Source organism: Streptomyces sp. NPDC002513, from assembly GCF_053595355.1.
Window position 1 is genome coordinate 27689 of record NZ_JBSFXK010000002.1, and the last position, 113705, is coordinate 141393.

General features: G+C 70.9%; 99 protein-coding genes and 7 pseudogenes. 60 read left to right on the forward strand and 46 right to left on the reverse strand.

What is annotated here, in order from left to right:
• From ACWD5Q_RS01585 to rfbD, 3 genes and pseudogenes are all read left to right on the forward strand, one after another.
• Positions 1-870 (forward strand): annotated as a pseudogene (locus tag ACWD5Q_RS01585) (collagen-like protein); the annotation flags it as partial.
• Between the two features lie 157 nt (positions 871-1027).
• The gene (gene rfbB, locus ACWD5Q_RS01590) at positions 1028-2002 is read left to right on the forward strand and encodes a dTDP-glucose 4,6-dehydratase (protein WP_451424966.1); all 975 of its coding nucleotides are present in this window, start codon (positions 1028-1030) and stop codon (positions 2000-2002) included.
• Entirely contained in the window at positions 1999-2916 is a 918-nt protein-coding gene (gene rfbD, locus ACWD5Q_RS01595) for a dTDP-4-dehydrorhamnose reductase (RefSeq protein WP_451424967.1), read from the forward strand. The genes rfbB and rfbD overlap by 4 nt, the downstream gene beginning before the upstream one ends.
• A 150-nt stretch (positions 2917-3066) precedes the next feature.
• Here rfbD and ACWD5Q_RS01600 read toward each other — a convergent pair whose 3' ends face one another.
• From ACWD5Q_RS01600 to ACWD5Q_RS01615, 4 genes are all read right to left on the reverse strand, one after another.
• Positions 3067-4341, reverse strand: a complete 1275-nt coding sequence (locus ACWD5Q_RS01600) for a glycosyltransferase (protein WP_451424968.1) — start codon at positions 4339-4341, stop codon at positions 3067-3069.
• A complete protein-coding gene (locus ACWD5Q_RS01605) occupies positions 4338-4886 on the reverse strand; it encodes a tetratricopeptide repeat protein (protein WP_451424969.1) in 549 nt (182 codons plus the stop codon). The genes ACWD5Q_RS01600 and ACWD5Q_RS01605 overlap by 4 nt, the downstream gene beginning before the upstream one ends.
• Before the next feature lie 506 nt (positions 4887-5392).
• Positions 5393-5818, reverse strand: a complete 426-nt coding sequence (locus ACWD5Q_RS01610; protein ID WP_451424970.1) for an SCO4983 family protein — start codon at positions 5816-5818, stop codon at positions 5393-5395.
• A 112-nt stretch (positions 5819-5930) separates the two neighbouring features.
• On the reverse strand, positions 5931-7142 hold the full coding sequence (locus ACWD5Q_RS01615; protein ID WP_451424971.1) for a pyridoxal phosphate-dependent aminotransferase: 1212 nt from the start codon (positions 7140-7142) through the stop codon (positions 5931-5933).
• A 127-nt stretch (positions 7143-7269) separates the two neighbouring features.
• Here ACWD5Q_RS01615 and ACWD5Q_RS01620 point away from each other — a divergent pair, with 127 nt between their 5' ends.
• Together ACWD5Q_RS01620 and ACWD5Q_RS01625 are read left to right on the forward strand one after the other, a co-directional pair.
• Positions 7270-8055 carry a hypothetical protein gene (locus ACWD5Q_RS01620; RefSeq protein ID WP_451424972.1) on the forward strand — a complete coding sequence of 262 codons (786 nt, stop codon included), beginning with the start codon at positions 7270-7272 and terminating at the stop codon, positions 8053-8055.
• A gap of 181 nt (positions 8056-8236) precedes the next feature.
• Complete coding sequence (locus tag ACWD5Q_RS01625; RefSeq protein WP_451424973.1) at positions 8237-9118, forward strand: trypsin-like serine peptidase; 882 nt, start codon at positions 8237-8239, stop codon at positions 9116-9118.
• 28 nt (positions 9119-9146) lie between these two features.
• On the opposite strand, the gene ACWD5Q_RS01630 is transcribed toward ACWD5Q_RS01625, so the two are convergent.
• Complete coding sequence (locus ACWD5Q_RS01630; protein ID WP_451424974.1) at positions 9147-10757, reverse strand: N-acyl-D-amino-acid deacylase family protein; 1611 nt, start codon at positions 10755-10757, stop codon at positions 9147-9149.
• An 11-nt stretch (positions 10758-10768) separates the two neighbouring features.
• A complete protein-coding gene (locus ACWD5Q_RS01635; RefSeq protein WP_451424975.1) occupies positions 10769-12046 on the reverse strand; it encodes an amino acid deaminase in 1278 nt (425 codons plus the stop codon).
• Positions 12047-12184: 138 nt separating this feature from the next.
• Here ACWD5Q_RS01635 and ACWD5Q_RS01640 point away from each other — a divergent pair, with 138 nt between their 5' ends.
• From ACWD5Q_RS01640 to ACWD5Q_RS01660, 5 genes are all read left to right on the forward strand, one after another.
• Positions 12185-13276 (forward strand): sugar kinase, encoded by a 1092-nt coding sequence (locus tag ACWD5Q_RS01640; RefSeq protein ID WP_451424976.1) that lies wholly within the window; start codon positions 12185-12187, stop codon positions 13274-13276.
• Positions 13273-14034, forward strand: coding sequence for an IclR family transcriptional regulator (locus ACWD5Q_RS01645; protein WP_451424977.1), 762 nt, complete (start codon positions 13273-13275; stop codon positions 14032-14034). Before ACWD5Q_RS01640 ends, ACWD5Q_RS01645 begins: the two co-directional genes overlap by 4 nt.
• Entirely contained in the window at positions 14031-14441 is a 411-nt protein-coding gene (locus tag ACWD5Q_RS01650) for a RidA family protein (protein ID WP_451424978.1), read from the forward strand. The genes ACWD5Q_RS01645 and ACWD5Q_RS01650 overlap by 4 nt, the downstream gene beginning before the upstream one ends.
• A gap of 127 nt (positions 14442-14568) precedes the next feature.
• Positions 14569-16050, forward strand: a complete 1482-nt coding sequence (locus ACWD5Q_RS01655) for a GntP family permease (RefSeq protein ID WP_451424979.1) — start codon at positions 14569-14571, stop codon at positions 16048-16050.
• Between the two features lie 68 nt (positions 16051-16118).
• Positions 16119-16724 (forward strand): hypothetical protein, encoded by a 606-nt coding sequence (locus tag ACWD5Q_RS01660; protein ID WP_451424980.1) that lies wholly within the window; start codon positions 16119-16121, stop codon positions 16722-16724.
• Between the two features lie 68 nt (positions 16725-16792).
• Here the strand turns inward: ACWD5Q_RS01660 and ACWD5Q_RS01665 are convergent, their stop codons facing one another.
• The 4 genes and pseudogenes from ACWD5Q_RS01665 to ACWD5Q_RS01680 all read right to left on the reverse strand — a co-directional run.
• Positions 16793-18046 carry a hypothetical protein gene (locus tag ACWD5Q_RS01665; protein ID WP_451424981.1) on the reverse strand — a complete coding sequence of 418 codons (1254 nt, stop codon included), beginning with the start codon at positions 18044-18046 and terminating at the stop codon, positions 16793-16795.
• An 85-nt stretch (positions 18047-18131) separates the two neighbouring features.
• Positions 18132-18644, reverse strand: a complete 513-nt coding sequence (locus tag ACWD5Q_RS01670) for a SigE family RNA polymerase sigma factor (protein WP_451424982.1) — start codon at positions 18642-18644, stop codon at positions 18132-18134.
• A gap of 173 nt (positions 18645-18817) precedes the next feature.
• Positions 18818-19231 (reverse strand): annotated as a pseudogene (locus tag ACWD5Q_RS01675) (chitinase); the annotation flags it as partial.
• Between the two features lie 7 nt (positions 19232-19238).
• Positions 19239-19754 (reverse strand): annotated as a pseudogene (locus ACWD5Q_RS01680) (RNA-guided endonuclease TnpB family protein); the annotation flags it as partial.
• On the opposite strand from ACWD5Q_RS01680, the gene tnpA reads away from it, so the two are divergent.
• From tnpA to ACWD5Q_RS01750, 14 genes are all read left to right on the forward strand, one after another.
• On the forward strand, positions 19700-20122 hold the full coding sequence (gene tnpA, locus ACWD5Q_RS01685; protein WP_451424983.1) for an IS200/IS605 family transposase: 423 nt from the start codon (positions 19700-19702) through the stop codon (positions 20120-20122). The pseudogene ACWD5Q_RS01680 and the gene tnpA sit on opposite strands and share 55 nt — an antisense overlap.
• A 344-nt stretch (positions 20123-20466) precedes the next feature.
• The gene (locus ACWD5Q_RS01690; RefSeq protein WP_451424984.1) at positions 20467-21330 is read left to right on the forward strand and encodes a hypothetical protein; all 864 of its coding nucleotides are present in this window, start codon (positions 20467-20469) and stop codon (positions 21328-21330) included.
• Between the two features lie 169 nt (positions 21331-21499).
• Positions 21500-22213, forward strand: coding sequence for a Flp pilus assembly protein CpaB (gene cpaB, locus ACWD5Q_RS01695; protein ID WP_451424985.1), 714 nt, complete (start codon positions 21500-21502; stop codon positions 22211-22213).
• Positions 22214-22360: 147 nt separating this feature from the next.
• Positions 22361-23974: an AAA family ATPase gene (locus ACWD5Q_RS01700; protein WP_451424986.1), complete on the forward strand. Its 1614-nt coding sequence runs from the start codon at positions 22361-22363 to the stop codon at positions 23972-23974.
• Between the two features lie 293 nt (positions 23975-24267).
• A complete protein-coding gene (locus ACWD5Q_RS01705; RefSeq protein WP_451424987.1) occupies positions 24268-24603 on the forward strand; it encodes a TadE/TadG family type IV pilus assembly protein in 336 nt (111 codons plus the stop codon).
• 8 nt (positions 24604-24611) lie between these two features.
• Positions 24612-25952, forward strand: coding sequence for a CpaF family protein (locus ACWD5Q_RS01710; RefSeq protein ID WP_451424988.1), 1341 nt, complete (start codon positions 24612-24614; stop codon positions 25950-25952).
• A 25-nt stretch (positions 25953-25977) separates the two neighbouring features.
• Positions 25978-26925 (forward strand): type II secretion system F family protein, encoded by a 948-nt coding sequence (locus ACWD5Q_RS01715; protein ID WP_451424989.1) that lies wholly within the window; start codon positions 25978-25980, stop codon positions 26923-26925.
• A gap of 13 nt (positions 26926-26938) precedes the next feature.
• Positions 26939-27838 (forward strand): DUF5936 domain-containing protein, encoded by a 900-nt coding sequence (locus tag ACWD5Q_RS01720; RefSeq protein WP_451424990.1) that lies wholly within the window; start codon positions 26939-26941, stop codon positions 27836-27838.
• A complete protein-coding gene (locus tag ACWD5Q_RS01725) occupies positions 27835-29139 on the forward strand; it encodes a sensor histidine kinase (RefSeq protein WP_451424991.1) in 1305 nt (434 codons plus the stop codon). The genes ACWD5Q_RS01720 and ACWD5Q_RS01725 overlap by 4 nt, the downstream gene beginning before the upstream one ends.
• The gene (locus ACWD5Q_RS01730) at positions 29132-29863 is read left to right on the forward strand and encodes a response regulator (RefSeq protein WP_451424992.1); all 732 of its coding nucleotides are present in this window, start codon (positions 29132-29134) and stop codon (positions 29861-29863) included. The genes ACWD5Q_RS01725 and ACWD5Q_RS01730 overlap by 8 nt, the downstream gene beginning before the upstream one ends.
• A gap of 365 nt (positions 29864-30228) precedes the next feature.
• On the forward strand, positions 30229-30795 hold the full coding sequence (locus ACWD5Q_RS01735) for a pilus assembly protein TadG-related protein (RefSeq protein WP_451425183.1): 567 nt from the start codon (positions 30229-30231) through the stop codon (positions 30793-30795).
• A 15-nt stretch (positions 30796-30810) separates the two neighbouring features.
• Positions 30811-31398, forward strand: coding sequence for a hypothetical protein (locus tag ACWD5Q_RS01740; protein WP_451424993.1), 588 nt, complete (start codon positions 30811-30813; stop codon positions 31396-31398).
• Positions 31399-31404: 6 nt separating this feature from the next.
• The gene (locus ACWD5Q_RS01745; RefSeq protein ID WP_451424994.1) at positions 31405-32046 is read left to right on the forward strand and encodes an OmpA family protein; all 642 of its coding nucleotides are present in this window, start codon (positions 31405-31407) and stop codon (positions 32044-32046) included.
• A gap of 101 nt (positions 32047-32147) precedes the next feature.
• Complete coding sequence (locus ACWD5Q_RS01750) at positions 32148-32735, forward strand: dihydrofolate reductase family protein (protein WP_451424995.1); 588 nt, start codon at positions 32148-32150, stop codon at positions 32733-32735.
• Positions 32736-32794: 59 nt separating this feature from the next.
• Here ACWD5Q_RS01750 and ACWD5Q_RS01755 read toward each other — a convergent pair whose 3' ends face one another.
• Positions 32795-34003 carry an RNA-guided endonuclease InsQ/TnpB family protein gene (locus tag ACWD5Q_RS01755; protein ID WP_451424996.1) on the reverse strand — a complete coding sequence of 403 codons (1209 nt, stop codon included), beginning with the start codon at positions 34001-34003 and terminating at the stop codon, positions 32795-32797.
• A gap of 139 nt (positions 34004-34142) precedes the next feature.
• Here ACWD5Q_RS01755 and ACWD5Q_RS01760 point away from each other — a divergent pair, with 139 nt between their 5' ends.
• Both ACWD5Q_RS01760 and ACWD5Q_RS01765 read left to right on the forward strand, forming a co-directional pair.
• Positions 34143-35015 carry an LLM class flavin-dependent oxidoreductase gene (locus ACWD5Q_RS01760; RefSeq protein WP_451424997.1) on the forward strand — a complete coding sequence of 291 codons (873 nt, stop codon included), beginning with the start codon at positions 34143-34145 and terminating at the stop codon, positions 35013-35015.
• Positions 35016-35234: 219 nt separating this feature from the next.
• Positions 35235-36017: a class I SAM-dependent methyltransferase gene (locus tag ACWD5Q_RS01765; RefSeq protein ID WP_451424998.1), complete on the forward strand. Its 783-nt coding sequence runs from the start codon at positions 35235-35237 to the stop codon at positions 36015-36017.
• Between the two features lie 156 nt (positions 36018-36173).
• On the opposite strand, the gene ACWD5Q_RS01770 is transcribed toward ACWD5Q_RS01765, so the two are convergent.
• Entirely contained in the window at positions 36174-36509 is a 336-nt protein-coding gene (locus ACWD5Q_RS01770) for a DUF192 domain-containing protein (RefSeq protein ID WP_451424999.1), read from the reverse strand.
• 702 nt (positions 36510-37211) lie between these two features.
• On the opposite strand from ACWD5Q_RS01770, the gene ACWD5Q_RS01775 reads away from it, so the two are divergent.
• The 4 genes from ACWD5Q_RS01775 (at position 37212) to ACWD5Q_RS01790 (ending at position 42338) form a co-directional block, all read left to right on the forward strand.
• A complete protein-coding gene (locus tag ACWD5Q_RS01775; protein ID WP_451425000.1) occupies positions 37212-37985 on the forward strand; it encodes an isoprenyl transferase in 774 nt (257 codons plus the stop codon).
• A gap of 365 nt (positions 37986-38350) precedes the next feature.
• A complete protein-coding gene (locus ACWD5Q_RS01780) occupies positions 38351-39676 on the forward strand; it encodes a PhoH family protein (protein WP_451425001.1) in 1326 nt (441 codons plus the stop codon).
• Between the two features lie 429 nt (positions 39677-40105).
• Positions 40106-40831, forward strand: coding sequence for an aggregation-promoting factor C-terminal-like domain-containing protein (locus tag ACWD5Q_RS01785; RefSeq protein ID WP_451425002.1), 726 nt, complete (start codon positions 40106-40108; stop codon positions 40829-40831).
• Between the two features lie 193 nt (positions 40832-41024).
• Positions 41025-42338 carry an AI-2E family transporter gene (locus ACWD5Q_RS01790; RefSeq protein ID WP_451425003.1) on the forward strand — a complete coding sequence of 438 codons (1314 nt, stop codon included), beginning with the start codon at positions 41025-41027 and terminating at the stop codon, positions 42336-42338.
• 112 nt (positions 42339-42450) lie between these two features.
• Here the strand turns inward: ACWD5Q_RS01790 and ACWD5Q_RS01795 are convergent, their stop codons facing one another.
• Positions 42451-42984, reverse strand: a complete 534-nt coding sequence (locus ACWD5Q_RS01795) for an alkyl hydroperoxide reductase (protein WP_451425004.1) — start codon at positions 42982-42984, stop codon at positions 42451-42453.
• A gap of 3 nt (positions 42985-42987) precedes the next feature.
• Positions 42988-43542, reverse strand: a complete 555-nt coding sequence (locus ACWD5Q_RS01800; RefSeq protein ID WP_451425005.1) for a peroxiredoxin — start codon at positions 43540-43542, stop codon at positions 42988-42990.
• 140 nt (positions 43543-43682) lie between these two features.
• On the opposite strand from ACWD5Q_RS01800, the gene ACWD5Q_RS01805 reads away from it, so the two are divergent.
• A complete protein-coding gene (locus ACWD5Q_RS01805) occupies positions 43683-44657 on the forward strand; it encodes a LysR substrate-binding domain-containing protein (protein WP_451425006.1) in 975 nt (324 codons plus the stop codon).
• 160 nt (positions 44658-44817) lie between these two features.
• Here the strand turns inward: ACWD5Q_RS01805 and ACWD5Q_RS01810 are convergent, their stop codons facing one another.
• The 5 genes from ACWD5Q_RS01810 to ACWD5Q_RS01830 form a co-directional block, all read right to left on the reverse strand.
• Positions 44818-47145 (reverse strand): ABC transporter permease, encoded by a 2328-nt coding sequence (locus ACWD5Q_RS01810; protein WP_451425007.1) that lies wholly within the window; start codon positions 47143-47145, stop codon positions 44818-44820.
• Entirely contained in the window at positions 47142-47831 is a 690-nt protein-coding gene (locus ACWD5Q_RS01815; protein ID WP_451425008.1) for an ABC transporter ATP-binding protein, read from the reverse strand. Before ACWD5Q_RS01815 ends, ACWD5Q_RS01810 begins: the two co-directional genes overlap by 4 nt.
• A complete protein-coding gene (locus ACWD5Q_RS01820; RefSeq protein ID WP_451425009.1) occupies positions 47828-48352 on the reverse strand; it encodes a PadR family transcriptional regulator in 525 nt (174 codons plus the stop codon). Before ACWD5Q_RS01820 ends, ACWD5Q_RS01815 begins: the two co-directional genes overlap by 4 nt.
• 159 nt (positions 48353-48511) lie before the next feature.
• Positions 48512-48760 carry a hypothetical protein gene (locus tag ACWD5Q_RS01825; RefSeq protein WP_451425010.1) on the reverse strand — a complete coding sequence of 83 codons (249 nt, stop codon included), beginning with the start codon at positions 48758-48760 and terminating at the stop codon, positions 48512-48514.
• Positions 48757-49689 (reverse strand): SPFH domain-containing protein, encoded by a 933-nt coding sequence (locus ACWD5Q_RS01830; protein ID WP_451425011.1) that lies wholly within the window; start codon positions 49687-49689, stop codon positions 48757-48759. Before ACWD5Q_RS01830 ends, ACWD5Q_RS01825 begins: the two co-directional genes overlap by 4 nt.
• A 250-nt stretch (positions 49690-49939) precedes the next feature.
• Between ACWD5Q_RS01830 and ACWD5Q_RS01835 the strand changes: the two genes are divergently transcribed.
• Entirely contained in the window at positions 49940-52324 is a 2385-nt protein-coding gene (locus tag ACWD5Q_RS01835) for a transglycosylase domain-containing protein (protein ID WP_451425012.1), read from the forward strand.
• 55 nt (positions 52325-52379) lie between these two features.
• Here ACWD5Q_RS01835 and ACWD5Q_RS01840 read toward each other — a convergent pair whose 3' ends face one another.
• The 5 genes from ACWD5Q_RS01840 to ACWD5Q_RS01860 form a co-directional block, all read right to left on the reverse strand.
• Entirely contained in the window at positions 52380-53843 is a 1464-nt protein-coding gene (locus tag ACWD5Q_RS01840; protein ID WP_451425013.1) for a catalase, read from the reverse strand.
• Positions 53844-53989: 146 nt separating this feature from the next.
• Positions 53990-56122 (reverse strand): SpoIIE family protein phosphatase, encoded by a 2133-nt coding sequence (locus ACWD5Q_RS01845; protein WP_451425014.1) that lies wholly within the window; start codon positions 56120-56122, stop codon positions 53990-53992.
• Positions 56123-56396: 274 nt separating this feature from the next.
• On the reverse strand, positions 56397-57089 hold the full coding sequence (fomD, locus tag ACWD5Q_RS01850; protein ID WP_451425015.1) for a cytidylyl-2-hydroxypropylphosphonate hydrolase: 693 nt from the start codon (positions 57087-57089) through the stop codon (positions 56397-56399).
• A gap of 84 nt (positions 57090-57173) precedes the next feature.
• Positions 57174-58559: a class II fumarate hydratase gene (locus ACWD5Q_RS01855; RefSeq protein ID WP_451425016.1), complete on the reverse strand. Its 1386-nt coding sequence runs from the start codon at positions 58557-58559 to the stop codon at positions 57174-57176.
• A gap of 117 nt (positions 58560-58676) precedes the next feature.
• On the reverse strand, positions 58677-60344 hold the full coding sequence (locus ACWD5Q_RS01860) for a fumarate hydratase (RefSeq protein WP_451425017.1): 1668 nt from the start codon (positions 60342-60344) through the stop codon (positions 58677-58679).
• 187 nt (positions 60345-60531) lie between these two features.
• Between ACWD5Q_RS01860 and ACWD5Q_RS01865 the strand changes: the two genes are divergently transcribed.
• Together ACWD5Q_RS01865 and ACWD5Q_RS01870 are read left to right on the forward strand one after the other, a co-directional pair.
• Positions 60532-61218 carry a DUF1707 SHOCT-like domain-containing protein gene (locus ACWD5Q_RS01865; protein WP_451425018.1) on the forward strand — a complete coding sequence of 229 codons (687 nt, stop codon included), beginning with the start codon at positions 60532-60534 and terminating at the stop codon, positions 61216-61218.
• Between the two features lie 165 nt (positions 61219-61383).
• On the forward strand, positions 61384-61755 hold the full coding sequence (locus ACWD5Q_RS01870; protein ID WP_451425019.1) for a WhiB family transcriptional regulator: 372 nt from the start codon (positions 61384-61386) through the stop codon (positions 61753-61755).
• 193 nt (positions 61756-61948) lie between these two features.
• Here the strand turns inward: ACWD5Q_RS01870 and glpX are convergent, their stop codons facing one another.
• Positions 61949-62983 (reverse strand): class II fructose-bisphosphatase, encoded by a 1035-nt coding sequence (gene glpX / locus ACWD5Q_RS01875; RefSeq protein ID WP_451425020.1) that lies wholly within the window; start codon positions 62981-62983, stop codon positions 61949-61951.
• 128 nt (positions 62984-63111) lie between these two features.
• Here glpX and ACWD5Q_RS01880 point away from each other — a divergent pair, with 128 nt between their 5' ends.
• Positions 63112-63636, forward strand: a complete 525-nt coding sequence (locus ACWD5Q_RS01880; RefSeq protein ID WP_451425021.1) for a DUF4245 domain-containing protein — start codon at positions 63112-63114, stop codon at positions 63634-63636.
• 110 nt (positions 63637-63746) lie between these two features.
• Here ACWD5Q_RS01880 and ACWD5Q_RS01885 read toward each other — a convergent pair whose 3' ends face one another.
• From ACWD5Q_RS01885 to xseA, 3 genes are all read right to left on the reverse strand, one after another.
• Positions 63747-64337, reverse strand: a complete 591-nt coding sequence (locus ACWD5Q_RS01885) for a malonic semialdehyde reductase (RefSeq protein ID WP_451425022.1) — start codon at positions 64335-64337, stop codon at positions 63747-63749.
• Between the two features lie 210 nt (positions 64338-64547).
• Positions 64548-64793, reverse strand: a complete 246-nt coding sequence (locus tag ACWD5Q_RS01890) for an exodeoxyribonuclease VII small subunit (protein ID WP_451425023.1) — start codon at positions 64791-64793, stop codon at positions 64548-64550.
• The gene (gene xseA / locus ACWD5Q_RS01895) at positions 64790-66040 is read right to left on the reverse strand and encodes an exodeoxyribonuclease VII large subunit (protein WP_451425024.1); all 1251 of its coding nucleotides are present in this window, start codon (positions 66038-66040) and stop codon (positions 64790-64792) included. Before xseA ends, ACWD5Q_RS01890 begins: the two co-directional genes overlap by 4 nt.
• A gap of 89 nt (positions 66041-66129) precedes the next feature.
• On the opposite strand from xseA, the gene ACWD5Q_RS01900 reads away from it, so the two are divergent.
• Together ACWD5Q_RS01900 and ppgK are read left to right on the forward strand one after the other, a co-directional pair.
• Positions 66130-67134, forward strand: coding sequence for a 4-hydroxy-3-methylbut-2-enyl diphosphate reductase (locus ACWD5Q_RS01900; protein ID WP_451425025.1), 1005 nt, complete (start codon positions 66130-66132; stop codon positions 67132-67134).
• Between the two features lie 99 nt (positions 67135-67233).
• Positions 67234-67980 (forward strand): polyphosphate--glucose phosphotransferase, encoded by a 747-nt coding sequence (gene ppgK, locus ACWD5Q_RS01905; RefSeq protein WP_451425026.1) that lies wholly within the window; start codon positions 67234-67236, stop codon positions 67978-67980.
• Positions 67981-68191: 211 nt separating this feature from the next.
• On the opposite strand, the gene ACWD5Q_RS01910 is transcribed toward ppgK, so the two are convergent.
• On the reverse strand, positions 68192-68530 hold the full coding sequence (locus ACWD5Q_RS01910; protein WP_451425027.1) for a DUF6542 domain-containing protein: 339 nt from the start codon (positions 68528-68530) through the stop codon (positions 68192-68194).
• A 528-nt stretch (positions 68531-69058) separates the two neighbouring features.
• On the opposite strand from ACWD5Q_RS01910, the gene ychF reads away from it, so the two are divergent.
• Complete coding sequence (ychF, locus tag ACWD5Q_RS01915; RefSeq protein WP_451425028.1) at positions 69059-70147, forward strand: redox-regulated ATPase YchF; 1089 nt, start codon at positions 69059-69061, stop codon at positions 70145-70147.
• 411 nt (positions 70148-70558) lie between these two features.
• On the opposite strand, the gene ACWD5Q_RS01920 is transcribed toward ychF, so the two are convergent.
• Positions 70559-71212 carry a chitosanase gene (locus ACWD5Q_RS01920; RefSeq protein ID WP_451425184.1) on the reverse strand — a complete coding sequence of 218 codons (654 nt, stop codon included), beginning with the start codon at positions 71210-71212 and terminating at the stop codon, positions 70559-70561.
• Between the two features lie 376 nt (positions 71213-71588).
• Between ACWD5Q_RS01920 and ACWD5Q_RS01925 the strand changes: the two genes are divergently transcribed.
• Positions 71589-73448 carry a phosphatidylglycerol lysyltransferase domain-containing protein gene (locus tag ACWD5Q_RS01925; RefSeq protein ID WP_451425029.1) on the forward strand — a complete coding sequence of 620 codons (1860 nt, stop codon included), beginning with the start codon at positions 71589-71591 and terminating at the stop codon, positions 73446-73448.
• 140 nt (positions 73449-73588) lie between these two features.
• Here the strand turns inward: ACWD5Q_RS01925 and ACWD5Q_RS01930 are convergent, their stop codons facing one another.
• On the reverse strand, positions 73589-73825 hold the full coding sequence (locus ACWD5Q_RS01930) for a Smr/MutS family protein (RefSeq protein ID WP_451425030.1): 237 nt from the start codon (positions 73823-73825) through the stop codon (positions 73589-73591).
• Positions 73826-74211: 386 nt separating this feature from the next.
• Between ACWD5Q_RS01930 and ACWD5Q_RS01935 the strand changes: the two are divergent.
• A pseudogene (locus ACWD5Q_RS01935) lies at positions 74212-74460 on the forward strand (ATP-dependent helicase); the annotation flags it as partial.
• Positions 74461-74643: 183 nt separating this feature from the next.
• On the forward strand, positions 74644-75843 hold the full coding sequence (gene rodA / locus ACWD5Q_RS01940; protein WP_451425031.1) for a rod shape-determining protein RodA: 1200 nt from the start codon (positions 74644-74646) through the stop codon (positions 75841-75843).
• Here rodA and ACWD5Q_RS01945 read toward each other — a convergent pair.
• Entirely contained in the window at positions 75840-76745 is a 906-nt protein-coding gene (locus tag ACWD5Q_RS01945) for a heavy metal transporter (RefSeq protein WP_451425032.1), read from the reverse strand. The genes rodA and ACWD5Q_RS01945 overlap by 4 nt on opposite strands.
• A 126-nt stretch (positions 76746-76871) precedes the next feature.
• Between ACWD5Q_RS01945 and ACWD5Q_RS01950 the strand changes: the two genes are divergently transcribed.
• Together ACWD5Q_RS01950 and ACWD5Q_RS01955 are read left to right on the forward strand one after the other, a co-directional pair.
• Positions 76872-78296: an FtsW/RodA/SpoVE family cell cycle protein gene (locus ACWD5Q_RS01950; protein WP_451425185.1), complete on the forward strand. Its 1425-nt coding sequence runs from the start codon at positions 76872-76874 to the stop codon at positions 78294-78296.
• Between the two features lie 37 nt (positions 78297-78333).
• Positions 78334-78555: a zinc ribbon domain-containing protein gene (locus ACWD5Q_RS01955; protein WP_451425033.1), complete on the forward strand. Its 222-nt coding sequence runs from the start codon at positions 78334-78336 to the stop codon at positions 78553-78555.
• Between the two features lie 139 nt (positions 78556-78694).
• Here the strand turns inward: ACWD5Q_RS01955 and ACWD5Q_RS01960 are convergent, their stop codons facing one another.
• Both ACWD5Q_RS01960 and ACWD5Q_RS01965 read right to left on the reverse strand, forming a co-directional pair.
• Entirely contained in the window at positions 78695-79615 is a 921-nt protein-coding gene (locus ACWD5Q_RS01960; RefSeq protein ID WP_451425034.1) for an undecaprenyl-diphosphate phosphatase, read from the reverse strand.
• Between the two features lie 173 nt (positions 79616-79788).
• Positions 79789-80382 carry a hypothetical protein gene (locus ACWD5Q_RS01965; protein ID WP_451425035.1) on the reverse strand — a complete coding sequence of 198 codons (594 nt, stop codon included), beginning with the start codon at positions 80380-80382 and terminating at the stop codon, positions 79789-79791.
• Between the two features lie 115 nt (positions 80383-80497).
• Between ACWD5Q_RS01965 and ACWD5Q_RS01970 the strand changes: the two genes are divergently transcribed.
• The 5 genes and pseudogenes from ACWD5Q_RS01970 to ACWD5Q_RS01990 all read left to right on the forward strand — a co-directional run bounded on the left by ACWD5Q_RS01970 (position 80498) and on the right by ACWD5Q_RS01990 (position 85740).
• Positions 80498-81559, forward strand: coding sequence for an alpha/beta hydrolase (locus tag ACWD5Q_RS01970; RefSeq protein ID WP_451425036.1), 1062 nt, complete (start codon positions 80498-80500; stop codon positions 81557-81559).
• Positions 81560-81735: 176 nt separating this feature from the next.
• The gene (locus tag ACWD5Q_RS01975; protein ID WP_451425037.1) at positions 81736-82716 is read left to right on the forward strand and encodes a hypothetical protein; all 981 of its coding nucleotides are present in this window, start codon (positions 81736-81738) and stop codon (positions 82714-82716) included.
• Positions 82717-82739: 23 nt separating this feature from the next.
• Complete coding sequence (locus tag ACWD5Q_RS01980; RefSeq protein WP_451425038.1) at positions 82740-83900, forward strand: hypothetical protein; 1161 nt, start codon at positions 82740-82742, stop codon at positions 83898-83900.
• Positions 83901-83918: 18 nt separating this feature from the next.
• A pseudogene (locus ACWD5Q_RS01985) lies at positions 83919-84086 on the forward strand (DUF6624 domain-containing protein); the annotation flags it as partial.
• A gap of 598 nt (positions 84087-84684) precedes the next feature.
• A complete protein-coding gene (locus ACWD5Q_RS01990) occupies positions 84685-85740 on the forward strand; it encodes a hypothetical protein (protein ID WP_451425039.1) in 1056 nt (351 codons plus the stop codon).
• A 109-nt stretch (positions 85741-85849) separates the two neighbouring features.
• On the opposite strand, the gene ACWD5Q_RS01995 is transcribed toward ACWD5Q_RS01990, so the two are convergent.
• Positions 85850-88480, reverse strand: a complete 2631-nt coding sequence (locus ACWD5Q_RS01995; protein ID WP_451425040.1) for an amino acid permease — start codon at positions 88478-88480, stop codon at positions 85850-85852.
• 700 nt (positions 88481-89180) lie between these two features.
• Positions 89181-90341: a pyridoxal-phosphate dependent enzyme gene (locus tag ACWD5Q_RS02000; protein WP_451425041.1), complete on the reverse strand. Its 1161-nt coding sequence runs from the start codon at positions 90339-90341 to the stop codon at positions 89181-89183.
• Positions 90342-90503: 162 nt separating this feature from the next.
• Here ACWD5Q_RS02000 and ACWD5Q_RS02005 point away from each other — a divergent pair, with 162 nt between their 5' ends.
• The 5 genes and pseudogenes from ACWD5Q_RS02005 to ACWD5Q_RS02025 all read left to right on the forward strand — a co-directional run.
• Positions 90504-92069, forward strand: a complete 1566-nt coding sequence (locus ACWD5Q_RS02005; protein ID WP_451425042.1) for a S8 family peptidase — start codon at positions 90504-90506, stop codon at positions 92067-92069.
• A 222-nt stretch (positions 92070-92291) separates the two neighbouring features.
• A complete protein-coding gene (locus tag ACWD5Q_RS02010) occupies positions 92292-93470 on the forward strand; it encodes a DUF4190 domain-containing protein (protein ID WP_451425043.1) in 1179 nt (392 codons plus the stop codon).
• Positions 93471-93618: 148 nt separating this feature from the next.
• Complete coding sequence (locus ACWD5Q_RS02015; RefSeq protein WP_451425044.1) at positions 93619-94371, forward strand: GntR family transcriptional regulator; 753 nt, start codon at positions 93619-93621, stop codon at positions 94369-94371.
• A gap of 500 nt (positions 94372-94871) precedes the next feature.
• On the forward strand, positions 94872-95075 hold the full coding sequence (locus ACWD5Q_RS02020; RefSeq protein ID WP_451425045.1) for an SPOR domain-containing protein: 204 nt from the start codon (positions 94872-94874) through the stop codon (positions 95073-95075).
• Between the two features lie 30 nt (positions 95076-95105).
• Positions 95106-95216 (forward strand): annotated as a pseudogene (locus ACWD5Q_RS02025) (DNA mismatch repair protein MutT); the annotation flags it as partial.
• A 5-nt stretch (positions 95217-95221) separates the two neighbouring features.
• Here the strand turns inward: ACWD5Q_RS02025 and ACWD5Q_RS02030 are convergent.
• Positions 95222-96610 carry an MATE family efflux transporter gene (locus tag ACWD5Q_RS02030; RefSeq protein ID WP_451425046.1) on the reverse strand — a complete coding sequence of 463 codons (1389 nt, stop codon included), beginning with the start codon at positions 96608-96610 and terminating at the stop codon, positions 95222-95224.
• Between the two features lie 112 nt (positions 96611-96722).
• Here ACWD5Q_RS02030 and ACWD5Q_RS02035 point away from each other — a divergent pair, with 112 nt between their 5' ends.
• Together ACWD5Q_RS02035 and ACWD5Q_RS02040 are read left to right on the forward strand one after the other, a co-directional pair.
• The gene (locus tag ACWD5Q_RS02035) at positions 96723-97247 is read left to right on the forward strand and encodes a PadR family transcriptional regulator (RefSeq protein ID WP_451425047.1); all 525 of its coding nucleotides are present in this window, start codon (positions 96723-96725) and stop codon (positions 97245-97247) included.
• A gap of 75 nt (positions 97248-97322) precedes the next feature.
• Positions 97323-97724: an NUDIX hydrolase gene (locus ACWD5Q_RS02040; protein ID WP_451425048.1), complete on the forward strand. Its 402-nt coding sequence runs from the start codon at positions 97323-97325 to the stop codon at positions 97722-97724.
• Between the two features lie 70 nt (positions 97725-97794).
• On the opposite strand, the gene ACWD5Q_RS02045 is transcribed toward ACWD5Q_RS02040, so the two are convergent.
• The gene (locus ACWD5Q_RS02045; protein ID WP_451425049.1) at positions 97795-97971 is read right to left on the reverse strand and encodes a hypothetical protein; all 177 of its coding nucleotides are present in this window, start codon (positions 97969-97971) and stop codon (positions 97795-97797) included.
• 253 nt (positions 97972-98224) lie between these two features.
• The gene (locus ACWD5Q_RS02050) at positions 98225-98803 is read right to left on the reverse strand and encodes a hypothetical protein (RefSeq protein WP_451425050.1); all 579 of its coding nucleotides are present in this window, start codon (positions 98801-98803) and stop codon (positions 98225-98227) included.
• 426 nt (positions 98804-99229) lie between these two features.
• On the opposite strand from ACWD5Q_RS02050, the gene ACWD5Q_RS02055 reads away from it, so the two are divergent.
• Together ACWD5Q_RS02055 and ACWD5Q_RS02060 are read left to right on the forward strand one after the other, a co-directional pair.
• Positions 99230-99964: a dienelactone hydrolase family protein gene (locus tag ACWD5Q_RS02055; protein WP_451425051.1), complete on the forward strand. Its 735-nt coding sequence runs from the start codon at positions 99230-99232 to the stop codon at positions 99962-99964.
• Between the two features lie 154 nt (positions 99965-100118).
• Positions 100119-100745 carry a nucleotidyltransferase family protein gene (locus tag ACWD5Q_RS02060; protein WP_451425052.1) on the forward strand — a complete coding sequence of 209 codons (627 nt, stop codon included), beginning with the start codon at positions 100119-100121 and terminating at the stop codon, positions 100743-100745.
• Here ACWD5Q_RS02060 and ACWD5Q_RS02065 read toward each other — a convergent pair.
• The 4 genes from ACWD5Q_RS02065 to ACWD5Q_RS02080 all read right to left on the reverse strand — a co-directional run bounded on the left by ACWD5Q_RS02065 (position 100720) and on the right by ACWD5Q_RS02080 (position 106204).
• Positions 100720-103029 (reverse strand): site-specific integrase, encoded by a 2310-nt coding sequence (locus ACWD5Q_RS02065; RefSeq protein ID WP_451425053.1) that lies wholly within the window; start codon positions 103027-103029, stop codon positions 100720-100722. The genes ACWD5Q_RS02060 and ACWD5Q_RS02065 overlap by 26 nt on opposite strands.
• Before the next feature lie 99 nt (positions 103030-103128).
• Complete coding sequence (locus ACWD5Q_RS02070; protein ID WP_451425054.1) at positions 103129-103476, reverse strand: helix-turn-helix domain-containing protein; 348 nt, start codon at positions 103474-103476, stop codon at positions 103129-103131.
• Positions 103477-103490: 14 nt separating this feature from the next.
• Entirely contained in the window at positions 103491-104549 is a 1059-nt protein-coding gene (locus ACWD5Q_RS02075) for a tyrosine-type recombinase/integrase (protein ID WP_451425055.1), read from the reverse strand.
• 107 nt (positions 104550-104656) lie between these two features.
• The gene (locus ACWD5Q_RS02080) at positions 104657-106204 is read right to left on the reverse strand and encodes a site-specific integrase (RefSeq protein ID WP_451425056.1); all 1548 of its coding nucleotides are present in this window, start codon (positions 106202-106204) and stop codon (positions 104657-104659) included.
• A gap of 59 nt (positions 106205-106263) precedes the next feature.
• Here ACWD5Q_RS02080 and ACWD5Q_RS02085 point away from each other — a divergent pair.
• The 3 genes and pseudogenes from ACWD5Q_RS02085 to ACWD5Q_RS02095 form a co-directional block, all read left to right on the forward strand.
• A pseudogene (locus ACWD5Q_RS02085) lies at positions 106264-106551 on the forward strand (NUDIX domain-containing protein); the annotation flags it as partial.
• A gap of 264 nt (positions 106552-106815) precedes the next feature.
• Positions 106816-107223, forward strand: a complete 408-nt coding sequence (locus ACWD5Q_RS02090) for an ATP-binding protein (protein WP_451425057.1) — start codon at positions 106816-106818, stop codon at positions 107221-107223.
• A 198-nt stretch (positions 107224-107421) separates the two neighbouring features.
• Positions 107422-110031: a SpoIIE family protein phosphatase gene (locus ACWD5Q_RS02095; protein WP_451425058.1), complete on the forward strand. Its 2610-nt coding sequence runs from the start codon at positions 107422-107424 to the stop codon at positions 110029-110031.
• A 236-nt stretch (positions 110032-110267) separates the two neighbouring features.
• On the opposite strand, the gene ACWD5Q_RS02100 is transcribed toward ACWD5Q_RS02095, so the two are convergent.
• The 3 genes from ACWD5Q_RS02100 to ACWD5Q_RS02110 all read right to left on the reverse strand — a co-directional run bounded on the left by ACWD5Q_RS02100 (position 110268) and on the right by ACWD5Q_RS02110 (position 113630).
• Positions 110268-110759: a GNAT family N-acetyltransferase gene (locus ACWD5Q_RS02100; protein ID WP_451425059.1), complete on the reverse strand. Its 492-nt coding sequence runs from the start codon at positions 110757-110759 to the stop codon at positions 110268-110270.
• A 185-nt stretch (positions 110760-110944) separates the two neighbouring features.
• Positions 110945-112078, reverse strand: a complete 1134-nt coding sequence (locus ACWD5Q_RS02105; protein WP_451425060.1) for a hypothetical protein — start codon at positions 112076-112078, stop codon at positions 110945-110947.
• Position 112079: 1 nt separating this feature from the next.
• On the reverse strand, positions 112080-113630 hold the full coding sequence (locus ACWD5Q_RS02110; protein ID WP_451425061.1) for a M48 family metalloprotease: 1551 nt from the start codon (positions 113628-113630) through the stop codon (positions 112080-112082).
• Positions 113631-113705: the final 75 nt, after the last annotated feature.

Genomic DNA, 113705 nt, shown 5'->3' on the forward strand with positions numbered 1-113705 from the left:
ACGGGTGTTCAGGGTGCTACGGGTGTTCAGGGCGCTACGGGTGCTCAGGGCACCACGGGTGCGCAGGGTGTCCCGGGTGTTCAGGGTGCTACGGGTGTTCAGGGCGCTACGGGTGCTCAGGGCACCACGGGTGCGCAGGGTGTCCCGGGTGTTCAGGGTGCTACGGGTACGCAGGGCGCTACGGGTGCTCAGGGCACCACGGGTGCGCAGGGTGTCCCGGGTGTTCAGGGTGCAACGGGTGCTCAGGGCGCGACGGGTCTTCCCGGCCCGCAGGGTATCCCGGGTACTCAGGGCGCGACCGGTACCCAGGGTGCTACGGGTGCTCAGGGCGCCACCGGTGCCCAGGGCGCCACGGGCTCACAGGGCGCCACCGGTACGCAGGGTGTCCCGGGTACTCAGGGTGCAACGGGTGCTCAGGGCGCGACGGGTCTTCCCGGCCCGCAGGGCATCCCGGGTGCGCAGGGCATCCCGGGTACTCAGGGCGCGACCGGTGCTCAGGGCGCGACCGGTACCCAGGGCGCTACCGGTGCCCAGGGCGCCACCGGTGCTCAGGGCGTCCCGGGCGACATCGGCCCGCAGGGCGCGACGGGTGCCCAGGGCGCGACGGGTGCCCAGGGCGCGACGGGTGCCCAGGGCGCCGGGCTCAACACCACCTATGTCAACGTCGGACCCCAGGGGCTCACGTCGACGGCCACCTGCAACGCGGGCGATGTCGCCCTCGGCGGTGGGTACCAGACCGACCTGGGCGTCGGGGTCGTCAACGGTGTCTCCAAGCCGGTCTTCGCCGCTCCCGGCAGCCCTGCCACCGGGTGGCAGGCAACCACCAACCTGGGCACCACCACGGCCTACGTGATCTGCGCCACCCCCTGACGACCGGCCGTATGACCCGAAAATGAGCGACGGTGCCCCGAGGCCTCGGCCTCGCGGGCACCGTCCGCGTTCCCCCGCCCGACCTGTCACCTTCACCCGACCCATCGACTTCGCTCGACCCGTAAACTCCGCATTCGACCCATAACCTCGGAGAGTCATGCGTATCCTCGTGACCGGCGGTGCCGGATTCATCGGATCGGAATACGTCCGTCGACGGCTGGGCGCGGACCCGGCCGCGCGGATCACCGTTCTCGACACACTCACCTATTCAGGGGTCGAGGCCAATCTGGCACCGGTGGCGGACCACCCCGGCCACCGCTTCGTCCGGGGCGACATCTGCGACCCGGATGCGGTCGACCAGGTGATGGCGGGCCAGGACGCGGTGGTCCACTTCGCCGCCGAGTCACATGTGGACCGGTCGATCGACGGCGCCGGTCCGTTCGTCCGCACCAATGTGATGGGCACGCAGGTGCTTCTGGACGCGGCCCGCAGGCATCGCGTCGGCCGCTTCGTGCACGTCTCGACCGACGAGGTGTACGGCTCGATCAGCGAAGGCTCGTGGACCGAGGAGTGCCCGCTCGCGCCCAACTCCCCGTACGCCGCCTCGAAGGCCGGCTCCGATCTGCTGGCGCTCGCCTACCACCGCACCCACGGCCTGGACGTCGTGGTCACCCGGTGCTCCAACAACTACGGGCCGCACCAGTTCCCCGAGAAGGTCATCCCGCTCTTCATCACCCACCTGCTCGACGGCCGGACCGTCCCCCTGTACGGGGACGGGCGCAACATCCGTGACTGGCTGCACGTCTCCGACCACTGCCGGGGCATCGACCTGGTTCTGGACGGCGGCAGGGCCGGAGAGGTCTACCACATCGGCGGCGGGACCGAGCTGAGCAACCACAAGCTGACCGGCCTGCTGCTGGACGCGGTCGGTGCGGGCTGGGACCGGGTCGAGTACGTGGCCGACCGCAAGGGCCACGACCTGCGCTACTCGCTGGACGACGGAAAGATCCGCGAGGAGCTGGGCTACGCCCCGCAGACCGACTTCGCGGACGGGCTGGCCGCCACGGTGGCCTGGTACCGCGCCCACCGCTCCTGGTGGGAGCCGCTGAAGGAGAGGGCGGAGCTGCGGTGACCGCCTCCTGGCTGGTGACCGGCGCGCACGGGCTGCTCGGCCGGGAGGTACGCGCCGAACTCGCCGCCGATCCGGACGCCGTGGTGACGGCACCGGGCCGCGACCGGCTCGACATCACCGACCCGGCCGCTGTGCGCGCGGCCGTCGACGGCCACCAGGTGGTCGTCAACTGCGCGGCATGGACGGACGTCGACGGCGCCGAGCGGTCCGAGGCGGCGGCAACGGCAGTGAACGGCACGGGCGTGCGCCATCTCGCGCGCGCCTGCGCCGGCAGCGGGGCGCTGCTGCTGCACCTCTCCACCGACTACGTGTTCCCGGGCGACGCCCGCCGGCCGTACCCCGAGGACGCCCCGACGGCGCCCGTCAACGCGTACGGGCGCAGCAAACGGGCGGGGGAGCGGGCGGTCGCCGAACTGCTGCCGGACACTGGCTACATCGTGCGTACGGCCTGGCTCTACGGCGCGTACGGCCGCAACTTCGTGGCCACCATGCTCGACCTCGCGACCCGGCGCGCGACTCTGGACGTGGTGGCCGACCAGCACGGCCAGCCGACCTGGTCCCGGGCGCTCGCCCGGCACCTGGCCGCCCTCGGCCGTGCCGCCCTGGCCGGGCAGGCACCGGCCGGCGTCTACCACGGCACGGCGGCCGGCCACACCACGTGGTACGGGCTGGCCCGGGAGACCTTCCGGCTCAGCGGCCTCGATCCGGCGCGGATCAGCCCGGTGAGCTCGGACGGGTTCCCGCGTCCGGCCCCCCGCCCGGCGTTCGGTGTGCTCGGCCACGACCACTGGGCCCGCGCGGGCCTCGCGCCCCTCCCGCAGTGGGACGACATGCTGACCGCGGCACTGGGCACGCCGCCCTTCGCCGCGCTGGCCGTCGCGGCGCGGACGGCCGGCGGGCTGCCGGCGGCCTGAGAGTTCCGAACACAATGGGCGCGCGAGCCGGACGCCCATTGTGTTCGGAGCTCTGAAGCGGGAGCGAGCCGTCCGCGTGTCGCGGGCGGCCCCGCAACGTGCGGATGCCCCGCGGGACCGGGGCCCGCGGGGCATCCGCCGAACTCGGGGTCAGACCAGCAGTGGTCCGCCGCACCGCTCGGCGCCCTCCTTCATCGCGATCAGGTTGGCGACCACGTAGGAGATGTCGTTCCGGGAGTGCCACTCGGTCGGGAAGTAGGTGACCAGCCGTGACGACTGGAACCTGGCCTCGATCTCGGGCACGAACGTCCGGTACTGGTTGTCCGTGTAGTACCAGAACGAGTTCTCGTTGTAGAAGGCGACGTGGGTCGGGTCCTGGTACGCGCCGCGCCCGTCGGAGCTGGGCGTCATGGTGAGGAGCATGCCGCCGGGGGCCAGCAGCCGGTACAGCTCGTTGATCAGCGGCACCTTTCCGGGGACGTGCTCCAGGAAGTCCACCGCCCGCATCAGGCCCACGGAGTTGTCGGGCAGGTCCAGTGGGTCGGGCAGGGTCGCGACGAAGTCGACGCCCTCTCCCGGGTGCTGGTCCACGCCCAGGTACCCGGGCGGCTTGCGGTGGGCCGCGCCGAGGTCCAGCGCGATCAGCCCGCGCCGCTCGGTCCAGGCGAGCGCGTTGGCCTCGATGTACTTGTCGTACAGGGCCACCGTCTCGCGCTGGATGTGCGCGTTGATCTCCGGGTCGCGCTGGGTGTTCGACGGGTGCATCCGCTGGAGGTACAGACAGCGGGGGATGTGGTGGAAGTCGCCGATGTGGAACAGCCGGCACATCAGGTCCTGGTCGTCGAGGACCGTACGGGTGGCGTCGTAGCCGCCGGCCTTCTCGTAGCTCTCCTTGCGGAACGCCCGCACATGGTTGGGGGCGTACCAGATGTAGGAGACATTGTGCGGGGTCGGGGCCATGGACTTGGCCTGGAGCAGGGTACGGCCGTCGACGCGCACCTCCTCGTAACTCCAGCCGTGCGCCTCGTTGAAGCGTGTGTCGTCCCGCTTCCCGTCCTCGGTGATCTGCGCGGTGTTGCTGTAGACGAACACGGCCTCGGGGTGCTCGTCGAACGCCTTGGCGAGTTCCGCGAGGCATGCCGTCGCCAGCAGGTCGTCGTGGTCGAGTTCCACGAGGATCTCGCCGCGCGCCAGCTCGCAGGCCCGGCGCTTGGCCGCCCCGACGCCTCGGACGTCGTCCGCGATCTCCACGCGCACCCGCTCGTCGGGCCGCTCGGGACGCCACCGGGCGCCGTTGTTGAGCAGGACGATCCACTCCCAGTCCGGGCAGGTCTGCGCCTGCAGGGTCGCCAGGCACTCATCGAGGAAACGGGGCCGGTGGCTGGGGGTGAAGACGGAGAACCTGGGTGTTGCAGTCGACGTCATCGGGAGTCACCTGCTTGGCTCGATGTCGGTGGGGGGCTTACGTCGTCCCGGAACGGTTCGGGCACCGCCGAGTACAGCGAGGGGTCGGCGGCCACGGCGCGGCGGAACTCGGCCGTCGCCTCGTGGGCACGGTCCTTCTTCGCCAGGATCTGGCCGAGTTGCAGATGGGCCGTGGAGGCCCCGGGAGTGGCGGCGATGGCGCGCCTCAGGAGCGTGACGGCCCGGTCGGGGTCGCTCGACTTCAGCAGCAACGCCTCGTTGTAGAGGGCGGAGGCGTACGTCGGATCGAGCTTCAGCGCCTTGTCGTAGGCCGCATGAGCGTCGGCGGTTCGGCCGTCCTGTTGCGCGAGGACCCCGAGGTTGTACCAGGCGACCTTGTTGTGGGGGTCCAGCTTCAGTACGCGCCGGTAGGTGCGGGTCGCCCCGGTCGAGTCGTGGTATTGCTCCTGCACCATGGCGGCTGCCAGAAGCGTGCCGATCTCCTGGGCCTTCCGGACCGCCGGCGCGGCCTTGGAGTCTGCGGGCTGGACCGGGTGGGACTGCACCGCCCAGACAGTGATCCCGGTGGCAGCCGCCGCCGTTCCGGCAAGCCCTGCCCACAATGTCCTACGTTTCACTTTGTCACATCTCGCGCAGTGGTGAGGGAACCCCCTTGATGTCCGCCGACGTTACGAGCCCGTCCCCGGTGACACCGGCCATCGGCAGGCGGTTGGGGGCACGGTCCACCCGAATGCATGCATGGTCGGCCGCGATACGCCGGAGCCGGCACCCAATACCGTCTTGTCATCGGTTAATTGGGCGGGCTGATCGGTAATTCGTCCGCAGATAAGGCTGTCACCGCACAAATGGGCCGAAAGGGCCTGCGGGGCGGGCGAGTTCGTGGAGGGCGCAAGGGCGCCGGAGCCAAGGAGCGCGCCGGGGTCGAGGCGGCCGGAGTCCCGGCCGGCGAGAGTGCGAGGGGACGCGCAGGGTGGCACCCGGTCCGCGCGTCGCTGCGGGTGCGCGCGGACCGGGGCCGTGCGGGGGAGCCGGCCGGAGCGGCTCGGGAGGGTCAGCCGGCGGCGATCGGCTCGCGCGGCTCGGCCGACGCGGCGGCATGGGCGTCGATGCGTTCCGCCGACAGGATCGCGGCCGCCGTGTCCGCGCGGGACGCGGCCACCACCAGGGCCCGGCCCGCCAGCGCGTGGGCGCGCCGGTGGAGGGCCCTGATCTGCGGTTCGCCGGCGGGCGCGGCGGGCGTCGCGCGGACCGGCGGTTCACCCCCGCGCAGCCGCGCCACCTGCTCGGCGAGCCGTTCGGCTGCCATGTCCAGGTCTTCGGAGGGGGCCAGGGCCCGCAGCTCGTCCGTCACCGCGAGCAGTGCGGCCAGATGACCGGCGAGCTGGATGTCCAGCTCCTCCTCGCGGGTACGGTGCGGGAAGTCGGGGGTCGGGCCGGCCGTCGTGTGGACCGAAGGGGTGCGGATCGGTTCGTACATGGGACGGCCTCCTGTACTTGACAGGAAACCATCCTAGCTTGGATTTCGTCTAAAGTTGAGCCGGATCGCGGAACGTGTCCGCCGGTCGCGCACCATGAGGGCCGGGTGCGGGTCAGGGCTGGCTGTATCCGTCCAGGAAGTTCCCTATCCGCGTGATCGCCGCCGTCAGATCGGCCACGTTCGGCAGGGTGACGACCCGGAAGTGGTCGGGCTCCGGCCAGTTGAAGCCCGTTCCCTGGACGACCATGATCTTCTCGCTGCGCAGCAGGTCGAGGACCATCTGCCGGTCGTCCTTGATCTTGAAGACGTTCGGGTCGAGGCGCGGGAACAGATACAGCGCGCCCTTCGGCTTCACGCAGGTCACGCCCGGGATCCGGGTCAGCAGCTCGTACGCCGCGTCCCGTTGTTCCTTCAGCCGCCCGCCCGGCAGCACCAGCTCGTTGATCGTCTGGCGGCCGCTGAGCGCCGCCACCACACCGTGCTGACCCGGCATGTTCGCGCACAGCCGCATGTTCGCGAGGATCGTCAGGCCCTCGATGTACGACGCGGCGTGCGCCCGGGGGCCGGAGACCGACATCCAGCCCACCCGGTATCCCGCCACCCGGTACGCCTTCGACATGCCGTTGAACGTGAGGGTCAGCAGGTCCGGGGCCACCGCCGACGTCGGCGTGTGGGTGGCGCCGTCGTAGAGGATCTTGTCGTAGATCTCGTCGGAGCAGACGAGGAGGTTGTGCCGGCGCGCGATGTCCGTCAGACCGCGGAGCATCGCCTCGTCGTACACCGCGCCCGTCGGGTTGTTCGGGTTGATGACGACGAGGGCCTTGGTGCGGTCGGTGATCTTGCGCTCGATGTCCGCCAGGTCCGGCATCCAGTCGGCCTGCTCGTCGCAGCGGTAGTGCACGGCCGTGCCGCCCGACAGGGACACCGCCGCCGTCCACAGGGGGTAGTCCGGTGCCGGTACGAGCACCTCGTCGCCGTCGTCCAGCAGGGCCTGCATCGCCATGACGATCAGCTCGGAGACGCCGTTGCCGATGAAGACGTGCTCCACGTCCGTCTCGATGCCGAGGGTCTGGTTGTGCATCACGACCGCCCGGCGGGCGGCGAGCAGGCCCTTGGCGTCGCCGTAGCCGTGGGCCGTCGAGACGTTGCGCAGGATGTCCTCGAGGATCTCGGGCGGGCACTCGAAGCCGAAGGCGGCCGGGTTGCCGGTGTTGAGCTTGAGGATGCGGTGACCCGCTGCCTCCAGCCGCATCGCCTCCTCGAGAACCGGGCCCCGGATCTCGTAGCAGACGTTGGAGAGCTTCGTGGACTGGATCACCTGCATGTCCGTGAGCTTACGGCCGTGCCCCCGCTCCTGCCGCGTGTTTTCCACCACGTGGGCGGTGCCGGTTCGCCCGGTCGTCCCCGGGTGGCCGCATCATGTGTCGCCTGCGCCCCTAAAATCCACACACATGTCTTGGGAACAACGGCCCGGCGACGGGACGCACGACGCGAAGGCCGTCCATGGCGCGACGGGCGCCCGCACCGCTGGGGGGACGCACCCGGAAAACGGCGAACCCCAGGGTCCCCCGAACGTGTATCACCCGTCCGCCGAGGCGGCCCCCGAGTACGACGGGTACGCCGACCCGGCGACCGCCCACGGCTGGCAGAACGCCTACGACGAGACGCGTGAGCTGCCCGCCGTGACACCGGACGGGTACGGCCCTGGGGCGCCCGCTCCCGACGGCCAGGCGGGGCCCGGTTTCGACGGCCAGGCGGGGCCCGCCTCCGAAGGTGCCCCGGCGCGCGCTTCCGGGGGGCGCTCCCGGCGCCGGGCACGGCCCGCGCCGCGCTCCCGGCGGGTGCTCATGGCCGCCGGGGCGCTCGGTGCCGTGGGCGTGGCCGCGGCTCTGGCCGGGAGCTTCGGCTCCGGTTCCGCCGGCGGCGCGCCGGGAAGCGGCGGGGAGTCCGCGCGGCCGAAGACGGCCCGGTCCGCGTCGCCCGCCGAGGAATCCCCGTCCTCCGCCCCGCCTCCCTCCTCCGTCGCGCCGTCCCGTTCCACCGCGCCGGCCGCCGTGAGCGCGCCCCCGACGACCCGGGACGCGCCCGCCACGCGGGGCGGGGCCCCGACGGCCTCCGCGACGGCGCCCGCCGGCGGGGTTCCGTCCGCCCCGCGTTCCGACAGCGCGAGCCCCACCGCGTCGGACACCTGGCGCGGCCGGCCGGGCCACGGGCGCGGGGGCCCCAAGCACCCCTGACGGCCGGGTCCGGCGGCGCGGCCGGGCGCGGGCGCTTCGGCGCCGCTCCGGCGCTGCGGCCGAAAACCGCTCCTTGCCCCCGTACGCCCCTCCGTTGAGAATGCGCATGACAAAAACTCGGGGGCCGGACGGCCTCCGGCCCGTCACGTCAGCGCAACCTCATCAAGAGGGGACCCCCCACATGAGAAAGCCTCTCGTTGCCGCGCTCGTCGCTCTGGTGATCGCCGGAGCCGGTGCGGCACCGGCGGTCGCGGCTCCCCAGGCCCCCCGGACCGCGCCCACGGCTTCCCGCACCGCCGCGCCCACGGCGTCCCGGACGGCCACGGTCCAGGCCGTCGACTTCGCCGGCACCGTCTCGCTCAGCAACTGCTCCGGCTCCGTCATCCGCTTCCCGAACTCCGCGGACACCGACCCGGCGCTCGTGCTCACCAACGGCCACTGCCTGGAGACCGGCTTCCCCGGCCCCGGCGAGGTCATCGTCGGACAGTCCTCCAGCCGTACGTTCGGCCTGCTCAACTCCTCGGGCACCAGGGTCGCGACGCTGCGCGCGAGCAAGGTCGCCTACTCCACGATGACCGACACGGACGTCACGATCTACCAGCTCACCAGCACCTACGCGCAGATCAGAAGCTCCTACGGGATCAGCGCGCTCACCGTCGCCGACACCCACCCGGTCGCTGGCGCGGCCATCAACGTCGTCTCCGGATACTGGAAGCGCATCTACAGCTGCGCCGTCGACGGGTTCGTCTACCGCCTGAAAGAGGGCGACTGGACCTGGAAGGACTCGGTCCGCTACACCTCCGCCTGCGACACCATCGGCGGCACCTCGGGATCGCCCGTCATCGACAGCAGCACCGGCAAGGTCGTCGCCGTCAACAACACCGGCAACGAGGACGGCGAGAGCTGCACCGAGAACAACCCCTGCGAGGTCGACGCGAACGGCACGGTGACCGTGCGCAAGGGCATCAACTACGCCGAGGAGACCTATCTGATCCCCGCGTGCTTCGCCGCCGGGAACAAGCTGAACCTCAGCGCGAGCGGCTGCCTCCTGCCCAAGCCGTAACCGCCCTCAAGGGCTCGACGGCGGGCGGTCACACCGGAGTCCTGCGGACCGCCCGCCCCGCCAGGACGTCCGTCCGGCGTCCGTCCTCGATCACGAAACGGCCGTCGATCAGAACGTACGGGATACCGGTCGGCAGCGTGCGCGGCCGTTCGAAGCCGGCGCCCGCCGCGACCGTGGCCGGGTCGAAGAGCACCAGGTCGGCGCGGTATCCCTCGCGGACCAGACCGCGGTCCGGCAGCCGCAGCCGGGCCGCCGGGCGCGCGGTGAGATGCGCGACGCACTCCTCCAGCGTCAGCACCCCCAACTCGCGTACGTACCGGCCGAGATAGTGCGGGAAGGTGCCGTACGCCCGCGGATGCGGTTTCGCGCCGTGCAGGATGCCGTCGGAGCCGCCGGTGTGGACCCGGTGCCGCATGATCGCCCGGACGTTCTCCTCGTGGCCCACGTGCTGAAGCACCGTCGGCCCCAGCCGGTCCTCCAGCAGCAGCCGGCGGGCCGTCGCCCAGGGCTCCTCGCCGCGCCGGTCCGCCGACTCCCGCACCGTCTTCCCGACGTACCCGGCGAGGTGCGGACCGCTCACCCCGGAGATCTCGACGCTGTCCCAGTCGACGGGCACACCGTGGCAGCCGTCGGAGCCGGTCACCTCCAGGCCGTGCCGGATCCGCTCGGCCGTCGCGGGGTCGGCGAGCCGCCGCAGGGTCTCCTCGGGGCCGCCCTCGCCCGCCCAGCTCGGCAGCAGCGCCGCCAGCGTCGTGGAGCCCGGGGTGTAGGGGTAGGTGTCCAGGGTGATGTCCGCGCCCGCCGCCAGCGCCTCGTCGAGCAGGGACAGCAGCTCGGGGGCGCGGCCCTTGTTCACGGCGAAGTTCATGGTGGCGTGCGCGAGGTGCAGCGGACAGCCGGCCTCCCGGGCCAGGGCCACCATCTCCGCGTACGCCTCCAGGGCGCCCGCCCCGTAACTGCGGTGGTGCGGGCAGTAGTAGCCGCCGTATCCGGCCACCACCCGGCACAGCTCGGCGAGTTCGGTGTCCTCGGCGTACATGCCGGGGGTGTAGGTGAGGCCGGACGACATGCCGACCGCGCCCTGCTCCAGGCCCTCCGCGACCAGGCGCCGCATCCGCCCCAGCTCCTCGGGCGTCGCCTCCCGGTCCTCCCAGCCGACGGCCAGCATCCGGACCGTGCCCTGCGGGATCAGATAGGCGGCGTTGACCGCGATGCCCCGGTCCAGGCGGTCCAGGTACTCGCCCACCGTCCGCCAGGTGAAGTCGATGTCGTCGCCGTACCCGTTCCAGCCGGTGATCGCGCGCCGCACCTCGGCGAGGGTCCGGTCGTCGACCGGCGCGTACGACAGGCCGTCCTGCCCGATGACCTCCAGCGTCACGCCCTGCGCCGCCTTGGCGCTGTGGTCGGGGTCGCGCAGCAGGGCGAGGTCGCTGTGGGCGTGCATGTCGATGAAGCCGGGGGCGAGGACCAGGCCCTCGGCGTCCAGTTCCCGTGCGGCCCGGGGGCGCAGGCAGCCCGCCGCCGCGGCCTCCTTGACGATCGCGGTGATCCTTCCGCCGTCGATCACGACGTCGGCGCGGTACGAGGGTTCCCCGCTGCCGTCCACGACGTCCGCGTCCCGGATGACGAGCTGCTCCACGACCGGCCCTCCTAGAAGAACGTACGGATGTAGTCGACGACCGTGCCGTCCGCCTCGACGACCGGGATCACCTGCCACTTGTCGAAGGACGTGCACGGGTGGGACAGGCCGAGACCGACCCAGTCGCCCACCTCGACGTCCGCCTCGGGGCCGGTGCGCAGCCAGAGGTGCTGGTCGGACAGGGCCGTCACCTCGATCCCGGCCGCCGGGCGCTCGGTGCCCTCCCGGCGCACCGTGCGCGCCACGGGGAGGTCGAGGTCGTAGGCGGCGTCCCGCTTGCCCGCGTTGGCGAACGCCTGCTCCGCCGAGGGGCGGGAGATCACCTGGGTCCACAGCCGGAACGCCGGCTCCAGGGCGCCCTCCTCGGGCACCCGGTTGAACGGGGTCAGCCTCCGGTAGTGGACGTCGTCGTGCGAGACGTACGCGCCCGAGCGGAGCAACTTCAGTACGGGCAGCGACAGTTCGGGGAGCTCGGCGAAGACGTCGGCGACCGCGTCGAACCACTCGCTGCCGCCCGCGCTCACCACGATCTCGTCGGCCCCCGCGAACCGCCCCGCCTTGTCGAACTCCACGGCGAGCCCGGTCAGCCGGCGCAGCCAGGCGTGCACCCGCTCCGGCGAGGCCTCGGGGACCTGGGCCTCGTAGCCCGCCACACCCACCAGGCGCAGCGTGTCCGTGCCGGCCACCGCGTCCGCGACCGCCGTGGCGTCCGCCTCCGTGCGTACGCCGGTGCGGGCGCCCTCTCCCGCGCCCAGCTCGACGACGACCTCCACCGGGCGGGCGGCGCCCCGCAGGGCCGCGTCCATCAGCTCCACCCCGCGCACGGAGTCCACGTAGCAGACGAAGCGGAACTCCGGGTCGGCGGCCAGCTCGGCGGCGATCCAGCGCAGGGCCGCGGCGTCCACCAGCTCGTTGGCCAGGAACACCCGGGGGGTTCCGAACGCCCGTGCCACGCGCACCTGGTGGGGGAGCGCGAGCGTGATGCCCCACGCCCCGTGCTCCAGCTGGCGCTGGAAGAGCTGCGGGGCCATCGACGTCTTGCCGTGCGGGGCGAAGGCGAGGCCGTGGCGGGCCGTGTACGTCTCCATCAGTTCGAGGTTGTGCCGCAGGCGCTCGGCGGACAGGGCGAGGACGGGGGTGGTGAAGCCGCCGGTGAACAGATTGCGGCCCTGCTGGGCCAGTGCGGTGAGGGTGAGTCCCTCGGCGTCCGGCGGGAGGCCCTTGAAGCGGTGGTCGACGCGGTCCGCCCCGAGGGCGGCGAGGCGTTCTGCGGCGGTGGCGGCGTCCATGGGGGCCTCCCTGAAGTCGAGCGTTGCGTCCTGTGCAACGACCGTTGCGTATCTCGCTTGCTGCTGTCTAACATCCCGGCCAACGCGAGGTCAACGAAGCCGCCGTGACCCGCGAGACGCGAAGGAGCCACCACCATCGTGACCGCCAACGGTCTGCCGCCCGCCCCGGACCCTCCGGACGCCGTGGATGTCGTGGATGTCGTCACGCTCGGCGAGTCCATGGTCACGTTCGTGCCGTCCGGGCCGGGCAGGCTGGCCGATGTGCCGTCCTTCGAGCGGGGCATCGGCGGCGCCGAGTCGAACGTCGCGTGCGCGCTGGCGGCCGCCGGGCATTCCGCGAGGTGGGTCAGCCGGGTCGGGGCGGACGGCTTCGGCGACCACCTGGTCGAGGCCATCGGGGCGTACGGCGTCGACGTCGCGTCGGTACCGCGCGATCCGGCGCGCCCGACCGGGATCTACTTCCGCACGGCGGGGGACCGGGCGGGCGACGACCACGAGGTGGTCTACTACCGGGCGGGATCGGCGGCCTCGGCGATGGCCGTGGAGAACACCGACCTGGCGGCGGCGCGGGCCGGCCGGGTGCTGCACCTGTCCGGGATCACGGCCGCGCTGTCGGACGACTGCCGGGAGCTGCTGCGGGAGCTGACCGCGCCGCGGGCCGGGCGCCCGCTCGTCTCCTTCGACGTCAACCACCGTCCCGGGCTGTGGCGCGACGCCGACGGGCCCCGGGTGCTGAGGGAACTGGCGCGCCGAGCCGACATCGTGTTCGTGGGGGACGACGAGGCACGCCAGGTGTGGGGGCTGCGCGGCGCCCGTGCCGTCAGACAGGCGCTGCCGGAGCCGGAGATCGTGGTCGTCAAGCAGGGCGGGGACGGGGCGACCGCGCTGCGCAGGGGATCCGACGGCCTGCGCGAGGACGCCGCGGCAACCGCCGCCTTCGTACCCGCCCTGCACGTCGACGTCGTCGCCGCCGTCGGCGCCGGTGACGCCTTCGCCGCCGGGTTCCTCTCCGCCACCCTGCGCGGACTGCCGCTGCGGGACCGGCTGCGGCACGGACACCTGATGGCCGCCGCGGCGCTGACCGTCCCCGGCGACCTCGCCGCCGCTGCCTCCCTCGACCACGCCGACCGGCTCGCCGCACTCGACGACGCCGCGTGGGAGACACTGCGACTCGGCCCCGGCTGGACCGAAGCCGACGCGCGGGCCGCGGAGGAGGTACGGACACCATGAGCCAGACCGTCGACCGGGCGCTGAGCATCCTGCCGCTGCTGGCCGAGGGACCCGCCGATCTCGGACAGGTCGCCGACCGGCTCGGCGTGCACAAGTCCACCGCCCTGCGGCTGCTGCGCACGCTGCACGAGCACGGCCTGGTCTACCGCCAGTCCGACCAGCACTACCGCCTCGGCGCCCGCCTCTTCGCCCTCGCCCAGCAGGCCGTCGAGAACCTCGACGTCCGGGAGATCGCCCACCCCCACCTCGTCCGCCTCAACGAGGAGTGCGGACACACCGTCCACCTCGCCGTGTACGAGGAGAACGAGGTCCTCTACATCGACAAGGTGGACAGCCGCTACCCGGTGCGGATGTACTCCCGGATCGGGAAGCCGGTCGCCATCACCGTCGCGGCCGTCGCCAAGCTCCTGCTCGCCGACCTCCCCGAACCGGAGCGCCGCGGCGTCGTGGAGAAGCTCGACTACCCCCTCTACACGGCCCGTTCGACGCCGAACGCCGCCGCCTTCCTCAAGGAACTGGCGATCGTGCGCCACCAGGGCTGGGCCACCGACCTCGGTGGCCACGAGGAGTCCATCAACTGCGTCGCCGCCCCCGTCCGGGGCGCCGACGGACGGGTCGTCGCGGCCATGTCGGTCTCCGCGCCCAATGTCGTCGTCACCGCCGACGAACTCCTCATCCTGCTCCCGCTGGTGCGCCGTACCGCGGACGCCATCACCCGGGAGTACTCCGGCAACGCCCCAGCAAAGGACTCCGTATGACGGACAAGACCGCCCTGACCCCGAAGACCCACACGACCCCGCCCGCCCGGTTCTCCCACGGCGTGCGGAAGGGCAACATCCTCCAGGTCGCCGGCCAGGTGGGCTTCCTGCCCGCTGAGGAGGGCAAGCCGCCCACGCCCGCGGGCCCCACCCTGCGCGAGCAGACCCTGCAGACCCTCGCCAACGTCAAGGCGATCCTCGAGGAGGGCGGGGCCGGCTGGGACGACGTGATGATGATCCGTGTGTATCTGACCGACGTGGACCACTTCGCCGAGATGAACGAGATCTACAACGCCTACTTCGACGAGCAGGGCCTCACCCAGCCGCCCGCCGCCCGGACCACCGTCTACGTGGGCCTCCCGGTCGGCCTCCTCATCGAGATCGACGCACTGGCCGTACTCGGCTGACCCGGCCCCGGCCGCCGCTCCCGCACCCCGTACGCCGGCACGGCGCCCCCACCCCCGGGGCGCCGTGCCGCGATCCCCCCTGCCCGAAAGCTCCATGGCCTTACGAGAAGCCAGAGGTCCCCCCGCCATGCCCATGCCGTTCCTGGCAGCCTCCACCGCCCCACCACCCCCACCCCACACCGGCGGCCTGCTCGCCGTCGTCCACGGCACCGCCGGCCTGCTCACCGTCGCGGCGCTCGGTATCGCGCTCCTGCTGTTCCTGATCATCAAGGCGCGGCTCCAGCCCTTCGTCGCGCTGCTCGCGGTCTCCATAGCCGTCGGCCTCGGCGCCGGACTGTCCGTCACCGAACTCTTCGGCACGGTCCAGCGCTCCGACGCCGTCTCCCTCATCGAGTCCGGCATGGGCGGCACCCTCGGCCACATCGCCGTCATCATCGGCCTCGGCACCATGCTCGGCGCGGTCCTCGAGGTCAGCGGGGGCGCCGAGGTGCTGGCCTCCCGGCTGCTGAACCTCTTCGGCGAGCGGCGCGCCCCGCTCGCCATGGGACTCACGGGTCTGATCTTCGGCATCCCCGTCTTCTTCGACGTCGGCATCTTCGTCCTCGCGCCGATCGTGTACGCGGCGGCCAAGCGGGGTGGCAAGTCGATCCTGCTCTACTGCCTGCCGCTGCTCGCGGGCCTGTCCATGACCCACGCCTTCCTGCCGCCGCACCCGGGCCCGGTCGCCGCCGCCGGACTGCTGAAGGTCGACCTCGGCATGGTCATCCTCATGGGCATCGTCTGCGGCATCCCGGCGGTGCTGGCCGCATGGGCGTGGGCGGCCTGGATCGGCAAGCGGATCTTCGTGCCCGTACCGCAGGACATGGTGGAGGCGGCCGAGGAGGCGAAGAAGGCGCTGGTCGGGGAGCAGCGGTCGGCCGGCGTGGCACCCGCGGAGAAGCCGGTGCCGCTGACCACGGTCTTCGTGATCATCGGCACGCCGCTGGTACTGATCCTCCTGGCGACCTTCTCGTCGATCGCCTTCGCCCCCTCGGCAGGACGGTCGGTGATCGAGTTCTTCGGCCACCCTTTCGTGGCGCTGACGATCGCGCTGCTGCTGGCGTACTACCTGCTCGGCATCCGCCGCGGCTGGTCCCGCTCATCGCTTCAGACGGTGTCCACCGCCTCCCTCAAGCCGGTCGGCAACATCCTGCTCGTGGTCGGCGCGGGCGGGATCTTCGGTGCGGTCCTCAAGGGCAGCGGGGTCGCGCAGGCCCTCTCCGACACCTTCCACGGCGTCGGCCTGCCGGTGATCGTCCTCGCGTATCTGATCTCGCTCGTCCTGCGCGTGGCCCAGGGCTCGGCGACGGTCGCGATCGTCACGACGGCGGGTATCGTCGCCCCGCTGCTGACGGACGGTCACTACTCCCAGGCCTTCGTCGCCCTGGTCATCATGGCCATCTCGGCCGGGTCCATCTTCGCCTCCCACGTCAACGACGGGGGCTTTTGGATGGTGGCCAAGTACTTCGGCATCAGTGAGCGGGACACGCTGCGGACGTGGACGGTGCTGGAGTCGGTGCTGTCGGTGGCCGGGTTCGCGGTGGCCGCCGTGGTGAGTTCCTTCGTATAGCGAGAATTCGTATAACGATGCAGGGGCCGGCTGTGTCCGTCGCAGGATCTTCGACCATACTGCCCGCTGTGGAGCAGCGCATAGGTCCGAGCAGCCAGCCCCTGGACGGAGCCGGGATCGACCCGGCCTTCATTCCCGGGCTCACCTCACCCGTGTCCGCCGAACGGCGGGATTCCGTCGAACCGCAGGACGCGGTACCGGGGGATGTCGTACTGGAGGACGCGGTACCGGGCGGCGGGGAAGCCGCCGCGGAGCCGGCGGATCCCGCGGAGCCGGCTGCGGTGCGCGGGGAGTCCGAGAGCGAGGACGCCGCGGACGAGCCCGTGGCCGACGAGGCCGGAGCCGAGGAGAAGGCCCCCGAGGGCCCCGTCTTCGAGGCCGCCGACCGGCGCGCGCGGATCGTCGCGGACAACAACGGCGTACGGCTGCGCCTGGACGACCAGGAGTGCGAGTTCCGCTGGGACGAGATCGGCGCCGTCGAGACGCAGACCGCGCGCTTCGGCAAGCGGTTCACCGTCACGGTGCACACGCCTGACCGCCGCTGGTACCCGATCGAGATCGAGGCGACGGCCAGGGCGCGTTTCACGGAGTGGGAGGCCCGGCTGGACGAGGTTCTGGACACCTACTTCGAGGACGTCGAGAGGGAACCCGCCGACGCGCGGGACGCCGGCTGAACCACGGCGTCAGCCACAGTAGTGGGCCACCTTGCCGATGGACCGGGCCCGGCCGGGCGCACGCGCTGTCAGCCGCGCGTGAACCACCGTGCGCTGGTGGCGATGACCTCCATCTGCTGCAGGGTGAGCGCGGGGGCCGTACGGGTCGCCGGGGTGTTCTGGGTACCGGAGTTGAAGGCGCTGATCACCACGCGGCGGCCGCCGGGGCGCAGGGTGTCGACGGTCCACATGACGACTCCCCTGCCGCGCTTCTCGCCGGGCCCCTGACGCGTGGCGATCTTGGTGCCGTCGGGCAGGGTCCGGGAGTCGGGGCCGAAGAGCTGGTCCTTGTCCTCCTTCGACAGGCCCGCCTGGACGTTGACCTGGACCAGGCTCGCACCCTTGCCGTCGTCGACGACGACATATCCGAACTCGGGGTCCGCGCTGCCCTTCGAGGCGACCTTGACCCCCTTGGGCAGGAGGGTGGCGAGCGTGGACGACACCGAGCCGCCGGGGACGCCCTGCGGCCGGCTCGGCTCGGTCCTCGGCACCCGGGGATCGGCGGGGATCGCGTCGGCGGCGGCACGCCACTCCGGCGCGCTGACGAGCGCCTTGAGCCGGTCCGGGGACAGGGGAGGCAGGCTGCGGCTGACCGGCGCGTCCTTCTCGGCGGCGGCGTTCCACTCCTGGACGCCGACGTACTGCCCCTTCGGCGTGACGAGTTGGGCGGACCACAGCTTGGTGTCGACGCGGCGGTCCGGGTACTCGTAGCCCTGGAGGATCATGAGCGTCGAACCGTCGGCGAGCCTGCTGGTGGTGCAGGCGTCGTACGGGACGAACACCTTGTCGGGGCACGCGGTGGTCTCCAGGGCCTGGCTGCTGCCGGGACGGAAACGGTCCACCGAGACGGAGACGGCGGCCTTCCCCTTGCCGTCGTCGTACACGACCTGGGCGTACGGCCTCAGCCTGTCGCTCGTGCCCCGCCCCTCCTCATGGGAGAACGTGCCCTTGGGGAGCAGCTTCTCCAGGGTGCGGACGAGATCGTCCCGGGACAGGGCGGCCGGCGGAGTGGGCGCGGCGGCCGGGGTCGTCGGGCTGCCGGCCACGGAGTGCTGCTGCCGGCCGTCGGCCTGGACGCCGGGCAGCACGAGCGCCCCGCCGAGCCCGACGAGCGCGACCCCGGCCGCGCCGCCCGCGATGGCGGCCCGGCGCCGGCGGCGCCTGCGGCCGTAGGTCTCACCGCGTGCGGCCAGGTCGAGCTGGTCGTCCTCGAAGGTGTTGCCGGTGTGGCGCAGGGCCGTGGCGAACTGGCTCTCGAAGGGGTCGTGCTCTTCAACGGGCATGGCGAAACCGCCGTTTCTGCGGACGAGGTGGTGGTCGCCGGCCGGTCGGCCGGAGGGAGATCAGGGCCCGGGGCCCCGGGGCGGATCAGGCTCTCGCGTACTCCCCGAGGGTGTCGCCGAGCAGGATGCGCAGCCGGGCGAGGGCGCGGACGCAGCGGGTGCGGACGGCGGCCGAACTGGTGTTCATGACCGCCGCGGTCTCCTCGATGCTGCGGTCCTCCCAGTAGCGCAGGACGAGCACGGCACGGTCCTTGGCGGACAGGCGTCCGAGCGCCTCCAGGAGGGTGAGCCGCAGCGGTGTGTCCCCCGCGCCCGGATCGGGCAGCTCGGGCAGCACGTCGGTGGCGCGCTCCCTGCGGCTGCTGTGGCGGCGCCGGTGGGCGAGGAAGGTGCGGGTGAGGACGGTCTGGGCGTACCCGGCGGGATTGCCGGCCCGGGAGATCCGGCTCCAGCGCAGGTACACCCGGCCGAGGGTCTCCTGGACGAGGTCCTCGGCGAGATGGGTGTCGCCCCCGGTGAGCAGACAGGCGGACCGGTACAGATGCCCGGCCCGTGCCGCCGCGAACTCCGGGTACCCCTCGCCCCGGCCCTGTCTCATGCGTTCCCCCGTCGTCCTGTCCCCTGCCGGGCCGTCCTGTAGGGCCCTCACCTCTATTGATGCGGTGGGACCACGGAAATGTTTCACCGAACCGGCGCCCTGTTCACGAAACCCCTGATGCCCGGCCAGGGGAGGCCGGGCATCAGGGGCGCACCGCAGGGGGGAGGCGCGGGTCAGGGCAGGGCGTGCACGTGCGGCCCCACCGCGGCGGACCAGGCGTTGCCCGACGCCGCGTCCCAGTTCGTCGACCAGGTCATCGCGCCCCGCAGGTCCGGGTAGGTCGTCGACGGCTTGAAGGAGCCGCAGTTCGTGGCCTTCGTCAGGCAGTCCAGGGCGTTGTCCACCACCGTCGGGGAGACGTAACCGCTGCCCGCCGCGCGCGTCGAGGCGGGGACGCCCAGGCCCACCTGCGACGGGGACAGACCGCCCTGGAGCTGGATGCAGGCCAGGGCCGTCAGGAAGTCCACCGAGCCCTGGCTGTAGACCTTGCCGTCGCAGCCGAGCATGGAACCGCTGTTGTAGTACTGGGTGTTGACGACCGTCAGGATGTCCTTCACGTTCAGCGCGGTCTGGAATTGACTTCCGCTCCCCGGTCTAAAGGCCGGGGATTCCCACCACGGTCGTCTGACCGTCTCGGTGGGTTCCTGCTTCGGCGCGCTGTGCCGGTACGAGTACCGGTCTTACCTGCGCTCGACAGGCTGGCACCGCCAGTCCGGCGGCCTTGGCGACGTTGACCGCCGCGTTGATGTCCCGGTCGAGGACGGCCCCGCAGGCACCGCACTCCCATACGCGGATGTGCAGGGGCTTGGGGCCGTCCTTGACGCCGCACTGCGAGCGGACCTGGGAGGTCGGCTCGAACCGTCCCATGCGGTGGAAGCTGCGGCCGGACTTCGCGGCCTTGTACTCCAGCATCGTCACGAACGCGGACCATCCGGCGTCGTGCACGGACTTGGCCAGGCGTGTACGGGCGAGCCCCTTCACTGCCAGGTCTTCCACTGCGACCGCTTGGTTGTCGCGGATCAGCCGGGTGGAAAGCTGGTGGTGAAACTCGCGCCGTGCGTCGGCGACCTGCGCGTGAGCGCGGGCGACCTTGGCCCTGGCCTTGTCCCGGTCACGCGCACTTGGTTTTCGTGACCAAGTGCCGGCACAAGGTCTTCAAGGACGCGCACCTGACGCGCATGGAGGAGATCATGCGTGCCGTCTGCGCCGACTTCGAATGCGAGCCGGTCGAGTTCAACGGCGAGAACAACCACGTCCACCTGCTCGTGAACTTCCCACCGAAGGTTGCCCTGTCCAAGTTGGCCCAACAGCCTCAAGGGTGTCAGTCCCGCAGGCTGCGCCAGGAGTATCCAGAACTGGTCCGGCACTACTGGCGGGCACAGCGGCTGTGGTCCGGCTCGTGCTTCGCCGGGTCCGTCGGTGGGGCTCCGCTGTCGATCGTGAAGCAGTACATCGAGCAGCAGAACCGGCCCGTCTGAGCTGAGGTCGACAGTGCGGACCCGTGCACACAGCGCGGGTCAGAGCACTTCTCAGAATCGCTTCACCACCGGGCTGAAGCCCGGTGCACTGTGGTCCAGACCAATCTGGTTGTCAAGACCTCCGGTGCGCTCGACGCCCTGGCCGGCGGGTCGAGTTGTGGCATATGCCCCTACTCTGTGTCGATCATGCTCACACCTTCGGTGAGATGATCTTCCGGATTCAGTGTTGAGCGGGGCATGCCGTGGATATGGTGCTGGTGCAGGACGATGCAAGAGGACGCAACAGGGGCCAACTGAGGCGGTGGTCGACCACCCCGCCGCAGTGAACGGGGTGGTGTGCAGCCGTGCCGACCGCGATAGCCGTCACCAGTCCCGACCTGGTGCTCCCGCCGCTCGACCGGCAGACCCCGCCCGCCGCGGTCCAGCCCCAGCCCACGCTGGAGCAGTCCCTGAACGGCATGCAGGCGCTCATCGAGCAGCACGGATACGTCATCGTGCTGCACTCCGCCTCCGGTGACGACCCGGCCGTCCAGCGGCTGCACACCGTGCGCTCCGTCCTGGAGAGCGACCGCGTCGCGCTGCTCGGCCTCGATCTGCCCCCGCTCGGGCTGGCCCTGCTCGCCCAGCAGTTACGGCAGTTGTCGGTCTGCGACCTCAGCCCGGGCGTCCTGGCGTCGTCCGCGCGGCTGCTCGCCCACTACGTCTACGCCGGTGCCCTCCTCGGCTCGGTCACCAGGCTCGACCGCGTCCCGGTCCCGCTCGCCTCCCACGCCAAGTCATGGGTGCCGAGTGCCCAGTTCGCCGTTCTCGCCCATCCCCGGCCGCGGCTCGTCCGCGTCGGTCAGGAGGAGTTACCGGGCCCCGAGTTCGGCACCCGGATGGTCGTCGCCGCCGGGCAGCCGCCCTCGGACTGGGTCACCGCCTCCCTCGCGCCCGCCTGGCGTGTGCAGGGCGTCGCGACCGTGCCCCTCCCGCGGGAGTCGGGCCACTGGTGGGGGACCCAGCGGCTCGTGGAGTTCGCCGCGGGCCTGCCCGACGTGTCCGTGCTCTATCAGCTCGTCACCTCCGTACGACGCGAGGTGTGCCACTGGTGCGGCCTCGAACTCATCGGCGACCGCTGCGGTTTCTGCGCCGCGTCGCTGCCGGAACCCGAGGACCGGCAACAACCGGTCGCCGCCGCACGCGCACTGTCACGAGGCGGCACGTGAGCACCGTACGCACCACTTCACCGCCGTACGCCCGACTCCGTGCCCCGGCCGCACCCGTTCACGGCCCGCCGCACCACCGCCCGGCCCGACCGCACCACTGCTCGACCGCCCCCCGGCCGGACGGCGGGTCCGCCCGACCGCACGGCACGTCCCCCCGAGGTGAGATGTAGTGAACGCACGACAGCGCCGCGGCGTCATCCTGCTGGTGCTCTCGGCCCTCGCCGCCGTCGGCGCCTTCGCCGGCGTCCTGTCGGTGATCCGCGACGTGAACGCGAAGGTCGGACCGGAGGTCACGGCGTACCGGCTCAAGGACGACATCCCGCCGTACCGGGCGCTCACGGCCGACCAGTTCGAGCGGGTCGCCATGCCCCGGCGCTGGCTGTCCGCGACGGCGGTCACCAGCCTCTCGCAGATCCGCGGCAAGATCGCGGTGACCCGGCTGGGGAAGGGGTCGCTGCTGCAGACCGACATGATCGTCGACCGGCCCGCGCTCCAGCCGGGACAGCAGGAGATCGCGATCATGATCGACGCGTCCACCGGCGTCGCGGGCAAGATCGACCCCGGCTCGCGGGTCAACATCTACGCCACCTTCAAGGCCCAGAACGACAAGGCCAAGGACGAGTCCAAGATCATCGTGACCAACGCCCGTGTCATCGACGTCGGCAAGCTCACCGCCCTCGACCCGGGGCAGTCCACCGACGAGCGCCGCCGCACCGCCACCGAGGCCGTCCCCATCACCTTCGCCCTCGACACGGCGGACGCCCAACGGGTCGCGTACGCGGAGTCGTTCGCGGAACACGTCCGGCTCGCCCTGGTCGCGGGCGGCTCCGAGACGGCGGTCACCCCCGGCGACCGCACGTACACCCTCGACCAGGACAAGTAGGAGGCCACGCATGAGGTCCGTCCCGTCCGTCCCGGTCCCCGGCGGTTCCGTCCGCAGCCGTTCCGTTCCCGGCCGATCCGTCCCCAGCCGTTCCGCCGTCCGCAGCCGTTCCGTCCCCGGCGGTTCTGACCTCGGGGGGTTTCGCCGATGACCATCCGTGTCCTGTCCGCCGTCGGCGACGTCGACGTGGTCCGCGCGCTCTCCAGCCTGCTCGGCCAGCTCCCCGACACCGAGCCCGCCCCGCCGGTGCCGGACTCCACCGCCCTGCTCGACGCCCTGGCGCGGCTGGCCGGCGAGTCCCTCGAGGAACTGCCCGAGGTCGTGCTCGTCCACGAGCGGATCGGGCCGGTCCCCGCGCTCGACCTGATCCGCGACCTGGCCATGCGGTTCCCGGCGGTCGGCGTCGTCCTCATCACCGCCGACACGAGCACCGGCGTGCTCACCGCCGCGATGGACTCCGGCGCCCGCGGCATCGTCACCCTCCCCCTCGGCTACGACGCCCTCGCCGAACGGGTCCAGGCCGCCGCCGCCTGGTCCGCCGGGATGCGGCGCCACCTCGGCAGCGGGGCCCCCGAGCTGTACGCCGGCCCCGGCGGGACCCTGGTCACCGTGACCGGCGCGAAGGGCGGCGTCGGCGCGACCGTCACGGCCGTCCAACTGGCACTGGCGGCACGGGCGTCGGGCCGTACCGTCGCCCTCGTCGATCTCGACCTGCAGTCCGGGGACATCGCCTCGTATCTGGACGTGCAGTTCCGGCGCTCGATCGCCGACCTCGCCGCGATCACGGACATCACCCCCCGCGTCCTCCAGGACGCCCTCTACACCCACGACAGCGGCATCGGGCTCCTGCTCGCCCCCGCCGAGGGCGAACGCGGCGAGGAGGTCACCGACCGGGTGGCGCGCCAGGTCATCGGCGCGCTGCGCTCCCGCCACGACGTGGTGATCGTCGACTGCGGCGCCCAGATGAACTCCGCGACCGCCGCGGTCGTCGAGAGCGCCGACCAGGCGCTGCTGCTCGTCACCCCGGACGTGGTCGCGGTCCGCGCCGCCAAGCGGATGGTGCGCATGTGGGACCGGCTCCAGATCCGCAAGGCCGAGGAGACGCTCACGGTCGTCAACCGCCACGCGCGCGGTACGGAGATCCAGCCGTCCCTCGTCGAACGCATCACCGGCACCAAGGTGGCCCGCGCCACCGTCCCGGCGTCCTTCAAGGAACTCCAGTCGGTGGTGGACGCCGGGCGCCTGCAGGATCTCGACGCCCGTTCCACGGTGAAGCAGGCGCTGTGGGCGCTGGCGGGCGAGCTGGGCCTGGTGGCGGTGCAGGAGGGCGGGGGCGGACGCCGGCGCAGGGCCTCCTCGGACCGGGGGGCGCTGACCCTGTGGCGCAAGGGCGGGGACCGGGGCGCGGTCACCCTGGAGTTCGCCGGGATGTTCCCGCTGCTGCTGGTCGTGATGGCGCTGCTGTGGGAGTGCGTCCTGTACGGCTACACGTACTCCCTGGCGGGCAACGCGGCCGACGAGGCGGCGCGGGCGGCCACGGCGGCCCAGGCCGTGCAGGGCGACGCGGCGGGGGCGTGCCGGTCGGCGGGGGCGGCGCATCTGCCGGACGCCTGGCGCGGCGCGGACATCCGCTGCGGGCAGGAGGGGCCGGTGATGAAGGCGACGGTACGGGCGCAGGTCCCGCTGTTCTTCCCGGGCGTCAACCCGGGGTGGCTGGTGGAGGGGTCCGCCGGGGCGGCCCTGGAGGGGGACGGCCGATGAGGACGCTGCTCCGCCGCCGGGGGGCCGGGCCGTCGGGTGGGCGGTTGCGCTTACGGGGAGGCGATCCGGTGGCTGGGCGGGCGCGCCACCCTGGAGCCGCCGCCCCGTCGGACGGGCGGGTGCGCCGCCGTAGAGCCGTAGCGGTCGGTGGGCGGGCACGCCGCCGGGGCGCCGAGCCGCCGGGTGGGCGGGCGCGCTTTCGGGGAGTCGTCCCGGAGGACGAGCCGCTGTACCGCCGTGGAGCCGCCCCGGCGGGCAAGCGGCTGCGCCTGCGCGACGACCGAGGTGTCTCCATGCTCGAATTCGCCGGCTTCCTGCCCATCCTCCTCGTCATCGGCATGGCCGCCGTCCAACTGGGCCTCATCGGCTACGGCATCAACCAGGCCGGCACCGCCGCCCGCGCCGCCGCCCGCGTGGCCTCGCAGAACGGCGACGGGGGCGCGGCGGGCGCGGCGGCCGTCAGCGGCTGGCTCGACCCGCGCGTCGACGCCCCCCGGGGCGCCGGCACCACCACCGCCACCGTCACGGTCACCGTGCCCTCCGTCATCCCCCTCCTCGGCGACTGGCCCGTGACCCGCCACGCCACCATGCCCAACGACCCCGCCCCCCTCGCCCCGGGAAGGAGCTGACGACCGGTATGAGTCTCCGCTCCCGTATCGCCGCCCCCGACGACGGCGCAGCCGCCCGCGAGGACGGACACCTCGTCGCGGTCTACCGTGCCAAGCTCCTCGAAGAGATCGACCTCGCGGAGATGTCCGGCCTCGCGACCGCCGACCGCCGGGTCCGCCTGGAGCGCGTCCTCGGCCACATCATCAGCCGGGAGGGCCCGGTCCTCTCCTCGGCCGAACGCTCCCAGCTCATCCGCCGGGTCGTCGACGAGGCCCTCGGCCTCGGCGTCCTCGAACCGCTCCTCGCCGACACGTCGATCACCGAGATCATGGTGAACGGCCCGGACTCGATCTTCGTGGAGCGGGCGGGCCGCGTCGAACAGCTCCCGCTGCGCTTCGCCTCCACCGAGCAGCTGATGCAGACGATCGAACGGATCGTCTCGACGGTCAACCGGCGCGTCGACGAGTCCAACCCGATGGTCGACGCCCGGCTGCCCACCGGCGAACGCGTCAACGTCATCATCCCGCCGCTCGCCCTGACCGGTCCCACCCTCACGATCCGCCGCTTCCCGCGTGCCTACACCCTCCCCGAACTCATCGGCCTCGGCTCCCTCGACGAGCAGATGCTGATGCTGCTGGCCGCGTTCGTCCGCGCCCGCTTCAACCTCATCGTCAGCGGCGGCACGGGTACCGGGAAGACGACCCTGCTCAACGCCCTGTCCGGGCTGGTCCCCGCGCACGAGCGCATCATCACCATCGAGGACTCCGCCGAGCTCCAGCTCCAGCAGGAACACGTCATCCGCCTGGAGTCCCGCCCCCCGAACGTCGAGGGCAAGGGCCAGATCACCATCCGCGACCTGGTCCGCAACAGCCTGAGGATGCGCCCCGACCGCATCATCGTCGGTGAGGTCCGCGGCGGCGAGACCCTCGACATGCTCCAGGCGATGTCCACGGGCCACGACGGCTCGCTCGCCACCGTCCACGCCAACTCCGCCGAGGACGCCCTCATGCGGCTGCAGACCCTGGGCTCGATGTCCGAGGTGCTCATCCCGTTCGAGGCGCTGAAGGACCAGATCAACTCGGCGGTGGACGTGGTCGTCCAGCTCGCCCGGTACGCCGACGGCTCCCGCAAGGTCGTGGAGATCGCCCTCGTGGTCTCCCACGGCCGCGAGCAGTTCCGCGTCGCCACCGTGTCCCGCTTCGTGCCCGACCCCCTCGGAGCCGACCGGATCATCCGCGGCCGCTTCGAGCACCTTCCGCTGCCCCGGGCGGTCGCGGAGAAGCTGTACGTCGCCGACGAACCGCTTCCGCCGGCGTTCGGTGTCGCGGAGGCCATCGACGTACTCCCCACCCGGCAGGCCCTCGGATGACCCCCGCTCACGTCAGGAGCGCGCCATGAACGACCCCGCCCTCCTCGCCCTCGGCGCCACCGTCCTCACCGGCACGCTCGCCGTGGCGGGCGGCCACCTGTACGCCTCCGGCCGGGCCCAGCGGCAGGCACTCGTCGACCGGCTCTCCGGCGACCCGGCGGGCCCCCCGCGCACGGCGTCCGGCCGCGTCCGGCGCTTCACCGCGGTCGACCGATGGCTGCGCCGCACCCGCCTGGGCCGCACCCTCCGGCTGCGCCTGTCGGCGACGGGACTCGATCTGACGCCGGGGGAGTTCTTCATCTACGTCGTCGCCGTCGTCGTCGCGCTGTGGCTCATCGCGGCGTCGACGCTGGCCCCCTTCTTCGGCCCGATCGCCGCACTGGTGTGCGTCTGGAGCGCGGCCGTCTTCCTCAACTGGCAGCGGCAGAAACGCATCGAGGCCTTCATCAGCCAGCTCCCGGACGTGGCCCGCCTGCTGGCCAACGCCACGGCCGCCGGTCTCGCCCTGCGCACCGCCCTCGCCATGGCCGCGGAGGAGCTTCAGGCTCCGGCCGGCGAGGAACTGGCCCGGGTGGCCGACCAGTTGATGCTCGGCCGCTCGGTCGAGGACACCCTCGGCGAACTCGCCGAACGCCTGCCCTCCCGCGAACTGGTCGTCCTGGTCACCACGCTGGTCCTGGCCAACAAGGCCGGCGGCTCGGTCGTCAACTCGCTGCGCAACCTCACCCAGACCCTGGAGGACCGCAAGGAGACCCGGCGCGAGGTCCGCACCATGCTCTCCGAGGTCAACGCGACCGCCTTCACGGTCCCGCTGCTGGGCCTCGGCTCCCTCGTCCTGGTCAACTCCTCCAACGAGGGCGCCCTCGCCCGGGTCACCGGCTCCCCGCTGGGCCAGGGCCTGGTGCTGCTCGCGCTCGGCCTCTACACGGTCGGCTTCTTCGTCATCCGCCGTCTCGGCAAGATCGAAGTATGAGAAGGGGACCGCGATGAGCGCGCTGCTGCCACTGCTGCTCGCCCTGCTGACGGCCGTCTCCGTCACGGGGATCCTTCTCGGGATCCGTCTGATCCGCGCGGACGCCAAACTGCCGAGCGACCTGGCGCTCGCGCTGGAGGTGGGCGCCAGCCGTGTCTCCACGGCGGGCTCGGCGGTCGACCGCCTCGGCATGCGCTTCGCCCCGCTCGTGCTGCGCCTCATGGGGCCGCGCCGGGTCGACGTCAAACGCCGCCGGATCGACATGGCGGGCAACCCCGGGGGTCTCACCCTGCAACGGTACGCCGCGCGCCGGGCGGTGTACGGGATCTTCGGCCTGGTCGTGGGCCTGATGTTCCTCACGAACGGACAACTGCTCTTCGCGGCCCTCACGTTCGCGTTCGGCCTGCTCGCCGCCGACGCCCTGATCTGGCAGGCCGTCCGCGAACGCAAGGACGTCATCGACCGTACGCTGCCGGACTTCCTGGACGTCCTCGCGGTCGTCGTCTCGGCCGGCCTCGGCTTCCGCCAGGCACTGGACCGGGTCGCGGAGAAGTACGAGGGGCCCTGGGCGGACGAACTGCGCATCACCCTGCGCCAGATGGACATGGGCGTCAGCCGCCGCCAGGCCTTCGACGAACTGCGCCGGCGCAACTCCTCCGAGCAGGTCGCCCAGTTCGTCTCCGCGCTGCAACAGGGGGAGGAACTGGGCTCCCCGATCGCGGAGACACTGATCCAGCTCGCCACCGACATGCGGCGCACGGACGCCCAGAACGCCCGCCGCCGCGCGGCCAAGACGATCCCCAAGGCCACGCTGGTCACCCTGGTCTTCATGCTCCCGGCGACGATGATCCTCATCGCCACAGGCATGTTCCTGGGCTCGGGGACGAACTTCGGATCGATCCTGGGCCGATGATGAGCAACCGGACCGGCCGCCCCACCCCCGGCTACCTGGAGGACGACGCCCCGCCGCCCGCCAGCGTCCGTCTCCAGCTGAGCGCGTTGCAGGCCCTGTGCCGCCAGACCGTGGCCGTACGCCTCGCCATGGTCGTGATCGGCGCCCCGTTCGCCCTGGCCAACTCCCCCTCCGGCGCCCTGCGCTACGCCGTCCTCGCCGCCGCCGTGCTCGGCGTCATGACGTCGTACGCCCTGCTGCGCGACTGGGACCGCGTCGGCCCGCGCCTGCTCGCCCACCCGACGCTCATGGCACTGGACCTGCTCTTCGTCGCCACGCTCCTGCTGACCGCGTCCCCCGCCTCCCCCCTCGCCTACGCCACGGTCTGCACCCCCCTGCTGTCCGGCCTGCTCTACGGCTGGCGCGGCGCCGGCGTCCTCACGGGCCTGCAACTCGGCGTCGTACTGGGGGTGTTCAGAGCCTGGGAGCACCGCCCCGGGGCCGGGGTCAGCACCCTTCTCATCGCCGGGTTCTGCGTCGCCGCGGGGATCATCGGAGTCACCCTGCGCAATCTGATGTTCCGTTTCGGCGCCGCCGGCGAGGCGCTGTCCGAGGCGAACGCCCGGCTCGCGGCGGCCGAGGCCGTCGCGTCCGAACGCGCCCGGCTCGCCCGGGAGATGCACGACTCGGTGGCGAAGACCCTGCACGGCCTGGCACTGGCCGCGGAGGCGCTCGCCGCCTCGGCCGGGCACCGCGACCCCGCCACGCTCCAGCGTCAGGCGGCCCAGGTGGCGGACGCCGCCCGGCGGGCCGCGACGGAGTCCCGGGACCTGCTGTCGGACCTGCGGCGCCGTACCGACTTCACGGCGGGACGGCTGGACCTGGCTGCCGAAGTCGGCGCACGCGCCCGGGCGTTCACCGCCCGCGGCGACGCGGAGACCGAACTGAGGCTGCCGGACACACCGCTCCTCCTGCCGTACGCGGCCGCCCACGACGTCCTGTCCATCGTCTCCGAGGCGCTGGAGAACACCCACCGCCACGCCCACGCCACCCGCGTACGCATCGAACTCGACGTCACCGGGTTCGAGGCGTTCGACCTACGGGTCGGGGACGACGGTGCCGGCCTGCCCCCGACCGCCGTGCCCGAGGACCTGGCGAGAACCGGCCACTTCGGTCTGCTGGGCATGGCGGAACGCGCCGCGTCCCTGCGCGGCCGGCTCCACCTCGGCCGCTCACCGCTGGGCGGCGCCGAGATCCGGCTGCACGTCCCCGTCCCCGCCCCCGCTCCCCACCGCCCCCAAGAGGAGGCCGCACATGCCTGACCAGGCACTTCCCGGTCCGCCGCTGCGCGTCCTCGTGGCCGACGACAACCCGGTCGTACGGGCGGGCCTGACCGCCCTGCTGTCCGTCCACGGCGACATCGAGGTCGTGGCGGAGGCGGCGGACGGCGGGCAGGCGCTCGTCTGTGCGGCCCGGCACCGTCCGGACGTCGTCCTCCTGGACGTCCGCATGCCCGGCACGGACGGCTTGACCGCACTGCCCCGGCTGGCCCGCACGGCCCCCGTGATGATGCTGACGTACAGCAGGGAACCCGAGGTCGTGGCGGAGGCGCTGCGCCGCGGGGCCTCCGGCTATCTGGTGCACGGCGAGTTCACGGCCGCCGAACTGGTCGCCGCGGTACGGAAGCTGAGGGAGGGGAGGCAGGTTGTCCCGTCTTTATTCGGAGCTTCCTACGAACGAGGGGAAAGTCCTTCGCATGTGCAACCGGTTGTGTCACATTCGTCGAAGGCTCTCGGCGCTCCTGCGGGGGGTCTGCGGCGCCGTGCCGCAGGATGGCTGGACTTCGGCCTGAGCTCCAGGGAGGTGGAGGTCATGGATCTCATCGCGGCCGGCATGAACAACCGGCAGATCGCCGCCGCCTGCTTCATCAGCGAGAAGACAGTCAAGAATCACATCAATCGTATCTTCGCGAAACTGCACAGTTCCTCACGCAGCGAAGCGATCGCCCGCTGGCTGGGGACGGCCGGCGGGGGGTGGAGCCGATGACCGCCCGCGAGCACGGAAGTTGGGCCCCTGGGCCCACTCGGAGTAAGGGTGCTTTCACATACGGTGCGTGGGTTGGTCGTAGCCGCATCGGGCGGGAGGTCAGGGGCCGTGGTGACGAGGACGAGGCACAGGATCGGCGCGTGGCGAAGGACCGTGGTGTCCCGGATGCGGGGAGCCGGGCGGGACGCGGGGGCGGGGTTCGTGGAGTATGCCGGGCTGATGATCATCATCGCGGGGATCTTCACATTGATCGACGGTCTGGGGCTGGACGGGCTCATCTCGCGAGCGATCTACAACGCCGTCAACAATGTTGTCAGCGGAGGCGGCTGACCTCTCCCCAGCCGCGAGGCGACCGGGGACAAACCCTGCCGATCTACATCTGGCTGACAGGCATTCTATTGTTCGCCGCGTTCGCCTTTTTCGCATTCGCCCAAGCAGCGTCCGCCCGCAATGGAGCTCAGTCCGCGGCGGACGCTGCGGCGTTGGCGGCGGCACAGGACTCCCGCGATGAGTTGATGACGGGCCTGCAACAGGCCATCGGAAAAGACGACGACTGGCTGAAATGGCTTCAGGGCCAAGACCTCCAGGGTGCGGGAGCGAGCGCCGCCGCCGAGCGGCTGGCCGCCGACAACGACGCGACCGTGCTGGACACCGCCCCCACCATCGTGAACGGCTACCCGGGTTACCGGGTGGCGATCGAGACGCGCTACACGGTGGGGAAATCCATCATTCCGGGCACGGAGACGCGGCACGCGAGGGCCGAGGCCGTCGCGGTGATCCAGCCGCGCTGTACCGTCCCGTCGGACGCCGACCCGAAGAAGCCCGTACAGCTCGACTGTGACGGTCATTCCGTCGACATCGACCCCGACCATTTCCATTCGGACGACCTTCCTGACGCGTCCGTGCTGTTCTCTGTGCATCTGGCCGAGTGAAAGGAAGCCGTACCGATGGACTTTCCGCGCACCATGAAGGGCCGCAGGGCGCTGAGCGCGGTCGCGGTCGGGCTGGTCCTCACGGCGGCCGGTTGCGGCGGGAGCAGTGACGGACAGTCGGACAAGGGGGCCGGGGCTTCGTCAGTTCCGACTCCCGCCCGGAGCGGCAACGGTCAGAAGCAGTCCCAGGCGCCCCAGACGGATGCGGTGCTCGCCGAGGTGAAAGGCGAGAACGGCCTGACTCTCACGATCACCTCTGCTAAGCGTGACGCTGGAGGCTTCGTCACCGTGGAGGGAACAGTGACGAACAATACGTCCGACATCTGGCTCGCAGAGACATGGCGCGGCGACGAACGCGAGCTGTCCAGGAACGGCTCTTCCCTCGCAGGAGCCAGCCTGATCGACCAGAAGGGCAAGAAGAAGTATCTGGTCCTTCGGGACACCACGGGGCGCTGCCTGTGCACGAAGTTCGACGGCCCCGTCCGCCAAGGACAGACCGCCGACTGGTTCGCCCAGTTCCCCGCCCCACCCGAAGGCACCGACGCCGTCGACTTCCAGGTCGGCGCCATGCCTCCCGCCTCCGTCGAACTCTCCCAGGGGTGAGCCGCCATGCCGCTTCCCCTGCGTGCCGTCACCGCCCTCTCCCTGCTCACCGTTCTCGGTCTCGCCGGTGGCCCCCCGGCCGCCGCCGACGATCCGAGCGCGCCGCCCGGCGCCGTCAGCACCTCGCCGCCACCGTCCGTCGACCCGGCCAGCCCGGGGCTGAAGCTCGCCGACGGGGCCACCCTCGCGCCCGCCAAGGTGCTGGACATCAAGTCCGTCGTGGAGGACCTCGGCGGTGAGGAGCGGCGCGAGGACACCAATGAGAACGTCACGTTCGCGCTCCAGGCGGAGGTGCTGTTCCCCAAGGACAGCCCCAAGCTGAACCCGCAGGCCCGCTCCCGCATCGACGCCATCGCGGACGAGATCAAGAAGCAGAACGCCACGAACATCCGCGTCTTCGGCTTCACCGACAACCTGGGCTCGTACGCCCACGGCCTGGTCCTCTCCAAGAAGCGTGCGGAGGCGGTCCACGACCAGCTCGCCGCGCGCCTCGGCGGGACCGTCACCTTCGAGGTGCGCGGCTACAGCGAGGACTACCCGATCGCCGACAACTCCACGGAGGAGGGCCGTCGCAAGAACCGCCGCGTGGAGGTGTCGTTCCCCAGGGGGGAGTCGTCCCCGGGCACGGCGGGTATCGCCGGAGGGTGAGCCCCGGGTGCGAATCCCCCGGAGCCGCCTCCGCGTCCGTGCGCCTCCGCTGCGCGATGCTCGTGCCGTCCGGATGGCCGATGTCGTACCCGGGAGCTGCCATGAGAAAGATCGTCCTGATGATGTCCATGTCCCTGGACGGCTTCATCGAGGGCCCGAACCGTGAGATCGACTGGCATCTGGTCGACGACGAACTGCACCAGCACTTCAACGATGTGCTCAAAGAGATGGGCGCGTTCCTGGACGGGCGTGTCACCTACGAGCTGATGGCCGGGTTCTGGCCCACCGCGGACGCCGATCCGCACCGCACGGGGCCCATGGTCGAGTACGCCCGGATCTGGCGGAACATGCCGAAGATCGTGTTCTCCCGGACCCTGCGGCACGCCGACTGGCACACCACCATCGTCCGGGACGTCGTCGTCGAGGACATCCTCGCGCTCAAGGAGCAGGACGGCGGCGACCTCGCGCTCGGCGGCGCCGCCCTGGCCGCCGAGTTCCTGCGGCACGACCTCGTGGACGAGTTCCGGGTGTACGTCCATCCGATCCTGGTCGGCCGCGGGCAGCGTCTCTTCGCCGAGAGCGACGAGCTGACCGCCCTGCGCCTGCTCGACACCCGCCGGTTCGGCAACGGTGTCGTCCTCCTGCACTACGAGCGTCCCAGGGACGAGCGGCAGCCCGGCAGCGCGTAAGGGTAAGCGGGTAAAGGTGTTGTGCGTTGCAGGGCCGCTCGCTTGACCTCCTCCCCCGCCTAATGGCGGGGGAGTCCAGCGGTCGCCCGCTGGGTTTCCTGCTTCATTGACGACCGCCCCGTCCGGGAGGACTCCCGTTGAGGTCTTACACCATCTCCACAGGCCGCTGCCGCCAGCCCGGCGGCCAGTGTGTTGCGTGCCGCGTTCACGTCGCGGTCATGCACGGCGCCGCAGTCGCAACGCCACTCGCGGACGTTCAGCGGCAGTTTCTCGCGGACCGTGCCACACGCCCCGCACAGCTTCGAGCTGGGGAACCATCGGTCGATCACGACGAGTTCACGCCCGTACCAGGCGCACTTGTACTCCAGCATCGTCCGCAGCTGCGCCCACGACGCATCCGATATGGCACGCGCCAGGCTGTGGTTCTTCAGCAGGTTGCGGACGGTGAGGTCCTCGATCACGACCGTTTGGTTCTCACGGACGAGACGAGTCGAAAGTTTGTGGAGAAAGTCCCGGCGCCGGTCGGTGATCCGCGCATGGACACGGGCCACCTTGCGGCGGGCCTTCTCCCGGTTCGCGGAGCCCTTGGCCTTGCGGGACAGCTCCCGCTGGGCCTTGGCCAGACGCTCACGGTCGCGGCGCTCGTGCTTGGGGTTGGCGACCTTCTCCCCCGTGGAAAGAGTCACCAGCGAGGTGATGCCCGCGTCGATGCCGACCGCGTTCGCCGTGGCCGGGGCCAGGGCGATGGTGTCCTCGCACAGCAGGGACACGAACCAGCGCCCCGCAGCGTCACGGGACACGGTAACCGTGGTGGGCTCCGCACCCCCCGGCAGCGGACGGGACCACCGGATATCCAGCGGGGCCGTCATCTTCGCCAGCGTCAGACGGCCCTCACGCCACTTGAAGGCGCTACGGGTGTACTCGGCCGACGCACGGGACTTCTTCCGGCTTTTGAAACGCGGGTACTTCGCACGCTTGGCGAAGAAGTTCCCGAAGGCCGTTTGAAGGTGCCGGAGCGCCTGCTGAAGCGGAACCGAGGACACCTCGGCCAGGAAGGCGAGTTCCCCGGCCTTCTTCCACTGCGTCAACGCGGCGGACGACTCCACGTAGGAAATGCGGCGCTGCTCGCCGTACCAGGCGCGGGTGCGTTCCTCCAGCGCCTTGTTGAACACGAGACGGACGCAGCCGAACGTGCGCGACAGCTCCGCCGCCTGCTCGTCCGTGGGGTAGAAGCGGTATTTGAAAGCCCGCTTGACCTGCTGCGTCACTTCTCACATTCTATCAGCTCCCGTGTGAACGGGTCGTGTTGGGCGGATAGCGGAGCGCGCTCCGCCCCTACGCGGCTCCGGACCCGGTATGCGTTCCTCCCCCGGCTGAAGGCGGGGGTTTCCACACAAGGAGTTTCCGATGACTGGACTCGGTGCTGTGTTCCGGCCCCAACTGCCTCCCGAGCGGCTGCGCCCGTTGGTGCGACTGGCGGACGAGTCGGGCCTGGAGGAGCTGTGGCTGTGGGAGGACTGCTTCCTGGAAGGGGGGATCTCGGCCGTGTCCGCCGCGCTCGCCTGGACCGAGCGGCTGCGCGTGGGCGTCGGGCTGCTGCCCGTGCCGCTGCGGAACGTCGCGGTCACCGCGATGGAGGCCGCCACGCTGGAGCGGATGTTCCCGGGCCGGGCGATCCTCGGCGTCGGTCATGGCGTCCAGAGCTGGATGGGCCAGGTCGGCGCCCGTGCCGAGTCACCCGTCACCCTGTTGCGCGAGTACCTCGACGCCCTGCGGTCCCTGCTCCGCGGTGAGCGCGTCACCACGGACGGGCGGTATGTGACGCTGGACGGCGTCGCGCTGGACTGGCCGCCCGCGGAACCGGTCCGCGTTCTCGCCGGGGTCACCGGACCGCGCTCGCTGCGGCTGTCCGGCGAGGCGGCGGACGGGACGATCCTGACCTCGTCCACCACCCCGGAGGGCGTACGGCGGGCCCGCGCCCTCATCGACGAGGGGCGGGCGTCGGCCGGCCGTACCGATCCCCACTCCGTCGTGGTCTACCTGCTCACCGCCACCGGTCCGGGTGCGGTGGCCCGCCTCCGGGCCGAGCTGGAGGCCGAGGGCCTGGGCTCCGTGCCGGACCTCGGCGTCGCCGGGGACGCGGAAGCCGTCGCGCAGGCCGTCCGGCGGCTGGCGGAGGCGGGGGCCGACACCGTGGTCCTCCAGCCCACGGGCGACGAGCCGGACCCCGAGGGCTTCGTGCGGTTCGCGGCCGGGGAAGTCCGCCCGCTGGTGCCGTAGTCCGCCCGCCTGTCCCGCGCCGGTGTGCGGTGACCTGTCCGCCCCGCACCGCTTTGCGGTCGTGCCGGTCGTCCAGGCGCCGGTGTGCGGTCGCCTCACCCGCCTGTCCCGCGCCGCTCTGCGGTCGCCCGTCCGTCCCGCGCCGCTATGCGGTCGCCCGTCCGTCCCGCTCCGAAATGCGGTCGCGTCGTGTGTCCGGCCGCTGGGAGCATGACCGGTATGAGTGGCGACCGTACGTTCGAAGACCTCGTCCGTGAAGCCGTCGAGGCTCCCGTCGACGGCTGGGACTTCTCGTGGTTCGAGGGACGGGCGACGGAGGAGCGGCCCCCGTGGGGGTACGCGCGTTCGATGGCGGAGCGGCTCGCGCGTGCCTCCGCCGCGCTCGACATCCAGACCGGGGGCGGAGAGGTCCTGGCCTCCGCCCCGGCGCTGCCGCCGCTCACCGTCGCCACCGAGGGCTGGCCGCCGAACGTCGCCCGGGCCACCGCCCTGCTGCACCCGCGCGGTGCCGTGGTCGTCGCCTCGCCCGAGGACGCCCCGCTGCCGTTCGCGGACGCCGCCTTCGACCTCGTCACCAGCCGGCACCCGGTGCGGACGTACTGGGGTGAGATCGCCCGTGTGCTGCGCCCCGGCGGCACGTACTTCTCTCAGCAGGTCGGCCCGGCGAGCGCGTTCGAGATCGTCGAGTACTTCCTCGGGCCGCAGCCGGAGGAGGTCCGCGGCGCCCGGGAACCGCAGCGCGCGCGGGCCGAGGCCGAGGCGGCCGGTCTTGAGGTCGTCGACCTCCAGGAGGCCCGGCTGCGCATGGAGTTCCACGACATCGGCGCGGTCGTCCACTTCCTGCGCAAGGTGATCTGGATGGTGCCCGGCTTCACCGTGGAGCGGTATGAGTCCCGGCTGCGGTCCCTGCACGAGCGGATCCGTTCCCGGGGGCCGTTCGTCGCCCACAGCACCCGCTTCCTCGTCGAGGCCCGCGCCCTTGGGGCGGAGCGGGCCCGGTGAGGGGGCGCGCGCCCGGCGGTGTCCCCTCGTCGTCGACGGCGGCTCGCGCCGTCCTCGGCGCTCACAGACCAAGGTGATTCGCCTGAGCAAAGCCGCGCGGGCGGCACCGTGCGGCGGAGGGGGGTGCGCGGTGCCCTGCCCGGCGCCGACACGCCGTCAGGCGTCCTCCAGCCGGACACGGCTTCCGCGTCGTAGGCCCCAGCGCTGCATCACCCCGGCCTCCGCCTCCAGAACATGGCGCGCTCGCGGGCGGGGCAGACCGATCCGTCCCGGTGGCATCGTGCGTACCGCCAGCACCCGCAGGTTCCGGTCCAGATAGGCGACGTCGATCGCGAACCGCATCCCCAGGGTGTGCACCGCGCTCGCCGGACTGAGCAGCAGTGCCCCCTCGATCCCGTGCCGCCCGAGCAGCCCGCGCCGCCGGTCGTGCGCCGACCGGGCGACCTCCAGGGGTACCGGGGCGGCCGTCCCCGCCGTGATGAACGTGGCCATGACAGCGACGTTAGCGGTGGCGTCAAGTGTCCGTTCCCGGCGCGGGTCACCCACCCGGAGTACGCCGCGCGAGGCCGTCGGCTGTCCCGTCATGGCTCGTCAACCCCTTGGATCCCTCAGGATTCGGCCGTATTTCCTTGGAATCCCCTGTGATCCGGCCAGAGTGCGGTGCGGAATGCACGCCTCCGCGACCACCGACGCGTTGCCGGACGACTTCGGAGAGTAGTTGTTTCCCGTCGATGCACGCAGGTGCCCTCACGAAGGGTTATGGTGGAAACCCCCCCTCGGGCCGGTCCGTCTCCCCCCCACGGACCGGCCCGTTTTCCTTGCCGCCCCGATCGGCCCGGAAACCGGACGGCCGCCCTGTGCGTCCTACCCTGGGAAACCGGACGGCCGCCCTGCGCGTGTCCCGCCCCGGGAAACCGGACGGCCGCCCCATGCGTCCCACTCCGGGAAGCCGAACGAGGCGCGACACACCCATCGCCCCGGAAGCCCGGAATCGGGACGGGCGGGTCACGCCCGATGGCCCGTAAATCGCGGCTACGGGGCGGCCGTTCACCGGTGCGATCCCGGGACGGGCCGCCGACACCGTTGGCCGGAGCCCCGGTTTTCCGGGGGTAGGCTTCGATCCGGGGACCGCCACTTGACTCTGAGCGCACCCGCCCGCACCTGTCTGATCCGCACGGAGGGGCTGACAATCACGTGAACCTGCGCGACAAGCTGCGCGGCCTGCTGGTCAGGTTGTACGCACGCCGGGTGGAAGGCCACCTGGACCACGCTCAGGTGCCCAAGCACATCGGCGTCATCATGGACGGCAACCGGCGCTGGGCGAAGGCGGCCGGCTCGACCACCGCACAGGGCCACCAGGCCGGCGCGGACAAGATCGAGGAGTTCCTCGGCTGGTGCGCCGAGACGGACGTCGAGGTCGTCACCCTCTGGCTGATGTCCACGGACAACCTGAACCGGCCGAAGGACGAGCTGGTCCCGCTTCTCGGGATCATCGCGGACACCGTACGCTCGCTCGCCGCCGACGGCCGCTGGCGTGTGCACCATGTGGGCGCGCTCGACCTGGTGCCCGGACGGGTGCGGACCGCGCTCAAGGAGGCCGAGGAGGCCACCGCGCACGTCGACGGGATACTCGTCAACGTCGCCGTCGGCTACGGCGGCCGCCAGGAGATCGCCGACGCCGTCCGCTCCATGCTCTTCGACGCCCACGACCAGGGCACCTCGATGGAGGACCTCGCCGAGTCCGTGGACATCGACCTGATCGGCCGGCACCTGTACACCAGTGACCAGCCCGACCCCGACCTCGTCATCCGTACGAGTGGCGAGCAGCGGTTGTCCGGTTTCATGCTGTGGCAAACGGCCCATTCGGAGTACTACTTCTGCGACGTCTTCTGGCCGGCTTTCCGCAAGGTCGACTTCCTGCGCGCATTGCGTGACTACGCGGCGCGCCACCGCCGCTACGGCGGCTGACACCCCCCTTTTCCTCGCGGCCCGGCGTCACTCTTCTGGGTGCGGGCCGGGCGAGGGACGTTACGAGGAGTTCACCGGGGCGCCGCCGTATGCCCTGGCATGGCGGCGCGTGTTCGAGGGCATAAGCCAAACAGGTCGACACCCGAACCACGGGTGTCGTATCTCAGCGGACGGCTCGGAGCCGTCCGCCCGGGAGGCCCTTTGCACCAGCCCGACCGTGCGGTCTCGGCACGGAAGAAGCAGCGGAGGGCCGGTTTCCGGCCCGTGCATCGCGGCCGTCGACCGGTCGGGATTTCTCCCGCCCGGCCCCACCCGGCATCCCACTCCGTCGCTCCCCGACCTCATCCGAGGGGGTACGTCCTTCCGTGGTGACCAGCACAAAGCGCCACAAGCCAGACCGGCGCACCTATGTTCTCGACACCAGCGTCCTACTGGCCGACCCGAACGCCATGACCCGCTTCGAGGAGCACGAGGTCGTGCTCCCGATCGTCGTGGTCACCGAGCTGGAGGCCAAGCGGCACCATCCCGAACTCGGTTACTTCGCCCGGCAGGCCCTGCGCCTGCTCGACGACTACCGGGTGCGGTACGGCCGTCTCGACGCCCCCCTTCCGACCGGGGACCTCGGCGGAACCCTGCGGGTCGAGCTCAACCACTCGGACCCCAGCGTGCTGCCCACCGGCTACCGCCTGGGGGACAACGACTCCCGCATTCTCGCGGTCGCCCGCAACCTGCAGGCGGAGGGGTTCGACGTCACCGTCGTGTCGAAGGACCTTCCGCTGAGGATCAAGGCGTCCTCGGTCGGGCTCCTCGCCGAGGAGTACCGCGCGGAGCTGGCCATCACGGACTCCTCCGGCTGGACCGGAATGTCCGAACTGACCCTGTCGGCCGAACGGGTGGACATCCTCTTCGAAGAGGGGCACGTGCAGGTCCCCGAGGCCGCCGGCCTGCCTGTGCACACCGGTCTGACGATCCAGTCGGAGCGGGGCAAGGCGCTCGGCCGGGTCACGGCGGAGGGCACCGTCCGTCTCGTCCGCGGGGACCGGGAGGCGTTCGGCATCAAGGGCCGCAGCGCCGAGCAGCGGATCGCCCTCGACCTGCTGCTCGACCCGGACGTGGGGATCGTCTCGATGGGCGGCCGGGCCGGCACCGGCAAGTCCGCGCTGGCGCTGTGCGCGGGCCTGGAGGCGGTGCTGGAGCGCAGGCAGCACCAGAAGGTGATGGTCTTCCGGCCGCTGTACGCGGTCGGCGGACAGGAACTGGGCTATCTGCCCGGCACCGAGGCCGAGAAGATGAGCCCCTGGGCGCAGGCGGTCTTCGACACGCTGTCCGCGGTCACCACCCGCGACGTCATCGAAGAGGTGACAGCGCGCGGGATGCTGGAGGTTCTCCCGCTCACCCATATCCGCGGCCGTTCGCTGCACGACGCCTTTGTGATCGTGGATGAGGCCCAGTCACTCGAACGGAATGTTCTGCTGACCGTTCTGTCCCGGATCGGCGCCAATTCACGCGTTGTTCTGACGCATGACGTGGCCCAGCGGGACAACCTGCGGGTGGGCCGGTACGACGGAGTCGTCGCCGTCGTGGAGAAGCTGAAGGGACATCCGCTCTTCGCGCATGTCACGCTCACCCGGTCCGAGAGGTCCCAGATCGCGGCCCTTGTGACCGAAATGCTCGAAGAGGGGCAGATCTGAACCTCTTGCCCAACGTGAGGTAGTTACCCACCGGTTGGCGCCGTCCGGCAAAAGCGTAGAGCTTAGCCGGGCGGCGCTTTGGTGCGCGGGTATTTCTGTGAATCCCTTGACCCAATCGAGGTGTGAGCTTTCACACCCAACGCAGAATTGCCACCCGGCGTCCGGTTACGGCAGAGTCTCGTTCCTGTCAGGCCCCGCATACGACACGGTTGTGCCCCCTGGTGGTACCTCCCACCCCCTTAAGGCAGTAGGGGAGGTACGGCACCACTGAAGTACCTGAACTCCATAGAGCCGTCGTATGCCGCCCGAGCACCACGCGGCGCTTCCGTCAGGGAAGTTGCCCATCGGGCCCGTGCCTCCCGTGACCCCGCAGTTGGGAGGCCAGCGTCAGGGGCACGATTGCGTCCGCCAGGGTCACCGAAGCGGGCGATGCTGGAAGGAAACCGTGTGAGCCGGATTTCGGTCCGGGGATTCGCAGTGGCCTCGGCCACGGCGGTCACCGCTGTCGGCGCCGTCACCGGTGTTGCCTCGGGCAGCACTGGACAGCCCTCGAGCGACGCCGAGGCGACGGCTAGCGAGACGACCCTTCTCGCGGACATACCCGCGGGTCAGCAGGCCCAGGTACAGACCGCGTCGCTGACGCAGCAGGCCGACGCTCAGGCCATCGCCGCGGACGTGAGCGCCAAGAAGGACGCGGAGGAAGCGGCACGCAAGCAGGCCGCCGCGGACGCGATCGCCAAGCAGCAGGCCGCCCAGAAGGCCGAAGAGGAGGCCAAGGCCCGCAAGGCGGCGGCCGCCGCCGAGGCCAAGGCGAGCCGCGACGCGAGCCGTGACTCGTCCAGCTTCCCCGTCCAGAGCTCCTACTCGGTCGCGCAGATCCAGGCGATGGCGCGTCAGATGGTAGGGGCCGGGCAGTTCCAGTGCTTCAGCAACATCGTGGACCACGAGTCCAGCTGGAACTACCGGGCGGTCAACGCCTCCTCGGGTGCCTACGGCCTCTTCCAGGCCCTGCCCGGCTCCAAGATGTCCTCCGTCGGAGCCGACTGGCAGACCAACCCGGCCACACAGATCAAGTGGGGCCTCAACTACATGGACAGCCGGTACGGCAGCCCGTGTGACGCCTGGTCGTTCTGGCAGGCCAACCACTGGTACTAGGAGCTTTTCGGAGCTCTGAGAGCCGCGGGTCCGCCCGCGCTCACCGCTCAACCTCGCGCAGCCCCTCACCGTCTCATAGGTGAGGGGCTACGGCCGTTCACAGCTGTCGGCACCCGCCGTGTACGGTCGGAGACGACGGCTCCAGGGGGGAGTGGTGGGCAGCACCCGGAGACACGGGGGAAGAGGACGGATCATGTCGCAAGTGCCAAGCTGGCTGGCTCGGATCGGCGCCGGGGTCACCCAGGTGGGTGAGCGGCTGGACGAGCGCCGCGCCGAGGTGGCGAAGGAGCACCACGAGCACGTGCCGCACCCGGTGGTGGACCACGTGCAGCCGTCGGGGTACGCGCCCGCCGCGCAGCAGTCGCGCCCGCACCCCGCGCAGGCGGTCCCGTGGGGCGTACGGGTCGCGGCCGAGGCGGGCTGGCGGCTGCTCGTCCTCGCCGGCACGGTCTGGGTGCTGATGCGGGTCATCAGCGCCGTCCAACTGGTGGTGTTCGCCTTCGTGTGCGCACTGCTCATCACGGCGCTGTTGCAGCCGACCGTGGCGCGGCTGCGCCGCCACGGGGTGCCGCGGGGGCCGGCCACCGCGATGACCGCCGTCCTCGGCTTCGTCGTCATGGGTCTGATCGGATGGTTTGTGACCTGGCAGGTCATGGAGAACATCGACTCGCTCTCCAATCAGATCCAGGACGGCATCGACGAGTTGCGCAACTGGCTGCTGAACAGCCCCTTCCATGTCACCGACAAGCAGATCAACGAGATCGCGAAGAGTCTGCGGGAGGCGATCGGCGCCAACACCGACCAGATCACCTCGACGGGCCTGGAAGGCGTGACGGTCATCGTGGAGGCGCTCACCGGCATCCTCCTGACGATGTTCTCCACCCTCTTCCTGCTCTACGACGGCCGGCGCATCTGGGAGTGGACGCTGAAACTGGTGCCGGCCGCGGCGCGGCCGGGCGTCGCGGGCGCGGGTCCGCGGGCGTGGCGCACCCTGACCGCCTACGTCCGGGGCACGGTGATCGTGGCCCTGATCGACGCGATCTTCATCGGCCTGGGCATCTACTTCCTGAACGTCCCCATGGCCGTGCCGCTCGCCGTCTTCATCTTCCTGTTCTCCTTCATCCCCCTGGTGGGAGCGGTGGCCTCGGGTGCGCTGGCGGTGGTGGTGGCCCTGGTGACGCAGGGTGTCTTCACCGCCATCATGACGCTGGCCGTGGTGCTCGCCGTCCAGCAGATCGAGGGTCACATCCTCCAGCCGTTCATCCTGGGCCGGGCGGTGAAGGTCCATCCGCTGGCGGTGGTGCTGTCGGTGACGGCCGGCGGGATCGTCGCCGGGATCGGCGGAGCCGTGGTGGCGGTGCCGCTGGTGGCGGTGACGAACACTGTCGTGGGCTATCTGCGGTCGTACGCGAACGCCGTGCCGCACCAGCCGTCGCAGCCGGACCTCGCCACCGCGTCCGGCAGGACCCCGGCGGAGCCGCCGCTGGACGAGGCGCCGTCCGCCTAGACCAGCTGGCCCTGGCCGTACGGGCCCTGGTCCGTCCCGCCCGGTGCGGAGGAACACGAAGGGGCCCGCCCCCAGCGGTGGCTGGGAGCGGGCCCCTTCGGCGGTGCGGCCGTCACTCGGCCAGGATCGCCTCCGCGTCCAGCGTCACGCCGACCGCCTGGATCACCGAAGCGATCTTGAAGGCCTCCTGGACGACCTCACGCTCCATGCCCGCCTTGCGCAGGACCTGCTCGTGGGAGTCCAGGCACATCCCGCAGCCGTTGACCGCGGACACGGCGAACGACCACAGCTCGAAGTCGACCTTGTCGACCCCGGGGTTGCCGATCACGTTCATCCGCAGACCCGCGCGCAGGGTGCCGTACTCGTGGTCCGAGAGCAGGTGGCGGGTGCGGTAGAAGACGTTGTTCATCGCCATGACGGCGGCCGCGGACTTGGCCGCGGTGTACGCCTCGGGCGTGAGGTTCGCCTTCGCCTCGGGCTCCAGCTCGCGCAGCACGATCGGCGAGCGCGAGGCGATCGCCGTCGCCAGCACCGTGCCCCACAGCTGCTGGGCCGGCAGGTCGGAGTTGCCGATGACCGAGCCCAGGTTGAGCTTCAGGTCCTTGGCGTAGTCCGGAAGAGCGGACTTGAGGGAGTCGAGGGACATGGGTCACTCACCGGCCAGCAGCTTGACCGGGTCGAGGGTCTCGTCGCCCTTGCTCCAGTTGCAGGGGCACAGCTCGTCGGTCTGCAGGGCGTCCAGGACCCGCAGGACCTCCTTCGGGTTACGGCCGACGGAGCCCGCGGTCACCATGGTGAACTGGATCTCGTTGTTCTGGTCCACGATGAAGACGGCACGCTGCGCGAAGCCGTCCTCGCCCTCGATGCCCAGGGCGCGCATCAGCTCGTGCTTGGAGTCGGCCATCATCGGGAACGGCAGCTCGCGCAGGTCCGGGTGGTCCTTGCGCCAGGCGTGGTGCACGAACTCGGAGTCACCGGAGAAGCCGAGGATCTGGGCGTCACGGTCGGCGAACTCGTCGTTCAGCTTGCCGAAGGCGGCGATCTCGGTCGGGCACACGAAGGTGAAGTCCTTGGGCCACGCGAAGACGATCTTCCACTTGCCCTCGTAGGTCTTGTGGTTGATCTGCTCGAACTCCTTGCCCTTCTCCATCGAGACGCAGGCGGTCAGTTCGAACTCGGGGAACTTGTCACCGACAGTGAGCACACGCTCTCCTTGATGCACGGAAACACCTCGGAGGCAAGGCGTTTCCCATGGGTTGGACGCTCACGATCCTGGCACAGGGTGCATTGATTCGGGAAATAGCTACACTCGGTCGTGTTGATCGATGTGAGCTATCAGTAACCATGAGTGAGGAGTATGTCATGGCCGGGGTCAAGGCCCATGGGCGCCGCCAGCCCAGTCTCGCCCAGCTACGGGCCTTCGCGGCCGTCGCCGAGCATCTTCACTTCCGGGACGCCGCCGCCGCGATCGGCATGAGCCAGCCCGCCCTGTCGGGCGCCGTCTCCGCCCTGGAGGAGGTGCTCGGCGTCACCCTGCTGGAGCGCACCACCCGCAAGGTGCTCCTCTCACCCGCCGGCGAGCGCCTCGCCGTACGGGCCAAGGCGGTGCTGAACGAGGTCGGCGCCCTGATGGAGGAGGCCGAGGCCGTCCGGGCGCCCTTCACCGGGGCGCTGCGGCTCGGGGTGATCCCGACCGTCGCGCCGTACCTCCTGCCCACCGTCCTCAACCTGGTCCACGACCGCTATCCGCACCTCGACCTCCAGGTCCACGAGGAGCAGACCGCCAGCCTGCTCGACGGACTCACCACCGGCCGCCTCGACCTGCTGCTCCTCGCCGTGCCTCTCGGGGTGCCCGGGGTTGCCGAACTCCCCCTGTTCGACGAGGACTTCGTGCTCGTCACCCCGCTGGACCACTGGCTCGGCGGACGCGAGGGGATACCCCGGCAGGCGCTGCGCGAGCTGAATCTGCTGCTCCTGGACGAGGGGCACTGCCTGCGGGACCAGGCCCTGGACATCTGCCGGGAGGCCGGCCGCGAGGACGCGCCCGTGACCACGACCGCCGCCGGACTGTCCACCCTCGTCCAGCTCGTGGCCGGCGGCCTCGGCGTGACCCTGCTGCCGCACACCGCCCTCAAGGTGGAGACCACCCGCAGCAACCAGCTCCTCACCGGCTACTTCGCGGACCCGGCCCCGACCCGGCGCGTCGCCTTCGCGATGCGCGCGGGAGCCGCCCGGGGTGCCGAGTACGAGGAACTGGCCGAGGCGCTGCGGGGCGCTCTGCGGCCGCTGCCGGTGCGGGTGCTCGGAGCCGATGCCTGAGGGGAGCGACGGAGCCGGGGAACGCTCGGTTCCGTAGCCGCCGACAGGTGACCGTCGGCATGCTCTTCGCCCAGGTCCGCCGGGCGGTGAAGGAGTACGCCCGGTGACGCGTGCGGGCCCCTCCCCGGCCGGGGAAGGGCCCGCGCGGCCGTGGCGGAGGTCACTCGGTGCGCAGCCCGTCCGGCCGCATCAGCCGCAGCAGCGGCGGCAGGCTGAGCACCGTCACCAGCAGCACCACTCCCGCGCCCAGACCCGTCATCGTCAGCACGCTCGCCCAGTCCACGGTCACGGACGCGGCGGACATCCTCAGCAGGATCGCGCCCAGCGCCAGTCCGACCGCCGATGCCAGCAGCAGGCCCAGCGCGACCGGGACCGCCGTCTGCCACAGCACCGACAGGCTCAGGGTGCGGCGCCGGGTACCGAAGGCGACCAGCGACGACAGCAGCTTCCGCCGCTCGCGCAACTGCTCCAGCTGGGAGACCAGCAGGCTCGCGCCGATCAGCGCCAGCACACAGGTGGCGCCGACGAACAGTCCCGTGCGGATGGAGGTGAAGCGCACGGACTGCTCGGTGGCCGCCCAGGTCTGCGGGCTGGAGAGCGGGGCCACCCGCGCCGACGCGGTGCGGACGTAGTCCCGTGCGTCGGGCACCGAGGGGTCGAGCGTGACATACACATTGCCCTGGAAGACGGGAGCCGCCTTCGCGGGCAGTGCGCCCCGGGTGATCAGAAAACCGCCGGTCTCCATTCCGGCCGGGCTCTTGCGCGGACCCGCCTGCTTCAGCCCGTGCGGCACCGTCCAGGGGATCTCCGCGCGCCTCTCGTCGCCGTAGCCCGGGTCGATGTACAGGGTCCGGCCGGGCCCGGCCAGCTTCGGGGTGTCGGTGTCGCCCTCGGCGCCCGTCACCACGAACACGTCGCCGTCCCGGCACGAGGGCAGCCGCCCCAGCTCGCGCAGGGTCGCGCAGTCGCCCACGGTCAGCTCGGCGGACCGCTGCGGGTCCGTGCGCCGATCCCCGGCGTACGACTCGGCGACGGGCGTGACCCGGCGCACTCCCTTGGTGGTCCGCAGCGCCTCGGCGACGGTGTCGACCGGACTCGCCTTGGGCAGGACGACCTGCATCTGCGCCCGCGTCAGATCGTGGCGCGACTGCTTGGTGTAGTCGCTCTCGACACCGGAGAACAGCATCTGCAGGGCGATGGCCCCGGCGACCGCCACCGCGATCCCGTTGACCATGCGGGCCGCGGTGCCGCTGCTCAACTGCAGTCGGCGTACCGCCAGTTGCCAGGCCACCGGTCCCGAGCCCAGCCGGGCCACGACCGACTCCACCACCCACGGCAGCAGCGCGGTGACACCGACGAGGAGCAGCAGCACCCCGCCGACGACCAGGTACGCGTTGAAGTCCCCGCCCTCATGGCCCTTGCCGACCATCGGGTACAGCATCGCGAGCCCGCCGAGCGGCAGCAGCAGCCGCCACCACAGCCGGCGCCGTGCCGGCTTCGCCGTGCGCACCACGCCGAGCGGCTCGATGACGACACCGCGCAGTGCGAACAGGGTGACCAGCACCGCGGCCGTCGGTACGGCGACCGCCACCAGCAGGGCCAGCGCCGGGGTGGGGTTCAGATAGCTGGGGAAGACGCTGATGCCGAAGACCTCGGCGGACCCCGCGGCCTGCCGCCCGAGCAGGAAGAAGACGGTGCCGAAGACCAGTCCGAGCACCGCTCCCGCGAGCGCCTCGCCGGCGGCGATCCGCCGGGTCATCCCGCTGTCGGAGCCGACGAGGCGCAGTGCCGCGAGCCGCCGGTCGCGGCGCTCGCCGCCGAACCGCACGGCTGCCGCGATGAAGACGCCGACGGGCATGAGCAGCACCACGAAGACGACGAGCATCAGCAGGACCAGGACCGGGTCCGACTTCTCGGGGCTGTGCCCGGGATCCCCGAACCGGTCGATCCGCGCCACGTCCGGCGGGGCGATCCGCGCCGCGAGCCCCTTGGCGCCCGCGTAGTAGGCGAGTTCGTGCGAGCCGACGAGTCCCTGCTCCGCGATGGTGCCGACGATCCGGTACGGCAGCCGCTCCCGCAGCAGCCGCCCCTCGGGGGAGGCGAGCTGCGTCTTCAGCGCGGGGGAGACCACCATCTCGCCGGGCCGCGGGAAGCGCTCCAGTCCGGGCGGCAGCGGTGCCCGGGCCCCCTCGGGCTCCATCACCCGTCCGCGGATGTCCTTGGAGCGGAACGTGGTGTCGACGTCCGCGATCACCAGGGTGTTGTCGGCCCTGGGTATCGGACGGCCGTACGTGTGGTCGGCACGCGCGTACTCCCGGTCGTGCCGCGTCGCGAGCGCACCGGGCAGGGCGGTGGTGAGCAGCAGCAGCGACACGCCGAGGCCGACGCCGACGGCGGTGAGCAGCAGCCGCACCCACCCCTCGCGCCCGCCCGTGAACGCGAACCTGGCTCCCATGGCCAGATCCCTGGACGCCTGGCGCACCCTCATACGATGCGCTCCATGTCCCGGGACTTGCCGTCGCGTACGACGATCTCGCGGTCGGAGTACGCGGCGACCCGCGCCTCGTGCGTGACCAGCACGACGGCCGCGTGGGTGGACCGGGCGGCCTCGGTGAGCAGTTCCATCACGCGCTCGCCGTTGAGCGAGTCGAGCGCGCCCGTGGGCTCGTCGGCGAACAGGACGCGCGGGCTCGTGACCAGGGCGCGGGCGACGGCGACGCGCTGGCCCTGGCCGCCGGAGATCTCACCGGGCCGTTTTCCGGCGAGGTCGTCGACCTCCAGGCGCGCCATCCAGGACAGGGCGGTCCGCTCGGCCTCCTTGCGGGAGGTGCCGTTCAGCCGCAGCGGAAGGGCCACGTTCTCCACACAGGTCAGCTCGGGTACGAGCTGTCCGAACTGGAAGACGAACCCGAACTGGGAACGCCGGAGCAGGCTGCGCTGCGCGTCGCTCAGGCCGGACATCTCACGGCCGTCGTAGGTGATCGAGCCCGAGTCGGGCGGCACGATCCCGGCGAGGCAGTGCAGCAGCGTCGACTTGCCGGACCCGGACGGGCCCATCACGGCGACGATCTCGCCCGGGTGGATGGAGAACGCGGCGCCGTCGAGGGCGGCGGTCGGCCCGTACGCCTTGCGCAGGTTCTCGGCGGCGAGCAGGGAACCGTGAGGAGCGGTCACCGGGTCACCGCCTCGGCGAGCTTGTCGAGGCGGGCGGCGGTCAGTTCGAGCCAGCGCAGATCGGCCTCCAGGTGGAACAGCGCGTGGTCGCAGATGAGCTGGTCGGCCAGATCGCCCTTGCGCTTGCGGTCGGTCAGGATCCGCATCATGCGCAGATGCTCGGCGCGCTGGGTGTCGAGGACGTCGGCCGCGTCCCGGTGGGTGAGCAGGGCGAGGACGACCTTGGTGTAGAGGGTCGACTGCAGATACGGCTCGGGCTTCTCCGGGGTCGCGAGCCACCGCTGTACGTCGGTGATCCCGGCCTCGGTGATGGCGTACCGCTTGCGCTCGGGGCCGCCGCCCGTCTCGATCCCGTCGACTTCGACGAGTCCGTTCTTCAGCAGACGGGACATCGTCGAGTAGACCTGGCCGTAGTGCAGCGGCCGGTCATGACCGAACGTGTCGTCGAAGGCCCGCTTGAGGTCGTAACCATGACGGGGCCCGGACTCCAGGAGTCCTAGGAGGGTGTGACCGATGGACATGGGAAGCACTGTACACAGCGCGTATACACCTGGCGTATACATCGTGCGTATAGATCGCGATCGGAGGGGCGTCCGCGCTGGTGGCGGCCTTTTGTCACGGTTCTGCCACGCGGCCGGCGCTGCCCCGCGTCGCGAGCCCGCCGGACGCCGGGCGCCGCCCTACGCCTCCGGCTCGCCCGAGGCCGGGGGGCGCCCCCGGCGCGGGATCGGTCCGGCGCCGCCGGGCAGGCGTCCGGCGTCCCCGAGGGCGCGGCGCAGCAGGAACTCGATCTGCGCGTTGGCGGAGCGCAGTTCGTCCGAGGCCCAGCGGGCGAGCGCCTCGTACACCGACGGATCCAGCCGCAGCAGCACCTGCTTGCGCTGCTGCGGCCGGCGCTGGGGGGCCGGGCCCCCGGAGGAGGCCGTCACTGGTAGAGGGACCCCGTGTTGAGTACGGGCTGCGGTGCCCGGTCCCCGCACAGCACCACCATCAGGTTCGACACCATCGCCGCCTTCCGTTCCTCGTCCAGCTCCACGATGTCCTGCTCGGCGATCCGGGCGAGCGCGGCCTCGACCATCCCGACCGCGCCGTCGACGATCTCCCGCCGGGCGGCGACCACCGCACCGGCCTGCTGCCGCTGGAGCATCGCGGAGGCGATCTCCGGAGCGTACGCGAGATGGGTGAAGCGGGACTCGACGATCTGCACTCCGGCCGCGTCCACGCGCGCGTGCAGCTCGGCGGCGAGCTTCTCGGTGATCTCCTCGGCGTTGCCGCGCAGCGAGAGCCCGCCGTCCTCGTGGGCGTCGTAGGGGTACTCGATGGCGATGTGCCGCACGGCCGCCTCGGTCTGGGTGGCGACGAACTCCAGGAAGTCGTCCACCTCGAAGGTGGCCTGCGCGGTGTCCTCGACCCTCCAGACCACCACCGCGGCCAGCTCGATCGGGTTGCCGTAGGCGTCGTTGACCTTGAGGACGGCGGTCTCGTGGTTGCGGACCCGGGTGGAGATCTTGGTGCGGGAGGTGAAGGGGTTCACCCAGCGCAGTCCGTCCTGCCGGATGGTGCCGCGGTAGCGCCCGAAGAGCTGCACGACCCGGGCCTCGCCCGGCGCCACCATGTTCAGGCCGCCCATCGCGGTGAGCGCCGCGACGGCGGCCAGGACGCCGACGGTGGTCAGCGCGGCCTGGGCGCCGGACGCGGTGACCGTCGCGCCCCAGACCGCCAGGCCCACCCCCAGCGCCAGCCCGGCCAGTCCGAGCAGCAGCGCGGTGCCGCCGCCGACGCTGTGCGCGGGGAACTCCCGTACGCGCGGACTCGGCATCTCGGGTATGTCGGCGGCGGAAGCGTCGTGTGTCGACATGGGCGGTGTCCCCCGTTCCCTCGGCCAGCTCTGACGCTAGCTCTGACTTATCCAAGTGATATCACATTACCCGTTCTGACAACCTTCCAGTCCCCTTGTTCGTCGGTTCTGATGGGACGGGTGCTGATTGTCACGTCCGTAAAAGGGGGGATCGCCGCCCCTTTGTCATACCGCGCGGTGTTAGCTTTCTGAGCTGACCTGAGCCACGTACCTGTGCGACAGCAGAGAAGGAAGCGGAGCGGATCGACTCATGGGACGAGCGGATGAGAGACGAGCGCGGCAGGGCGGTGGCCGCCGCGCGGCGCCCAGGCGCTCGTCCGGGACGGCCGGGACCACGGGTTCTGCTCCGCCGGCAGGCGGCCGGGCCGCCGCGCGCGGCAGGGGCGCCACGGCCGGGAAGAGCGGGAAGACCGGGAAGACCGGGAAGAGCGGCATACGCAGGCTCTTCACCTGGAAGAAGGTCGTCGGCTCGCTGTTCGGCCTCGTGCTGCTGCTCATGGGCGCGTTCGCGCTGCTGTACGTGATGACGCCCATCCCGGCCGGCAACGCCACCGCCAAGCTGCAGAGCAACGTCTACAAGTACGGCGACGGCACCATCCTCGCCCGCACCGGCGAGATCAACCGGGAGAACGTCGACCTCGCCCAGGTGCCCAAGGCCGTCCAGCACACCTTCGTCGCCGCCGAGAACAAGACCTTCTACAGCGACTCCGGGGTCGACCTGAGGGGCACGGCCCGCGGTCTGCTCAACACCCTCTCCGGCAAGGGCGCCCAGGGCGGTTCGACGATCACCCAGCAGTACGTCAAGAACTACTACCTGAACCAGAACCAGACCGTCACGCGCAAGCTGAAGGAACTGGTCATCTCGCTGAAGCTGGACCGCAAGAAGACCAAGGACTACATCCTCGCGGGCTACATCAACACCAGCTACTACGGCCGGGGCGCCTACGGCATCCAGGCCGCCGCGCAGGCGTACTACGGCAAGGACGCCAAGGACCTCTCGGTCGAGGAGGGCGCGTATCTGGCCTCCCTGCTCCAGGCACCGAACCAGTACGACTGGGCGATCGCCAGCGACACCGGCAAGAGGCTGGTGCAGGAGCGGTGGAACTACGTCCTGAACAACATGGTCCAGATGCACTGGCTGGACGCGGGCCGGCGTCAGGCCATGAAGTTCCCGGTGCCGAAGGCGCCCAAGGGGGCGCCCGGCATGCAGGGGCAGACCGGCTATCTGGTGGACGCGGCCAACGCGGAGCTGGAGAAGCAGCTCGTCGCCCAGGGCACCGCCGCCTCCCTCGGTGACGCGGAGGCGATGGTGAAGGGGGGCGGCTGGACCATCACGGTGAACATCGACAGGACGCGGCAGAAGGAGCTGGAGCAAGCGGTCAAGCAGCAGCTCACCGGCAAGCTGGACCCGAAGAAGCGTTCCGTCGACGGTGATGTCCAGCCCGGGGCCGTGTCGGTCGACCCGAAGACGGGCCGGGTGGTCGCCATGTACGGCGGCATCGACTACTTCAAGCACTTCCGCAACAACGCGACCCGCGGCGACTACCAGCCCGCCTCCACCTTCAAGCCGCTGATCCTCGCGGCCGCCCTGGAGGAGCAGGCCACGACGCAGGACGGCCGGGCGATCAACGCGAATACGATCTACGACGGCACGAGCGGCCGCCCGGTCAAGGGCAGCGCGATCGCCTTCTCCCCGCCGAACGAGGACGGCCACGACTACGGCAACATCACCGTCCAGACGGCGATGAACAAGTCCGTGAACTCGGTCTTCGCGCAGATGGGCGTCGACGTCGGCATGCCGGAGGTGCTGAAGGTCGCGAACTCGCTCGGGATGGACACCAAGGGGCTGCCGGCCGTGCCCGCGCAGACCCTCGGCAGCATGGGCGCGAGCCCGCTGGAGATGGCCGGCGTCTACGCGACCCTCGACAACCACGGCCGGAAGGTCACCCCGGCGATCATCAAGTCGGCCGAGCACAAGGACCGCACGGTCAACCTGCCCGATCCGGTCGGCAGCCAGGTCATCAGCCGTACGGCCGCCGACACGGTCACCTCGGTGCTCACCGGCGTGGTCGACGACGGTACGGCCCAGGCGTCGGTCCAGGCGAATCCGGCGCGCCGCGGACAGCAGGTCGCGGGCAAGACCGGCACGTCCGACAACAACAAGTCGGCCTGGTTCACCGGCTACACGCCGGACCTCGTCACCTCCGTCGGCCTGTTCGGCGAGAGCGCCAAGAACGGCGCCCAGGTCGGCCTGACGGGCGCCACGGGCCTCATCCCGGGCAGCGGCCGGATCAACGGCGGTGGCTACCCGGCGCAGATCTGGGCCGCGTACACCTTCGAGGCGATGGGCGCGGTCACCAAGTTCGACCTGAACACCACGCAGGGCGCGGCGGTCCAGCCGAGTGCGCCGCCGACCCTCACGCAGTCGCCCACCACCAGCAGCACGCCGTCGTCGACGCCGACCACGCAGAAGCCGACGTCACAGCCGCCGACGAGCTCGGCTCCGTCGACCCCGACCCGGACCCCCACTCAGGCGCCGACGACGGGCGCACCGAGCACTCCGGCCACCACGCCACCGACGACCCCGGAGAACCCGCTGGGGCCGCAGGGGCCGAAGGGGCCGCAGGGGCAGTAGGCGCGAGGAGGGCGCCCGGTGGCAGGTTCACCGGGCGCCCTCCTCGCGGTGTACGTCAGCCGCCGTTGACGTTGTGGGCGATGCGGTCGCCGATCTCCTTGTCGATGTTGCGCCAGTACTGCACCGCCCGGTCGAGGACCGGCCGGGACACGCCCTGCAGCAGGTGCCCGGTGACGTTGGAGACCAGGCGGTCGCGGGCCGCCTCGTCCAGGACCTGGCGGACCATGGTGTGGGCCTGGCCGTAGTCGTCGTCCTCGCGGTGCAGCCGGTAGGCCTCCCGGACCATCTCGCCCGCCGTCTGCCAGCCGGCCGGATCGCCGTACTGCTCCACGCCCGCGGCCGGTCCGCCGTAGGAGTTCGGCGCGTACGTCCGCGCGGTGTGCGCGGGCTCGTAGCGCATCGGGCCGTCCTTGGCGTACGAGCGCACGTCCACCCGCGGCCGGTTGGGCGGCAGTTGGGCGTAGTTCGGGCCGATGCGGTAGCGGTGCGTGTCCGGATACGAGAAGAGCCGGCCGAGCAGCATCTTGTCCGGCGACGGGCCGACGCCCGGCACCAGGTTGGACGGCTCGAACGCGGCCTGCTCGATGTGGATGAAGTAGTCCTCCGGGTTCTTGTCCAGGGTCATCCGGCCGACCTCGATCAGCGGGTAGTCGCCGTGCGGCCACACCTTGGTCAGGTCGAACGGGTTGAACCGGTAGTCCGGCGCGTCCTCGAACGGCATCACCTGCACATACATCGTCCAGGACGGGTGGTCGCCGCGCTCGATGGCCTCGTACAGGTCACGGCGGTGCACATCGGCGTCCCGGCCGGCCAGGTCGTCGGCCTGCGCCTGAGTGAGGAAGTCGATGCCCTGGTCGGTCTTGATGTGGTACTTGACCCAGAACTTCTCGCCGCCGCCGTTGATCCACATGTAGGTGTGGGAGGAGTACCCGTTCATGTTGCGGTACGTCTTCGGGATGCCCCGGTCGCCCATGAGCCACGTCACCATGTGCGCGGACTCGGGGGAGAGGGTCCAGAAGTCCCACTGCATGTCGTTGTTGCGCAGCCCCGTCACCGGGTGGCGCTTCTGGGAACGGATGAAGTCCTGGAACTTCATCGGGTCGCGGACGAAGAAGATGGGGGTGTTGTTCCCCACCAGGTCGTAGTTGCCGTGTTCGGTGTAGAACTTGAGCGCGAAACCACGGGGGTCGCGCCAGGTGTCCGGGGAGCCGAGCTCGCCGGCCACGGTGGAGAAGCGCGCGAGCATCTCGGTGCGCTTGCCGGGCTGGAAGAGGTCGGCCTTGGTGAACTGACTGACGTCATTGGTGACGTCGAAGGTTCCGTACGCGCCACTGCCCTTGGCGTGCACCACCCGCTCGGGGACCCGTTCGCGGTTGAACTGGGCCATCTTCTCGATCAGGTAGTGGTCCTGGAGCAGGATCGGGCCGGTCGAGCCGACGGTGAGCGAGTGCTCGTCGCTCTCTACCGGGATGCCTGAATTGGAGGTGGTGTAGGGAACCGACTGCGGTGCCTGGGTCACGAGCGTCCTCCCGTCGTGCTAAAGGGGCGGCCGGGTCGCTTCGGTCACCTCAGCAGTCAACTCCGCCGACGGGATGTCGGCAACTTCTGGACAAGGTCCAATTCCGGTTCCCTTCCGGGCGGTGGTCCGGCCCCGTCGGCCGGACCTCACCCCTGGTTCAGCTCGAACCAGACCACCTTTCCGGTGCTCAGCCGGGTCGCGCCCCAGCGCCGGGCCATCCGGTTCACCAGATAGAGCCCTCGCCCGCCCTCGTCCGTGGCCCGGGCCTGCCGCAGCCGCGGAAGCTGCGGCACATCGTCACCGACCTCGCAGCGCAGCACGTCGGTACGCAGCAGCCGTAGCGTCACCGGCCGTGACGCATAGCGCACGGCGTTGGTCACGACCTCGCTGACCAGCAGCTCCACCGGGTCGGTCAGCTCCTCCAGGCCCCAGCGGGCGAGCGCCTCCCGGGCCAGGCGCCGGGCCCGGCTCGGCGCCGCGTCCTCGGGTTCCAGGAACCAGTACGCGACATCGCTCGGCGCGATCCCGTCGAAGCGGGCGGCGAGGAGCGCGATGTCGTCGTCCCGGTCGCCGGGGCCGAGCATGTCGAGCACCTCGTCGCACAGCGCCTCCAGCGGCGGCGGATGGTCCGCGCCGGTGATCCGGGCGGTCGCGGCGAGTTTCTCCCGCAACTGTTCGATACCGGTCCACACGTCCCGCAGCCGGGACTCGACCAGCCCGTCGGTGTACAGCAGCAGGGTCGCGCCCGCCGGGGCGTCCAGCTCCACCGCCTCGAAGTCCACCCCGCCCACGCCGATGGGGGCGCCCGCCGGTACCCGCAGCACCTCCGCCCGGCCGCCCAGGTGCAGCAGGATCGGCGGCGGGTGGCCGGCGTTGGCGATGGTGATCCGGTGCGCGACCGGGTCGTACACCGCGTACAGACAGGTCGCCATGCGGTCGGTGCCGAGCCGCTGGGCCTGCTCGTCGAGGTGGTGCAGCACCTCCTGCGGCGGCAGGTCGAGCCCGGCGAGCGTCTGGGCCGTGGTCCGCAGCTGACCCATGATCGCCGCGGACGTCATGGAGTGGCCCATGACGTCACCCACGACCAGGGCCACCCGGCTGCCGGGCAGCGGGATGGCGTCGTACCAGTCGCCGCCCACCCGCGCGGTCTCCGCGGCCGGCAGATAGCGGGACGCGAGCCGTACGCCCGTCGGGTTCGGCAGGGTCTCCGGCAGCATCGTGCGCTGCAACTCGTCGGCGATGTACGCCTCGCGGCCGTACAGCACCGCCTTGTCGATGCCGAGCGCGCTGTGCGTGGCGAGCTGCGCGGCCACCAGCAGGTCGTCCGCCTCGAACGCGAGCCGCTCGGGCCGGCGCAGGAACAGGGCGGCGCCGATGACCCGCCGCCGTCCGCGCAGCGGCGCGAGGATCGCGCGCTGGCCGGGGGGAATCGCGATGCCCTCACCGAGCAGCTCCGGGAGCGCGGCACGGGCGGCGGGGGCGTCCGCGAACACCGGCCGCACCCCGCGCAGCACCTCGGCGAGCGCACCGCCGGGCCGCACCTCGCACAGCTCGTTGCTCAGATCCGCGAACCCGGAGTTCTCCGGTACCGGCACCGGCAGGATGCCCTCCTCCAGATCCCGCTCCTGCGGGATCCGGTCGGTACGCCGCAGCCGCAGCACCAGGGGCCCGGTGGGCCGCTCGTCGCCCACGGGCAGCGGGTCGCGCAGATAGACGAGGATCGCGTCCGAGAAGGTCGGCACGGTGGCCCGGCACAGGCCCATCACGATCTCGTCGAGGTCTATGCCGCGGGCGATCCGCCGGGTCGCGGCGCCCACGAACCGCAGCCGGTCCCCGTCGCGCCGCATGGGCATGGGGCCGTGCGGCGGCGTCTGGCCGGTGCGTCGCTCCTTGCCCCCGGGCAGCGCGGAGGCCCGGTCCTGCCCGGCACCCGGCTGGACGGGGATGCCGCCCTCGGGAACGGGCCGCGGCCGGTGCACGTCCGGCTCGTCGGCGGCCGGCTGGGAGTGCTCGGTGCCGTCCGCCGCGGGCAGCGGGGTGGGCGTACCGCCCTGGTTGCCCGACGCCCCTTGGCGGGCGCAGGGCAACGGCACCCCGGCAGCGGCGGGCGGATCACCCACCCGTGACTGTGTGGGTAACACCGGGGCCGGCGGGGCGCCGGGCACGGTGGGCAGCGGCTCCGGGGTACGCAGGAGTGCCCCGCGGGGGTCCGCGGGGCCGACGCCCGGCTGGGGGCGTTCGTGGGAGGTCGGGTGCTCCGTCACGCGTGTCGAATCCATCCGTCCGGGGCTGCGCGCCGTGCGTGCAGTTCGTCCCGCCGAGAAGCCGATACCCGGAATACGTGCCCCAGGAACGGAATTCCCGCACCGTCACGGGCCGTCGCTGATCCACCCGACGGCCGAGCCGTCCCGGTGTAGCCCTCGTACCCCTCGCTCACGTCCTGCCGCCCCTCGGTGACGTTCGGTCAAGCCCAGCTCATCTTGCGGGAGTTCCTGTGCCGTGCCCTCGCGGAGGACGATCCTACGGTTGTACCGCGGGGACGCAACAAGGGTCTCATGAGGCGGTGTACGCGGGCATGCGGTCCCAGTCCTCCGGCAGCGGCGGAACCGACCAGGAGGGATCGGGACGCCAGTGCTGCCAGCCGTCCGAGAAGGGCACCCCCCAGGCCTGGACCACCTCCACCGCGGACCGTCCCGCCTCCCGTACCCGTTCGGCGAGCGATGCGTCCATCAGGCCGTCCCGCTGCGCCTGGGCGAACTCGTCCTCGTCGCGCCAGTCCCATCTGCGGTCGGGGTAGACGCACAGGTCGAGGAAGTGGTCCTCGGAGTCGACGCCGCCGGCCCAGCGCGCCAGCGGCTCCTCCAGGTTCACGTACCAGTTCTTGAACCGCCAGCCCGGCTCCCAGAACAGCCACACCGACCAGGGCTCGCCCGGCCGAGCCAGCTTGAGCACGCCCGTGCCGAACCAGCGGTCCAGTCGCACGGTCCGCGGCTTGGTGTAGCGGGACTGGAGCGGCTCGGCGTGCAGCGGCGTGCCGTCGGCGAGGACCGGTCTGACGCACTGGGTACCGGGGGCCAGCCATACGGCGAGCAGCTCCTCGTCGTCCCTGACCACGGTGACCGGCCGCGCGATATGGAAGCGCGGGCCGCCGTTCTCGCGGTAGCGCCAGAGGATCTGGTCCCCCGGAGCCCAGTACGTCGTCGAACCGCGCGCTTCCACCCGTCTCACCGCTCCACCCTCTGCCATGCACAGATATTAGGTGCCCCAGGCATACGACGCCGCTGCGGTCGTCACGGTTCGCGCCACGGACGGGTGAGCCGGCGCGCGAGGTTACGGGCGCGTCATCCGCAGGACGTCGAGGGCCGTGTCGAGCTGTTCGAGCGTGAGGTCGCCGCGCTCCACATAGCCCGACTCCAGGACGACCTGACGGATCGTCTTGCGTTCGGCGAGCGCCTTCTTGGCGACCTTCGCGGCCTCCTCGTAACCGATGTACTTGTTGAGCGGGGTGACGACGGAGGGCGACGACTCGGCGTACTCGCGGGCGCGTTCCCGGTGGGCGACGATGCCGTCGACGGTCCGGTCGGCCAGCAGCCGCGAGACGTTGGCGAGTAGCCGGACCGACTCCAGCACGTTCTTCGCGAGGACCGGCAGCATGACGTTCAGCTCGAAGTTTCCGGAGGCGCCGGCGGTGGCGATGGTCGCGTCGTTGCCGATGACCTGGGCGGCGACCATGAGGACGGCCTCGGGGATGACCGGGTTGACCTTGCCGGGCATGATCGAGGACCCCGGCTGCAGATCGGGCAGGCTGATCTCGGCCAGACCGGTCCGCGGCCCGGAGGCCATCCACCGGAGGTCATTGGCGATCTTGGTCAGGCCGACGGCGATGGTCCGCAGCTGCCCGCTGGTCTCGACGATCCCGTCCCGCGCGCCCTGGGCCTCGAAGTGGTCGCGGGCCTCGGTGAGCGGCAGACCGGTGGACCGGGCGACCTCGGCGATGACGGCGGCGGAGAAACCGGGCGGGGTGTTGATCCCGGTGCCCACCGCGGTGCCGCCCAGCGGCAGTTCGGCGAGGCGCGGCAGTGAGGCGTTCAGCCGCTCGATGCCGTACCGGATCTGCGCGGCGTAACCGCCGAACTCCTGACCCAGGGTCACGGGGGTGGCGTCCATGAGATGGGTCCGCCCCGACTTCACGACGTCGGAGAACTCTTCGGCCTTGCGTTCGAGGGAGGTCGCGAGGTGGTCGAGGGCGGGGACGAGGTCGCGGCTGACGGCGGCGGTGGCGGCGATGTGCACGGAGGAGGGGAAGACGTCGTTGGACGACTGGGACGCGTTCACATGGTCGTTGGGGTGCACGTCCCGGCCGAGCCGCTCGCTCGCGAGGGTGGCGATGACCTCGTTGGTGTTCATGTTGGACGAGGTCCCGGACCCGGTCTGGAAGACGTCGACCGGGAACTGGTCGTCCCACCGGCCCTCGGCGACCTCGGCGGCGGCCTCCTGGACGGCCTCGGCGAGATCCTTGTCGAGCACGCCCAGCTCGGCGTTGACCTTGGCGGCGGCGCCCTTGATCCGGGCCAGTGCCTCGATGTGCGCGCGCTCGATGCGCTGTCCGGAGACGGGGAAGTTCTCCACGGCCCGCTGGGTCTGGGCGCGCCACTTGGCGTCGACCGGGACCCGTACCTCACCCATGGAGTCGTGCTCGATGCGGTATTCGCTCATACCCGGTACAGCGCGGGAGAGGAGGCGGTTGTTCCGGGGCGGGCCGAACGAAACGACGCGCAAGGCGCCGGCGGCACAGCGGCGGCGGGGAGGGGAACCCGTCCCCGCCGCCCGCGGTCACGCCAGCCCGGGCCCCCGGACCGGGATCGACGTGAACGTCGGCTGGGGCGCGGGCTCCTTGAAGAAGTCGTTGCCCTTGTCGTCCACCACGACGAACGCCGGGAAGTCCTCGACCTCGATCCGCCAGACGGCCTCCATGCCGAGTTCCTCGTACTCGACGACCTCGACCTTCTTGATGCAGTCCTGGGCGAGGCGGGCGGCCGGGCCGCCGATCGAGCCGAGGTAGAAGCCGCCGTGCGCCGCGCACGCGTCCGTGACCTGCTTGCTGCGGTTGCCCTTCGCGAGCATCACCCTGGAGCCGCCCGCCGCCTGGAACTGCTCGACGTAGGAGTCCATGCGGCCGGCCGTCGTCGGGCCGAACGAGCCGGACGCGTAGCCCTCCGGGGTCTTGGCCGGGCCCGCGTAGTACACCGGGTGGTCCTTCAGGTACTGCGGCATCTCCTCGCCGCGGTCCAGCCGCTCCTTGATCTTGGCGTGCGCGATGTCGCGCGCCACGACCAGCGGGCCGGACAGCGAGAGCCGCGTCTTCACCGGGTACTTGGTCAGCTCCGCGAGGATGTGGTCCATGGGCTGGTTCAGGTCGACGCGCACGACGTCGCCGTCCTGCTCCAGATGCTCGTCCGTGGTCTCCGGCAGGAACCGCGCCGGGTCCGTCTCCAGCTGCTCCAGGAACACGCCCTCGGCCGTGATCTTCGCGACCGCCTGCCGGTCGGCCGAGCAGGAGACGGCGATGGCCACCGGGCAGGACGCGCCGTGGCGCGGGAGGCGCACCACGCGCACGTCGTGGCAGAAGTACTTGCCGCCGAACTGCGCGCCGATCCCGATCTTCTGCGTCAGCTCGAAGACCTTCTGCTCCAGCTCCTTGTCACGGAAGCCGTGTCCCAGTGCGGAGCCCTCGGTGGGCAGCCCGTCCAGGTAGTGCGCGGAGGCGTACTTCGCGGTCTTGAGCGCGTACTCCGCGCTCGTGCCGCCCACGACGATCGCCAGGTGGTACGGCGGGCAGGCGGCCGTGCCCAGCGAACGGATCTTCTCCTGGAGGAACGCCATCATGGAGGCCTCGTTCAGGACGGCCTTCGTCTCCTGGTAGAGGAAGGACTTGTTGGCGCTGCCGCCGCCCTTCGCCATGAACAGGAACTTGTAGGCGCCGCCGTCCGTCGCGTACAGCTCGATCTGGGCGGGGAGGTTGGAGCCGGTGTTCTTCTCCTCCCACATGGTCAGCGGGGCCATCTGCGAGTAGCGCAGGTTCAGCCTGGTGTAGGCGTCGTAGATGCCGCGGGAGAGGGCCTTCTCGTCCTCGCCCTCGGTCAGGACGTGCTGTCCGCGCTTGCCCATCACGATCGCCGTGCCGGTGTCCTGGCACATGGGGAGCACGCCGGCCGCCGCGATGTTCGCGTTCTTCAGCAGGTCCAGCGCCACGAACTTGTCGTTCGCCGAGGCCTCCGGGTCGTCGATGATGCGGCGGAGCTGGGCCAGGTGCGCGGGGCGCAGGTAGTGCTGGATGTCGTGGATCGCCTCTTCGGCGAGCCTGCGCAGCGCCTCCGGCTCGACCTTGAGGAACGTACGCCCGTCGGCCTCGACAGTGGAGACACCCTCGGAGGTCACCAGCCGGTAGGGGGTGGTGTCCTCTCCCTGGGGGAGCAGATCGGTGTACGCGAACTCAGGCATCTCAGCCCATTCCTCACTCGACAGACGGCGCCCGCCTCCGTTGGCGGGCGCTCACCAGCGTAGAACCTGCCGCCGGCCGCGGACCTGTGAGGTAAGGCTCAGTCCGGGCGCGCCGGTGCGTCACGGTTTTCCCCAGGCCGACGACCGGGGGTAGTCGCGATCTATCGCGTTTGGGTACGCTGCTGCCGTGGACCTTCAGAAGCAGACCGGACCGCGCGTCGCCGAGCTGCGCGCCTCGGACGCCGACCGTGACCGCATCGCCGACATGCTGCGCGACGCCCTCGCCGAGGGCCGCCTGACCGCGGAGGAGCACGCCGAGCGCGTCGAGGGGGTGCTGAGCGCCAAGACGGTCGGCGAGCTGGAGGTCTTCATCCAGGACCTGCCCGCCGCCCATCAGGGGCGTCCGGGCCCCGCGCACACCTATGCGCCGAACCGCCCGCCGGCCGGCGCCCTTGCGTCCGAGGCCGACCAGAACGTGGTGGCGGTCTTCAGCTCGGCCACGCGCAAGGGTCGCTGGCGCGCCGGGCGCCGGCTGCATGCGTACGCGATCTTCGGCAGTGTGGAGATCGACCTCAGTGAGGCGGTCTTCGAGTACCAGCAGGTCGTGATCAAGGCCGTCTCGGTCTTCGGCGACGTCCAGATCCGCGTCCCGGAGAACGTGTCGCTGCGCGGCGCCGGCGGCGGGGTCCTCGGCAACTTCGAGGTGCGGACGCTGGACGCGCAGGACGCGCAGGCGCCGGTCCTCCACGTCGACGGCTGGGCCGTTCTGGGCAATGTCGAGGCGCGGCCCAAGCGGGGCAAGCTGGTCGCGGACATCCTCGACCGGGTCTCGGACCGGGTGGACCGGACTTTGCGCAAACACCTGGACCGTTGACAATGGTGAATTCCGCCCCGTCGATGCGGAGCCGCTCTCCCGCATCGGCGGCCTCAACCACCCCTGGAATGCCAGCGGTTAGGAACTCAGTGCATAGGCGCGCGCACAGCGGGTAGGCCTTGCTGCATCGTCTCTCGCTCGCGAAGCCGTCGTCAGGAGTAGGCCGTGCTGCAACCGCCGCATTCGTCCCTGCAGGTCGCTGACGTTCCGCACCAGCGGGTCCCAGTACGCGACAGGGATCAGGACGCCCCGTGGCACACGGAGGCGGTGTGCCGGCGCGACGAGGCCGGCCTGTTCTTCGCCCCCTCCAAGGAGCCCACCGCGGCCCGGCTGTCCCGCGAAGAGGCGGCCAAGCGTGTCTGCGCGCGGTGTCCGGTGATGGTGGAGTGCCGGGAGCACGCGCTGGTGCAGCCCGAGCCGTACGGGGTGTGGGGCGGCCTCACGGCCGCGGAGCGCCGTGTGGTGCTGGCCCGGCGGCGCCGACGCGAGATGGAGCGGAAGAAGGCCGCGCGGGGGACGATAGCGGCCGCGGGCTGAGCGGGGCCGGGGAGGCCCGGCGGAGCTCTCGGGGATCGGGCGGGGCCGGGAGGCCCGGTGGGGTCCGGCGGCGCCCAAGTGACCGGGTGGGCCCAAAGGGGCCCAAAGGGTCCGGGCGAGGTACAGGCGGCCGGGCGGGGTCTACGCGTAGGGGCGCGCTCTCCGCACAGAGCGCGCCCCTGGTGAGCCCGTGCTACTTGGCGCGGTCGAAGTCGATCGCGCTGTACGCGCGCAGCTTGCTCAGCCGGTGCACCGATTCGATCCGGCGGACCGTGCCGGACTTGGAGCGCATGACGATCGAGTCGGTGGTGGCCGTCTCGGAGCGGTAGCGCACGCCGCGCATCAGCTCGCCGTCCGTGATGCCGGTGGCGACGAAGAAGACGTTCTCGCCGGAGACCAGGTCGTCCGTGGTCAGTACCCGGCCGAGGTCGTGCCCCGCGTCCAGGGCCCGCTGCCGCTCCGCGTCGTCCTTGGGCCACAGCTTGCCCTGGATGGTGCCGCCCAGGCACTTCACGGCGCACGCGGAGATGATGCCCTCCGGCGTGCCGCCGACGCCGAGCAGCAGGTCGATGCCGGTGCCCTCGCGCAGCGCCAGGATCGAGCCGGCGACATCGCCGTCGGAGATGAGCTTGATGCGCGCGCCGGTCTCCCGGACCTCCTTGATGAGGCCCTCGTGGCGCGGCCGGTCGAGGATGACGACGGTGACGTCCTCGGGCGTGGAGCGTTTGGCCTTGGCGACCCGGCGGATGTTCACCGCGACGGGGGCGTCGATGTCGACGAAGTCCGCCGCCTCGGGGCCGGTGACCAGCTTGTCCATGTAGAAGACGGCGGACGGGTCGAACATCGTGCCGCGGTCGGCGGCGGCCAGCACCGCGATCGCGTTCGGCATGCCCTTGGCGGTGAGCGTGGTGCCGTCGATCGGGTCCACGGCGATGTCGCACTCGGGGCCGGTCCCGTCGCCGATCCGCTCTCCGTTGAAGAGCATCGGGGCCTCGTCCTTCTCGCCCTCGCCGATGACGACGACGCCGTTCATCGACACGGTGTGGACGAGGGTCCGCATGGCGCGTACCGCGGCTCCGTCGGCGCCGTTCTTGTCGCCGCGGCCGACCCAGCGGCCGGCCGCCATGGCGGCGGCCTCGGTGACCCGGACGAGTTCCAGGGCGAGGTTGCGGTCCGGGGCCTCGGAGGGAACTTCGAGCTCGGACGGCAGATGATGATTCTCGGTCATCGGAGCGCACCTTTCTGATACGACGACGGCCGGCTGAGGGTAGTGCCCCCCGACTCTATCGTTGAGCAGACAAAATGAGCAGGGGGCCCCACGGATGAGCAGACCGTTGTACCTGCGACGATAGGGGCGTGGCAGGTACGAAAGGCAAGCAGCAGACGGTCCGGGGCATGGTCCTCTCCCTGGGCGTCATCGGGCTGGTCGCGGGCGTCGTCTATCTCTTCTTCGTCCCCCATGACGACCAGGCTCCCGACCTCAAGCGGGTGGACTACCGCGTCGAACTGCTCACGGCGCGCCGCGCGGCGGCGTATCCGGTGGCGGCGCCCGAGGGCCTGTCCGACGCCTGGAAGCCCACCTCGGTGCGCTACCAGGGCGAGCCCTACAGCGCCTGGCACCTCGGCTTCCAGGACCCCGGGGGGCAGTACGTGGCGGTCGAGCAGTCGACTCAGAAGGCCGCCGCGTTCGTCGACGACGCCAGCCAGGGCGCGCACGAGACGAAGGTCACGCAGAGCATCGGCGGGCAGACCTGGCAGCGCTACACGGGCGGCCGCTACGACGCGCTGGTCCTGAAGGGCAAGGACTCCACGACCGTGGTGACCGGCACGGCGTCGTTCGCGCAGCTGACGAAGATGGCGGAGGCGCTGAAGACGGGGTGAGGCCCCGCAGGGGCTCCGGCGGGTGAAGCGGGCGGGGTCATGCGTTCCCGGCCATGAGACAGGGCCCCCGGCGCCATGGACGGGGGCCCTCTTCGCGCGTGCCGGACGGGTCAGACCGTGGTGACGACCTGCTCGAAGCCCAGGCGCGGGGAGCGCGGGTACCAGGCGTCCTCGCCCGGCTTGCCGATGTTGAGGACCATCAGCGGGGTGTGGTCGTCGTCCAGGAACTCCTTGCGCAGGCCCTCGGCGTTCAGCCCGGTCATCGGGCCGGCGGCGAGACCGGCGGCGCGGACGCCGACGATGAAGTACGCGGCCTGGAGGGTGGCGTTGAGCAGGGCGCTGTTCTCGCGCACCGAGCGGTCGCCGAAGAAGGCGTCCTTGGCCTGGGGGAAGTGCGGGAAGAGCTGCGGGAGCTCCTCGTGGAACTCGTTGTCCGCCGAGAGGATCGCGACCAGCGGGGCGGCGGCCGTCTTGGCCTGGTTGCCCTCCGCCATGTGCTGGACGAGGCGCTCGCGGGCCTCGGGGGAGCGGACCAGGGTGACGCGCAGCGGCGACTGGTTCATGGAGGTCGGGCCGTACTTGACCAGGTCGTAGATCGCCTGGACCTGTTCGTCGGTCACCGGCTCGTCGGCGAAGGTGTTGGCGGTGCGGGCCTCACGGAACAGCAGGTCCTGGGCGGCGGGGTCGAGAACGAGGGACATAGGGAGAGAACTTCCTCAAGATGGCGCTGGATCCCGGGGGGATCGCCTTGCGGCTATGACAGTAGGCCCCAAGAGGTTCAAGATTCAACCAAGCGAGGGTGTGGGTGACCGGCCTCACAGGGCCCGGGGGCGGCCGGACCCCCGGAGCGGAAGGGGCGAGACCCCCGGAGCACCGGTGAGCGGGGAGCGTCCGGCCGGCACTCGGCCGGTTCACTCGCCGCCGTCCGTGACCTCGCCAGTCTCCGCGTCCTCCTGCTCCTCGGCCAGCGCGGCATCCAGCCGCCTGCGGGCGCCCTCCAGCCAGGTGCGGCACACCCTGGCCAGCTCCTCGCCCCGCTCCCACAGCGCCAGGGACTCCTCGAGCGTCGTCCCTCCGGCCTCCAGACGCCGTACGACCTCGATCAGCTCGTCCCGCGCCTGCTCGTACCCGAGCACCTCGTCCGTCTTGCTGGTCATGCGCCCTCCTTGCTGGTCAGGGGCTCTCCCTGAGATCCCCGGCTGTCGGCCCGTACCGTGAACTCGCCCCCGGCGACCCGCGCCCGCAGCTCCTCGCCCGCCCCCACGTCGTCCGGCGACCGGACCACGTGCCCGTCGGTCTTCTGCAGCACCGCGTACCCCCGCTGGAGCGTCGCGGCCGGTGACAGGGCCACCACGCGCGCGCGGGTGTGCGCCAGCTCCGAATCGGCGCGGTCGAGCAGATGCCGCAGCGTGCGCCGGCCGCGGTCGGCCAGCGAGGCGATCTGCTCCCCCCGCTCGTCCACCATGCGGTGCGGGTCCTCCATGCTGGGCCGCGCCAGCGCGTGGGCGAGCCCGCGCTCCTCGCGCTCGACGAACACCTGGACACACCGCCGCGCCCGGTCCCGCAGCGCCTGCACGCGCTGGAGCTCCTCGCCGACGTCCGGCACGACCCTCTTGGCCGCGTCGGTCGGGGTGGAGGCCCGCAGGTCGGCGACGTGGTCGAGCAGCGGATTGTCCGGCTCGTGACCGATGGCCGACACCACGGGCGTACGACAGGCCGCCACCGCCCGGACGAGCTGCTCGTCGGAGAACGGCAGCAGGTCCTCCACGCTGCCGCCGCCACGCGCCACGATGATCACATCGACCTCGTCGAGCGCGTCCAGCTCCTTCACGGCCTGGACGACCTGGGGCACGGCGTGCACCCCCTGCACGGCGACGTTGCGCACCGCGAAGCGGACGGCGGGCCAGCGGTGCCGCGCGTTCTCCAGCACATCGCGCTCGGCCGCCGACGCCCGGCCGCAGACGAGCCCGATGAGCTGCGGCAGAAACGGCAGCGGCTTCTTGCGCTCGGGCGCGAAGAGACCCTCGGCGGCGAGGGACTTCTTCAGCCGTTCGAGCCGGGCGAGCAGCTCGCCGACGCCCACGGGCCGTATCTCGACGGCACGCAGCGACAGCTGCCCCCTCGGCGCATACCACTCCGGTTTGGCGTGGACGACCACCCGGGCGCCCTCGCTCACGACGTCGGCGACCGCGTCGAACACCTGGCGGTAGCAGGTGACGGCGACGGAGATGTCGTGCGACGGATCGCGCAGCGTGAGGAAGACGACCCCGGCGCCGGGGCGCCGCGACAGCTGGGTGATCTGCCCCTCGACCCAGACGGCCCCGAGCCGGTCGATCCACCTCCCGATGAGCCGCGAGACCTCGCCGACCGGCAGCGGTGACTCCGCGGACGTGTTCACAGCCATGCGCCGAGGGTAACGGCCGGGTCCGACAACGCCCCAGGCACAACCTCTCCTCGAGGAAGCGATCTACAGCGGCCGGGTACGGCCTTACGATGGTGCGCATGACCGCTTCGTCTGGCCGCCGTGTCCTGCTCGCCGCCCCCCGTGGCTACTGCGCGGGCGTCGACCGCGCAGTGATCGCCGTCGAGAAGGCCCTGGAGCAGTACGGGGCCCCGATCTACGTCCGCCACGAGATCGTCCACAACAAGTACGTCGTGCAGACCCTGGAGAAGAAGGGCGCGATCTTCGTCGAGCAGACGGAGGAGGTGCCGCCGGGCAACATCGTCATGTTCTCCGCGCACGGTGTCGCCCCCACGGTCCACGAGGAGGCCGAGCAGGGCCGGCTCGCCACCATCGACGCGACCTGCCCCCTGGTCACCAAGGTCCACAAGGAGGCGGTCCGCTTCGCCAAGGAGGACTTCGACATCCTCCTCATCGGGCACGAGGGCCACGAAGAGGTCATCGGCACGTCCGGCGAGGCCCCGGACCACATCCAGCTCGTGGACGGCCCCGAGGACGTCGCGAAGGTCGAGGTGCGCGACCCCTCCAGGGTCGTCTGGCTGTCGCAGACCACGCTCTCCGTCGACGAGACCATGGAGACGGTCGACGCGCTCAAGGAGAAGTTCCCGCAGCTGATCTCCCCGCCCAGCGACGACATCTGCTACGCCACCCAGAACCGCCAGCTCGCGGTGAAACAGATGGGCACCGAGGCGGACCTGGTGATCGTGGTCGGCTCCCGGAACTCCTCGAACTCCAAGCGGCTGGTCGAGGTCGCCAAGCTCGCGGGCGCGCGTGCGGCGTACCTCGTGGACTTCGCCGACGAGATCGACGAGGCCTGGGTGGAGGGTGTGTCGACGGTCGGTGTGACCTCGGGCGCCTCCGTTCCCGAGGTCCTGGTCGAGCAGGTCCTCGAGTGGCTCGCGCAGCGCGGCTTCGAGGACGTCGAGATCGTCAAGGCGGCCGAGGAGTCCATCACCTTCTCGCTGCCCAAGGAGCTCCGCCGCGACCTGCGCACGGAGGCGGAGGCCCTGGTGGCGGAGCGCACCGGAGAGAAGTGACGGCGCCCCGTTCGCGCGGCGCCGTGCGGGCACCGCGCGGGCGGGGCAAAGGCACGGGCCGGGAAGAGAGCGTCGGCGGCAGGACGTACCGTTGTGCCCATGCAGATCTTCGGCGTGGACATCGGCGGATCCGGAATCAAGGGCGCTCCTGTGGACCTGGACCGGGGCGAACTCGTGGAGGAGCGCTTCAAGGTGCTCACCCCGCATCCGGCGACGCCCGACGGGGTGGCCGACGGGGTGAAGGAGGTCGTCGGCCACTTCGGCTGGACCGGCCCGGTGGGCGTCACCTTCCCCGGCGTGGTCACCGGGGGCTCCACCATCCGCACGGCGGCCAACGTGGACAAGAGCTGGGTCGACCTGGACGCGCGCGCCCTGTTCGGCGAGCGGCTGGGCGGCCTGCCCGTGACCGTACTGAACGACGCGGACGCGGCCGGCGTGGCCGAGATGCGGTTCGGCGCGGGCCGCGACCGCAAGGGCACGGTCATCGTGCTCACGCTCGGTACCGGCATCGGCAGCGCCCTGTTCATCGACGGTGTGCTCGTCCCGAACACCGAGCTGGGCCATCTCGAACTGAGCGGCCATGACGCGGAGAAGCACGCCTCCTCGAAGGTCAAGGACGACCTCGAGCTGACGTGGGAGCAGTGGGCGCACCGGGTGCAGAAGTACCTCGCCCACGTGGAGATGCTGTTCTCCCCGGAGCTGTTCGTCATAGGCGGCGGCGTCAGCCGCAAGTCCCAGAAGTTCCTGCCGCTGATCGAGGGCATCAGGGCGGAGATCGTCCCGGCGCAGCTGCAGAACAACGCGGGGATCGTGGGCGCGGCCATGCGGGCGGCGCACTCCGGTTAGACACCGGACAGAAGCACGGGGAACTGGACACCGGACAGAAAACCGGGCGGCCGCGGCGGAGCGATCAGCCGTGGCCGCCCGCGTCTCCCCGTCTTTCTCTTGTCCCTCCCCACTACTCCCGTCCCCGTCCTTCCGCGCCGTTCCTGTCCTTCCACGCCTCTCCCTGCCCCGTCTTTTCCCGTGGCCGCCCTTGCCCCCCGTACGGCGCCGTTCAGGTCGTGCGGCGGCGCTGCGCGACCCGTCGGCGCATCCTGCGCACCCGGCGCACGGTCGCGATGACACCCGCGATGAGCGTGCCGCCGTAGAGCCAGCCCGCCTGGGTGGCGAGCGCGGTGACCAACGCCCCCAGGCGCCCGACGAGGCCCCCGGAGCCGTCGAGCACGGTCAGCAGGCCGAGGGCGAAGGCGATCGGCACGACGACCGGCGCGATCACCAGGTCCCCGCCCCGCACCCACAGCGCGGTCAGCGCGCACACCGGCAGGAACAGCACGCCGTAGACCGTGAGGGACGAGTCGAACAGCAACTGGTCCAGACACCCGAGCGCAAGCATCACGGCCCCGCAGAACAGCCCCCCGCCCAGGCCGGTGAGCCGGGGTCCGGGCAGCGGCCGTACCGCCTGGTCGGCCGGCGGCGCGGTCCGTCGCCCCGCCGCGGGATGCCGCTGGGGCCCGCCGTCGCTCCGACCGGAAGGCCGGGCTCCGGCGACCCGGCCCCGTCCGTCCAGCCGAGCGGGCCCATCGGCCTTCTCGGGCCGGACGGGAGAGTCGGAAGGGGAGGGCCGCACCGCCGGGGCTCCGCCCCGTCTGCCCTGCGGGGGAAGGGGTGCGCCGCGTCGCGGTCCGTGCTGTGGGGGTCGCGTCCTGTGTTGCTCCACTGGACCAACTTAGGTCGGTTTATGTGCGGAATGACCCCTGAGACACGCCGTAGTCACGAGCTTGGCCAAGCGTTCGATACGCCGCCGGGGCAGGGCCTGGCACGCCGTAGACTGGTGGATCGGCCCGCACATACTCCTGACGGACCTCGGGCCCCCACCGCCCAGTCCAGTCCAGTTCCACTCTCACGTACGGGAAGTCGCAACGTGTCGCTCACGATCGGAATCGTCGGTCTGCCCAATGTCGGCAAGTCGACCCTGTTCAACGCCCTGACCAAGAACGACGTGCTGGCGGCCAACTACCCGTTCGCCACGATCGAGCCGAACGTCGGCGTCGTGGGCGTCCCGGACGCTCGTCTCGCCAAGCTCGCCGAGATCTTCAAGTCGGAGCGGATCCTCCCCGCCACCGTGGACTTCGTCGACATCGCGGGCATCGTACGCGGCGCGAGCGAGGGCGAGGGCCTCGGCAACAAGTTCCTCGCGAACATCCGTGAGTCGGACGCGATCTGCCAGGTCATCCGCGCCTTCAAGGACGAGAACGTCGTGCACGTGGACGGCAAGGTCTCGCCGAAGGACGACATCGAGACGATCAACACCGAGCTGATCCTCGCCGACCTCCAGACGATCGAGAAGGTCCTGCCGCGCCTGCAGAAGGAGTCGCGGATCAAGAAGGACGTCGCCCCGAAGGTGAAGGCCGTCGAGGAGGCGAAGGAGATCCTGGAGAAGGGCGACACCCTCTTCGCGCACGGCATCGTCCAGGGCAGCGAGCGCGCGGAGCCGCTGCACGACCTGCACCTCCTCACCACCAAGCCCTTCCTCTACGTCTTCAACGTCGACGAGGACGAGCTGATGGACGACGCCTTCAAGGACGAGCAGCGCGCCCTGGTCGCCCCCGCCGAGGCGATCTTCCTGAACGCCAAGCTGGAGGCGGACCTTGCCGAGCTGGACGAGGACGAGGCCCTGGAACTCCTCCAGTCGGTCGGCCAGGACGAGCCGGGCCTCGCGACCCTGGCGCGCGTCGGCTTCGCCACCCTGGGTCTGCAGACCTACCTCACCGCGGGCCCGAAGGAGTCTCGCGCCTGGACGATCAAGAAGGGCGCCACGGCCCCCGAGGCGGCCGGAGTCATCCACACCGACTTCCAGAAGGGCTTCATCAAGGCGGAGGTCATCTCCTTCGACGACCTGGTCGCGACCGGCTCGGTGGCCGAGGCCCGCGCCGCGGGCAAGGCCCGCATGGAGGGCAAGGACTATGTGATGCGGGACGGCGACGTGGTGGAGTTCCGCTTCAACGTTTAATAGCGGCTGTGGCATCGATGTAGCGATCTGGCAAACATGCACCCATGAGGGCCAATGGTGTCAAGGCGCAGATGATCCTGGCCTGCGGCTGCGTGCTGCGGAGTGGTCCGTAGCCGACGGCCGTGGGCTGGGGGTACCTGAAGTGTGTTTGCGGAGGCGGTCGTTGGGTTGCCCCGCATCGGTGGTTCGGCCGGGCGGAGTGGTCTCCGCGACTCAGGCGTCGCGGTGGTCGACGCGCGGCCGCCGGTCGGACTCCGCGAGAACTGGTTACTCTTTCAGCGGTTGCTGTTCTCCGGCTCAGCAAGCACGGCCGAGGAGGACGAGACCTACCGCTACCCTGTCGACGCCCCCGAACCTGACACCGATCCGGTGGAGGTCGCGCTCTTCGGCGTGGTGGGAACGCGGAGTGTGTCAGTCCTGCGGCCTGCTGATGGTCATTTTGAAGTCGGCGCTCACGGTCAGTGGAGCGTTCAGCTCCCACTCGCCGCGGTTCGCGAGCTCCTGCAGAGCCTGCAACCGGTCGACGGCCTGCGGCCAGTCGTTCTCGCGGCCGGGAGTACAGGGGTGCTTCATGTGCTTCTGGCGGACGGTGTTGAACCGGGCCAGCCACTTCGCCTCGTTCGCACCGGAGGCCGGGTTGCCCCCGAGCACCTTGTCGGTCTCATGGGCGATCTTCACCATGCCGTCGCAGTCGTCGGAAGCCGGGCCCATCATCAGGGCGGTGTCGAAGAGGTTTTCCAGACCCAGTTCGCTCTTCACCCCCTCCTGCGCGCTCAGCTTCATGGCTGGAGTGAGGTACGTGTCGTGTCCCACCCGGATCTGTAGCCTCCGGAAGACCGGGTCCAGGGCGGCCTTCTTCCAGTCGCGCACGAACGCCTCGCCCAGCGCGCCGGTTTCTTCGCTTCCCGAGTCGGCCAGTCGCTGAAGGACGGTGGTGTACTTCGCGAGCACATTGTGGGGTGCGGCGGCGTTGTACGACTTGACCAACGCGAGCATGTCGCCGCTCTGGCTGCAGAACCCGATCCACCCCGCCGTATAGCCACAGCCGTCGTGCAGATCGGTGATGTAGGCGTATTGCGGAACGGTGGCACCGTTCTCGCTCTACAAAAGGCGTGACGTTGACCGCGTCAGGTGTGGGTCAGGTAAGGCGAGCGTGAGCGGACCGCTGTTGACGTGTCGTAAGAAATTCCCATGGCGTCGAAACCAGGGTGAGACCAGGTTCCTGGGACAAGTCCAGGGGGCTTCAATCCGGGCCGTGCGCCCTCCGCGCCCGAGTAAGACCGGAGTAAGCCGCCGCACACGCATTCCAGTACGTCTCCGGATTCTCAGTTACCCTACAGGTCATAGGGTCAGCGACGTGGGCCCGCGACGTACCGCACGTCCGGCTGCCCGTTCCCGACCGCGCCGGTCCCGCCGGCAGACCTCAAGGTGACGTGTCACCATGCCCGCTCAGCAGTCCGTCCTCATCCCCTCGCAGCGCGGCCCGCGCCGTAAGTCGCCGCTCCCCACACCTGGGCCGAAGCTGCGCGCCCGCGCCGCCGCCACCACTGTGTGGTACCTGCGGCTGGTCGCCGTGCTCAACATAGTCGCGGTACTGTCGGTGCCGTTCCGGCGGGAGGTGAACGAGCACAACACCGGCCGGATCTACGCAGGCCAACGGCACCACCTGCACCACGCGGGGGCGTTCTTCACGCCGTACCTGACCACCGCGGGTCTCGTGTCAGCCGTGCTCGCCATTTTCCTCGCCCTGGTGATGCGGCGCAGGAAACGGGCCGCGTGGGTTCTCAACGTGCTTCTCGCGGGCCCGCTGTTCGCGCTGTACGTCCTCGCGCTCACCCAGGACCCGTACAACAAGCACGTCTTCAACTGGGTCTCCGCCCTGCTCACCGGCCTGTTCGTGGCCGCGCTGCTGATCGGGCGCCAGGAGTTCATCGCCGTCGGCGACCGGACCAACCCGAAGCTGGCGGTGGCGGTCTTCGCGGGCGGCATCCTGGTGAGCGGCACGATCGGCACCCTGCTGGTCAGCGCCACCAACAAGCTGCACGACGCCACGCTGTTCGACAAGATTGCCTACACGCTGCTGCGCGGCGTCAGCGTCGGCCCCCTCGCCGACCGCGTCGACGCCGTGCACGCCCCGCGCTGGGTGGACATCGTCATCAACGTCCTGATCGCCGCGACCTTCCTGCTCGTCCTGTACGCCTGCTTCCGCTCCCCGCGCGGCCGCGAGCTGCAGACCGCCGAGGACGAGCAGCGGCTGCGCGCCCTGCTGGACAAGTACGGCGCCCGTGACTCCCTCGGCTACTTCGCGCTGCGCCGCGACAAAGCCGTCATCTGGTCCCCGACCGGCAAGGCCGCCATCACCTACCGCGCCGTCGGCGCGGTCAGCCTCGCCTCCGGCGACCCGATCGGCGACCCCGAGGCCTGGCCCGGCGCCATCGATGCGTGGCTCGCTGAGGCCCGCCGGCACGCCTGGACACCGGCCGTGATGGGCGCCAGCGAGGAGGCCGGCACGATCTACGCCCGGCACGGCCTGGACGCCCTGGAGCTGGGCGACGAGGCCATCGTCGACGTCGCCGACTTCACTCTCGAAGGCCGCGCGATGCGCGTCGTACGGCAGGCTCACAACCGGGTCCGCCGAGCCGGTTACACCGTGCGCATCCGCCGCCACGAGGACATCCCGGACAACGAGATGGCCACCCTGATCGAGCTGGCCGACCAGTGGCGCGACGGCGCGACCGAGCGCGGTTTCTCCATGGCGCTGGGCCGCCTCGGCGACCCGGGCGACGGGCGCTGCGCAATGCTGGAGTGCCGGGACGGCGACGACCGGCCACGGGCGCTGCTCAGCTTCGTGCCGTGGGGCGAGCAGGGCCTGTCCCTGGACCTGATGCGCCGGGACCGCGACTCCGAGAACGGCCTGATGGAGTTCATGGTCGTCGAGCTGCTCCTGCGAGCCCAAGAGCTCGGCGTCGAGCGGGTGTCGCTGAACTTCGCGATGTTCCGCTCGGTCTTCGAGCGCGGCACCCGCCTCGGTGCCGGGCCCTTCCTGCGGCTGTGGCGTTCGATCCTCACTTTCTTCTCACGTTGGTGGCAGATCGAGTCCCTCTACCGCGCCAACGCCAAGTACCGGCCGGTCTGGGAGCCCCGCTTCCTGCTGTTCGCCAAAAGCCGCGACCTCCCGCGCATCGGCATCGCCAGCGCCCGTGCCGAGGGCTTCCTCACCCCGCCCGCGCTGCCGTCCCTCAAGCGCCGCCGGGAGGAGCCGGCCGAGTCCGCCGACAAGACGGTCAAGTTCCCCGCATGACATGACCGTTGGGCTGGTTCATATGGCGTCACCTGAAATAACGACGGCATCTGCCGACGCCATGCGCACGTGCCGGTTGCAGATGTTCGCGTGTGAGGTGGCCACGGCCAGGCTGGTGCCCGTCGCGTCCGCCGGCGGAGTCATCGAAGGTGGACCAGGACCCGGCCGGCGTTGGTCGCGTCGGTCTCCACGCGGACGTAGAGCTTCTTGATGTGCTTCTGCGCCAGCAAGGCCAGCACCCGCTTCTTCAGCTGGCCCGTCCCCTTGCCTGGGATGATCTGTACGACGTCGACCCCGGTGGCGGCGGCCTTGAAGAGGGTCTGGCGCAGCGCGAGGTCGATGTCGCGGTTGTTGCGGAAGATCGGGTGCAGATCCAACGTGAGCAGGGCAATCGCCTCCGATGCGCTCGGTCACCGGCCGACGCCGGGTCCCGTGGGCCGTGCAGTGGCAGCGTACGGCGTCCTCCCGACCCCGTCCCGCCTTGCGGGTTCCGGACTGCCGGTGGTACCGGCGGAAGCGTGCAGGCATGCGGGTGCATCTGCGGCTGCCGTCATGGCTGGGCGCCTCGATTCGCCCGTGCCATGGCCGGACAGGGATGGTGAAGGGCGGGTTCCGGATGGGCGCTGGCGCCGACTCGACCGCATGCTTGATCGCTGCTGGATCGTGTCCCGGATGGGACGGTCACCGCAGGTCACAGCCGAGGCGTCGATGTTCCGCTTCAACGTCTGATTGGACGTGGACAAACGGCCTGACCTGCGAGGAACTACGCCGCAACCCGCAGGATGTCCTGACCGAACTGCTCGCGCTCCAGCAGACGGACGAGTGGGAGGAGCTGAGCGCGTCGGACGAAGATGCCTACCGCGAGGCCGTGAGCGCCGGCAATTTCATGGCGATGCGCAGAGCGGCGTACGCGCGCCCCGAGAAGTCGGCCAAGCTGGACCGGCTGCGCGAGATCGTCGAGGACGCCGCCGAGAATGGGCTGAAAGTGGTGGTGTTCTCCAACTTCAGAGAATCACAGAGGCTCTTTTCCCGGGCCGCCACGGAGGCCGCGGCATCGCCGCCGGCACAGCACCGAGCTGCTCCTCGCCGTCCCGGTCTCGTAGGACCGACACGTCGGCCGTTTCATTTGCTGTCTTACGCAAGTGCGCAGCTATGATGTCCGGCACGGACAGCCGGACTGCCGGAGGCAGCTGAGGTGACCAGCGTGAAGAGCTTCTCCGTCTCGGGGTACGGGCCCGAGCGGTCCCGGTGGACGCGGCTTCTTGCGCGGGACTCGCCGGTGCGCCGGCTGGACTGGCCGATACTGCTGTCGGCGCTCGCGCTGTCGTTCATCGGCTCGCTGCTCGTCTACTCCGCGACGCGCAACCGCACCACGATCAACCAGGGGGACCCGTACTACTTCCTGGTCCGGCACCTGACGAACCTCGGTATCGGGTTCGTGCTGATGATCGGCATCCTGTGGGTGGGCCATCGCGCCCTGCGCAACGCCGTGCCGGTCCTCTACGGCGTCTTTGTCCTCGGTGTGCTGCTGGTGCTCACCCCGCTCGGTGCCACCATCAACGGCAACCGCAACTGGATTGTGCTGGGCGGCGGATTCTCGCTCCAGCCCTCGGAGTTCGTGAAGGTCTCGATCGTCCTGGGCATGGCGATGCTGCTGTCGGCCCGGGTCGACGCGGGCGACCGGACGTATCCCGACAGCCGCACCGTGATCCAGGCGCTGGGGCTGGCCGCCGTACCGATCACGGTCGTGTTGATGATGCCGGACCTCGGTTCCACGATGGTGATGGCCGTCACGATCCTCGGCGTCCTGCTCGCCTCAGGCGCGTCCAACTGGTGGATCTTCGGGCTGCTCACCGTGGGGGCCGTCGGCGCGGTCGCGGTGTGGCAGCTGCATGTGCTGGACCAGTACCAGATCAATCGCTTCGCCGCCTTCGCCGACCCGGGCCTGGACCCGTCCGGTGTCGGTTACAACACCAACCAGGCCCGCATCGCCATCGGCTCCGGCGGCCTGACCGGGCAGGGGCTCTTCCACGGGGCGCAGACCACGGGGCAGTTCGTGCCGGAGCAACAGACGGACTTCGTCTTCACGGTCGCGGGGGAGGAGCTGGGCTTCGTCGGCGGCGGGCTGATCATCGCGCTGATCGGGGTCATCCTGTGGCGGGCCTGCCGGATCGCGCGCGAGTCGACCGAGCTGTACAGCACGATCGTCGCCGCCGGGATCGTCGCCTGGTTCTCCTTCCAGTCCTTCGAGAACATCGGCATGTCCCTCGGCATCATGCCGGTGGCGGGCATTCCGCTGCCGTTCGTCTCCTACGGCGGCTCCTCCATGTTCGCCGTGTGGATGGCAGTGGGGCTCCTTCAGTCGATAAAGGTCCAGCGGCCCGTGCGGGCCTAACCCAGTGCCACCGCCAACATCCCGGTCCGCCCGGGACCGGGTGCGGTGTGCGTCCAGCCCCGGTCCGAGGCGGTGCTGCTCCAGCGCCGGCCCTCGAACGTCACGGACGTGGCGTGCAGTTCGGTGGCGTGGCAGACCAGCCACAGGGCGAGGGACCAGCCCGTGGAAGCCTGATCGGTCGCAATCGGGTAACTGACGCCGCTGCCGCCGATCGCAGGCAGGGCGGCCGGCGCGTCGCCGAACTCCCGCCGGACGGCTGCCGCTACGCCGGCGCCGTCGCCGGCCTCGCTCACGGCGCCCGTCGCACCGCTCCCTGCGTCGGAGGGGGTCGGATCGGCCCCGCTCACCGTGCAGCTCAGTGCCGGTCCCTGCCGCCCCGTCAGTACGTCGGCCAGTGTCGTCGCCATGTCCTCGTGCTGGGCGTACGCCTGCGGGTAGCCGCTGTGCTGGACCCGCTGCGCGGCGACGGTGACCGGCAGGCCGAGGTAGTCCGGCACCTTGACCAGCGCGCCGAAGAACCTGCCCGACGCGTAGACGGGGTCGCGGATCTGTGCGGGGCTGCCCCAGCCCTCGGACGGACGCTGCTGGAACAGACCGAGGGAATCCCGGTCCCCGTAGGTGAGATTGTGGAGTTTGGATTCCTGGATCGCGGTCGCCAGGGCGATGGTGACGGCCCGTTCCGGCAGGCCGCGCGCGTGGGCCACGGCCGCGATGGTCGCGGCGTGGAACGCCTGGTCCAGGTCGAGCGTGACCGTCGTGCCGTCCGGGCCGTGCGCCGTGCACTCATCGGAAGGCGCCGGGCGGATGAACCGGACGGCGAGATAGCTTACGAGCGCCAGGACCACGCTCACCCCGATCGCCACCGTCCACGCCTTGTGGCGCCCCTTCCTGTGTGCCGCCACGTCGACCTTCCTCTTACCTGGCTCCGGTTACAGTTCAGTTGCTTTGTTGCGCAACCATATAACTATGTTGGCCGGGTCCCGTACCGGGATTCGAAGGGGGTGGACCCGATCGAGGGGGAAGGCATGATGGGTCGGCGTGGACCGGCGCAACCGGCCGTGCGGCCGAGCCGGTCAGGACGCCTGAGCGACCGGAACCTGGAGCTGGTCCTCCTGCTCGGCGCGGTCCTCATCTGCTGCTACGGCTATGCCGAGACGGCCCTCGCCGTCAGCGGCAAGCTGCCGCCGAGTATGGCGCTGACGTGCCTGGCGGCGGTCGTGCTGCCCCTGGTGTGCCATGTCACCGTACGCCGGTTCGCGCCCCACGCCGATCCGCTGATCCTGCCGCCTGCCACCCTGCTCAGCGGTCTGGGGCTCGTCCTCATACACCGGCTCGACCTCGCCTACACGACCCACTACCGTCACGCGACGGCCGCGGCGTCCGGGCAGTTGATGTGGTGCGGCATCGCCGTGGTGGTGTTCGCCGGGGCGGTGGCCCTGCTCAGGGACCACCGCAGGCTGCAGCGCTATCCGTACGTCACGATCACCGTGGGACTCGTCCTGCTGATGGCGCCGGCCTTCTATCCCGGCGACGTCTACGGCGCCAAGCGGTGGATCTTCATCGGGCCGCTGTCCTTCCAGCCCGGCGAGTTCGTGAAGATCATCATCGTGGTCTTCTTCGCCGGATACCTGACGCTCCGCAGGGACGCCCTCGCGCTCGCCGGCCGGCGCCTGATGGGTATGTACCTGCCGCGTGGGCGACAGCTCGGTCCGGTCGCGGCCGTGTGGATCCTCAGCCTGCTCGTCCTGATCTTCGAACGGGACCTCGGCACCTCGCTGATCTTCTTCGGCCTGTTCGTGATCATGCTGTACATCGCGACCGAGCGCACCGGTTGGGTGGTGTTCGGCGTCGCGATGTTCGCCGTCGGCGCCTTCGTCGTCGGTTCCTTCGAACCGCACGTGCACGGCCGTGTCGTCGCCTGGCTGCATCCCATGGACATCTTTCTGCCGCCCGACAAGCGCCCGGCGGGACTGATCTCGGACCAGGCCGCCCAGGCCCTGTTCAGCTTCGGCTCGGGCGGCATCCTCGGCACCGGCCTCGGCCAGGGCCACCCGGAGCTCATCGGCTTCGCCGGGCGCAGCGACTTCATCCTCACCACGGTCGGCGAGGAACTGGGCCTGACCGGCGTCACGGTCGTCATCCTGCTCTACGCGCTGCTCGCCGAGCGCGGCCTGCGGACGGCCCTCACGGTCACCGACCCGTTCGGCAAACTGCTCGCCGGCGGTCTGGCCGCGGCGCTCATGCTGCAGGTCTTCGTCGTGTGCGGCGGTGTCACCGGGCTGATCCCGCTCACCGGCAAGGCCCTGCCGTTCCTCGCCCAGGGCGGCTCGTCCATGGTCGCCAACTGGCTGCTGGTCGCCGTCCTGATCAAGGTCAGCGACACCGCCCGCCGGCCGGCGCCCGTCCCGGCCGCCGACGTCAGCGCCGCCGAGACGCAGTTCGTACGACCGTGAGCCCGGCATCCCCTTCGGGGACAGAGCGTTCGTCGGCATGCTGGAGGACAAGGCGGTCAGGCACGGCGGCCGCACCTTCGCCAAGGCGGACCGCGCCTTTCCGTCCTCCCAGGTCTGCTCGGCCTGTGGATTTGGCGACGGCCCCAAACCCCTGCACGTCCGGGAGTGGACGTGCGGCCGGTGCGGTACGGTGCACGACCGCGACCACAACGCAGCCCGTGACGTCCTCTTCGAAGGACGCCGTATCGTCGCCGCCTGACGGGCAAAGACGCCAAACGCCTGCGGAGCGCCGGTAAGACCGGGACGAAAGTCCCGGCGCAGCGCGTCGAAGCAGGAAGCACCCGGAAGGGGCAGACGACGTGAGGCCGGAATCCCTGGACTTCAGGCCAGGGATTCCGTCACGCCAGCGTGAAGTACGCGAGGCTGCCCAGGCCCGCCACCGAGCAGTAGACGGCGAACGGGATGAGGGTGCGGTTCTCGAAGTAGCGGACGAGGAAGCGCGTGGCGAGGTAGGCCGCCACGAACGCGGCCACGCTGCCCGCCAGCAGCGGACCGCGCAGGCCGTTGCCCTGCGGCCCGAGCAGCGGCGGCAGCTTGAGCAGCGCGGCGCCGCCGATGACCGGCGTGGCGAGCAGGAACGCGAAGCGGGCGGAGTCCTCGTGGTTGAGGCCCTTGAAGATGCCGGCGCTGATGGTGGAGCCGGAGCGGCTGATGCCGGGGAAGAGGGCGAGGATCTGGGCGGCGCCGATCGTCACGGCCTGGCGGATGGTCATCCGGGTGATCCGCAGGTCCGACTGCTCGTCCGCCGACAGATGTTCCTCCCCGGGGGCGACGGCGGCCCCGGCCCGCCTGCGGCCGGACCCGCCGCGCCGCAGCTGCTCGGTGACGAAGAGCACGATGCCGTTGAGCGCCAGGAAGATCGCGGTGGGGACGGGCTTGCCGAGCGTGGTGCGGAACACCTTGTCGAGCGCGACGCCGGCGACCGCGACCGGGACGCAGGCGGTGACGATCAGCCAGGCGAGCCGCTGGTCCACGGTCTCGACGCGGCGCTGGGTGATCGACGTGAACAGTCCACGGACGATGCGCACCCAGTCCCGCCGGAAGTAGACGACGAGCGCGAGCGCGGTGGCCAGGTGGAGGCCGACCAGCTCGTTGAGGTAGAGGGACCCGTCGGCGGAGACGTCCAGGTCGTGTTTCCAGTGCCCGCCGAGCAGTGCGGGTATCAGGATGCTGTGCCCCAGGCTGGAGACGGGGAACAGCTCGGTGACGCCTTGCAGCAGCCCGACGCCCACGGCTTCGGGATAGGTCAGAACGGACATCGGCCGGCCTTCGTTTCCAGGTGCGCGAGGGGTGGAGCCGAGGACCCCGCGCGGCGGGACGGCTCCGGCCGCGGAAGGTACTACAGGCGGGCAAGAAACCGGACAGGCCACCCGAAGCGCCCTGCTCGTGCTGGTCGTTCTTGCGGCGCCGGCAGCCGGATCAGTGCCAGGAATCACCCGGCTTGTTGTGGATTGTTCCCGTCGAGCGGATTCCGTTCGTGGCGTGTGCGGGCGAGGGCGAGCCCGGCGGCGTGCAGCGCGAGCACGAGGGTGAGAAGCAGGTAATAGTCCAACGGGAGCGCGGTGAGGCCGAGCAGCGGGCCGAGCGGGGAGGCCGGCAGCACCGGACCGACGAGCAGGGCACGCGGGTCGAGCGCGGCCGGGCGGCGCAGCAGGGCCGGGTGGGGGGCGTCGTAGGCGAAGGCGAGCCGCGCCGTGGCGAAGCACAGGTTCTGCGCCGGCACCTGCGCCGGGAGCGTCGGCATGAAGGGCGGCAGAAGACCGGCGGCGAGCATCGCGATGACGTTGCCGACGTTGGACGACAGGGTGATGCGCAGATACGCGGCGATGTTGCCGCCGCTGTGCCGGCCTGCCCAGATGGCGTGGTCGATGGCGGTGAGGTCCTTCTCGGCGAGCACCACGTCGGCACGCTCCCGGGCCACGTCGGTGGCGCCGCGCGGGGCGATGCCGACGTCGGCCGCCCACGGCGCGGACACGCCGTCGACCCCGTCGCCGAGGAAGCCGACGGTGTGACCGCCGGTGCGCAACGCGGCGCTGATCCGGGCCTTGTGATGTCCCAGTACGCTGCACAGAGGGTGCGATCTTGAAAGAGTGGACGGGATCGCCCGCTTTGTTCTCAACCTGGTTGCAGGGGGTGGCCGTGTGGCTCTGACCGGAACGTCCTTCTTCGCGGTGCTCGTGGTCGCGGTCGTGGTCGCGGTGATCGGCACGATCGCCCTGTGGTCCCGGGTGCGCGGACCGAAGGTCGTGCGCTGGCTGATGCACGGTGTGATGATCGGCGTGTGCCAGCTGACGGCCATCTGTGTCGTGGCGACGTGGATCAACAACAGCTACGGCCTGTACGCCTCATGGTCCGATCTCCTCGGAAACACGAACAACGGCAACGCGGTCGCGATGCCCGGACCGCCGATATCCCGCGCCAGGTTCAACCACGCCACCCAGGAGGGGGTCCTCGACACCTACTTCCACGGGCGGCGTTCGGCGCTTTCGGGTCAGGTGCTGGTGTGGACGCCGCCGCAGTACGACCAGGCCGCCTACCGCACGAAGCGTTTCCCCGTGCTGATGCTCCTGCACGGGGTGCCCGGTTCGCCACAGTCCTGGCTGGAGCACGGCGGAATGCCGGGGGCGTTCCTGGACCTGCTGAACCAGCGGAAGGTGCACCCGTTCATCCTCGTCATGCCGGTGGTCAACCCCGGCAGCGTGGACACCGACTGCAGCGACCTGCCCCAGCGCAAGGTGGCGACCTGGCTCTCTTCCGACGTGCCGGACCTCATCCGGCAGAAGTTCCGCACGCTGTCCGGTCCCCACGGCTGGGGCGTGATGGGGTACTCGACGGGCGGCTTCTGCTCCGCGAAGCTGCCGCTGCAGTACCCGGAGGTCTTCGGCGCGGGCGCGGCCCTCGACCCCGACCCGCTCACCGGCGACCGATCCGTCATCCCGGATTCGGCCGAGCGGCGGGTGAACAGCCCGACGTACCTGGTCCGGCACGCCCGTGCACGGGTCAGTCTGTTCCTTGCGACCTCTCGTCAGGACCGGTTCAGCCCCGTGTCGGCCATCGAGGAGTTCGTATCGGCGTCCGCAGCGTCGCCCGTGCGGGTGCGGACCCTGACGCTGCCGAGCGGCGGTCACAACTACAACACCTGGTCGGCGGAGTACCCGGCGGCCTTCGGCTGGTTGAACCAGTGGCTTTCGGCGCCTCGTTGAGTCCGTGCCCCGCCTCGGCGGACTCGGGCCGCGCACGCCTCCGACGCCCGCTCGTCGACATGGCGACGAAGCCGGGCCCGGCGCCGGGCCGGCGGCCGGCCGGCCGAGGCGTGAAGGACGGGGAGCCGGGCATCATCTGAGTCCGGATCGGAGAAACGGCTCTGGGGGGTGGTCGAGTGTCGGCAGGGTTACCGCCTATCGCGGGAGAGGACGGCACCACGGGAGACAACGGTGCCGGCGGTCCGGACACCGAGCCGGAGCCCAGGGGCGACGGCGAGTCGCCTGCGTCGAACGGCAGCGGCGGCGGCAGTACAGGCGACGCTCCCCCGACGGTCGGTGATCCCCCGGCCCCCGCACCGGACGACGGCGCGGCACCGCCCGCGGGAGCCGGCGCACGCATGGCGGGCTGGCTGCGCACCGTCCCGGGACTGGCCGCGTCCGCCGTCGTCACCACCCTGGCGGCAGCGGCCGCCACGGCCGTGTTCACGGGAGCGGGGCACCTTTGGCCCGCCTCGTCGAAGGTCTCCCTGTCCGTGGAGACCGACCCCATGCGCCTCGACGCCGAAGAGGATCTCATCCAGCTCGTGCCCGCCGCACGGTTCGACGGCAGTGAACCACGGGACGGGTGCGCGGGCTTCTGGAGCTGGGCCCGAGCCCGGGGCGGAGTGGACGAGGGCCGGACGGCCATGCAGCTGACAGTGACCAACAGCGGTTCGAACACGGTGCTGATCACCGGCATGCGGGCCGAGGTGGTCTCCCGTGATCCCGTCTCCCACGTCGTGGAGACCGCGTGCCGTACCCAGGGCGAGGCGAAGGTGTACTCGGTGGACATCGACCTCGACAAACCACAGCCCCACGGCCTGTACGACAAGGCGGGCAAGAGCGTGCCGCCCGACTTCACCGTGACCGCGGGGGACCTGGAGACCTTCCTGGTCACGGCCCGGATCACGCACGGTGCGGCGCAGTGGAAGCTCGCCGTCGACCTGGTGGAGGACGGCGAGAAACGCACGGTCGTCGTGCAGGACGGCACACGGCCGTTCACCACGGTGACCCGGCCCACCGACCCGACCGTCTGGGAGCTGAACCCCCAGAGCGGGGCCTGGACCAGGCCCGTCGGCGGCGGTGCCCCGACAGGACAGCCGAGCGGGACGTCATGAGGGCGCGGACCCCTCGGCGTGCCGTGAGCGGACGGGCACTCGTCGCCGTCCTGGCCTCGGCGGTGGCGGCGGGAGTACTCCTCTCTCTGGTCGTGGTCCTGCTCGGCCGGGACGGCTCCCACAGCGGCTCCGTTCCCGCCGAGCCGGCCCGGCAGACGGCCGCTCCCCGTCTGCACGCGCTGCCTCGGACGGTGGCAGGGCGACGGGTCACCTCGGTGGCGGCCGGCATCGGCAGCGTGGCGTACGGGACGGAGAACGGCGACGTCTACCTCTCGTCCGCGCACTCCGACCCGCGGCGGCTCACCGGCCTCACCGGCCTCGTGGTCAAGCTCGCCTTCGACCCCGGCGGGCGGTGGCTCGCGGCTGCCAGTACCGGCGGTGAACTCGCCGTCGTGGACACGGCCCACCCGTCCGCCCCGGTCGTCCGGCGCGCTGTCCGGACCGTCGTCTCACTGGCCGCCGGACTGATCGTGCCGGACCAGCTCGCCATCGACCGCACCGGCCGCCTGCTTGCCGTGCAGACGGACTCGATCGGCGTCTACGACCTGCGCGGCAGCCTCTCGCCGCACTGGCTGGAGGGCACCCACGAGTGCTCCGGCGCCCGCGACCTGGCCTTCGCCGGCAGCGAACTGATCGCCGCGTTCGACTCCTGTGCGAGCATCTGGAACGCCGCCACGCTGCGCATGGAACGGCAGGTGTACTTCCCCGGCACGGGCAACGCCCTGGTCGGCCACGACCGTATCCTCTACGGCTCGTTCAGCCACGCGTTGCTGCTGGACTACCGTCGCACCAGCCCGCTGCCCAGCGCCGCCGCCGCTCCCGGGCAACCGCACCCGGTGCTCAGCGCCGTCATCGCCGACAAGACCGTCAGCACCCGGCGCAGCCCGATCCAGCCGGTGGCCGACGACGGCCGGGTCGCGGCGGTCCTGCAGGACGCGCGGCTCCTCTTCTGGGAGCCCGCCGCCCGCCGGATCCTGGCCGTCGTCCCCCTGCCCTTTCCCGCCGTCTGCCCGTCGACGTGGCAGTTCAAGTCCCCCGCGCAGTTCACCACGTCCTTCTCCCCGAACACCAGGACTCTGCTGATCTCAGGCTTCTGCCCGCCGCCGAACAAGGACGAGAGCTACAAGGAGGACCGGATCCACGGGATGTACCGGCACTGGGAAATCGACTATCCGTCACCCTGAGAGCGCGTATCCGTCGCTGTGCTCAATGAGGGCCGCAAGCAGGTCTACGGCACTCGGATCGCCGGCGTGAAGGACGGATCACCGGTTCCGTGGCCCTGTGAAGAGCCCGAGCGCATGGACGAACTCCGCGCCGAAGTCGGCATCGAGCCCTTCGACGAGTACGTCGCCGAGTTCGCGATGGCCTGACGACCCGTTCCCGGCCGTCCCGCGGATCATTGCCCGGGGCTCACCTGCCATGGGGCACGTGATCCGCCGGACAGACCCTGGGATCGCCTGCCGTCCACGCCCACCGGCCTCGGGCCGGAAGACGGTGCGCTACTCGCTCGCTGTGCGCCAGGGTCTCCCTCATGACGTCCTAGATGTTCTGTCTCGGGATGCCGGCTGACCGGTCCGCGTGCCGAACAGCAGGTACAACGCGACGATCCCCACCCACCTGAGCGGGTGGGGATCGTGTGCGAGCGCCGGGCAGGCCTTGCACCTGCATTTCCCCGCAGGAAGCGGGGCGTCTTTCCTTGGACCACCAACGCGTGGCCGGTTTCCGGGAGTTCCGGTGTCGGCGACAAGATCGACTATAGCCCATGCGGGCGATCGGTGTCGTGCCCGGATCGTGGACCGTGCGGTGCGGAGCGCACGGCCGCGCGCCCGCACGCCGGTCCTACGGCCGCACCGGCGCCGCGATGTGACGTAGAACACTCGGGAAAAGTATGCATCCTTGGGCAACTCTTTATGCGATCCGGCAGTCATCTTTGCGTACCCAGCAGCCCCTTCTGTTCTCGAGGTTCGCATGAGACTTCGCCGTTCCCTGGCCCTTGCCGCCGCGACCGCCGCCCTCGCCCCGGCCGTTCTGCTCGCGGCCCCCGTCGCCTACGCCTTGGACGACAGCCCGACGCCGACGGCCGGTGAGACGACCCCGGCGAACGAGACGCCGGACCCCGGGGCCACCGAGACCACGCCCGCGGCCGGCGAGACGACCCCGGCAGCGGGCGAGACCACGCCCGCGGCCGGCGAGACGACCCCGGCGGCCGGTGAGACGACCCCCGCCGCCGGTGAGACGACCCCGGCGAGCCAGAGCCCGTCCGGTACCCCTTCCTCCCCGGCGGCGTCCACCACCACGTCCGCTTCGCCGTCGAAGGGCCCGGTGGAGTGCAACGGCGAGGACCTGAAGTTCGACGACAGCCTCAAGACCAGCCTCTCCGGCCTGCCGTCGAAGATCGTCGCGGGCAGCGGCTTCCACGGATTCAAGCTGAACGTGAAGAACACCGGCAGCCACGCCTATCAGCGTGTCGACCTCGGTGTGTTCGCCGCCCAGGTCGACGAGGAGGACTTCTTCGTCGACACCAGCCACCTCACCCTGCAGTACAAGGACCCGGACACCGGCAAGTGGACCGGTATCTCCCTGGACGAGAACGACGAGGGCGCCGGCTACCTCGGCTACACCGGCATCAAGGCCAAGGAGTCCTTCTCCATCGACCTGCGCCTCGCCGTGGACGCGAAGGCCCCGGCCGGTCTCGGGTTCGCCATCAGCGTCGGCATGTACGCCGACGACGAGGGCAACTGCGTCACCTCCAGTGACGACAGCTACTACGAGTTCGAGATCCTGAAGGCCGGTTCCTCCTCCGGCGGCATCAACGAATCCAAGCCGCAGGGCGGCAGCAAGCCGCTGCCGGTCAAGCCGGCCGGGGACAAGCCGATCGACCCCGCGGGCCGGCTCGCGGAGACCGGCTCCAGCTCGGTGCTCCCGACCGTCGCCCTGGTGGGCGGTGCCGCGGTCGCCGTCGGCGCCGGAACCGTGTTCGTGGTGCGCCGCCGCCGGGCCGCCGGGACGGGTGCCGCCGCCTGATCCGGTGATCCCTTCGGAGGGGCCGTGGCGCGATGGCGCCCTGGCCCCTCCGCGCGTGGTGCCCGCTCCTCCCGGGACCGGTACGGCAGGCGGGCGCCGGCCCCCGGCCTCAGCGGCCCGGGGGCAGAGGCTGCTCGGCCCAGATGGTCTTGCCGGTGGGCGTGTAGCGCGTCCCCCACCGATGGGTCATCTGGGCGATGATGAACAGGCCCCGGCCGCCTTCGTCGTCGCTGGCGGCGTGGTGCAGGTTGGGGGCGCTGTGCCCGGTGTCGGAGACCTCGCAGATCAGGGTCCGGTCGCGGATCAGGCGCACCAGGATGGGTCCTCCGACGTAGCGGATGGCGTTGGTGACCAGTTCGCTGAGGACCAGTTCGGTGGTGAAGGCCAGGTCCTTGAGTCCCCACTCGTCGAGCTGCTTGCCGACGGTGGTGCGGATGACGCCGACCGCCGCCGGGTCGGGGGGCAGTTCCCACTGGGCGAACTGCCGCTGGTCGAGCGTCCGGGTGCGGACGAGGAGCAGCGTCGCGTCCTCGTCCACCGGCCCCGGCAGCAGCGCGGACACCACCCGGTCGCTCTGCTCGCGCAGGGGTTGAGGGGGTTCGGTGAGGATCCGGGCGAGCTGTGCGAGCCCGGCGTCGAGGCTCTCCGCGGTCTGGAGGAGCCCGCTCGAGAACAGGGCGATGAGACTGCCCGGCCCGAGCTGGAGTTCGGTGCACTCGTAGGGCGGCCCGGCCATGCCGAGCGGCGGGCCGGGCGGCAGCCGTGGACAGTGGGCGACGCCGGTGTGCGGCGCGACCACCATCAGCAGCGGCTGGCCCGCGTGCGCCAGGCTGCACCGGCCCGAGACCGGGTCGTACACCGCGTACAGGCAGGTCACGCCCCTGGCCTCGTCGGTGTGCGCCTTGGCGTGGCCGCGCTCGTGGCCCGGTCCCGGTTCGCGCGCGGTCAGCTTGACCAGGTCGCCGAGATGGGTGAGCAGTTCGTCCGGAGCCAGGTCCAGCCGGGCCAGGACCCGTACGCCCGTGCGCAGGCGCCCCATCGAGCCGGCGGCCCGCAGGCCGCCGCCGCGCACGTTCCCGACGACCAGGCCGACCCGGGTGCCGGACAAGGGGATGACGTCGAACCAGTCGCCGCCCACCCCGGACCCGCTGTCCGCGGGCAGATAGCGGCTCTCCGCGGCCAGGGCGGTCACCGACGGCAGACGGCGCGGTAGCAGGCTCCGCTGGAGTTTCAGGGTCGCGGAGTGGTCCCGGGTGACCACCAGCATCAGCAGGAAGCCGAGCAGCAGGGCGCCCAGGCCCACCACCGTGGCCCCGGCCGTGCGCCCGATCAGCGGCAGGTCGAGGACGGTTCCGTCGAACCGGGTGTTCGCGTAGACGCCGAAGGCGGCGTAGAGGAACAGGAAGAGCATGATCAGCCCGCCCAGTGCCGGCAGCACGCCCTTGAAGACGAGGTCCCGGGCGCTGCGGGTGAAGACCCTGCGGTGGTACCAGACGCAGGCGAAGCCGGTCAGACCGTAGTAGAACGTGATCGCGAGACCGACCGCGCCGACCGAGTCGGCGAGGATGTTCCGGCTGAACGAGGTCAGCAGGACCAGGACGGCGATCGACAGCGCTCCCATGCCGACGGTCGACCAGGTCGGCGTGAGGAACCTGCGGTGGATCCGGGCGAGCTGGGAGGGGACGGCCTTGTGGGCCGCCATGGAGAAGACGGTGCGGGCCAGGGGCAGGATGCTGGTCTGGGTGGAGGCCAGCGCCGAGGTCAGCACCATCAGGATCAGCAGCCGCGACAGGAACAGCCCCGCGCCGTGGCCGCCGAAGACGGCGTCGCCCAGCCCGGACAGCACGTCGCCCGCGTTGCCACGGTTGCCCAGCCCGATGCCCGAGGTCCCGACTCCGGCGAACGCCTGCGCCGCCGTGGACACCAGCCCGTAGATGACCAGGAGCAGCACAATGGAGACGAGCATGGCGCGCCCGGGGATGCGCTCGCTGTCCTTGGTCTCCTCGTTGACGGAGGCGGCGGTGTCCCAGCCCCAGTAGATGAAGACCGCCGCGAGGACACCCGAGGTCAGCGCCTTCGCCGAGGGCACCTCGAAGGGGTTGAACCAGGAGGCGGACACGTGCAGGGCCGTCGGGGGAGCGCTGGTGTAGACCCTGACCAGCGCGGTGACCGCGAAGAGGATGAGCACCGCGATCTCCAGGCACAGCAGCCAGCGCTGTACGGCGGCCGAGAGCTCGATGCCGATGTAGCAGATCGCGGTCATCACGACGATCCAGACGATGCCCGCCAGGGTCGTCCACATCCGGTTGTGCGCCAGGGTCTCGTGGCCCAGCAGCCGGAAGCCGTAGATCCCGGCGATCTCGGCGACATTGGTCATGAAGAGGAGGTCGGCGACGATGATTCCCCAGCCGCCCATCCAGCCGACGCGCGGCCCGAAGGCGCGGGTCGCCCAGGTGAAGGCGGTGCCGCAGTCGGCGTTGCTCGCGTTCAGTTCCCGGTAGGCGTACGCGATCAGCAGCATCGGCACGAACGCCAGGACGGTGACGATCGGGGCCTGGAGCCCGACCCCGGCCACGATCAGGCCCAGGGTGGCCGCGAGGCTGTACGCGGGGCCGGCGGAGGCCAGGCCGACGATGACCGTGGAGAGCAGACCCAGCGCACCGCTCTTCAGCCCCTTGCGCCCCGCCCCCGAGCCGGGAGCGGGGCGGCCGGCGGACGCGGTACCACCGAGGAGCCTCAACGCCGGTTCCCGCTCCGGGCCCGGGGCAGGCGGCGCGGGCCGGCCGCCGGGAGCAGCCGGGAGCGGGGCCCGTCCGTCGTTCGTCCGGCGGTCCGCATGGTCTGCGCGGTACGCACGGCCTCGTACGGGATCCGGCCACCTGTTCGAGCGTGTGGCATGATCCCTCCAGGCGCGACTCTCACCTGTCATTCCGGACAAAGTCGACTGTGCGGCACTGTCACCCACCCTGCCTCTGAAGTCCAGGATTAACAACAGAAGCGCCCTTCGCCCGTTTCCGGCGCTGGGTGACGGTGGCTCTCCCGCGCCTGCGCAGGCAGAGGGCATCCCGCTCGCCAGGCTGAAGGACGTCACCGGGGGGCCGGTTGCGGGGCGCGGCGATCGAGGGCGCCGGGTTCGCGATCGTGCGGTCCGGGCACGGGGCCGGCCGCCACGAGCTGTGGCAGGTGCCCGGCGTGGGGGCAGCGGACCGCCCGTAGCGCGCTCACCGCCGCCCGGCGACTCGCGGTGGCCGCCGAGGAGACGGTCGCCGTCCGCCTCGATATGGAACCGCCCCGACCCGCGCACCGCCGCCCTGCTGGTCGCCCAGCCCCCGCTCGCCGAGGCCGGGCCCGCACTGCACCGGGCCGTGGACGCCGCCGCCGCGCGGCCCCGGCTCCGAGCCGGGGGCCCGGGGCGACGCCGAGATGCGGTCCGCGGAGTACTACGGCCTGCTCGCCGAGGTCTGCGCCGGCCCCGACTTCAGCCCGGCCCCGCACAGCGGCACCACCACCGGGGCGATCCCCCCGTTCGGGCGGAGCCGGGACGGCGGGATCGACTCGAGCAGTCCCTCCCGTGCCGCCGCCCAGCCGGCCGCCGCCGTCGGTTCGACGTACAGGCCCTGGGACGCCAGGTCCCGCTGGGCGTGCCGGATCTGATCCTCCGTCACGGTCAGGAACCGGCCGCCCGAGGCGCGGACCGCGCGCAGGATCTGGCGGGCGCGCGGCGGGCGGGGGATCGCGATGCCCTCGGCGAACGTGGGGGCCGTGGGGGCGACGCCCGTCAGGTCCTCGGCGCCCTCCTCCCAGGCGTGCGCCAGCGGTGCGACGGCCGCCGCCTGCACCGCGTACAGCGCCGGACGGCGGTCGATCAGGCCCGCCGCGAACAGCTCGGCGACGGCCAGGGCCGCGCCCAGCAGCAGGGTGCCGTTGCCGACGGGCAGCACCAGCACGTCCGGGAGCCGGCCCCCGAAGTCCTCCCACAGCTCGTGCACACAGGTCTTGGTGCCGTGCAGGAAGTACGGGTTGTAGGCGTGGGAGGCGTAGAACACCCCTGGCTCGTCCGCCGCTTGACGGGCCGCCAGCGCCGCCGCCTCCCGGTCGCCCTCGACCGTCCGCACCCGTGCCCCGTGCGCGTCGATCTGCTCCCGTTTCCTGGCGGAGGTTCCCTCCGGCACGTACACCGTGCACGGCAGACCGGCCCGGGCGCAGTACGCGGCGATCGACGCGCCCGCGTTGCCGCTGCTGTCGGCGACCACCCGCCGGGGGCCCAGCCGCTGCGCCAGTGCGGCGAGCAGGACGGCGCCGCGGTCCTTGAAGGACAGGGTCGGCATCAGGTGGTCGAGCTTGCCGCAGATGCCGTCCCGCAGCTCCACGAGCGGTGTGCGGCCCTCGCCGAGGGTGATCGTGGGGGCGGCCAGCGGCAGGGTCTCCGCGTACCGCCACAGGGAGTTCACCCGTCCTTTGAGGGACGTGAGCGGTGCGGGGGTCGGCGCGAAGTCCAGGTCCAGCGGCCCCCGGCAGACGGGGCAGCACCAGGCGAGCGACTCCGCGGTCACGCGGGTGCCGTCCGCCGGGCAGAAACAGTCCGGCAGCAACAGTGTCATGCGGCCAGGGTAATTGTCTGTTTCGTAATGGTATGTCATGATCGCCGCTCGGTGCCCGTGTTGGGTTCGCCATCGTCGCGCCCGCACCGTCGTACGCCTCGCGCACCCGTACCACCCATCGAGGCGTCATCAGCGTTCCACCGCGTTGAGGAGGACTCTCGGATGCCAGTGATGCGGCAGGCCCGGCGGCGACTGGCCGGGATCGGCACGGCGGCCCTGCTCGTCGGACTCGTCTCCGCGGCTCCCCCGCACGCGGCGCCCGTCGATGAGGGCACGGTCCGGTACGCGGGCGCGGCGGACACCGTCCCGGGCAGCTACATCGTCGTCCTCAAGGACGTCGCACGGGCCGACTCCGACGGTGGCAGGGCCCTTGCCCGGAAGTACGGCTGCACCATCGGGCACACCTATGTCAAGGCGCTCAACGGCTACGCGATCCACGGCACGGCGTCCGCCGCGAGGCGGTTCGCCGCCGACCCGGCGGTCGCCTCCGTCGCCCAGAGCCGCGTCTTCCACATCGCGTCCACCCAGAGCGGTCCGCCCTCCTGGGGCCTGGACCGCATCGACCAGAAGAACCTGCCCCTCGACGGCAGGTACACCTACCCCGACTCGGCGGGCCAGGGCGTGACCGCCTACATCGTCGACACCGGGGTCCGCGTCACCCACGGCGACTTCGGCGGACGCGCCTCCTACGGCTACGACGCCGTCGACAACGACAACGTCGCCCAGGACGGCAACGGCCACGGCACCCATGTCGCGGGCACGGTCGCCGGCGCCGCGTACGGCGTCGCCAAGAAGGCGAAGATCGTCGCGGTCCGCGTCCTCGACGACTCGGGCTATGGCACCACCGACAAGGTCGTCGCGGGCCTCGACTGGGTGGCCCAGCACCACAGCGGCCCGTCCGTGGCCAACATGTCCCTCGGCGGCCCCGCCGACAGCGTGCTCGACACCGCCGTCCGCAACACCATCGCCTCGGGCGTCACCTTCGCGGTCGCCGCGGGCAACAGCAACGACGACGCCTCCGGCACCTCGCCCGCCCGGGTGAGCGAGGCGATCACCGTCGGTGCCACCGCGCAGGGCGACGCGCGCGCGAGTTACTCCAACTACGGCCCGGCACTCGACCTGTTCGCGCCGGGCTCCTCGATCAAGTCCACCTGGAACTCCAGCGACACGGCCACGGCCACCCTGTCCGGTACGTCGATGGCGGCGCCGCATGTGACGGGGGCGGCGGCCCTCTATCTGGCGGACCACCCGAGGGCCGCCCCCGCGCAGGTCGCCGCCGCACTGACGGCCGCCGCGACCACCGGTGTCGTCTCCTCCCCGGGAAGCGGATCGCCGTCCCGGCTGCTCGACGTCGTCGGGGGCACACCGGCCCCGCCCCCGCCCCGGCCCCGTTTCGTGAACAGCGCGGACTACCCGATCCGCGGCTTCTCCACCGTCGAGTCGCCGGTTACGGTCACCGGGGTCCCCGGCAAGGCCCCCGCGTCCCTCGGCGTCGAGGTGCACATCCGGCACACCGCCATCGGTGACCTCCAGGTCCAGTTGATCGCGCCGGACGGCATCGCGTACCTCCTCAAGCCCTTCGGAACCGGTGGCGGCACGCGCGACATCAACACCACGTACACCGTGAACGCCTCGTCCCGGACGGCGAACGGCACCTGGCGGCTGAGGGTCGGCGACTACGCGACGTCCGGCACCGGGACGATCGACTCCTGGGCGCTGCAGTTCTGATCGCGCCTCCACGTTTTCTGTCTCCGGCCGAAGAGACCTCGCTGATGCCGCGGGACCGCCCGCGCGGGCGGTCCCGCGCCGTCATCGGCCCGTCCCGGTCCCCGTCCCGGTCCCCGTCCCGGCAGGCGTACGCGTGCCCCGCGTTCCGTCCACGCTTCTTCCGCACCTACGATGCGCGTCGTACATCTGTTCTGCACGCGTGTCGGACGAGGAGCGGTACCCGTGGCCATACCCCCGCCCCCCGGGCCCCAGCAGCCCGGGGGCCCGTACCCGCAGGGTCCCTACCAGCCGCCGTACGGATCAGGGCTGCCGTACCAGCCCTGGGGGCAGGGGTACTCCCCGTACCAGCGCCCGGCGTCCGTCAACGGGCTCGCGATCGCCGCGCTCGTCCTCGGCATCCTCTGCTTCCTGCCGGCCATCGGGCTGGTCCTGGGACTGATCGCGCTCGTGCAGATCCGGCGGCGCGGCGAACGCGGCCGGGGGCTCGCGATCGGCGGCATCGTGATGTCCTCGATCGGACTCGCCCTGTTCGTGACCGCCTTCGCGACCGGCGGCCCGCAGGATCTCTGGGAGAGCTTCAAGGACGGGGTGCGCGGCAACGGCGTGACGTTCTCCGTGCGGAAGGGCGAGTGCTTCAACGCGCCGGGCGGTTCGCTCGCGGGCGAGGCGTACGACGTGAACAAGGTGCCCTGCTCCGGGCGGCACCAGGCCGAGGTCTTCGCGAACTTCACGCTCCCGGGCGGCCGTTTCCCCGGCGACGACACGGTCAACGAGACCGCCGACAACCGGTGCTACGCGCTCCGCAGCGCGTACGCCATGGACTCCTGGGCGGTCCCCGCCGACGTCGACGTCTACTACTTCACCCCCACCCGGGAGAGCTGGGGCCTCGGCGACCGCGAGGTCACCTGCATGTTCGGCAACACCGACGAGAAGGGCACCCTCACCGGCACGCTGCGCCGCGACGCCACCACCCTCACCGACGACCAGCTCGCCTATCTGCGCGCGGACGCGGTCCTGTACGGGGCCCTGGACACCGCTCCCGACGCCGCATACGTCGAGGACGACCTGCCGGGCCACCGGAAGTGGGCGGCGCGGGTCGCCACCGCGCTCGCCGGCCAGACCCAGCGGCTGCGCGCCCACTCCTGGCCGGACGGTGCCCAGGGGCCGGTCGCCGGCCAGACGGCGGCCCTGGACCGGGCCCGCGAGGAGTGGGGCAGGGCGGCCGGCGCCGCCGACGCCGACACCTTCTACGTCCACTACGACCGGGGCAGCGCGCTCCTGGAGGGCCGGGCGGCGGTCACCGCACGCAAGGCTCTGGGGCTGGCCACGACTCCTCCGTCGCGTGACGCGGGGGACAGCGCAGGTTCAGAAGGGGCCTCGGCCGGCGGAAAACAAGTGTGACGGCGGCCACACCGGGGCAGAAAGCGCCTGCGTAAAGCCGTCGGACGAACCGAGTCATCACATCGAGTGATTCTCTGGCCTCCGCTTGCGTGGCACAACCGACGGTTGCCACGCTGTTGCTGTCTGTACAAGCTGATGGGAGCAGCCAGTGACTTTCGGTGAGCAGCCGGCGTATCTGCGTGTCGCGGGTGATCTCCGTAAGAAGATCGCCGACGGGCTGCTGCCGCCGCACACACGCCTCCCCTCCCAGGCCCGCATCCGCGAGGAGTACGGCGTATCGGACACGGTCGCCCTGGAGGCGCGCAAGGTCCTGATGGCCGAGGGGCTCGTCGAGGGCCGCTCCGGATCGGGCACCTACGTCCGGGAGCGGCCGGTGCCGCGCCGGGTGGCCCGCTCGGGGTTCCGGCCGCAGAGCGGTGCCACCCCGTTCCGTCAGGAGCAGACGGACGCCTCCGTGCGCGGCACCTGGGAGTCGCGCAGTGAGCAGCAGGAGGCGAGCGGCGCCATCGCCGAGCGGCTCGGCATCCAGCCGGGCGACCGTGTGATGCGCACGCAGTACGTCTTCCGGGAGGCGGGCGAGGCGATGATGCTCTCCACGTCCTGGGAGCCCCTCGCGCTGACCGGCCGCACCCCCGTGATGCTCCCCGAGGAGGGACCGCTCGGCGGCATGGGCGTCGTCGAGCGCATGGCGGCCATCGACGTGATCGTGGACAACGTCACCGAGGAGGTCGGCGCCCGTCCCGGCCTCGCGGAGGAACTGCTCGCGCTCGGCGGCGTCCCCGGTCATGTCGTGCTGGTCATCCAGCGGACCTACTACGCCTCGGGCCGCCCGGTGGAAACCGCGGACGTGGTGGTGCCGGCGGATCGCTACCGGGTGGCGTACCACCTGCCGGTGAAGTAGCGGCGTCGCCCCTGTCGGTGAGGGAGCGGCGTTCCCCCTGCCGGTGAGGGAACGACGCGCGCGGCCACCCGGCGGCACGCCCTGCGCGCGGGGCTCGGGCGCCCTCCGCGTCCGCTTCGCACACCCGCCGCGCTTCCCCGCCGCTCGCCCCGGGCGCGGGCGGACGCGAGGGTCCGCTCAGGTCGCGTGTTCTCAGGGGCAGTTGACTCGATCTGCCGAGAGGAGACGCCGGCTCCCGACGCGGTCGCAATCCGGTCGTTTCTCCATGCCCTTCGTGCTGCGATCCGTCCGCCCTTCAGGTTGTTCTGCATGCGCGCGGGGCGCGCGTGACGGTGCGCACGACGGCGTGCGCCCCCTCCACCGTGGCTGGTTGCGTACCTCTTTGTGAAAAGCCGTATTCGCTCCGTGAAGGTTGGGCGTAGGCTCGGGCATATGCGCAGTGCGGTTTCCTTGGTGGGCGGGGTGCGGCGGGAGCCGGGTGCGGGAAGTGGAGGCGCGCGATGAACGACAGCACGGTCACTCTTCCCTGGCTCGTCATACGGCAGGACGACACCGGCAACCGCTACCGCGTGGGCAGGTACGCCACCCGCGCCGAGGCTCAGAAGATCGTGGACAGTCTCGAGGACCGCGGACACAAGCAGCTCTACTGGGTCGAGCGCATCGGCCAGGGCGACGTCCGGCGGGGAGCGCGGCCCGGAGTGTGACCCGTCGCACGCTCCCGTAGGCTCCGGCGCATGACGCAACCGATCGTGGTGGTGGCCGCCGCCCTGCTGGACGGCGACCGTCTCCTGGCCGCGCGCCGTAGTGCGCCCCCGGAGCTGGCCGGACGCTGGGAGCTCCCCGGCGTTCATTAAGCAAGTCGGTTGTCGGGTGCGGAGTCGTCGGATGTGGCGGCGGAGATTTTCGGTCGACTGCTGTCGTGGTCGGCGATCGTCGGGAGTGCCGTGCGCCGGTACATCCTGGCAACGGCCGCACACTGCAGGGCCATGGACGCTGCCATGGCCAAGCAGATGCCGGGCAGCCCTGAACCCGACAGGCCGTACGCAAGCGCCAGTTGAAGCATCACCCCGCACGTGGTGATCCGCGCAAGGGCGGGGCTGCCCCCGCTGCCTTCGAACACCCCGCCCAGCGCGATGAAACAGGCGAGCAGTACCAGGTACGGCCCCAGGCACCGCAGGTAGAGCGTGCCGGCCTCGGCTACCGCGCCTTCGCTGCCGAACGCCCGCATGATCCACGGCGCGGCAGTGAGCAGCACCAGCGTGGCCCCGAGCCCCAGCGCCCCGGCGAGAAGCAGCGCCTGCCGCCCGATGGCGCGTCGCCCGTCGTGTCCGGTGCCGAGCAGGTGGGAGGAGAGGATGGCAGCGGCTTGACGTACCGAGTAGAAGGCCATGGTCGCGACGTACATGGCTTTGGTCGCGATTCCGTAGGCGGCGACTTCGGTGACACCGATCCGGGCGACGATGGCTACGAGGGCGAGCGCACCCGTCATCCGCACGACGAAATCGGCTGACATGGGCAACCCTGTTGCGGCGGCCCTACGGGCATCGGAACCGAGTGACCTGGTCCGGTCCAAGGGCGCCCTGGCTGCCTGCCGTAGGACGGCGTTGCGGCGCAGCGCGATGAATCCGCAGGCAAGCGCAACCGTCCGGCCCAGCACAGTGGCGATCGCGGCCCCACGGACCCCGAGCCCGAACCCGAGGATGAGCAGGGGATCCAGCGCGAGGATCAGTCCGTTGGCGAGCATGGCGAGTCTCATCGGGGTACGGGTGTCGCCCGTACCTTTGAGGATGCCGTCGATGACGTTGGTCGCGAAGAACACCGCGATTGCCGGCAACGCGATCGAGAAGTAGTCGGTGGCGAGGGGAAGTGAGCTGTCTTCGTCGCCCCCGAGCACGAGTCGGGCGAGTGGCTCGCGGCACAGGAACCCGCCTACGGCGACGACGGGCGTGACGATCGCCCACAGTGCCCAGCCGCCGCGCACGGCGGAGCGCATCGCTGCCGGATCCTCCGCGCCTCTGGCCCGTGCGACCAGCACGGTCATGCCCGACCCGGCGACGAGGATGACGCCGAGCAGCAGGTTCTCCAGGTTGGTGGCGACGGCCACCGCGGCGACAGCTTCTCCGCCGAGCCTCGCCACCCAGACCATGTTGATGATCCCGGCGGTGACGCCCGCGAGCAGTTCGAAGTAGACCGGATATGCCAGCGACACCAGCTTGCGCCGGTGCTCCGTTGCCCTCATGACCGCGCCCCCTCTATTCGCTGTACCTCGAATAGAGGTACAGCGAATAGAGGTAACATGGCCACGCGGGACGGGCAAGTGTCCGGACAGACGCAGGAAGGGGTTCGGTCGCGTGCTGGAGCTGTCGATTCTGGGTTTCCTCTGCGAGGAGCCCTTGCACGGATACGAGTTGAAGGCCCGCATCCAGGGCCTCAGCGGCCACATTCGCCCCGTCAGTGACGGCGCGCTCTACCCGGCCATCACCCGGCTGGTGAAGGCGGGTCTGGTCGAGCAGCGCACCGAGCCCGGAAACGGTGCGGCACCCCGGCGGATCCTTTCCCTCACCGAGGCGGGCCGCGTTGACCTGCAGGCCCGGCTTCGGGACCCCAAGGAGGTCGAAATCACCGATGGGCAGCGCTTCTTCACGCTGCTCTCGTTCCTGCGGCATCTCCCCGACCGGGCAGAGCAGGCCGCCGTCCTCCGCCGCCGGCAGGCCTTTCTCGACACTCCGGCGAGCTTCTTCTACCGCGACGGCGAGCCGGTGCGCGCCGAGGAAGCGCCGGATCTCTTTCGGCAGGGCATGCTGCGCATCGCCCGCGCGACGGGTGCCGAGGAGAAGCAGTGGCTGGCCGAGGCGATCGCGACCCTTGAGGGCTGACACCGGCCCGGCGGACGCGTGCCGGTCTCGTTAAGGTCCTGCCTGACGCGGGTTCCGGATGGCGAAGGCGGAGTGATGACGGTCCTGATCGACACGGTGGCGTGGGTGCGTGTGGAGAACGGCAGGATTCTCTGCGCCAGGCCCCGAGGGAAGGACGTCTTCTACATCCCCGGTGGCAAGCGGGAAGGCGCGGAGAGCGACCTGGAGACCCTGCTCCGTGAGATCAAGGAAGAGCTGACCGTGCTCCTCGACCCGGACAGTGCGCTGCACGTGGGCACGTACGAGGCTGAGGTGCCCGATCTGCCGGGAGGCGCTGTGGTGCGTATGAGCTGCTACACCGCGGACTACCAGGGGAGCTTGGCGGCGAGCAGTGAGATCGAGGAGATGGCCTGGTTCTCGTACGCGGACCGTCCGTTGGTGCCGCCGGTCGACCAGCTGCTCTTCGACGACCTCAACGCCGCCGGCGAATTGAGCTGAGACGGCGCTGAGCCAGGACCTCCTGGTGGGCAGATCGTGTCCGGATCCGAGGCGCTCGCGGTGCTTGTGTTCACTTGCGGGGAGGATGGCGGCGGTGCGTCGGCAGGCTGGTGACTCGGGCGGGCCCGCTGCCCTCGCGGGCGGCATGCAGCTCCAGGTCGAGCTCGGCGACGAGCCGGCGAAGGGTCGCGGTGGCCTCCCGTTCCTTGGCCAGCGCGGACATGGCATCTGTCAGCCTCTGCTTCAACTGCGTGTTCTCGTCGGCCAGAGACTGGGCGAGGGCCGGCGTGTGCTGCTGTGCGCATGCCCTGGCCTGGAACTCCTCGACAAGGTCCTTGTGGGTGCTGTAGACGACGTCTCGGCGCAGGCCGGACTCACGCAGCAGCTCGGTGACGGTGAGACGGCCGGACTCCGAGCGCAGGGGGTGCCTTCCAGGAGGCGGTCGGCCGCGGCTCGGAGTGCTGAGCGCTCGGCGCCGAGGTCGCGGGGGCGGCGGGTGGTCATGCCGGAGCTCCTTCGGTGTGGCTCCGCTCGTGACGGTGGATGAGCGAGGTGATGAGTTCGGCCTGTGCCGTGGCCCAGTCCCGCAGGGGCTGGGGTGCCAGCAGGTCGGATGCTGCCGCCTCCCAGTCGCGGAGGTCCTGTTTGCGGTGGGCGATGTCCCGGTCGGTGAAGGCCAGATTGGTGCAGGTGGACCGGCACTCGCTCTCGTCGGGGCCGGCCGGTTCGGGCAGGCCCTGGGCGAGACGGGCGGCGCGGCAGGCGGCTGTTGCGGGGCGCCAGACGCAGGTCATGCCCTCTCCGTGGTGCACCCGGGGATCCGCGCCGGCGAGGAGTCGCGCGGCGCTGCGGGGGCTGATGACTGTACGGCCGGGGAAGTCGGCCGAGCCGGCGACCCGGCGGCGGTATTCGTCGGCGGACGGTCCGCTGACATGCTCACCCGCAGCGAGCCGCTGGGCGTCGTCGCTGATCTGCTCCAGGACGAGTTCGAGCTTCTCGACCGCGATGTCCTGCAGCCACTCGGTGTCCGGCGCGCCTAATGGTGGAGTCGGGTATTGGAACTGCTGGAATGCCTTCACAGTGGAAGCCCGCGAACAGGGTCAAACCGGACCGGAAGAGTGGCTCCGGTTCGGCCACGTTCGGAGTGTTCGGCAAGGGAGTATTTTGAAGTGTGGTGATGACCGTGCAGCCGCGAGATGGGTATCCCTGTCACGGGCAGCGTGTCGACCGGGTTCAGGACCCCAAGGTGTCGACCGAGATCATTCTCGCGACATTCACTGTGACCTGATGGGCTGGCATCGGCTTCATCCGGTGGGCTACGTTGTGTAGCCATGACTACCGGGATGGCATTGCGCCACACACGGATTGGTGACCCGGTGCTCCTCTGAGCGCCACTGGGGCCGGTGCTGGCCCGCTGTTGGATCGAGGATCTTGCGCTGCTGCGCGGGCTCCGCCTCCGTCGTGTTGATCACAGGCTCGATACGTCAACCACGACAGGAGAATTCATGGCCACCAAGATGCTGCAGATTCCCACCGCGGACGGCCAAGCCGACGCGTTCGCCGCTTTCCCCGACGGTGGCGGGCGGCACCCAGGGGTGTTGATGTACGCGGACGGCTTCGGGATCCGGCCCGTGCTGCGGGAGATGGCCCGCGAACTGGCCGGGCACGGGTACTACGTGGTCGTCCCCAACCTCTTCTACCGGCACGGCCCGGCACCGGTGATCGAGCTTCCCGAGCACATTGGAGAAGAGGTCCGGCCCGCGGTCTTCGCCCAGCTGATGCCCATGATCGAGGCGCACACCACAGAACGTGTCCTGAGCGACGCCGACGCCTATCTCAAGTTTCTCACCGCTCAGCCCGAGGTCAGCGCCGGACCGGTCGCGGTGACCGGCTACTGCATCGGCGGTCTCCTGGCGACGCGTACCGCCGCGGCCCACCCCGGCCAGGTAGCCGCCCTCGCCGCATTCCACGGCCCGGTGGGAGTCGACGGACCCGACAGCCTCTCCAAGGTCACCGCCGAGGTCCACTTCGGCCACGCCGAGAGCGACTTGACGCCCGAGGCCCTCGGCGAGCTCAACCAGGCCCTGGACGCGGCGGGTGTCGGCTACACCTCCGAGATCTACCCCGGCACCGTCCACGGCTTCACCATGTCCGACACCGATGCCTTCAACCCCGCTGCACTGCAGCTGCACTGGGACCGCCTGCTGTCCCTTCTCGGCAGCACCCTGACCAAGAGCTGAGGCTCCGGCCCGGAAATCAAGCCCGAAGTACACGTCTCCGGAGTCCTGGCGATGTTTCGGAGTCGGTGGAGGGCGGGCGACGCCCGCCCTCCACCGAGGGGTCCTTGAGGCAGAGCTGGCCCGTCCGGCGGGCGAGCTGTGGTAGGCAGGGCTGATGATCAGCCGACTCCCTCTCGACCAGCAACTTGAGTCCCTTCGTGGGGTCCTGTCTCGTAACGACGTGTTGACGGAGGTGCTGGCGCGGGCCGCGACGCTGGAGCTGCCCGGGTGGTATGTGACGGCCGGCTGCTTGTTCCAGACCGTGTGGAATGTCGTCACGGGCAGGCCACCGACCAACGGCATCAAGGACTACGACCTCTTCTACTTCGACAGCGACGACCTGTCCTGGGAGGCCGAAGACACGGTGATCAAGGCCGGACGGGAAGTCTTCGCCGGCCTGCCCGCGGAGATAGAGATCCGCAACGAAGCGCGAGTTCACCTCTGGTATCAGGACAAGTTCGGCGTCTCGTGCCCGCCGCATGACTCCACTGAGGCGGCGATCGACAGTTTCGCCGCGACGACGTGCTGCCTCGGAGTACGAGTGGAGGCGGACGGCCAGTGGCGCGTGTATGCGCCGCATGGCCTGTCGGACGTGTTCAACCTCGTTGTCCGGCCGAACCCGGTGCTCGCTCCACGAACGGTTTATGAGACCAAGGCAGCGAGGTGGCAAGAGCAATGGCCCGAGCTGACCGTTATGGACTGGCCCTCCACGAGCGTCATGTCGACCTCGTCCGTCGACTGACGTCGGCTGCGTAGGCGGCCCAGTCCCCAGCGGATGCCTGTTGCCACTGGACGGCGACTTTGATGTGGACACCGAGCATCCGTGCCAGGACCGCGGCGGGGACTTCGGTGGCGAGGGTGAACAGCGCGGTGGAGCGGTCCTGTTTGGGCCGGATCCCGATCTTGTGGAGGCGCTGGCCGATCCGGTCGCCGCCGAGAGGGCGCCCAGGGTGTCCTCCCGGGAAAAGCCAGGGAGCGTCGTCCGGGGTGCCGATCTTGGCCTTGCCGCGGCGGGTCGCGACGAGCTCGCGGACGAGGGTGGCCAGCGGCGCGGGGAGGACGACCGGCGAGGTGCCGAACGTGATGGAGACGGTGTCGCCGTCGAAGTCGACGTCATCGACGGTGAGTTGGCTGATGGTGGCGATCTTCTGTGCGTAGAGGATCAGCAGCAGTCCCGCGACGCGGTCCGGGGTCGGCAGCGTGTCGTCGTTGAGGAGGCGTCGGGCGTCCGCCCAGCGTTTCTCGCTGTCGATGGTGCTGAGCGGTCCTGTCCAGCGGACGGTGCCGTAGGTCAGGTCACGGGCATGCCGGTGCTGTACCGACCAGCGGACGAAGTGGCCCGTCTCGTCGCGGTAGCTGACCGTGGGGTCGGCCATCCAGCGTTCCAGGTCCGTCTGGGTGCAGGTCCCCAGCGTGAGCCCTTCGCCGCCGATCCAGTCGAGGAAGTTGTTCGCCGCGGTGACGTGGCAGCGCACGTTCAGGTCCCGGAGCCGGGTGGTGTGGTCATCGCCGAGGCGGCGCCGGAGCCGGCGCATGTGGTGCCAGACCGCGTAGCCGTGCAGGATCCGGCGCTCGGCGAGATCGGTGCGGGCCTGGACCGTCGCGGTGATCCATTTCTCCAGGGCGACCAGCCGTTCGTCGCGGGGCGGCAGGGCGCCGGTCGCGACCAGGACACTGCGCAGGTGGGCCAGCACCTTGCCCGAGGGTAGTTCGTCGAGGACCTCGTGAGTGACGGGCCGCTCGTCGCGGCCTATGCGTTCCAGGGGGTCACGGGCCTTGGAGCGGGAGACCCAGGCGAAGGCGACATCTGGGCGCTCGGCGCTCGTCAACGCCTCGTGGAACTGGGCGAGTTCGGGACGGATGGCCCCGGTGGCGTCACCGAGGAGGTCACGTACTTGCTGGTCGAGGACGCATCGCTGGCAGGGGCGGGTGCTGAGCTGCCAGGTGGTGGTGCAGGCCGGGCAGCGGCCCCAGAATTCCGGGTCGGGGTTGGTGCACTTCGCGCACAACGGCGCCTCCCAGGTGCCGCTGCGGGCCTGGGCGACGGTGCCACAGCCGCTGCAGGCCACCCATCGCTGCTGGCAGCGGTCGCACCAGGGCTGGCCGGTGGCCCGGGACATGTCACAGAGCGCCGTCCGCCCGCAGATGCCGCACTCCGCGGTGATCCTCGGCCGGCAGTTCTGGCAGCGTGGGCCATCGGGCAGCCGGTTCGCGACGGGTTTGCGTCGGCCGCAGCCGACGCACTCCTCCAGGTTCGCGGGCTGTCTGATCATGCAGTTCGGACACAGCGGTCGGCCCTCGGCATCGCGGGTGGCTGGCTCACGCACGGCGCCGCAGCCGAAGCAGGGAACGGCCGCGTGGTGGGCGAAGCAGGCCCGGCAGATCCTCTTGCCGTCCAGCAGCTTGGACAGCGCCTTCACTCCGTGGCAGCGCGGGCAGGCCGGTCGGACGACCTTGGTCGCCCCAGCCTCGACGAGCTCGTTGATGAACCGCAGGGCGGCCGGGGTGGGAGCTTCGTAACCGGCGCCGGTCAGCAGCTCGGGACGGGCGACGACGGCCCAGGCCAGTCGGCGCTGGCCGGCGGGCCGGACGGTGGCCCGCCCGAGCGCGGCCAGGACCTTGTCGTCGTCGAGGGCAAGATCGAGACTCGTGACGAGTTCGGTGAGCTCCTGGAGCGGATCGCCCTCGGTATCGGGGCAGTTCGCGCAGCGGGGCTCGCCGTGACGGTCCCGGCTGACGACGCGTCGCTCTTCATGGCATCCCGCGCAGACGGCGGGCTTGTCGAAGCAGCGCGAACAGCCCCAGTGCCCACCTTTGCTGCTGCCGACGTAGCCGCATGCGCGGCCGCACTCGCCGCAGCGGGGCAGCGCGACGTTCTGGGCGCCGGCCTCGTGCAGGGCCATAAGCAGTTTCGCGACGCAGTAGGGCGCCGGTGGCTGTCCGGTCCGCAGCAGCGACGGGTCGTCGTGCAGGGCCTGGGCGAGGCTGCGGCGGCCGGGCCCGTGCGCGTACGACCTTGAGGACAATGTCGCGGACGCGATCGGCGGGCAGGTGCTTTTCGACGTTCCCGATCAGCCGCACGACCAGGCCGACCGGATCCGCGATGACCTCCTCGGCAAGACCGGTCACCGGTCAACTCCGCTGATCCGGGCCCGCCGGGGCCGCAGGTCACCGACTCCTTCGGAGACCGAAGCCCCGCCTGCGGCGGCCTTCTTCGGCTTCGTCGCGGAGCCGGCCACGGCGATGGGCTCGATGAGGTCGTCCATGGTGCAGTCGAGGATGTCGAGCAGGGCCATGAGGATCTTCAGGCTGAGGCGTTCGGGCCGCTCGACGACGAGCCGGTAGACCTGGCTCGACGACAGGCTGATGCCGCGTTCTTTCAGCGGCGGGATGAGGTCGGTGGTGGAGAACATCCCGCGGTCCGCCATGATCTTGCGCAGGTGCCAGTGGTAGTCGAGCTTGGCGGCCATCATCGGGTCCTTCCTCGTCAGACGCCGGCGAACGCCGGGGCCAGGGCCTTGCTCAAGGCAGTGTTCATGAAGTCGTCGCTGACGTGCGTGTAGATGGCCGTGGAGCTGTCGCACTCGTGACCGACTTGCTGTTGAATAAATCGCCTATCTACTCCGTCTTCGGTCAAATGTGTGACATATGAATGGCGGATTGAGTGCGGAACTAGGTCTTTTGGGAGTTTTAGGGCGTCACGGTATGCCTCGAACCGGTCGTTGATGGAGCCGGGCTGGAGGCGTCCGCCGCGTTCGGTGATCCAGAGAGCCGGGTGGTCGGGGAACCCGAAGCGCGGCCGGACGTTCTCGACGTAGTCCGCGACCGCCTCGACGGCCCAGTCCATCACCGACAGCACGTTCCGACGCCGTGGCGGCTGGCCCTTCTTCGCCTTGCCGTAACGGACGTTGAGCGTGCCGTACCGGCCGAACTGGCGAGCCTTCGGGTTCCGCCCGAAGTCGACGACGTCCAGCTTGGACGTCTCGGTCCGGCGAAGTCCCCAGCCGTAGATGACCTTGAAGAGGGTGGCGTCACGGTAGGCGGCGAGGGCTCCCTTGCGTTTGGACTTCACGGCGCGTGCGACCTGGTCGTCGGCGTAGTCGAGGAACCGCTGCAGTTCTTCGCGGGTGAACGGCCTCGCTTCCGGATCTCCCTCGTAATCCTGCAGGTGAGGGAGGGTGTTCCACTCGTGAGCGATGGCTACCGGATAGGCACCGAAGGCTTCTTCGCATGCCGGGCCCCAGCCGTAGCGGGCGTCGATGAGGAGCTCGGTGAACAGCCGAACCGTGCCCTGGTAGCTGCGGATCGTGGAGAGCGCCAGGTGCTTCTCGCTCGTCAGCGAGGCCGACCACTCGTCCATGTGGGCCGGCGTCCACTGCCACGGGTACTCGTTCGCGAAATCGAGGAACCGGCGGATCAGCCGTTCCCTCGGATCGATCGTTTCGTCCTTCAGCCCTCGCGACTTCTGCTGAGCCCGCCAACCCCGCAGCATCGCGTCGAACATCGCGTCCTCCGGACGCTGGACCACACCGGAGACAAGCTCCATGCGAGCCGACCCAGCGAGGGCCACCTTCTGCTGATGCACCACTCCAGGCCATCCCTTCTGGAGGGCAGATCATGCATTAGACGGGATGATGTTGGCAACATGCCTGGTCAGGACGTCAGGTCGTAGTAGTGTCGGAGTCCGTCAGGCTCTCTCCGTGAGCAGGCGACCTGCGACTTTTCGCCCATCTGATGCAACTCCCGAGGGTCGTAGTACTCCCGGGTGGTGTCGGGATGCCGGTGCCCGAGCAGCACGGCCAACTGCAGCCAGATGTCGCCGAGCTGGTCACGGAAGTCCTCGATCTCGTCGGGGGAGAAGCCCTCCAAACGGCGCTCCTCCAGGAGCGAGAGGATCGAGAACCACTTCAGGGCGAAGGAATGCCGACACATGTGGGGCGTCACCCACAGGGGACACTCGCGCCGCACCTGCTCCCGCTGCTCCTCGCCCAGCCGTCCGCCGGGATCGGTCTTGCGCAGCCACGCCTCGGCCACTCGCCGGTTCGCGGCGTCGAAGGTGTCCTCCCAGCTGTGCGGCTTCTTCGGGAGGCCGTTCACCGACAGCCACACCCACAGCGGCTCCAGGCCCTGCGGCGTCCGGCGGAACAGCAGGCGACGGTCGTCCGGCGCCAGCTCGTCCAGGGCCACCGTTTGCGGACCGTCCACGGTGGCCACGCGCAGCTTGCGGGCGCGGGCGTCGTGGCCGGTGACGATGCGTACGCCGCTGAGCCGGTCGTATCGCCCCTCCCGCTGCGCCCTGCTGATCAGCTCGGCCCGGGAGCCCTCCAGCGGGTCCAGATATCCCTCGACCGACCGCAGCACCTGCCGGGGAATCCAGTACGTCCGGCCCTCACGCCCGCCTTTGACACACTTGGCCGCGAGCCGCGCCGTCCCCATCCGCTCGCCGCCCGATCCGGGGAGCTCGACGTCGAGGATGCTCGCCCACTCACTCAGCCGCAGCCCGGTCCCGTACAGGCCGTCGACAAAGGCCGTGTCGCGGTCCTCGTTGAACCCGCCAGTCTGCCGCCCTGCGCGTCGCAGCCCGTCGAAGCCGTACCCGCGCAGCCCGATGTCGCGCCACTGCTCCAGGGCGTCCCGGAGCAGCCACTTCACCTGGCGGCTCGTGGAACCAGCCGGACGCAGCGGATCACGGCGCCCTCGGCCGTACGCCTGCCGAATTGTCGCCTCGTCGTCGGCGCGCACAGTGGCGACCGGGTTCGTGATGCCGAAGCGGGAGCTTGCCCAGGTGTAGAAGCTGTTGAGCCCCGCCCGGTCGGTGTCGAACGAGGTGGCCCGCACCCGTTCCGCGTTCCGGGTGTCGGTGATACGCCAGTCCTTGAACGCCTCGACATGCTGGACCGTGGCCCTGTCCCAGTCGGTGCCGATGGCGTCCAGGAAGTCGAGCCACACCACGAGCGTGTACGCGTAGCGCCGCCAGGTCCCGGGCTGGGACGTTGCCATGCGGCCCTCCCGGAAGAAGAGGTTGATCCGGGAGTCGGGGCGGCCCGACGGCGGCAGGACGACGGGGGTGCCGTGACGGGCTCCGTTACGGATGGCGCGGGTGTGCAGGTCTCCGAAAGCGGAAAGCCCCAGAGCCGCTGTATAGGGAGGCGGGGAATTGAAGTCGTAGAAGTCGACGGTCCAGCGTTCCAGGACGTTCACGTGCGCAGCTCCGAGCTGAATGAGTAACGAAGCGACAACTGGGAGTAGCCTAGAGAACCGGCGGCAAGATCGAGCCGGGTGAGACTTCCGAGTGCGCCCTCGTGCGCGAACTGCGTGAGGAACTCGGTGTGACCGCGGAGCCGGTCGAGCGCGTGCCGGGGGAGTGGCCGCTGAAACCGGGGTACGTCCTGCGGGTCTGGACGGCGCGGCTGCTCGCCGGCCGCCCCGAGCCGCTGGAGGACCACGACGAGCTGCGCTGGCTGACCCCCGATGAGATCGGGGACGTGGACTGGCTCGACCAGGACGTGGCGGCGGTCAAGGCCGTGCTGGCCCTATGGAATCGGTAAAACCTGCCCCATTGTTGTGCATCTCTCCTGGGGGGCGTCCGGCTCCGGATTCCCGCCTCCCGGCGTGCGGGAAGACCCGGGCGCGGGCTCGGATGACGGCGTGCCGGGCCGGGACGGTCGGGGGGTGCGTGGTGCTCCAGAGGCCGGTGTTCCCTGCGCCGTTTGTGTCATAGTGCGCCCCGGTATGCGGTAAGGCGCTCCTGATACCGGGTATGGGCCCATTGGCCCCCCGAAACCGGACACGATGAGCATCTGGCCCGGGAAGTGATCGGCGTGCTCGACAGCGAAGGCGCCAGCGCCGAGTGGACGTTCCACACAGACCCCGGTGCGGTACGGAGCGCGCGCGCCGCTGTCCGGGGCCGGCTGCGCTCCTGGGGCCTCGACGAGATCGGCGACGTCACCGCGCTGCTGGTCAGCGAGCTGGTGACCAATGCGCTGCGGCATGCCACGGGCCCCATCGGGGTCCGCCTCGTCCGCTCCGGCGGCGCCACCCCCTGCCTGCTCGTCGAGGTCTCCGACACCCTTCCCGACCCGCCCCGCGAGCGCACCGCCGACTCCGATGCCGAGAACGGCCGGGGCCTCCAACTGGTCGCCCACTCCTCGCGGCGCTGGGGGACCCGCCCGGCGGACACCGGCAAGACGGTCTGGTTCGAGCTGGCGGTTCCCGGCTGACCGCAGGCCGCCGAAGCGGGGTTCGACCGGGCGTCGCCCGGTGAGAAGACTGGGAGGATGGCCCGGCCGGTCCGAAAAGCATCGGGACCGTGCTGTGATCGTGAACACCGTGTTCTGCGGCATCGTAGTGCTGGATACTGCGGTCAGCCGCCTTTGGTGACCGATGCCGGACGCGGTGAGCTGGAGGGGACGGTTCGCGTGAGCGAGATACCAGCGAAGGCCACGGAGTCCAAGGGCTCGTCTGGCCGCGCGAGGGGCAGGGCCGCGGTGGATTCCGCCGTGGCCGTCGAACCGCACGAGGCGATGCGCGGCACCCTGTGGCAGAGCAACCCGCCCGGCTCCATCTACGACTACATCAAGGCCGCCTCGTTCTCCATCGGCCCCGACGGCCACGTCGACCAGTGGAGCCTGCGGGCCGAGCGGCTCTTCGGCATCCCCCGCGAACGGGCCGTCGGCATGGACCCCATCGAGGCGTTCGTCGCGCCGGAGCTGCGTGAGCTCGGCCAGCGCAAGATGGCCGAGATCCTCGACGGCCGGGAGTGGACCGGCGTCATCCCCTTCCGGCTGTCCGACGCGCAGCGGACCGAGGGGCTCGCCGAGGTGTATGTGATGCCCACCGTGACGGAGGAAGGTGACCGGGCCGCCGTGTGTATCGTCGTCGACGTACGCACGCTCCGGAGCATCGAGACCGATCTCGCCGCCTCGCAGGCGATTTTCGGTCAATCTCCCTTCGGTTTCCTGCTGATCGACCCGGACCTGCGGGTACGGCGCGCCAACGAGCGGATCGCCTCGACCTTCGGCGGCACCCCCGACCAGCACCGCGGCCGCTCGGTCTACGACTATCTGCAGTCCCCGGAGGCCGAGCGCGTCACGGCGGTCCTGCGACGCGTCCTGAAGACCGGCGAGTCGATCACGGACATGCACGTCACGGGCTTCGCCCCGGGCTCCGAGGAGCGCAAGCACTGGTCCGTCAACCTCTACCGCGTGCACAGCGGCAACGGTCACCCCATCGGCATCGCCTGGCTCGGCATCGACATCACCGCCCGTCGCGCCGCCGCCCGCGAGGCCGCCGCCGCCCGCCGCAACCTCGCCCTCCTGAACGAGGCCGGCGCCCGCATAGGAAACTCCCTCGACCTGGAGACCACCGCCCGGGAACTCCTCGACGTGGTCGTGCCCGGCTTCTGCGACCTCGCCACCGTCGACCTCTACCAAGGGCTCGTGGCCGGCGACGAGACCCCGCCGGGCCTGGCCGACGGCAGCGCCGAGCTGCGCCGCGTCGCGATCTCCAGCGCCGTGGCGGACGTGCCCTTCGTCGGCGGGACCGAGCCCGTCGCCGTCGGCGCCGTCCACCACTACGCCTTCAACTCCCCGTGCGCGGACGCCCTGCGCGCCGCCCACCCCCGGCACATCCCCGCCGAGGACGGCGGCCTGATCCAGTCCACGCTCGCCGTCCCGATGGTCGCGCACGACACGGTGGTCGGCCTCGCGAAGTTCTCCCGTACGAAGGGCAGCGAGCCGTTCGGCGAACGCGACCGCGCGCTCGCCGTCGAACTGGCCGCGCGCACCGCGGTCTGTATCGACAACGCGCGCCTGTACCGCCGCGAGCACGAACGGGCGCTGATACTGCAGCGGTCCCTGCTGCCGCCCGGCGACCCGGAGGCCTCCGGCCTGGACATCGCCTGCCGCTATCTGCCGGGCAACGCGGCCACCGGGAGGCCGAGCGAGGTCGGCGGCGACTGGTTCGACGTCATCGAACTCCCCGGCCACCGCACGGCGCTGGTCGTCGGCGACGTCATGGGCCGCGGCCTGCGCGCCGCCGTCGCCATGGGCGAACTGCGCACGGCCGTCCGCACCTTGGCGCAGCTCGACCTCGAACCGGCCGAAGTCCTCTCCCAGCTCGACGAGATCGCTCGCGGCCTCGGCGCCCCCGGAGGCGTCCAGCAGGCCACCCGCGCCGCCCGCCGGCCGCGCGAGGCCGACCTGTCCGAGGTGTACCTCGCGACCTGTGTCTACGCGGTCTACGACTCGGTCACGCGCCGGTGCACCTTCGCCAACGCGGGCCATCTCCCGCCGGTGCTCGTGGAGCCGGGCCGGCCCGCGGAGATGCTGGACGTGCCGCCCGGGATGCCGCTCGGCGTGGGCGGCGAGCCGTTCGAGGAGGTGGAGGTCGAACTGCCGGAGGGCGCCCTGCTCGCGCTCTACACGGACGGCCTCGTGGAGTCCCGGGACCATCCGCTGGACGAGGGCCTCCAGGCGTTCGTGGGCGCACTCACGGACCCCTCCCAGCCCTTGGAGGACGTCTGCGACCACGTCCTCAACACCCTGGACACGCATCACGGCGAGGACGACATCGCGTTGCTGATGGCACGCGTCCAGGGGCTGCCGGCCGAGTGCGTCGGGGACTGGACGCTGCCACGGGAGCCGCGCAGCGTGGGCCGGGCCCGGGAGTACGCCCGCGGCCAGTTGCTCGCCTGGGACCTGGAGCCGCTGGTGGACACCACGGAGCTGCTGGTCAGCGAGCTGGTGACGAATGCCCTGCGGTACGGGGAGGGCGAGATCAGACTGCGGCTGCTGCTCGACCGGACGCTGGTGTGCGAGGTGTGGGACGCGGGCCTGGTCCAGCCGCGCCGCCGGCGCGCCCGGGACACGGACGAGGGGGGCCGCGGTCTGCAACTGGTCGGCCTGCTCTCCGCGGCCTGGGGGTCGCGGCGTACGCCGCGCGGCAAGACGGTCTGGTTCGAACTCCCGCTCCCGGACGGCGAGCACAGGATCCTGGACCCGGCGGAGGCTCTGCTGAGCCTGTTCTAAGTGAGTGTTCTTGAACGCTGGCCGTGAGGTGTGTACGGCTGGATGATCTGGAGGGTGGGGGCTGGCGGGACGGCCCGGCGCTACTGCCGGGAGTGTGGTGATCTGTTGCCGTCGACGATGGCGGCGGAGGCCCCTGCCGGTCACATCGTGGCCGGGCCGGGCCCGGGGCAAGGGGACGGTTGTCATCATGACCGACCAGATCGGGAACGTCACCCGCCAGTCACCCACCGGCTGATCTATCGCTGCAAGTCCTTGGACAGGTACATCGATGACACGCCATAGCCATTGCGTTGATACATGGCAATGGCTCCCTCATTGTCCCCAACGACGTTCAAATTGAGCGACGTCTTGCCCTCGCGGGCAATGAGCTCCTCCGCGGCGGCGAGGATGGCGGATCCATATCCGCGGCGCCGGAACGGCGCGAAGACGTTGATGTCGTACAGCCAGGCTGAGCTGGTGGTGCCCGAAGAGGCTTGGCGCGGGTCCGGACCAATCCACGCGTTCCCCACAACCTCGCCTTCACCGTTCTCCGCCACCACGAGATGATGACCAGACGATTCGAGCCCGTCCGGGAGGAACCGAACCGTTCCCTGATGAGCCCGCTCTCGCGCCAGCTCTTGGGGCATGAACTTGCCGAGTTCACGAGCCGTCTCGGCTTCACGATGCTCAGTCGCCACGTCGTACTCCGACGGCGTCATTTTCCGCAAGGTCACCTTCTGCGCGTCCATGCCACCATCTTCAACTGGTCACTGGTGACAGCGATACCCGACAGTCGCAACCTGGCCCTTTGCGTCGCACGGCCGACGATGCGGTCATCCGAGCTCAGGATCAAAAACACTCACCAAGGGCCTGGTGGCGTGCCCGGCACTCTGCGCGGGGCCGTAGGGAGCGGGCGGTGCGGCAGGAGGGCCCGTCAGGTGGCCTGCTGCTGCGCCTCGCGTTCCTGGTGGGAGGCGGCCAGGACGATCTGCTTGCGGACGGAGGCGTAGAACGCCGTGCGGTCGGTGGCGTAGCCCCAGGGGAGGGCGCCGATCCAGCCGTCGACCAGGCGGAGCTGCTCGCGTGCTTCGAGGAAGCGGCGCTGGCCGCGGAGGAAGTAGACCAGTAGGTGGCGGGCAGCGGGCAGGGCGGCGTGGTGGGGCGAGGCGAGGGCGGTGTCCGCGAGGAGGGCGTCGATCGCCGCGGTGAGTTGCGGGGACCGGTAATCATGTTGCTCGGCGTTCTGCTCGATCATCTCCTCGTACCAGGCGATCAGGCGGAGCATCGGCAGCAGGCTGCCGGCCGGAGCGTTGGCTGCGGCGGTCTCAGCGAAGCTGTGCATCAGCTCGTGGGAGCCCTGCCACTTGGCGCACCAGTACTGCAGCGCATCCGTGTGTGCGCGGACATGGTAGGGAGCGCGGGCGGTGATCTCGGCCCACAGTGCCCGCATACGGTCGTGCGGCCAGCCCTCGGCCTTCGCTACTGAGATCAGGCCGATGTAGGGGGCTGGGTCCGCGGGGGCGAGCCGGGCCGCCTCGGCGAAGGCCGCCGGGGCGCGGCCGAGGACCTGGTGGAAGTTGACGAATTGCTCCTGAGTGGTGGAATGCGCCTTCTTGCCGCCGCGCAGCAGCCAGGCCAGTTGGACCGTGCTCTCCGCGGTCACCAGCGCGGCGGTGGGGTCTCCTGGGAGTGCAGCGGACCAGGAGCGCAGCCAGCCGTCCTCCTCGGCCGCCTTTCTGGCCAGGGTGACCAGCCGACGCCAGCGCCACTCCGGGTCGGACCCGGCGAGCAGGGCGGCGGCCGGCCGCCAGTCGCCGGTGTCGGCGGCGCTCAGGGCCTGCGTCAACTGAGGGTCGGGGCCGGGAAGCTGAGTGTCGAGTTCGGCGTCGGGGAGCATGCCGTACTCCTCCGGGGTGTACACCCAGGCCGGGGCGGGCTGCTCCGCCGGTGAGGGCTGCGCGGCTGCCCGGCCCTGGTCGCGGAAGCGGCGGAAGGAGCCGTCGCGGTAGCGCCGGACGAACCAAACGGCGGCGACGGCCAAGGGGAGAAAGAGGAAGAGCCGGGACATCTCACAGTCCTGAATGCAGGTTTGAGGGATTATATTCGTTATGGTCCGCGGAAGAGGAGCTGTAGCCGCCGGGTAGCAGTGCGCGCAGTGGTGCGGTGTCGGGCCGGTCCCCGACCAGCGCGGCCAGCGCCGCGTCCGCGGCCTCCTGCCAGCAGGGGCAGAACTCCAGGTGCAGGGCCCGCCCCCAGGTCAGACTCCAGCGCGCGGCGCCTGCCTCCACCAGTGCCAAGCAGAGGAGCGACCGGACCGCACGGCGGAGGGCGCTGCGCGCGAACTCGCGGGCTGCCCGGCCGGTGGCACGAGCGGCCTCCTCGGACTTGGGCAGGGCGTCGGCGATCGGGTCCAGCCATCCGGCGTCGATCGCGTCCAGCAGGCCGGTCAGGGTGTGTACCGGAGCGCCGACCACGGTGGTCGCGGTGTCCAGCAGCGCGGCTGACGGCCGGGTCAGTGTGGCGCGGCCGGTCTCGCGGGTCAGTTCCGCCCAGTCCACCCGCCGTTTGTCGGCGGCCTCCGGGGGCAGCGCTTCCTCGGCGACCGCGGCGCAGAGCCGCCGGGCGTCGCGGAGCAGCACCATCGCGGACGGTTCCGGCCCGGCCGGGATCGGGGGCGGCCACTCGTCGGGCAGGGCCGCCAGCGCTGCGATCCGTTCGCGGACCGGGGGGTGGGAGTCGTACGGGTCGGCCGTCATGGGCTCGGCTCCGGGCGAATCTCCCAGGGCGACCAGCTCGGCCTGCCGGGACGGATCGGCGAGCAGGCCATGGAAGCCTGCGAACAACTCCTCGGCCGGCGGCAGCAGCCCGGCGTCCCAGCCTATGGTCACGTAGCGGTCGAGGTAGAAGTCGTATGCGGCGTCCAGCTCGGGCACGCGGCGCAGTGCGGCGATGGCGGCGTCCCGGCCGGCGATGTGCGCGGCGGTGCGGTCGGCGGCGAGTTCCTGGCGCCGGCTGACCGACTGGGACAGGCGCAGGTACAGCTCCGCGTACCAGGCGAAAAAGGCGCGCAGGGGCTTGTGGATCCCGGCCTGGCGGTTCTGGTAGGAGCGGGCCACGGCGAGGACGCCGGTCCGGCCGCGGACCGTGACGGCCGCGAACCGGACGTCGTGGTTGCTGAAGTGGCCCAGCTCGTGCGCGAGGACGGAATCGAGTTGACGGCCGGTCAGTCCCAGCAGCAAGGGGACTCCGAGGTGCAGCCGACGTCGGCCGGGGATCAGGCCCAGCAGGCGGGTGTCCTCGCCGACGGCCGCGTTCACGGCGGCGACCAGCCTTACCTCGGCGGGCGGCCGGGTGCCGACCTGCGCGGCGATCTCCCGCACCCGGGCCCATAGTTCGGGCTGCTGATCCGGCGTCACCGCCACACCGCGCGGCGCTCCGTCACGCGGGACCCGGCTGGCGGCCAGGCCGCGCATCAGGGGAGCGGCCACCACCACCGTGCAGCCGATCACCTTGCCCTCGGCGAACACCGGTGTGCCGCTGTGTGTGTGCAGCACCAGCAGCACGTCCACCGCAGCCAGCCCGGCCAGCGCTCCCAGCGCCACCATATAGAACCCCGCCAATAACCCCACCGCGCATAATGCCCGCCGAGCCACGGATCGCCCCGTTTTCCTCATGAATCCCCTCTGCTCGGGTCG

Excerpts from the sequence above, each read along its gene's own strand:
- rfbB (WP_451424966.1), top strand. The coding sequence starts at position 1,028 with ATGCGTATCCTCGTGACCGGCGGTGCCGGATTCATCGGATCGGAATAC.
- ACWD5Q_RS01600 (WP_451424968.1), bottom strand. The coding sequence starts at position 4,341 with ATGACGTCGACTGCAACACCCAGGTTCTCCGTCTTCACCCCCAGCCAC.
- ACWD5Q_RS01610 (WP_451424970.1), bottom strand. The coding sequence starts at position 5,818 with ATGTACGAACCGATCCGCACCCCTTCGGTCCACACGACGGCCGGCCCG.
- ACWD5Q_RS01615 (WP_451424971.1), bottom strand. The coding sequence starts at position 7,142 with ATGCAGGTGATCCAGTCCACGAAGCTCTCCAACGTCTGCTACGAGATC.
- ACWD5Q_RS01620 (WP_451424972.1), top strand. The coding sequence starts at position 7,270 with ATGTCTTGGGAACAACGGCCCGGCGACGGGACGCACGACGCGAAGGCC.
- ACWD5Q_RS01625 (WP_451424973.1), top strand. The coding sequence starts at position 8,237 with ATGAGAAAGCCTCTCGTTGCCGCGCTCGTCGCTCTGGTGATCGCCGGA.
- ACWD5Q_RS01635 (WP_451424975.1), bottom strand. The coding sequence starts at position 12,046 with ATGGACGCCGCCACCGCCGCAGAACGCCTCGCCGCCCTCGGGGCGGAC.
- ACWD5Q_RS01645 (WP_451424977.1), top strand. The coding sequence starts at position 13,273 with ATGAGCCAGACCGTCGACCGGGCGCTGAGCATCCTGCCGCTGCTGGCC.
- ACWD5Q_RS01650 (WP_451424978.1), top strand. The coding sequence starts at position 14,031 with ATGACGGACAAGACCGCCCTGACCCCGAAGACCCACACGACCCCGCCC.
- ACWD5Q_RS01655 (WP_451424979.1), top strand. The coding sequence starts at position 14,569 with ATGCCCATGCCGTTCCTGGCAGCCTCCACCGCCCCACCACCCCCACCC.
- ACWD5Q_RS01665 (WP_451424981.1), bottom strand. The coding sequence starts at position 18,046 with ATGCCCGTTGAAGAGCACGACCCCTTCGAGAGCCAGTTCGCCACGGCC.
- ACWD5Q_RS01670 (WP_451424982.1), bottom strand. The coding sequence starts at position 18,644 with ATGAGACAGGGCCGGGGCGAGGGGTACCCGGAGTTCGCGGCGGCACGG.
- ACWD5Q_RS01700 (WP_451424986.1), top strand. The coding sequence starts at position 22,361 with ATGACCATCCGTGTCCTGTCCGCCGTCGGCGACGTCGACGTGGTCCGC.
- ACWD5Q_RS01705 (WP_451424987.1), top strand. The coding sequence starts at position 24,268 with ATGCTCGAATTCGCCGGCTTCCTGCCCATCCTCCTCGTCATCGGCATG.
- ACWD5Q_RS01710 (WP_451424988.1), top strand. The coding sequence starts at position 24,612 with ATGAGTCTCCGCTCCCGTATCGCCGCCCCCGACGACGGCGCAGCCGCC.
- ACWD5Q_RS01715 (WP_451424989.1), top strand. The coding sequence starts at position 25,978 with ATGAACGACCCCGCCCTCCTCGCCCTCGGCGCCACCGTCCTCACCGGC.
- ACWD5Q_RS01720 (WP_451424990.1), top strand. The coding sequence starts at position 26,939 with ATGAGCGCGCTGCTGCCACTGCTGCTCGCCCTGCTGACGGCCGTCTCC.
- ACWD5Q_RS01725 (WP_451424991.1), top strand. The coding sequence starts at position 27,835 with ATGATGAGCAACCGGACCGGCCGCCCCACCCCCGGCTACCTGGAGGAC.
- ACWD5Q_RS01730 (WP_451424992.1), top strand. The coding sequence starts at position 29,132 with ATGCCTGACCAGGCACTTCCCGGTCCGCCGCTGCGCGTCCTCGTGGCC.
- ACWD5Q_RS01740 (WP_451424993.1), top strand. The coding sequence starts at position 30,811 with ATGGACTTTCCGCGCACCATGAAGGGCCGCAGGGCGCTGAGCGCGGTC.
- ACWD5Q_RS01745 (WP_451424994.1), top strand. The coding sequence starts at position 31,405 with ATGCCGCTTCCCCTGCGTGCCGTCACCGCCCTCTCCCTGCTCACCGTT.
- ACWD5Q_RS01750 (WP_451424995.1), top strand. The coding sequence starts at position 32,148 with ATGAGAAAGATCGTCCTGATGATGTCCATGTCCCTGGACGGCTTCATC.
- ACWD5Q_RS01760 (WP_451424997.1), top strand. The coding sequence starts at position 34,143 with ATGACTGGACTCGGTGCTGTGTTCCGGCCCCAACTGCCTCCCGAGCGG.
- ACWD5Q_RS01765 (WP_451424998.1), top strand. The coding sequence starts at position 35,235 with ATGAGTGGCGACCGTACGTTCGAAGACCTCGTCCGTGAAGCCGTCGAG.
- ACWD5Q_RS01770 (WP_451424999.1), bottom strand. The coding sequence starts at position 36,509 with ATGGCCACGTTCATCACGGCGGGGACGGCCGCCCCGGTACCCCTGGAG.
- ACWD5Q_RS01785 (WP_451425002.1), top strand. The coding sequence starts at position 40,106 with ATGCTGGAAGGAAACCGTGTGAGCCGGATTTCGGTCCGGGGATTCGCA.
- ACWD5Q_RS01790 (WP_451425003.1), top strand. The coding sequence starts at position 41,025 with ATGTCGCAAGTGCCAAGCTGGCTGGCTCGGATCGGCGCCGGGGTCACC.
- ACWD5Q_RS01795 (WP_451425004.1), bottom strand. The coding sequence starts at position 42,984 with ATGTCCCTCGACTCCCTCAAGTCCGCTCTTCCGGACTACGCCAAGGAC.
- ACWD5Q_RS01805 (WP_451425006.1), top strand. The coding sequence starts at position 43,683 with ATGAGTGAGGAGTATGTCATGGCCGGGGTCAAGGCCCATGGGCGCCGC.
- ACWD5Q_RS01810 (WP_451425007.1), bottom strand. The coding sequence starts at position 47,145 with ATGAGGGTGCGCCAGGCGTCCAGGGATCTGGCCATGGGAGCCAGGTTC.
- ACWD5Q_RS01820 (WP_451425009.1), bottom strand. The coding sequence starts at position 48,352 with ATGTCCATCGGTCACACCCTCCTAGGACTCCTGGAGTCCGGGCCCCGT.
- ACWD5Q_RS01830 (WP_451425011.1), bottom strand. The coding sequence starts at position 49,689 with ATGTCGACACACGACGCTTCCGCCGCCGACATACCCGAGATGCCGAGT.
- ACWD5Q_RS01835 (WP_451425012.1), top strand. The coding sequence starts at position 49,940 with ATGGGACGAGCGGATGAGAGACGAGCGCGGCAGGGCGGTGGCCGCCGC.
- ACWD5Q_RS01845 (WP_451425014.1), bottom strand. The coding sequence starts at position 56,122 with ATGGATTCGACACGCGTGACGGAGCACCCGACCTCCCACGAACGCCCC.
- fomD (WP_451425015.1), bottom strand. The coding sequence starts at position 57,089 with ATGGCAGAGGGTGGAGCGGTGAGACGGGTGGAAGCGCGCGGTTCGACG.
- ACWD5Q_RS01855 (WP_451425016.1), bottom strand. The coding sequence starts at position 58,559 with ATGAGCGAATACCGCATCGAGCACGACTCCATGGGTGAGGTACGGGTC.
- ACWD5Q_RS01860 (WP_451425017.1), bottom strand. The coding sequence starts at position 60,344 with ATGCCTGAGTTCGCGTACACCGATCTGCTCCCCCAGGGAGAGGACACC.
- glpX (WP_451425020.1), bottom strand. The coding sequence starts at position 62,983 with ATGACCGAGAATCATCATCTGCCGTCCGAGCTCGAAGTTCCCTCCGAG.
- ACWD5Q_RS01885 (WP_451425022.1), bottom strand. The coding sequence starts at position 64,337 with ATGTCCCTCGTTCTCGACCCCGCCGCCCAGGACCTGCTGTTCCGTGAG.
- ACWD5Q_RS01890 (WP_451425023.1), bottom strand. The coding sequence starts at position 64,793 with ATGACCAGCAAGACGGACGAGGTGCTCGGGTACGAGCAGGCGCGGGAC.
- xseA (WP_451425024.1), bottom strand. The coding sequence starts at position 66,040 with ATGGCTGTGAACACGTCCGCGGAGTCACCGCTGCCGGTCGGCGAGGTC.
- ACWD5Q_RS01900 (WP_451425025.1), top strand. The coding sequence starts at position 66,130 with ATGGTGCGCATGACCGCTTCGTCTGGCCGCCGTGTCCTGCTCGCCGCC.
- ppgK (WP_451425026.1), top strand. The coding sequence starts at position 67,234 with ATGCAGATCTTCGGCGTGGACATCGGCGGATCCGGAATCAAGGGCGCT.
- ACWD5Q_RS01910 (WP_451425027.1), bottom strand. The coding sequence starts at position 68,530 with ATGCTTGCGCTCGGGTGTCTGGACCAGTTGCTGTTCGACTCGTCCCTC.
- ACWD5Q_RS01925 (WP_451425029.1), top strand. The coding sequence starts at position 71,589 with ATGCCCGCTCAGCAGTCCGTCCTCATCCCCTCGCAGCGCGGCCCGCGC.
- ACWD5Q_RS01950 (WP_451425185.1), top strand. The coding sequence starts at position 76,872 with ATGGGTCGGCGTGGACCGGCGCAACCGGCCGTGCGGCCGAGCCGGTCA.
- ACWD5Q_RS01955 (WP_451425033.1), top strand. The coding sequence starts at position 78,334 with ATGCTGGAGGACAAGGCGGTCAGGCACGGCGGCCGCACCTTCGCCAAG.
- ACWD5Q_RS01960 (WP_451425034.1), bottom strand. The coding sequence starts at position 79,615 with ATGTCCGTTCTGACCTATCCCGAAGCCGTGGGCGTCGGGCTGCTGCAA.
- ACWD5Q_RS01990 (WP_451425039.1), top strand. The coding sequence starts at position 84,685 with ATGAGACTTCGCCGTTCCCTGGCCCTTGCCGCCGCGACCGCCGCCCTC.
- ACWD5Q_RS02000 (WP_451425041.1), bottom strand. The coding sequence starts at position 90,341 with ATGACACTGTTGCTGCCGGACTGTTTCTGCCCGGCGGACGGCACCCGC.
- ACWD5Q_RS02005 (WP_451425042.1), top strand. The coding sequence starts at position 90,504 with ATGCCAGTGATGCGGCAGGCCCGGCGGCGACTGGCCGGGATCGGCACG.
- ACWD5Q_RS02020 (WP_451425045.1), top strand. The coding sequence starts at position 94,872 with ATGAACGACAGCACGGTCACTCTTCCCTGGCTCGTCATACGGCAGGAC.
- ACWD5Q_RS02030 (WP_451425046.1), bottom strand. The coding sequence starts at position 96,610 with ATGAGGGCAACGGAGCACCGGCGCAAGCTGGTGTCGCTGGCATATCCG.
- ACWD5Q_RS02040 (WP_451425048.1), top strand. The coding sequence starts at position 97,323 with ATGACGGTCCTGATCGACACGGTGGCGTGGGTGCGTGTGGAGAACGGC.
- ACWD5Q_RS02055 (WP_451425051.1), top strand. The coding sequence starts at position 99,230 with ATGGCCACCAAGATGCTGCAGATTCCCACCGCGGACGGCCAAGCCGAC.
- ACWD5Q_RS02060 (WP_451425052.1), top strand. The coding sequence starts at position 100,119 with ATGATCAGCCGACTCCCTCTCGACCAGCAACTTGAGTCCCTTCGTGGG.
- ACWD5Q_RS02070 (WP_451425054.1), bottom strand. The coding sequence starts at position 103,476 with ATGATGGCCGCCAAGCTCGACTACCACTGGCACCTGCGCAAGATCATG.
- ACWD5Q_RS02075 (WP_451425055.1), bottom strand. The coding sequence starts at position 104,549 with ATGGAGCTTGTCTCCGGTGTGGTCCAGCGTCCGGAGGACGCGATGTTC.
- ACWD5Q_RS02100 (WP_451425059.1), bottom strand. The coding sequence starts at position 110,759 with ATGGACGCGCAGAAGGTGACCTTGCGGAAAATGACGCCGTCGGAGTAC.
- ACWD5Q_RS02105 (WP_451425060.1), bottom strand. The coding sequence starts at position 112,078 with ATGTCCCGGCTCTTCCTCTTTCTCCCCTTGGCCGTCGCCGCCGTTTGG.